The 114697-nt window shown below is 60.1% G+C and carries 106 protein-coding genes, 5 tRNA genes and 1 other RNA gene (2 of these 112 cut by a window edge); 52 read left to right on the top strand and 60 right to left on the bottom strand.

All coding sequences use genetic code 11. The features are described 5' to 3' along the window. The 4 genes from fusA to AA105894_RS01040 form a co-directional block, all read right to left on the bottom strand. On the bottom strand, nt 1-1215 hold the 5' portion of the coding sequence (gene fusA / locus AA105894_RS01025; protein WP_188426960.1) for an elongation factor G. It extends 891 nt beyond the left edge of the window; 1215 of the gene's 2106 nt are visible here — the first part of the coding sequence; the start codon lies at nt 1213-1215; its stop codon lies off the left edge, out of view. A gap of 237 nt (nt 1216-1452) precedes the next feature. Further along, nucleotides 1453-1755 (bottom strand): 50S ribosomal protein L28, encoded by a 303-nt coding sequence (rpmB, locus tag AA105894_RS01030; protein ID WP_188426962.1) that lies wholly within the window; start codon nt 1753-1755, stop codon nt 1453-1455. Nucleotides 1756-1874: 119 nt separating this feature from the next. Then, nucleotides 1875-2219 carry a hypothetical protein gene (locus AA105894_RS01035; protein WP_229719847.1) on the bottom strand — a complete coding sequence of 115 codons (345 nt, stop codon included), beginning with the start codon at nt 2217-2219 and terminating at the stop codon, nt 1875-1877. Between the two features lie 26 nt (nt 2220-2245). Next, nucleotides 2246-4069, bottom strand: a complete 1824-nt coding sequence (locus AA105894_RS01040) for an ABCB family ABC transporter ATP-binding protein/permease (RefSeq protein ID WP_267310106.1) — start codon at nt 4067-4069, stop codon at nt 2246-2248. An 89-nt stretch (nt 4070-4158) separates the two neighbouring features. Here AA105894_RS01040 and AA105894_RS01045 point away from each other — a divergent pair, with 89 nt between their 5' ends. The 3 genes from AA105894_RS01045 to AA105894_RS01055 all read left to right on the top strand — a co-directional run bounded on the left by AA105894_RS01045 (nt 4159) and on the right by AA105894_RS01055 (nt 6792). Next, on the top strand, nt 4159-4983 hold the full coding sequence (locus AA105894_RS01045) for an NUDIX hydrolase (protein ID WP_267310107.1): 825 nt from the start codon (nt 4159-4161) through the stop codon (nt 4981-4983). Beyond that, on the top strand, nt 4980-5462 hold the full coding sequence (locus AA105894_RS01050; RefSeq protein WP_267310108.1) for a DUF3574 domain-containing protein: 483 nt from the start codon (nt 4980-4982) through the stop codon (nt 5460-5462). The genes AA105894_RS01045 and AA105894_RS01050 overlap by 4 nt, the downstream gene beginning before the upstream one ends. Before the next feature lie 229 nt (nt 5463-5691). Beyond that, a complete protein-coding gene (locus tag AA105894_RS01055) occupies nt 5692-6792 on the top strand; it encodes an AI-2E family transporter (RefSeq protein WP_229719848.1) in 1101 nt (366 codons plus the stop codon). A 218-nt stretch (nt 6793-7010) separates the two neighbouring features. Here the strand turns inward: AA105894_RS01055 and AA105894_RS01060 are convergent. From AA105894_RS01060 to AA105894_RS01090, 7 genes are all read right to left on the bottom strand, one after another. Further along, nucleotides 7011-7084 (bottom strand) — tRNA-Pro (locus AA105894_RS01060). Between the two features lie 78 nt (nt 7085-7162). Further along, nucleotides 7163-7978, bottom strand: coding sequence for a MerR family transcriptional regulator (locus tag AA105894_RS01065; RefSeq protein ID WP_267310109.1), 816 nt, complete (start codon nt 7976-7978; stop codon nt 7163-7165). Beyond that, nucleotides 7975-8298 carry an integration host factor subunit alpha gene (locus AA105894_RS01070; protein WP_025840826.1) on the bottom strand — a complete coding sequence of 108 codons (324 nt, stop codon included), beginning with the start codon at nt 8296-8298 and terminating at the stop codon, nt 7975-7977. The genes AA105894_RS01065 and AA105894_RS01070 overlap by 4 nt, the downstream gene beginning before the upstream one ends. A gap of 85 nt (nt 8299-8383) precedes the next feature. Further along, the gene (locus tag AA105894_RS01075; RefSeq protein ID WP_267310110.1) at nt 8384-9337 is read right to left on the bottom strand and encodes a beta-ketoacyl-ACP synthase III; all 954 of its coding nucleotides are present in this window, start codon (nt 9335-9337) and stop codon (nt 8384-8386) included. 67 nt (nt 9338-9404) lie between these two features. Continuing rightward, the gene (plsX, locus tag AA105894_RS01080; RefSeq protein WP_267310111.1) at nt 9405-10499 is read right to left on the bottom strand and encodes a phosphate acyltransferase PlsX; all 1095 of its coding nucleotides are present in this window, start codon (nt 10497-10499) and stop codon (nt 9405-9407) included. Between the two features lie 65 nt (nt 10500-10564). Beyond that, entirely contained in the window at nt 10565-10768 is a 204-nt protein-coding gene (gene rpmF / locus AA105894_RS01085) for a 50S ribosomal protein L32 (protein ID WP_023977526.1), read from the bottom strand. Nucleotides 10769-10905: 137 nt separating this feature from the next. Next, nucleotides 10906-11502 carry a DUF177 domain-containing protein gene (locus AA105894_RS01090; protein WP_267310112.1) on the bottom strand — a complete coding sequence of 199 codons (597 nt, stop codon included), beginning with the start codon at nt 11500-11502 and terminating at the stop codon, nt 10906-10908. A 186-nt stretch (nt 11503-11688) separates the two neighbouring features. On the opposite strand from AA105894_RS01090, the gene AA105894_RS01095 reads away from it, so the two are divergent. After that, nucleotides 11689-12261 (top strand): outer membrane protein assembly factor BamE, encoded by a 573-nt coding sequence (locus tag AA105894_RS01095; RefSeq protein WP_188426977.1) that lies wholly within the window; start codon nt 11689-11691, stop codon nt 12259-12261. A gap of 112 nt (nt 12262-12373) precedes the next feature. Here AA105894_RS01095 and AA105894_RS01100 read toward each other — a convergent pair whose 3' ends face one another. The 4 genes from AA105894_RS01100 to def are packed head-to-tail and all read right to left on the bottom strand — an operon-like array spanning nt 12374 to nt 15433. Then, on the bottom strand, nt 12374-13720 hold the full coding sequence (locus AA105894_RS01100; protein WP_267310113.1) for an ATP-binding protein: 1347 nt from the start codon (nt 13718-13720) through the stop codon (nt 12374-12376). A 10-nt stretch (nt 13721-13730) separates the two neighbouring features. Next, on the bottom strand, nt 13731-14420 hold the full coding sequence (locus AA105894_RS01105) for a response regulator (RefSeq protein WP_188426981.1): 690 nt from the start codon (nt 14418-14420) through the stop codon (nt 13731-13733). After that, nucleotides 14417-14899: a MarR family winged helix-turn-helix transcriptional regulator gene (locus AA105894_RS01110; protein ID WP_267310114.1), complete on the bottom strand. Its 483-nt coding sequence runs from the start codon at nt 14897-14899 to the stop codon at nt 14417-14419. Before AA105894_RS01110 ends, AA105894_RS01105 begins: the two co-directional genes overlap by 4 nt. Nucleotides 14900-14902: 3 nt before the next feature. After that, nucleotides 14903-15433, bottom strand: a complete 531-nt coding sequence (def, locus tag AA105894_RS01115; RefSeq protein ID WP_267310115.1) for a peptide deformylase — start codon at nt 15431-15433, stop codon at nt 14903-14905. A gap of 221 nt (nt 15434-15654) precedes the next feature. Between def and rpsU the strand changes: the two genes are divergently transcribed. Next, entirely contained in the window at nt 15655-15858 is a 204-nt protein-coding gene (gene rpsU, locus AA105894_RS01120) for a 30S ribosomal protein S21 (RefSeq protein ID WP_007283570.1), read from the top strand. Between the two features lie 171 nt (nt 15859-16029). Here rpsU and AA105894_RS01125 read toward each other — a convergent pair whose 3' ends face one another. From AA105894_RS01125 to AA105894_RS01140, 4 genes are all read right to left on the bottom strand, one after another. After that, nucleotides 16030-18156, bottom strand: a complete 2127-nt coding sequence (locus tag AA105894_RS01125) for a prolyl oligopeptidase family serine peptidase (protein ID WP_267310116.1) — start codon at nt 18154-18156, stop codon at nt 16030-16032. 85 nt (nt 18157-18241) lie between these two features. Further along, nucleotides 18242-19702 (bottom strand): ArnT family glycosyltransferase, encoded by a 1461-nt coding sequence (locus AA105894_RS01130; RefSeq protein WP_267310117.1) that lies wholly within the window; start codon nt 19700-19702, stop codon nt 18242-18244. Continuing rightward, nucleotides 19671-20762: a glycosyltransferase family 2 protein gene (locus AA105894_RS01135; protein ID WP_267310118.1), complete on the bottom strand. Its 1092-nt coding sequence runs from the start codon at nt 20760-20762 to the stop codon at nt 19671-19673. The genes AA105894_RS01130 and AA105894_RS01135 overlap by 32 nt, the downstream gene beginning before the upstream one ends. Beyond that, a complete protein-coding gene (locus AA105894_RS01140; RefSeq protein ID WP_188426991.1) occupies nt 20759-21316 on the bottom strand; it encodes an Lrp/AsnC family transcriptional regulator in 558 nt (185 codons plus the stop codon). Before AA105894_RS01140 ends, AA105894_RS01135 begins: the two co-directional genes overlap by 4 nt. Nucleotides 21317-21469: 153 nt before the next feature. On the opposite strand from AA105894_RS01140, the gene trxB reads away from it, so the two are divergent. Continuing rightward, nucleotides 21470-22426 (top strand): thioredoxin-disulfide reductase, encoded by a 957-nt coding sequence (trxB, locus tag AA105894_RS01145; RefSeq protein ID WP_267310119.1) that lies wholly within the window; start codon nt 21470-21472, stop codon nt 22424-22426. A gap of 177 nt (nt 22427-22603) precedes the next feature. Beyond that, nucleotides 22604-23494, top strand: coding sequence for a LysR family transcriptional regulator (locus tag AA105894_RS01150; RefSeq protein ID WP_188426996.1), 891 nt, complete (start codon nt 22604-22606; stop codon nt 23492-23494). Nucleotides 23495-23570: 76 nt separating this feature from the next. Here AA105894_RS01150 and AA105894_RS01155 read toward each other — a convergent pair whose 3' ends face one another. The 3 genes from AA105894_RS01155 to AA105894_RS01165 form a co-directional block, all read right to left on the bottom strand. Next, a complete protein-coding gene (locus AA105894_RS01155; protein WP_188426998.1) occupies nt 23571-23867 on the bottom strand; it encodes an integration host factor subunit beta in 297 nt (98 codons plus the stop codon). Nucleotides 23868-23936: 69 nt separating this feature from the next. Further along, nucleotides 23937-24881: a signal peptide peptidase SppA gene (gene sppA / locus AA105894_RS01160; RefSeq protein WP_267310120.1), complete on the bottom strand. Its 945-nt coding sequence runs from the start codon at nt 24879-24881 to the stop codon at nt 23937-23939. 87 nt (nt 24882-24968) lie between these two features. After that, nucleotides 24969-25460 (bottom strand): MucR family transcriptional regulator, encoded by a 492-nt coding sequence (locus AA105894_RS01165; RefSeq protein WP_188427002.1) that lies wholly within the window; start codon nt 25458-25460, stop codon nt 24969-24971. 936 nt (nt 25461-26396) lie between these two features. On the opposite strand from AA105894_RS01165, the gene AA105894_RS01170 reads away from it, so the two are divergent. Both AA105894_RS01170 and guaD read left to right on the top strand, forming a co-directional pair. Continuing rightward, nucleotides 26397-28559 carry an FUSC family protein gene (locus AA105894_RS01170; protein ID WP_267310121.1) on the top strand — a complete coding sequence of 721 codons (2163 nt, stop codon included), beginning with the start codon at nt 26397-26399 and terminating at the stop codon, nt 28557-28559. Beyond that, on the top strand, nt 28556-29878 hold the full coding sequence (guaD, locus tag AA105894_RS01175; protein ID WP_267310122.1) for a guanine deaminase: 1323 nt from the start codon (nt 28556-28558) through the stop codon (nt 29876-29878). The genes AA105894_RS01170 and guaD overlap by 4 nt, the downstream gene beginning before the upstream one ends. Before the next feature lie 12 nt (nt 29879-29890). Here guaD and AA105894_RS01180 read toward each other — a convergent pair whose 3' ends face one another. The 3 genes from AA105894_RS01180 to AA105894_RS01190 all read right to left on the bottom strand — a co-directional run bounded on the left by AA105894_RS01180 (nt 29891) and on the right by AA105894_RS01190 (nt 31586). Beyond that, the gene (locus AA105894_RS01180; protein WP_267310123.1) at nt 29891-30853 is read right to left on the bottom strand and encodes an alpha/beta hydrolase; all 963 of its coding nucleotides are present in this window, start codon (nt 30851-30853) and stop codon (nt 29891-29893) included. 24 nt (nt 30854-30877) lie between these two features. Then, nucleotides 30878-31222, bottom strand: coding sequence for a zinc ribbon domain-containing protein YjdM (locus tag AA105894_RS01185; protein ID WP_188427006.1), 345 nt, complete (start codon nt 31220-31222; stop codon nt 30878-30880). 274 nt (nt 31223-31496) lie between these two features. Next, a tRNA-Ser gene (locus AA105894_RS01190) sits at nt 31497-31586 on the bottom strand. 266 nt (nt 31587-31852) lie between these two features. Between AA105894_RS01190 and rplU the strand changes: the two genes are divergently transcribed. From rplU to proB, 4 genes are all read left to right on the top strand, one after another. Continuing rightward, the gene (gene rplU / locus AA105894_RS01195; RefSeq protein ID WP_188427008.1) at nt 31853-32167 is read left to right on the top strand and encodes a 50S ribosomal protein L21; all 315 of its coding nucleotides are present in this window, start codon (nt 31853-31855) and stop codon (nt 32165-32167) included. 28 nt (nt 32168-32195) lie between these two features. Further along, a complete protein-coding gene (gene rpmA, locus AA105894_RS01200; protein WP_025840841.1) occupies nt 32196-32462 on the top strand; it encodes a 50S ribosomal protein L27 in 267 nt (88 codons plus the stop codon). Between the two features lie 94 nt (nt 32463-32556). After that, entirely contained in the window at nt 32557-33576 is a 1020-nt protein-coding gene (gene obgE, locus AA105894_RS01205; protein ID WP_188427010.1) for a GTPase ObgE, read from the top strand. After that, the gene (proB, locus tag AA105894_RS01210) at nt 33573-34691 is read left to right on the top strand and encodes a glutamate 5-kinase (protein ID WP_267310124.1); all 1119 of its coding nucleotides are present in this window, start codon (nt 33573-33575) and stop codon (nt 34689-34691) included. The genes obgE and proB overlap by 4 nt, the downstream gene beginning before the upstream one ends. Before the next feature lie 68 nt (nt 34692-34759). Here proB and AA105894_RS01215 read toward each other — a convergent pair whose 3' ends face one another. The 7 genes from AA105894_RS01215 to AA105894_RS01245 form a co-directional block, all read right to left on the bottom strand. Next, nucleotides 34760-35836 (bottom strand): SDR family oxidoreductase, encoded by a 1077-nt coding sequence (locus AA105894_RS01215; protein ID WP_267310125.1) that lies wholly within the window; start codon nt 35834-35836, stop codon nt 34760-34762. Between the two features lie 255 nt (nt 35837-36091). Continuing rightward, entirely contained in the window at nt 36092-36907 is an 816-nt protein-coding gene (locus AA105894_RS01220; RefSeq protein WP_267310126.1) for a hypothetical protein, read from the bottom strand. Nucleotides 36908-36973: 66 nt separating this feature from the next. After that, nucleotides 36974-38209 (bottom strand): histidine-type phosphatase, encoded by a 1236-nt coding sequence (locus AA105894_RS01225; protein ID WP_267310127.1) that lies wholly within the window; start codon nt 38207-38209, stop codon nt 36974-36976. Between the two features lie 9 nt (nt 38210-38218). Further along, complete coding sequence (locus AA105894_RS01230; RefSeq protein WP_267310128.1) at nt 38219-40762, bottom strand: TonB-dependent receptor domain-containing protein; 2544 nt, start codon at nt 40760-40762, stop codon at nt 38219-38221. A 93-nt stretch (nt 40763-40855) separates the two neighbouring features. Beyond that, nucleotides 40856-41731 (bottom strand): FecR family protein, encoded by an 876-nt coding sequence (locus AA105894_RS01235; RefSeq protein WP_267310129.1) that lies wholly within the window; start codon nt 41729-41731, stop codon nt 40856-40858. After that, complete coding sequence (locus AA105894_RS01240; protein ID WP_267310130.1) at nt 41728-42228, bottom strand: RNA polymerase sigma factor; 501 nt, start codon at nt 42226-42228, stop codon at nt 41728-41730. The genes AA105894_RS01235 and AA105894_RS01240 overlap by 4 nt, the downstream gene beginning before the upstream one ends. A gap of 146 nt (nt 42229-42374) precedes the next feature. Next, on the bottom strand, nt 42375-42674 hold the full coding sequence (locus AA105894_RS01245; RefSeq protein WP_051395789.1) for a DUF2312 domain-containing protein: 300 nt from the start codon (nt 42672-42674) through the stop codon (nt 42375-42377). A gap of 241 nt (nt 42675-42915) precedes the next feature. On the opposite strand from AA105894_RS01245, the gene zwf reads away from it, so the two are divergent. Beyond that, nucleotides 42916-44385: a glucose-6-phosphate dehydrogenase gene (gene zwf / locus AA105894_RS01250; RefSeq protein WP_188427021.1), complete on the top strand. Its 1470-nt coding sequence runs from the start codon at nt 42916-42918 to the stop codon at nt 44383-44385. Nucleotides 44386-44394: 9 nt separating this feature from the next. Next, complete coding sequence (locus AA105894_RS01255; protein ID WP_188427022.1) at nt 44395-44868, top strand: hypothetical protein; 474 nt, start codon at nt 44395-44397, stop codon at nt 44866-44868. A 32-nt stretch (nt 44869-44900) separates the two neighbouring features. Here the strand turns inward: AA105894_RS01255 and AA105894_RS01260 are convergent, their stop codons facing one another. Further along, the gene (locus AA105894_RS01260) at nt 44901-45893 is read right to left on the bottom strand and encodes an alpha/beta hydrolase (RefSeq protein ID WP_267310131.1); all 993 of its coding nucleotides are present in this window, start codon (nt 45891-45893) and stop codon (nt 44901-44903) included. Between the two features lie 629 nt (nt 45894-46522). Here AA105894_RS01260 and rnpB point away from each other — a divergent pair. The 28 genes from rnpB to AA105894_RS01400 all read left to right on the top strand — a co-directional run bounded on the left by rnpB (nt 46523) and on the right by AA105894_RS01400 (nt 80849). Continuing rightward, nucleotides 46523-46921, top strand: an RNA gene (gene rnpB / locus AA105894_RS01265) — RNase P RNA component class A. Nucleotides 46922-47383: 462 nt separating this feature from the next. Further along, nucleotides 47384-47857: a division/cell wall cluster transcriptional repressor MraZ gene (gene mraZ, locus AA105894_RS01270; protein ID WP_188427024.1), complete on the top strand. Its 474-nt coding sequence runs from the start codon at nt 47384-47386 to the stop codon at nt 47855-47857. Continuing rightward, nucleotides 47854-48855, top strand: coding sequence for a 16S rRNA (cytosine(1402)-N(4))-methyltransferase RsmH (gene rsmH / locus AA105894_RS01275; protein ID WP_267310132.1), 1002 nt, complete (start codon nt 47854-47856; stop codon nt 48853-48855). The genes mraZ and rsmH overlap by 4 nt, the downstream gene beginning before the upstream one ends. Further along, complete coding sequence (gene ftsL / locus AA105894_RS01280) at nt 48852-49868, top strand: cell division protein FtsL (RefSeq protein ID WP_267310133.1); 1017 nt, start codon at nt 48852-48854, stop codon at nt 49866-49868. The genes rsmH and ftsL overlap by 4 nt, the downstream gene beginning before the upstream one ends. Nucleotides 49869-49995: 127 nt before the next feature. Beyond that, on the top strand, nt 49996-52002 hold the full coding sequence (locus AA105894_RS01285) for a peptidoglycan D,D-transpeptidase FtsI family protein (RefSeq protein WP_267310203.1): 2007 nt from the start codon (nt 49996-49998) through the stop codon (nt 52000-52002). Between the two features lie 3 nt (nt 52003-52005). Then, complete coding sequence (locus tag AA105894_RS01290; protein ID WP_267310134.1) at nt 52006-53475, top strand: UDP-N-acetylmuramoyl-L-alanyl-D-glutamate--2,6-diaminopimelate ligase; 1470 nt, start codon at nt 52006-52008, stop codon at nt 53473-53475. Next, nucleotides 53472-54833 (top strand): UDP-N-acetylmuramoyl-tripeptide--D-alanyl-D-alanine ligase, encoded by a 1362-nt coding sequence (locus AA105894_RS01295; RefSeq protein ID WP_267310135.1) that lies wholly within the window; start codon nt 53472-53474, stop codon nt 54831-54833. Before AA105894_RS01290 ends, AA105894_RS01295 begins: the two co-directional genes overlap by 4 nt. After that, on the top strand, nt 54833-55924 hold the full coding sequence (mraY, locus tag AA105894_RS01300; RefSeq protein ID WP_267310136.1) for a phospho-N-acetylmuramoyl-pentapeptide-transferase: 1092 nt from the start codon (nt 54833-54835) through the stop codon (nt 55922-55924). Before AA105894_RS01295 ends, mraY begins: the two co-directional genes overlap by 1 nt. 1 nt (nt 55925) lies before the next feature. Continuing rightward, complete coding sequence (murD, locus tag AA105894_RS01305; RefSeq protein ID WP_267310137.1) at nt 55926-57278, top strand: UDP-N-acetylmuramoyl-L-alanine--D-glutamate ligase; 1353 nt, start codon at nt 55926-55928, stop codon at nt 57276-57278. Nucleotides 57279-57306: 28 nt separating this feature from the next. Then, nucleotides 57307-58500: an FtsW/RodA/SpoVE family cell cycle protein gene (locus AA105894_RS01310; protein WP_267310138.1), complete on the top strand. Its 1194-nt coding sequence runs from the start codon at nt 57307-57309 to the stop codon at nt 58498-58500. Beyond that, the gene (gene murG, locus AA105894_RS01315; protein WP_267310139.1) at nt 58497-59612 is read left to right on the top strand and encodes an undecaprenyldiphospho-muramoylpentapeptide beta-N-acetylglucosaminyltransferase; all 1116 of its coding nucleotides are present in this window, start codon (nt 58497-58499) and stop codon (nt 59610-59612) included. Before AA105894_RS01310 ends, murG begins: the two co-directional genes overlap by 4 nt. A 55-nt stretch (nt 59613-59667) precedes the next feature. After that, nucleotides 59668-61086, top strand: a complete 1419-nt coding sequence (murC, locus tag AA105894_RS01320; RefSeq protein WP_267310140.1) for a UDP-N-acetylmuramate--L-alanine ligase — start codon at nt 59668-59670, stop codon at nt 61084-61086. Continuing rightward, nucleotides 61083-61979 (top strand): UDP-N-acetylmuramate dehydrogenase, encoded by an 897-nt coding sequence (murB, locus tag AA105894_RS01325; protein ID WP_267310141.1) that lies wholly within the window; start codon nt 61083-61085, stop codon nt 61977-61979. Before murC ends, murB begins: the two co-directional genes overlap by 4 nt. Beyond that, a complete protein-coding gene (locus tag AA105894_RS01330) occupies nt 61976-62914 on the top strand; it encodes a D-alanine--D-alanine ligase (protein ID WP_267310142.1) in 939 nt (312 codons plus the stop codon). The genes murB and AA105894_RS01330 overlap by 4 nt, the downstream gene beginning before the upstream one ends. Next, nucleotides 62911-63933 (top strand): cell division protein FtsQ/DivIB, encoded by a 1023-nt coding sequence (locus AA105894_RS01335; RefSeq protein WP_267310143.1) that lies wholly within the window; start codon nt 62911-62913, stop codon nt 63931-63933. The genes AA105894_RS01330 and AA105894_RS01335 overlap by 4 nt, the downstream gene beginning before the upstream one ends. Then, the gene (gene ftsA, locus AA105894_RS01340; RefSeq protein ID WP_267310144.1) at nt 63930-65330 is read left to right on the top strand and encodes a cell division protein FtsA; all 1401 of its coding nucleotides are present in this window, start codon (nt 63930-63932) and stop codon (nt 65328-65330) included. Before AA105894_RS01335 ends, ftsA begins: the two co-directional genes overlap by 4 nt. Nucleotides 65331-65414: 84 nt before the next feature. After that, nucleotides 65415-66902: a cell division protein FtsZ gene (gene ftsZ / locus AA105894_RS01345; protein WP_267310145.1), complete on the top strand. Its 1488-nt coding sequence runs from the start codon at nt 65415-65417 to the stop codon at nt 66900-66902. Nucleotides 66903-67071: 169 nt separating this feature from the next. Next, complete coding sequence (gene lpxC / locus AA105894_RS01350) at nt 67072-68079, top strand: UDP-3-O-acyl-N-acetylglucosamine deacetylase (RefSeq protein WP_267310146.1); 1008 nt, start codon at nt 67072-67074, stop codon at nt 68077-68079. 142 nt (nt 68080-68221) lie between these two features. Then, the gene (locus tag AA105894_RS01355) at nt 68222-69037 is read left to right on the top strand and encodes an outer membrane protein assembly factor BamD (RefSeq protein WP_373316703.1); all 816 of its coding nucleotides are present in this window, start codon (nt 68222-68224) and stop codon (nt 69035-69037) included. Nucleotides 69038-69115: 78 nt separating this feature from the next. Then, a complete protein-coding gene (gene recN, locus AA105894_RS01360) occupies nt 69116-70831 on the top strand; it encodes a DNA repair protein RecN (protein ID WP_267310147.1) in 1716 nt (571 codons plus the stop codon). Further along, entirely contained in the window at nt 70831-72897 is a 2067-nt protein-coding gene (gene ligA / locus AA105894_RS01365; RefSeq protein ID WP_373316705.1) for an NAD-dependent DNA ligase LigA, read from the top strand. Before recN ends, ligA begins: the two co-directional genes overlap by 1 nt. Before the next feature lie 115 nt (nt 72898-73012). Then, nucleotides 73013-74323 (top strand): hemolysin family protein, encoded by a 1311-nt coding sequence (locus AA105894_RS01370; RefSeq protein ID WP_373316706.1) that lies wholly within the window; start codon nt 73013-73015, stop codon nt 74321-74323. Between the two features lie 109 nt (nt 74324-74432). Further along, the gene (locus tag AA105894_RS01375; protein WP_267310150.1) at nt 74433-76508 is read left to right on the top strand and encodes an FUSC family protein; all 2076 of its coding nucleotides are present in this window, start codon (nt 74433-74435) and stop codon (nt 76506-76508) included. Nucleotides 76509-76542: 34 nt separating this feature from the next. Further along, the gene (locus AA105894_RS01380) at nt 76543-76737 is read left to right on the top strand and encodes a DUF1656 domain-containing protein (protein WP_188427043.1); all 195 of its coding nucleotides are present in this window, start codon (nt 76543-76545) and stop codon (nt 76735-76737) included. A 13-nt stretch (nt 76738-76750) separates the two neighbouring features. Further along, complete coding sequence (locus AA105894_RS01385; RefSeq protein WP_267310151.1) at nt 76751-77698, top strand: HlyD family efflux transporter periplasmic adaptor subunit; 948 nt, start codon at nt 76751-76753, stop codon at nt 77696-77698. A gap of 21 nt (nt 77699-77719) precedes the next feature. After that, complete coding sequence (locus AA105894_RS01390) at nt 77720-78295, top strand: nicotinamidase (RefSeq protein WP_267310152.1); 576 nt, start codon at nt 77720-77722, stop codon at nt 78293-78295. Nucleotides 78296-78389: 94 nt separating this feature from the next. Next, entirely contained in the window at nt 78390-79862 is a 1473-nt protein-coding gene (locus AA105894_RS01395; protein WP_267310153.1) for a PepSY domain-containing protein, read from the top strand. Between the two features lie 9 nt (nt 79863-79871). Next, nucleotides 79872-80849 (top strand): DMT family transporter, encoded by a 978-nt coding sequence (locus tag AA105894_RS01400; protein ID WP_267310154.1) that lies wholly within the window; start codon nt 79872-79874, stop codon nt 80847-80849. Nucleotides 80850-80863: 14 nt separating this feature from the next. On the opposite strand, the gene AA105894_RS01405 is transcribed toward AA105894_RS01400, so the two are convergent. From AA105894_RS01405 to AA105894_RS01435, 7 genes are all read right to left on the bottom strand, one after another. Beyond that, nucleotides 80864-81247: a response regulator gene (locus AA105894_RS01405; RefSeq protein WP_267310155.1), complete on the bottom strand. Its 384-nt coding sequence runs from the start codon at nt 81245-81247 to the stop codon at nt 80864-80866. Then, nucleotides 81247-83181 carry a GAF domain-containing protein gene (locus tag AA105894_RS01410; protein ID WP_267310156.1) on the bottom strand — a complete coding sequence of 645 codons (1935 nt, stop codon included), beginning with the start codon at nt 83179-83181 and terminating at the stop codon, nt 81247-81249. Before AA105894_RS01410 ends, AA105894_RS01405 begins: the two co-directional genes overlap by 1 nt. A gap of 463 nt (nt 83182-83644) precedes the next feature. After that, nucleotides 83645-84076 carry a hypothetical protein gene (locus AA105894_RS01415; RefSeq protein ID WP_267310157.1) on the bottom strand — a complete coding sequence of 144 codons (432 nt, stop codon included), beginning with the start codon at nt 84074-84076 and terminating at the stop codon, nt 83645-83647. Between the two features lie 1106 nt (nt 84077-85182). Beyond that, nucleotides 85183-85259 (bottom strand) — tRNA-Arg (locus tag AA105894_RS01420). A 24-nt stretch (nt 85260-85283) separates the two neighbouring features. Continuing rightward, a tRNA-Pro gene (locus tag AA105894_RS01425) sits at nt 85284-85360 on the bottom strand. A 64-nt stretch (nt 85361-85424) separates the two neighbouring features. Then, nucleotides 85425-85907 carry a xanthine phosphoribosyltransferase gene (gpt, locus tag AA105894_RS01430; RefSeq protein ID WP_188427054.1) on the bottom strand — a complete coding sequence of 161 codons (483 nt, stop codon included), beginning with the start codon at nt 85905-85907 and terminating at the stop codon, nt 85425-85427. Then, on the bottom strand, nt 85907-86260 hold the full coding sequence (locus AA105894_RS01435) for a tRNA-binding protein (RefSeq protein WP_267310158.1): 354 nt from the start codon (nt 86258-86260) through the stop codon (nt 85907-85909). The genes gpt and AA105894_RS01435 overlap by 1 nt, the downstream gene beginning before the upstream one ends. A 96-nt stretch (nt 86261-86356) precedes the next feature. Here AA105894_RS01435 and AA105894_RS01440 point away from each other — a divergent pair, with 96 nt between their 5' ends. Then, on the top strand, nt 86357-87619 hold the full coding sequence (locus AA105894_RS01440) for an MFS transporter (protein WP_267310159.1): 1263 nt from the start codon (nt 86357-86359) through the stop codon (nt 87617-87619). Nucleotides 87620-87638: 19 nt separating this feature from the next. Here AA105894_RS01440 and AA105894_RS01445 read toward each other — a convergent pair. Next, a tRNA-Asn gene (locus tag AA105894_RS01445) sits at nt 87639-87714 on the bottom strand. 83 nt (nt 87715-87797) lie between these two features. Here AA105894_RS01445 and AA105894_RS01450 point away from each other — a divergent pair. Next, nucleotides 87798-88805, top strand: a complete 1008-nt coding sequence (locus AA105894_RS01450) for an ABC transporter substrate-binding protein (protein ID WP_267310160.1) — start codon at nt 87798-87800, stop codon at nt 88803-88805. A gap of 58 nt (nt 88806-88863) precedes the next feature. Here AA105894_RS01450 and rnhA read toward each other — a convergent pair whose 3' ends face one another. From rnhA to ispH, 3 genes are read right to left on the bottom strand one after another with little or no spacing between them, the layout of a single operon-like run. Then, complete coding sequence (gene rnhA, locus AA105894_RS01455; protein ID WP_267310161.1) at nt 88864-89340, bottom strand: ribonuclease HI; 477 nt, start codon at nt 89338-89340, stop codon at nt 88864-88866. Then, nucleotides 89333-90295 (bottom strand): homoserine kinase, encoded by a 963-nt coding sequence (thrB, locus tag AA105894_RS01460; protein ID WP_267310162.1) that lies wholly within the window; start codon nt 90293-90295, stop codon nt 89333-89335. Before thrB ends, rnhA begins: the two co-directional genes overlap by 8 nt. Nucleotides 90296-90339: 44 nt before the next feature. Beyond that, nucleotides 90340-91353, bottom strand: a complete 1014-nt coding sequence (ispH, locus tag AA105894_RS01465; protein WP_188427059.1) for a 4-hydroxy-3-methylbut-2-enyl diphosphate reductase — start codon at nt 91351-91353, stop codon at nt 90340-90342. Between the two features lie 221 nt (nt 91354-91574). Between ispH and AA105894_RS01470 the strand changes: the two genes are divergently transcribed. From AA105894_RS01470 to AA105894_RS01480, 3 genes are all read left to right on the top strand, one after another. Further along, entirely contained in the window at nt 91575-92141 is a 567-nt protein-coding gene (locus tag AA105894_RS01470; protein ID WP_267310163.1) for a hypothetical protein, read from the top strand. 94 nt (nt 92142-92235) lie between these two features. Next, on the top strand, nt 92236-93936 hold the full coding sequence (locus AA105894_RS01475) for an alginate export family protein (RefSeq protein WP_267310164.1): 1701 nt from the start codon (nt 92236-92238) through the stop codon (nt 93934-93936). 50 nt (nt 93937-93986) lie between these two features. Beyond that, nucleotides 93987-95927, top strand: coding sequence for an OPT family oligopeptide transporter (locus AA105894_RS01480; protein WP_267310165.1), 1941 nt, complete (start codon nt 93987-93989; stop codon nt 95925-95927). Between the two features lie 153 nt (nt 95928-96080). Here the strand turns inward: AA105894_RS01480 and AA105894_RS01485 are convergent, their stop codons facing one another. The 3 genes from AA105894_RS01485 to AA105894_RS01495 form a co-directional block, all read right to left on the bottom strand. Beyond that, the gene (locus AA105894_RS01485) at nt 96081-96557 is read right to left on the bottom strand and encodes a hypothetical protein (protein ID WP_267310166.1); all 477 of its coding nucleotides are present in this window, start codon (nt 96555-96557) and stop codon (nt 96081-96083) included. Between the two features lie 654 nt (nt 96558-97211). Next, entirely contained in the window at nt 97212-97751 is a 540-nt protein-coding gene (locus AA105894_RS01490; RefSeq protein WP_267310167.1) for a cob(I)yrinic acid a,c-diamide adenosyltransferase, read from the bottom strand. Between the two features lie 10 nt (nt 97752-97761). Further along, nucleotides 97762-98319 (bottom strand): DUF4142 domain-containing protein, encoded by a 558-nt coding sequence (locus AA105894_RS01495; protein WP_267310168.1) that lies wholly within the window; start codon nt 98317-98319, stop codon nt 97762-97764. A gap of 91 nt (nt 98320-98410) precedes the next feature. Here AA105894_RS01495 and AA105894_RS01500 point away from each other — a divergent pair, with 91 nt between their 5' ends. Then, complete coding sequence (locus AA105894_RS01500; protein WP_267310169.1) at nt 98411-98797, top strand: DUF423 domain-containing protein; 387 nt, start codon at nt 98411-98413, stop codon at nt 98795-98797. Here the strand turns inward: AA105894_RS01500 and AA105894_RS01505 are convergent. Then, a complete protein-coding gene (locus AA105894_RS01505; RefSeq protein ID WP_267310170.1) occupies nt 98770-99081 on the bottom strand; it encodes a hypothetical protein in 312 nt (103 codons plus the stop codon). The two genes, AA105894_RS01500 and AA105894_RS01505, sit on opposite strands and share 28 nt — an antisense overlap. Before the next feature lie 112 nt (nt 99082-99193). Here AA105894_RS01505 and AA105894_RS01510 point away from each other — a divergent pair, with 112 nt between their 5' ends. After that, the gene (locus AA105894_RS01510; protein ID WP_229719859.1) at nt 99194-99742 is read left to right on the top strand and encodes a thioredoxin family protein; all 549 of its coding nucleotides are present in this window, start codon (nt 99194-99196) and stop codon (nt 99740-99742) included. A 41-nt stretch (nt 99743-99783) separates the two neighbouring features. Here AA105894_RS01510 and AA105894_RS01515 read toward each other — a convergent pair whose 3' ends face one another. The 12 genes from AA105894_RS01515 to AA105894_RS01570 all read right to left on the bottom strand — a co-directional run bounded on the left by AA105894_RS01515 (nt 99784) and on the right by AA105894_RS01570 (nt 111291). Beyond that, nucleotides 99784-101466, bottom strand: coding sequence for a M3 family oligoendopeptidase (locus tag AA105894_RS01515; RefSeq protein ID WP_267310171.1), 1683 nt, complete (start codon nt 101464-101466; stop codon nt 99784-99786). Nucleotides 101467-101502: 36 nt separating this feature from the next. After that, nucleotides 101503-102708: a pyridoxal phosphate-dependent aminotransferase gene (locus AA105894_RS01520; protein WP_267310172.1), complete on the bottom strand. Its 1206-nt coding sequence runs from the start codon at nt 102706-102708 to the stop codon at nt 101503-101505. A 10-nt stretch (nt 102709-102718) separates the two neighbouring features. Then, a complete protein-coding gene (locus AA105894_RS01525) occupies nt 102719-103921 on the bottom strand; it encodes a pyridoxal phosphate-dependent aminotransferase (RefSeq protein WP_267310173.1) in 1203 nt (400 codons plus the stop codon). A gap of 19 nt (nt 103922-103940) precedes the next feature. Beyond that, nucleotides 103941-105050 carry a 3-isopropylmalate dehydrogenase gene (gene leuB, locus AA105894_RS01530; RefSeq protein ID WP_267310174.1) on the bottom strand — a complete coding sequence of 370 codons (1110 nt, stop codon included), beginning with the start codon at nt 105048-105050 and terminating at the stop codon, nt 103941-103943. Continuing rightward, complete coding sequence (leuD, locus tag AA105894_RS01535) at nt 105047-105679, bottom strand: 3-isopropylmalate dehydratase small subunit (RefSeq protein WP_188427112.1); 633 nt, start codon at nt 105677-105679, stop codon at nt 105047-105049. Before leuD ends, leuB begins: the two co-directional genes overlap by 4 nt. Then, nucleotides 105679-107097, bottom strand: coding sequence for a 3-isopropylmalate dehydratase large subunit (gene leuC, locus AA105894_RS01540; RefSeq protein WP_035446599.1), 1419 nt, complete (start codon nt 107095-107097; stop codon nt 105679-105681). Before leuC ends, leuD begins: the two co-directional genes overlap by 1 nt. A gap of 23 nt (nt 107098-107120) precedes the next feature. Further along, a complete protein-coding gene (rplS, locus tag AA105894_RS01545) occupies nt 107121-107501 on the bottom strand; it encodes a 50S ribosomal protein L19 (RefSeq protein ID WP_025884695.1) in 381 nt (126 codons plus the stop codon). Between the two features lie 24 nt (nt 107502-107525). Continuing rightward, nucleotides 107526-108227: a tRNA (guanosine(37)-N1)-methyltransferase TrmD gene (gene trmD / locus AA105894_RS01550; RefSeq protein WP_267310175.1), complete on the bottom strand. Its 702-nt coding sequence runs from the start codon at nt 108225-108227 to the stop codon at nt 107526-107528. Next, nucleotides 108224-108781, bottom strand: coding sequence for a ribosome maturation factor RimM (rimM, locus tag AA105894_RS01555; RefSeq protein ID WP_267310176.1), 558 nt, complete (start codon nt 108779-108781; stop codon nt 108224-108226). Before rimM ends, trmD begins: the two co-directional genes overlap by 4 nt. Nucleotides 108782-108812: 31 nt before the next feature. Further along, entirely contained in the window at nt 108813-109148 is a 336-nt protein-coding gene (gene rpsP, locus AA105894_RS01560) for a 30S ribosomal protein S16 (protein ID WP_023978627.1), read from the bottom strand. 50 nt (nt 109149-109198) lie between these two features. Continuing rightward, nucleotides 109199-110596, bottom strand: coding sequence for a signal recognition particle protein (ffh, locus tag AA105894_RS01565; protein WP_267310177.1), 1398 nt, complete (start codon nt 110594-110596; stop codon nt 109199-109201). Between the two features lie 182 nt (nt 110597-110778). Continuing rightward, entirely contained in the window at nt 110779-111291 is a 513-nt protein-coding gene (locus tag AA105894_RS01570) for a Spy/CpxP family protein refolding chaperone (RefSeq protein WP_267310178.1), read from the bottom strand. Between the two features lie 551 nt (nt 111292-111842). Here AA105894_RS01570 and AA105894_RS01575 point away from each other — a divergent pair. Both AA105894_RS01575 and AA105894_RS01580 read left to right on the top strand, forming a co-directional pair. Next, on the top strand, nt 111843-113156 hold the full coding sequence (locus AA105894_RS01575; RefSeq protein ID WP_267310179.1) for an ABC transporter substrate-binding protein: 1314 nt from the start codon (nt 111843-111845) through the stop codon (nt 113154-113156). A gap of 167 nt (nt 113157-113323) precedes the next feature. Then, nucleotides 113324-114697, top strand: partial view of a glycoside hydrolase family 13 protein gene (locus AA105894_RS01580; RefSeq protein ID WP_267310180.1) — the 5' portion only. The gene runs 288 nt beyond the window's last position; the window shows 1374 of its 1662 coding nt (coding positions 1-1374); its start codon is at nt 113324-113326; its stop codon lies off the right edge, out of view.

Below are 114697 nucleotides of genomic sequence, written 5' to 3' on the forward strand. Positions count from 1 at the left end.
CGGATCAGCGGCATCAGCCAAGGTGTCACCCGTCTGGGTGTCCTTCAGCCCCACGAAAGCAGCAATATCGCCAGCGCCGACCTGCTTGACTTCCTCACGCTTGTCAGCGTGCATCTGGAACATGCGGCCCACGCGTTCCTTGTGGCCCTTGGTCGTGTTCAGCACGGTGTCGCCCGACTTCAGAACGCCACGATAGACGCGCACGAAGGTCAGGGTGCCGTACTTGTCCGAAATGATCTTGAACGCGAGACCAGCGAACTTGCCGTCGGGATCGACCGGCACGATCGGCAGGAAGTTCTCGTCAACCTCTTCGCCTTCCGGCGGCGCGATACGGATGCCTTCGACTTCGTCAGGAGCCGGCAGGTAATCGATAACGGCATCGAGGAGCGGCTGGACGCCCTTGTTCTTGAAGGCCGTGCCGCACAGGACGGGACGGAACACGCCGGAGATGGCGCCCTTCTTGATGCACTTCTTCAGCGTTGCGACATCGACATCGCCCTTCTCGAAGTATTCTTCGATAGCGGCTTCATCAACGCTCAGCGCGGTGTCCAGAAGGTTCTGGCGGGCTTCAGCTGCCTTCTCCTTCAGGTCATCGGGGATCTCGGCATAGTGGAACTTCGCACCCAGCTCGCCGCCTTCCCAGATGATGGCGCGCATTTCGACCAGGTCGACCACGCCAACGAAATTTTCTTCAATGCCGATCGGCAGCTGAAGCGGAATAGCGACGATGTCGAGCTTTTCCTTCAGCGTGTCGAACGCGCGATAGAAATCGGCGCCGGTACGATCGAGCTTGTTGATGAAGATGACGCGCGGAACGTTATAGCGGTCAGCCAGACGCCAGTTGGTTTCTGACTGCGGCTGAACACCGGCAACGCCTTCGATGATGAAGATGGCGCCGTCGAGCACGCGCAGCGAGCGGTTCACTTCAATGTTGAAGTCGATATGGCCCGGGGTGTCGATGATGTTGATGCGGTGGTTTTCCCACTCGCAGGTCACGGCTGCCGAGGTAATCGTGATGCCACGCTCACGTTCCTGCGCCATGTAGTCGGTGGTCGTGTTGCCATCATGCACTTCGCCGATGCGATGCGACACGCCGGTGTAGTACAGAATGCGCTCGGTCGTCGTGGTCTTGCCGGCATCGATATGCGCGGTAATACCGATATTGCGGATCTTCGAGAGAGCCGATTTGGCTTCTGCGACGCTGCTTTCGGACACGGGATACCTCCAGAATGCGATTAAAGGTGCTTCAGGCCGCCCCGAAACACCTTTTGCCGTGGCCGTCACAGATCGACGCAATTTTCGGAATAGTCCGGTAAAGACGTCGAAGCCGGATCGACCAAGTCGGGCCTTGTGATCGAGTGGCTGAATGAAACAACCCGATCACGTTTTCAAGGCCAATTTTGTTGTTGCCTGCCTTTTGCGGCCATAAGCCGGAGGCAGGCGCCATCAGACTCAGGCGGTCTGAACGGCCTTGCTTTCCTGAGCGCGCAGGATGCGGCGCTTGATGACCTGAGCTTCGACCGGGAGCTTACGGTTCGGCGTGCTGATCAGGAACGAGTCCAGACCACCGTTGTGCTCAACCGTGCGGATGCCCTGGGTGGACAGACGCAGACGAACGCCCGTGCCGAGAATGTCGGAGAGCAGGGTGATTTCCTGCAGGTTCGGCAGGAAGCGACGACGGGTCTTGTTGTTGGCGTGGCTGACGTTGTTGCCCGTCAGCACACCCTTGCCCGTGATTTGGCAGCGGCGTGACATGGACTTGATCCTCGGTAGTAATATGTTCGCCGAGACCAGTCCCGGCATACGACGATGCGTTAAGGCGCGGCTTATGACGGAGCCCCCCGCTCCCGTCAAGCCGAAAGCGTCGCAAACTGTCATTCGCCGTCGGAAAACGCATCCGCGCAGATCAGTTCACCCGATCTCACGCTGTCTATGGCCGTCTGGAGCATGCGCACCATGGTCTCGGCATCGGTGGTCCGTGCCAGCACACCCAGCGAGCCACCCAGCAGTGCAGAGGCTATGAGTTCAGATGGCAGATTCTGTTCGACCAGATAGCTGATTGCCTTGTCGATCACCACGCCGCATTTGAGCAGCTCTTCCGGGATTTCGACGGCATCGGGTTCGTTCGAGAGCTCATGCGCGGCCTGTTCACGAATTTCCGCTTCGACGGCCTGGTCGGGATGAAAATCGCGAGCGATTTCTTCAGCCTGTTTCGTCATGGTCTCTCTCCTGTCGTGACGGAATGTCATGACCCAACACGTAGGACGCCCTCATCAGGAAAACCAGATACCGGGTCGGATTGATTGGTCACCATTGCGAAATACCTGCCCCTCGCGGCCATGAGGGTGTCATGTCTTCCCTGCTCAACGATACGCCCTACCTCAATCACCAGAATCAGATCGGCATGACGGATGGTAGACAGACGATGCGCTATGGCTATCGTGGTCTGGCGGGCGGTGACCTGACGCAAGGCCTCCATCAGACGTTGCTCCGTCCCGGTATCAAGCGCACTCGTTGCTTCATCGAGCAGCAGAAGGCGAGGCTTGCGCAGGATGATGCGCGCCAGGGCGATACGCTGGCGCTCCCCCCCGGAGAGCTTCAATCCGCGCTCTCCCACCAGCGTGTCGTAGCCCTTCTCCAGCCCCTCGATGAAACCGTCGATCTGGGCGAGACGCGCCGCCTCTTCGATCTCGTCCTGCGTCGCGTCGAGACGACCGTAAGCGATGTTATAGCCAATCGTGTCGTTGAAGAGCTGCGTATCCTGCGGCACGACACCGATCAGCCTGTGCAGCTCTGAAGGTGAGATAGTGGAAAGGTCTCTTCCATCCAGCAGAATACGTCCCGAGGCTGGAGCGTAGGCGCCAAGAATCAGTCTGGCGATGGTTGATTTACCCGCCCCGGTCGGACCGACAAGCGCGATCGTCTCACCGGGAGCCGCGCTGAAAGAGAGATCATGAAGGATCTCACGCCCGTCATAGTCGAAGCTCACCCTGTCGAAATCGAGCGCGGCTGGCATTGAGATCTCCGGCACCCCTGTTGGCTCCTGTGGCTCGAGATGACCCGCGCGCGGTGGCTCATCCATCAGTTCGGTCAGATTTTCCAAATCGACACAGGCGTTGCGCCAGCCAGCATAGACGATATTGAGCGAAATAATCGCCTGATAGAGCGTGCGAAGATAGGTGCCGATCATGACGAATGCGGCGACGTCGAGCTTTCCGGCGGCCAGATCGTGCGCAGCCATAAAGAAGATGATGAGCGTTGCCACAGCGATCATGGCGTTCTGACTGACGGAAGACAGTCCCGCCACGAATGTCATGCGCAGACTGGCCTTTTCCTGCGCGAGACGAGCCGTTTCGTAACGTGAGAATTCATGCTGTTCGTTGGCGAAATGCCGGACCGCCTCAAAATTCAGCAGGGAATCGAGCAGGAAATGCTGGGCCTTGCCATTGGCATCATTACGTTGCCGGCGTGCCCGGACCCGCTGTCGGACGAACCATTGCGCCAGAGCGATATAAGAAAGCAGCGCAATCACAATGACGCAGGCATAGCGCCCACCGAGAAAGGAGAAGACGACCGCAATTGTCAGCCCCGTATCGAGAATCGCTGGCAGGATATTGAAAAGAGCAAGACGCAGCAACGTATCGGCTGCCTCTGATCCACGCTCGATGGCACGGGTCAGCGATCCTGTCTGGCGGTCGCGATGGAAACGGTAGGGCAGATCAAGCAGGTGGCGAAAAGCCTCCTGCGCCGTCAGCGCCTGGAGCCTCTGGCCGACAGGCTGATAAACCAGCTCCTGCAAGGCGGAGAATGCGCTGCGAAAGAAGATCAGCCCCGCATAGGAGAGAATGAGCGCAATCGGCACGACGATTCTGAGGTCGGGCGATGAGAAATGCGCGACAAGCCGACTGAAAAGGTAAGGTGTCCCAAGAAGACAAAGACGCTCTGCAAGCAGGAGCAAAAGCGTTGCCCCGATGCCGAGCCGGAAATAACGGATGTCATGAGACAGAACCAGTCGCCAGGCGCGCGCAAGACTGGTTACGGCAAAAGGCAGAGTGCGGGGGAAGATCATGACCTCAACCTGAGGCGCCAGAGGGCGTTTTGCAATCGCGACGCGATACGCGATATCGTCGTGTCCCTGACAGGAGAGTAACGCTTTTCATGCATGACGACAGCCTCGCCCCGTTTCTCGCCCATATACGGAACTGCCAGACCGCCATCCTGCCCGGCCCTCGCCGTGAAGTTCTGGCAGGCGATGCCTCTTTCGGTCTCGCTGACCCGCTTCTTTTCGAGGCACTGACGGCGCTTGGCTATGCTGATGGCCCCGTGTTCCGTCTGCCGGACGGAGCCGCGCTGCAATCGCTTGGTGAGGCTCTGGCTGCACAGCGACTCTATCGCCCCCACAACGAATTATTCGATGTTTTCGACAAAAGCGGCGCCGTCATAGGCCGGATCGATCGCGGCGCCCTGCCACTCCTGGGCTGCACGGCAGCAGGTGTGCATCTCAACGGGCTGGTCGAAAGGCCTGAAGGGGTCTTCCTGTGGATGGGCCATCGGGCCGACAACAAGAGACTCGACCCGGGCAAGCTCGACCATCTGGCTGCCGGGGGCATCTGCACCGGGCTTTCACCACTGCAGGCCCTCATCAAGGAAGCTGGCGAGGAAGCCGCCATTCCTCCTGACCTCGCGGCACAGGCCCAGCCGGTTGCCACACTGCGCTATGCCATGGCACGGCCGGAGGGCCTGCGTCAGGACACCCTGTTCTGCTACGATCTGATTCTTCCTCCGGATTTCGAGCCTCAGCCGGTCGATGGCGAGGTCGCTTTCTTCGAGCTCATGCCGATCGAAAAAGTATTCGGGATTGTGCGCGACACGAACGACGTCAAATTCAACGTCAATCTTGTGCTGATCGATCTGTTCCTGCGTCGTGGCCTTTTCTCGGCTGAAGACAGCGCGCGCCTGCGTCAGGCGCTCGACGGGGCATGAGATCATCCAGAGCTGCGGGCGCGCCCGCATTGCGCGCTTTCGCCTTGCTCGCGCTTGGCGGTACGTTGCTTGCCGGAATGTCAGGCTGTGCCGAGGCTCCACCCCCCTCGGGGGCAATGATCGCGGCGTCAGATTTCTGCACCGGCACCAGGGGGCATCCGGCCACGTTCATTACGCTTGCCTTCGGCCTCTCTATACCGGGTGGGGGAACTGTCTCTGCAGAGCAGTGGGCCGATTTCCTTGCCCGGGTCGTCACCCCGCGTTTCCCCGCCGGTTTTTCGGTTATCGAGGCGCAGGGCCAATGGCAGAACGGCACGGCGGCGCCTGTCATTCGGGAGAAGTCACGACTGGTCTGGATCGCTGCCCAGGAATCGCGCGCGCTTGACTCAAAACTCGATGCCATTCGCGACGCCTACAAGAAACAGTTCAACCAAGTTTCGGTCGCCGCGTTCACGCAGCAGGGCTGCGCCTCTTTCTGATCTATGGACTTTGCAGCCCGGACGTTGCGATAGTGTCGCATCGCCGTAACGTGTAAGAAATGAGTCAAACCGCCCTGAGAAGATCGGGGTTCACCAGCAATAGCGGCCATGTCGACGCCCCACGAGCTTCTGGCGCGTGACACAGTGCCCGAGGAACATGATGACGGACCAGACCCCCACCCCTCCCAAGGGCCCAGGCAAGATATCCGGAAAGGGCCAGGAACGGGACGTGGAAGACGAATTCCCGGATGAGAGTACGCTGCCCGGTTCGCCGGTCGGACGTGCCCAGCGGCGATCGCGGGGGTTGCTTGGCTTTTTCTTCATCGCGCTCGCCCTGTTCACGCTCAAGAATTTCCTGCCTGCCCTGCTTTGGGGCTGCGTTTTCGCCATTGCATCCTGGCCGCTTTACCAGCGCACCGAAAAGAAATTCGGTCGCACAGAGTGGCTGCCCATGCTTTTCACCGCCGGCATCGCCCTCATCTTTCTCATCCCGCTGAGCCTCGTGGGCTTCAAGGCCGCAGAAGAAGCCCAGAGCGCGCTGCATTGGATCGACGAAGTGCGCCACACCGGCATCCCCATGCCCGACTGGCTGAACGACCTTCCGTTTGAACGCGCCCAGGTGGCCCGCTGGTGGCAGAATAATCTGGTCAACCCGGAACATCTCAACCGGCTGTTTCACTCCTTCGACGCTGGCCATGGCATGGCTGTGACGCGTCAGGTCACAACCCAGGTTGCCAAGCGCGCCACGCTGTTCCTTTTCTCCATCCTCACCCTCTTCTTCCTGCTGCGCGATGGCGCCGACATCATCCATCGTGTGCTGGTGGTTTCCAACCGCACCTTCGGCAAGCGTGGCGAGAAGCTGGCTCGCCAGATGATTTCCTCGGTTCACGGCACGGTGGCAGGGCTTGTTCTGGTCGGTCTCGGCGAAGGCCTCGTTATGGGCGTGGCCTATGTGCTGACCGATACGCCCCAACCGCTGCTCTTTGCCATGCTGACCGGTGTTGCGGCCATGATCCCTTTTCTGGGCCTTCCTACGGTCGTTCTTGCGGCTCTGCTGATCCTGATCCAGGGCAAGATGATCTCAGCCATTGTCGTGGTCGTTCTGGGCGCCATTGTCATTTTCGTCGCCGATCACTTCATCCGCCCTGCCCTCATCGGCGGCAGTACGCAAATGCCCTTCCTCTGGGTGCTTCTGGGCATTCTGGCGGGCGTCGAGACATGGGGGCTTCTTGGCCTGTTTCTCGGCCCGGCAATCATGGCGGCAGTGCATCTGCTCTGGCGCATCTGGAGCGCCGATTCAGAGCAGGAACTGCTTGAAGAAGGCGGCTGAAAAAGACGCTGGCACCGGATACGTGCTCCCATTGCAGGGAGCTATGCTTATCGAGCCCCCTTCCCGGGGGCTTTTTCATATCTGCCGGGATATCCGAAAAAGGCCAGGCTACTTTTGAAGCAGGAAAAAACTATACAAAAAACCCGCCACGGCTGAATGCCGAAGCGGGATCGTTGCTTCTCGATCTTGTAAGAGAGAATTACCGCAGGACGAAGATATCGGGCAGGCGGGATTCGAACCCACGACCCCCAGTCCCCCAGACTGATGCGCTACCAGGCTGCGCTACTGCCCGTCAGTCCTGCGGTAGAGGCCATTTAGCAGTGGAGAGCCGATCCCGCAAGCGCCTCCGCGAAGGTTTTTTCAATCGCTCTCAATTCTGCTCCGGCACCAGCTGTCGCAGATTATCGAGCTCGCCAAGCACATCTTCCAGCGCGAGACGAAGCGCTCTCTTCTCCTGCTTCCACCGGTCCTGCCGGATGCGCAGATCGAGCAGTTCATCATACAGCACTGCCGCGATGACCGACTCGCTGCTTGCCATCGGGGCTTCCTCACCAGACGCCACCTCGTGCGGCTCGGCAGGCGTTTCGTCTGACGGCTCGGTGACCGCTGGCGCTACCGTCTCTTCACCCGGATCGGTCACAGGCTCAATGTCACCGCCACCGGAAGACAGGACGACCTCGTCCTGCTCGGCCGAGACGTTGAATTCGGGTATCTCGAGAGAAGAGCGTGTATCGGCAGCTGGTGAGACATCGTTCTGACCCGCCGGGAATGCCTCCACCACCGGCTCGGCCTCATGGATCTCGGCACCATTCCCGGCCAGAACCGGATGAATGGTCTCGCGTTCGGGTAAGGTCGGGAGAGGCGTGACGCCGCTACCGGGCAGCGCCTCTTTCAGGACGCGCTGAACGCCCTTGATCGTGTAGCCCTGCACATAGAGCAGATCAGTGATGTGACGCAGCAGGTCGACATCTTCGGGGCTGTAATAACGGCGCCCGCCCCCGCGCTTGAGCGGCTTCACCTCAGGGAAACGGGTCTCCCAGAAGCGCAGCACATGCTGAGGCACATGCAATTCGTCGGCGACTTCACTGATGGTACGATAGGCATTGGGGCCTTTGACCAGACGCTCCAGATCCGCCCGTTCCTCCGTCACTCTGGAGAGTTCAGGAGAGGCGTGGGTCGTGGTCATGAATCATCGCTTTCGCTGGCGAGGCCTTCGGTCGATTCGCCGTTAACTTCAGCTCTGAGAATTTGGCTCGGTCGGAAGACCAGCACAGAACGCGGCAAAATCGGCACTTCAATGCCGGTTTTAGGGTTGCGGCCCACCCTGCGGCCCTTCTGGCGAACGGAAAACGTGCCGAAGCCACTCAACTTGACTGTCTCGCCCTTCTCGAGCCGCGCGGCAATCAGCTCGAGAACCGTCTCGAGCAGATCGGCGGATTCGTGCCGGGACAGTCCAACCTGGCTGTAAATATGCTCTGCAATTTGCGCGCGGGTCACGGTGGTCATGAAGCCACCGTATCATGACAGTAATGAAGGTCAATCAAATCAGTGACGCGGGGCGCTTCTGCGGAGGTTTTTCCTCCGGAGCCGCTTACAGACGAACGAGAGCCGAGCCCCAGGTCAGACCACCACCCAGCGCCTCGAGCAGCACCAGATCACCCTTCTTGATACGGCCATCACGCACGGCTTCATCAAGCGCCAGCGGAATGGACGCCGCCGAGGTATTTGCGTGACGATCGACTGTCACCACAACACGGTCCAGCGGCAAATCAAGCTTTTTCGCCATGCCTTCGATGATGCGAAGGTTGGCCTGATGCGGCACCAGCCAGGCGATATCTTCAGCAGCCAGACCATTTGCCGTGAGGGCCTCATCCACGACCGCAGAAAGCTTGGCCACTGCATGACGGAACACATCCCGCCCCTGCATGTGCAGAACGGGCTTCTCAGTGGTCGGGCCATCGACATAAAGCAGATCGCCATGAGCGCCGTCACTATGCAGATGGGTTGAGAGGATACCCGCGTCCGTATCGTCACTGGCCTCGACAAGCACAGCACCGGCGCCATCACCGAACAGCACACAGGTCGTACGGTCTTCCCAGTTCACGATGCGTGAATAGATCTCGGTGCCGATCACCAGCACTTTTTTTGCCCGGTTGCTGCGAATGAAGGCTTCAGCCGTCGACAGCGCAAAAACGAAACCCGAACAGGCCGCAGTCACATCGAAAGCAAAGCCCCTGTTCATGCCGAGAGCGGCCTGAACCCGCACAGCCGTGGCCGGAAAGCCCTGGTCGGGCGTCGCGGTTGCGACAATCACTGCATCGACCGATTCGGCTGACACACCGGCATAGGCCAGAGCGGCCTGTGCTGCAGCACTCGCCATGCTGACCGCCGTCTCGCCCTCACCTGCAATATGCCGTTGCGCAATGCCGGTGCGGGTTCTGATCCACTCATCGGAAGTGTCGATACGCTCGGCGAGCTCGGCATTCGTGACGACACGCTTCGGCAGATAGCTGCCAAATCCGGTCAGACGCGCGCGCAGGGACATATCTCTTCCTCTTGAACTGGTGCCAGCAGGGCCAAGGCCACAGCCAGCCACTCCCTCACCACGCCTGTCAGGCTGCCGTGACGGACGAAGCGAGCTCGCCTTCAGTATCGGAAGAAGCCATCAGAGCCTCAACCTGGCGAAGACGCTCGCGAATTTTCTCGTTGATCGAATGGGTCACCGCATCCATGGCGACATCAATCGCCGCGGCAAAGCCTTCGGCATCGGCGCCACCATGCGACTTGACCACGATACCGTTCAACCCGACGAACACAGCGCCATTATAGCGGCGCGGGTCGATCCATTCCTTCATGCGTTCCAGTCCGGGACGCACGAGAAGATAGCCGATACGGGTCAGAAGATTGGTCTTGAACACGCGCTGGAGCAGCATCGAAACGAGCTTGAGCGCGCCTTCACCGGTCTTGAGGGCGATATTGCCCGAAAAACCGTCAGTCACCACGACGTCGGTTGTGCCCGCCGTAATGTCGTGACCTTCAACAAAACCATGGAACTGGGATGAGAGAGGCGATTCGCGCAGAATTTCTGCCGCGGCGCGCAGACGCTCATCGCCCTTGAGTTCTTCAGCACCGACATTCAGAAGGCCGATGCTCGGAGCAGGAAGACCCAGAACCGCCTTGGCAAAGGCCTCGCCCATGACGGCAAACTCGACGAGATTACGGGTGTCACAGGCGATATTCGCCCCAAGATCGAGCATGACCACATCGCCACGGGCCGACGGATTGACCGCAGCCATGGCCGGGCGCGTGATGCCGGGCAGGGTTTTGAGAACGATCTTGGCAAGGGCGAGCATGGCGCCGCTGTTACCGGCAGACACGACACCGCCAGCCTCACCTGACGCAACGGCGTCGATGGCCATACGCAGCGACGAGTCACGCAGACGCAGCGCTGCAGTCGGCTTCATTTCCATGGAGATGGATGATGGAGCGTGGCGGATCTCGCAGATGCGCTGCGCCTTGGGGAAGCGCGCAAGCTGCGGACGCAGAACGGCCTCGTCACCAACCAGCAGAATTTTTGCCGAGGGATGTCGATCGGCTGCGCGATCCAAACCGGCCAGAACGATTTCAGGGGCATGATCCCCGCCCATCGCATCGATAGCCAAACAATAAGGCGCAGCCTGGCTGGCCGTCGCATTCAGGTCAGTCATGCTCCGCCCCGCGTCTCATTTCGAACAAGAGGAGCCAGCCCGAAAGAGGCCGGCTCCATCGAGCCTCAAACGCGAACGGTCGTCTTGAGCGTCTTGCCGGAAGCAACGACTTCACGACCGTCGTAATGACCGCAATGCGCGCAGACATGGTGCGGGCGCTTCAGCTCACCGCAATTGCTGCATTCAGCATGAGCCTGAACGGTCAGGGCGTGGTGGCTGCGACGCATGCCCATGCGGGACGGCGTGGTCTTTCTTTTGGGGACGGCCATGGCAGGAGCCTCTTTCTTCTTAGATCGCCCCCGCTTTTGGTCGCCATTCGACCGCAGCAGGAAACGATGCTGTTCACTATGATCAGGCGGGCGGCTCTAGCAGACCCGCAGCCGGGTCGCAAGCATCCTGTGCATTTCTAGCTCAGATCCGTCTTTTTTTTGGGGAGAGACAGACCGGCCAGGGCACCGAACGGGTTTGGTCGGCCACCTGCTTCATCTTCGGCCTCCTCTGCCGTCTCACGGGGGGCTTCGTCAACCGCATTTTCGAGGGCAGCGCCCGGCTTGCGTGGATAGGCAGGCAGCATCAGGGCGAGTTGCTCTGCAGCAATCTCACCCAGATCAAGCGCATTCCCCTCATAGGGAATCTCGTCAATCGCCTCGAGATCGGACGCCGTCTCTTCGGAAAAACGTCGGCTCGGCACAAGACGCACGGCGAAGGATTCGTTCAGCGCGTCTTCGAAAACCTCGCCCGTGATGACACATTCAAGGGCCACATGCGCTGTCAGTACGCCTTCGAGCACAAAATGATCGGAGGGCTCGGAAATGACATTGAAGCGGCAGGTGAGCGCGTGAACGGCCGGGATTTCCAGACGCTTCGCCAGAGCCCGGCACTCGGCGTCGCTGGCCTTGATCGTCTCTGTCAGCCCGTCGTGACCGATACGGTTGAGCAGCAGACGGCGTGAGAATTCCGGCTGGGGGGAGTGGGAATGGGAGGTCCCCTGACTGTCGCTCATGACTGAATTCCTGATACTGACGATGAAAAACCCGCAGACGGGCTTTCTTTTCCGAATTGCCTTACCGTCGCTCTCCGCAATATAGAAGAGTTCGATCATCTTGCCATGGCATCGAAACGCTGTTTCGGTCGTGGTGAAACGATCTCTCGACTTTTTCTCGATCAGTGCAGGACATCATAACCCGCCATGAAGAGCGCCTCCCAGAAGACCTCCCCGCGGCAGAAATCGCATGCGGGTTTTGCGCGCGCCCTGCTCTGCATCGCTCCCCTTGCTCTGGCGGGTTGTTCCGTTTTCAGTCCGATTCCGCAAAATCGCGGGTCGCTGATTGAAAAGGACGACTATGCGCAGCTCGTTCCGGGCACCAGCACGCGCAACGACGTGACCGATATTCTCGGCTCGCCGACGGCACATGCGACTTTCGACGACAACACCTGGATCTATGTCTCCATGGTGACGGTGCCGCAGCCTCTCGGCTTTCCTCGTGTGACCAAACAGAATGTCCTGGTGCTGGCTTTCGATAATGGCGGTGTTCTGCGCCGCATGGATACGCTGCATCGCAAGAACGGCTACGATGTGGGCATGGTCGGTGAAACAACCCCGACACCCGGAACCAAGGTCAATGTGCTTCAGCAGCTGCTGGGCAATGTCGGACGCTATAACCCCATGAGCAACATGGGCAGCACCTTCGGCGGCACGCAGGGCCCGCTGGGCGCAGGCGTTGGCACAGGCCATGGCGGTACTGGCAACTCGATCCCCTGATCTTCTGGCGGAGAGCTATACCCCCTCTCCTGTCGACCCGGCTGGGAGCCTCTCCCCGCCGGGTCTTTTTTTGCCGGCTCTGATGACATCAGCCCGAGCCTGATGCCTGCAATCATCGAGGCAGCTTGAGCACCACGCGAAGGCCGCCCAACGGGCTGTTACGCAGCACCACGCTGCCGCCATGCGCCGCCATGATGTCACGGGCTATTGTCAGCCCCAGCCCACTCCCCCCTTCCGGTCCGGACGTGCTGTTGAACGCTCTGAAAACATCCTTGCGCCGCGACTGGGCAATTCCCGGCCCGTCGTCATCAAGGGTGATCTCGATCATCCTGCCCGCCTGACGCAGCGAAAAGCTCATGCGCCCACCATGACGACGCGCATTTTCAGCCAGATTGATCAGCACACGACGTATGGCGTCAGGCCTCACTGGCACAACCAGATTCTGCTCGGCGTGAATAGCCAGCACTTCACCACCCGCCCTCACGGTATCGGCGGCCACGTCGCGTATCAGGGTCGCCAGGTCGGTGGGCACAGGCTCTTCCTCCCCCTCTCCGCGCGCGAAGGAGAGATAGCTGCCGATCAACCGCTCCATCTCGGCAATATCGGCCACCATGTCGTCGATATCGGGACGCAGTTCCTGAGCCTCGACACTGCCCTCGACCGGCATCATGGCCAGCGTCAGGCGCAGTCTTGTCAGGGGTGTGCGCAGATCATGCGACACACCGGCCAGCACCGCCGTACGTTGGGCGACAAAGCGATTGACCCGCGCCTGCATGCGATTGAAGGCCAGGGCAGCCTTGCGCACCTCCAGCGCGCCCTGGGGGCGGATCGGACCGTCATCGCGCCCGAGGCCGAAATTTTCGGCCGCTTTGGCCAGACGACGGACGGCACGCACCTGCTTCCCCACGAAAAGACCCGCGACGATGAAGAGGAGGATGGCACTTCCGACCTCCCAGGCGACGAACAGCCAGATCGGCCCGACATCCAGGCGCTTGCGTGGCACAATCACGTCGAGCACGCCATCACGCAGTGGGATTTCAAGCCTGACGCCCTGTTTCGTCGCTTTCCAGTCGATATAGCAGGGCGCGTCAAAGACCCGCCTGACGGCGTTGGTCAGATCCTCATCCATTGGCCCAAGCACAAAAGGCGCATTTTTGGTCGTAAGCGTCTCGCCGGGATGGAAATCGATTTCGAGCTGGGTACGCCAGCGCGCCTGCGTGACCAGCCAGTCGCGCTGGGCAGGCATGTGCTCGACCGAATCCACAATAAAGGAGAGATCCGACACCACGCCATCGGCCAGCCGGCGCGACACGACATTCAGATAATTGCCGTAAAAGAGCTGCAGGGCCACAATCTGCGTGATCAGGAGCGGCATCAGCACGATCAGAAGCGAGCGCCCCTGAAAGGAACGCGGCAGCAGCCGTCTGATCACACGCTCCATTAGACGGGCAACCCGCATGATATCCCTCTCAGCTACCGGGCTTCAGCACGTAGCCCTTGCCCCTGACAGTCTGGAGAAAGCGAGGCTCTTTCTGATCGGGCTCGATACGCCGACGCAAACGCGTCACCTGCACATCGACCGCACGCTCGCCGATCTCGTCCATGCCCAGCGCCTCGGCAATGACCTCTCGCGACATGATCTCACCCGGCGTTCGTGTCAGAACCCCCAGAAGGGCAGCTTCACCGCTGGTGAGATGCACGATACCCTCCGGCCCACTCAGAAGATTCCGCCCCGTATCGAATTCCAGCTTGCCCAGACGCAGCAAACGCGGCGCGCTGCTGGGCCGTGGCACATGGCGACGCAGATGAGCCTGCAGACGCAGCAGAAGCTCTCTGGGTTCGAAGGGCTTGCCCAGATAATCATCGGCACCCGATTCCAGCCCGATGATCCGGTCTGCGGGTTCGCCCCGGGCCGTAAGGAGAATGATCGGAAACACCTGCCCTTTCTCTCGCAGCGACCGTGTCAGGCTGAGCCCGTCTTCGCCGGGCATCGTGATATCGGCCACCATCGCGTCTGGCTGGGTGACGGCCAGTATCTTGCGCGCCGCCTCAGCATCCATTGCCGTGGTGATGCGGAAACCGTTTTCAGACAGAAAACGCTGCAACAGCCGTAGCAGCCGCGCGTCGTCATCGACGACGAGAACATGCGATTCGTTCATGTCATGCCTCCCTCACCCTGCAGGGTCGCCAGAACACGGCGGAAACCCTCCACCGCCTGCCCCCCTGACGCCCTGTAGGCAAGTGTCATACGATCACGCAGGGCCGCAAAGATTTCCTCTTCGATCGCGCTGCCCTGTGGGGTGAGATGCAGGCGCTTCACGCGTTTGTCGCGCTCATCCGGCCGCTGCTCCAGCAGCCCGCGCGCCACAAGGTCCTGAAGCACGCGGTTCAGGCTCTGTTTGGTAATGTTCAAACGCCGTAACAAGGCGCTCATGGTCAGCCCCTGATGGGTGGAGACCAGGAACATCACCCTGTGATGTGCCGAACCAAGCTGGTGATCACGCTGGAAAGGATCGCATGTCGCGCTCAGTTCGCGCCAGGCCAGCAGCATCGCCTCATAGGTCAGGCGTATCTGCTCTTCACGCAGATAGAGATGCGCCTGCCCCGGCGCATCACGTGTGCCTCGCAAGCCGGACATGGCTCAGTCCTCGCTGTCGCGTGGGGCTGTCAGCTCATCGGCATAGCCGAAACTGGCGAAATCCCTGATGCGCATGGTGTAGAGAATACCATTGAGATGATCGAACTCATGCTGCAGCACATTAGCGTGAAAGCCGCGCGCCTCGCCGCTGATCACCGAGCCGTCGAGATCGAGCCCCTTATAGGCCACGACGGCGTGGCGTGGCACCACCCCTCGCAGCAGCGGCAGAGAAAGGCACCCCTCGGTGCACTGCATGATGGCATCGCCGACCGGCGTGATTTCGGGGTTGATGAGCACGCGAGGCGGAATCGGCATCTCACCCTCGGCACAGCGCTGCTCGGGAACGTGATAAACAAAAAGACGCAAGGATTTGTGAACCTGCGGCGCGGCGAGCCCGGCCCCGCGGGAATCAAGCATCGTTTCGATCATGTCGGAAACAAGTTGCCTTACGGATAAAGAATGAACGTCTTCAACCGGTTGCGCTGTCTGGAGCAATACCGGGTGCCCCATTCGCGCGATTTTCAGCAACGCCATTTAATCACCTTGTCCTTCACCGACTGAAAAAGTTTCGGTCCAGAACTGCATCGTGACATGAATAATTTTCGGACGATACTGCTCAAACCGTTTGTGTCCTCTTCAAAACCTGTGCTAAGGCGGCGGCCTCTTTGGAACGCTCTGCCATCGGTATCGCGTTCCTGGCATCGCATTTACAAACAAGACCATGATCCCATGGTCGGACAGGAGATGGCAGACCCGTGCAGGTTCTGGTTCGTGACAACAATGTTGATCAGGCGCTCAAGGCGCTAAAGAAGAAGATGCAGCGCGAAGGCGTTTTCCGCGAGATGAAGCTGCGTCGCCACTTCGAGAAGCCCTCCGAGCGTCGCGCTCGTGAAGCGGCAGAAGCGGTTCGCCGCGCCCGCAAGATGGAGCGCAAGCGCCTGGAGCGTGAAGGCTTCTAATCAGCCTGCCTCCACGGCAAACAGATCAACCGCCGTTTTCACGGCGGTTTTTTTGTGCCTGGGTGATTCCCTTTATTTCCCGGTTACAAACGTCTGGAGGCTGTATAGACGAAACGGGGCAGTGAGCCTGCAGCTCCCTGCCCCGTTCCCTGTTTTAGGCCAATCCCTGCTTCAGTGTCTGGATGCCGCATCCTGATCGATCAGGCTCCGGAAGAGATAGACCGCCTCAAGCGCGCGCTCATGGGCAATCTCCCGTGCATTAACCGTCCCGGCATGGCCGCCCTCGGTGTCTTCGTAATAGAAGAAGGGCTTGCCCAGCTCGGCGAGACGCGCCGCAAAGAGCCGCGCATGAACCGGTCCGACGCGATCATCCTTGGTCGAGGTAAAGATGAAGGGCTCCGGATAGGCGACGTCTTTCTTCAGCTGTTGCAAGGGCGAGATACGCTTCAGGAAGGGACTTTCGGCCGGATCGGCCATATGCCCGTATTCCGCCGCCCAGGAGGCCCCTGCGGCCATCGTCTCGAAATTCTCCATGTCGAGCAGCGGAACACCGATAATCACGGCTTTCCACAATTCGGGATGCTGGGTGAATTCCACCCCCATCAGCAGACCGCCATTGGAGCGGCCACGAATGCCCAGATGGTCTTTGTCTGCGATATGACGGGTGGCGAGATCGCGCCCGATTGCAGCGAAATCATCATAGGCGTGCTGACGCCCTGACTTCATACCCGCCTCGTGCCAGGCAGGGCCAAACTCCCCACCGCCACGGATATTGCCGACAACGTAAACGCCACCATGCTCAAGCCAGGTCTTGCCGATATCGGCGTAATAGGTCGGCAGGTAAGAGAGATCGAACCCGCCATAGGCTGTGAACAGCACCGGGTTGTGGTCATCCATCTTCCAATCGCGACGATGGACCACGAAATACGGGATCTCGACCCCATCGCTCGATTTTACCCAGTACTGCTCGGTTTTCAGCCCCTTGGCGTCAAACAGGGCGGGAGTCTTCTTGATCCTTCTGGAAGAGCCATCGGCAGAGTCGAAGCTCCAGAGCTCTGGCGGAATGATATAGCCCTCGACGCGCAGATAGGCATGACTGACCGAGGGCGACGAGGATTGCAGCGTCGCCGAACTCATGCGCGGGAGGATGAAATATTTCTCCTGCCAGCTGCCGCTTTTTCCCGTCGGGCTATAGAGCCTGACCGAGGGTTGCACATCCCTGTAAACCACAGCGATCACCCCCTTGGAGGTAACGCCGATATCGGCTGTCGTCTCGCTTTTGTCGGGGGCAAAGACAAGAACAGGCGCCTTGCCGGGGGCGGCAGGATCGACTGCCACGATGCTGCCCCGCGCGAAATGCGCGCCAGAGACCCAGTCCTGATCGAGACGCAGGATCAGCTTGCCATCGTAAAAGCCGAGATAGCCGATTTTCTGCGGCAGGGCGATCTGGGTCAGGCTGCCCGTCGCAGGATCATAGACACTGTATTCGCTTCTGAAGAAATCGAGATTGCGCTGGATGATGGCGATCTGGCGACCGGTCTGGTCATGCATCACCTGAGGTTCGACAATCATGTCACCCTCATCACCACGATAGATTTCCTTCGCGGCTTCCAGGGGCTGGCCTCGCTTCACAAGGCGCACGCTGAAGGGATAACCCGAGCGCGTCATGCTTCCTGCGCCCCAGTCACGCGAGACGAGAAGCGTATCATGATCAAGCCAGGTCACACGCTGTTTCGAGCGAGGCAGATCAAACCCGTCTGCAACAAAGCTGTTGGTCGTCGTATCGAATTCACGATAGACCGCCGCGTCTTCGCCCGAGAGGGACAAGGCGATCAGGCAACGCCTGACCTCAGGCTCGAGGCAATCGCCCCCCTGGAAAACCCAGTCCTTTTTCTCCTGCCTCGAGAGGGCATCGAGATCGATTGCCGTTTTCCAGACAGGTGAAGGCTGCGCGTAGGAGGCCTCGCTGGCAACACGCCACACTCCCTTGGGGTGGGCGGCGTCCTGCCAGAAATTCCAGATCTGCCCGCCCTGCAGATCAGGCAGAGGCAGACGCCCAGGCGCCTGCTCGACCTTGAGCACCGCATCGTAAAAACGCTGATAACGCGGATCAGACTGCAGAACGGAAGCGCTGCGGCTGTTCTGGGCGCGTACCCAGTCCAGAGCCTCTTTTCCCTCGACCTGTTCCAGCACGGTGCGCGATGGCACTGCAGCCGGGTCGGCCTTGGCCTGAAGCGGCACCGATCCGATCAGGGATGTGCAGACAAGCGATGTCATCGCCAACAGAATGCGCCTCATGACTCTCTCCTCGTGGAAATCCCGCAGAGCCTAGAGCAGCCATCAGATGAGGGAAACAGGCGTTCTGCACCTGTTTCCGTTCGCGTCAGGGCAGTCTGTACATCTGCACATTGGCAGGAAGTGTCAGTGGAATCAGCTTGTAGCAGACCATGGGCGCATTACGCAGCATGCGGCAGAAGCGACGCTGGTCCTGCGCCCCCAGCCAGGACGCCGGAAGGTCGGGTTGCTCGGTATCGCGCAGAACGAGCATGGCGCGCTCAGGGTGCTGAAGCGCGCGACCAAGATACGACCAGCGCTTGTCATAGCTGAACAGGGCATGAGCCGGATCATGATAGGCGATGATGGTCGCCAATGCGTAGTCACCAGCCACAAGCGACACGTCGGCAGGGAGTGCTTCGCGCAGACGATGCGTCAGACCGGACCAGTCCGCCGTCTGGCGCGCAATGACATCATGATGCGCAGAGAGCCTGAGCGGAGAAAAGATGCCCTGTATGGTGACAAGCCCGGTCAGGATCAGCCCCAAAGCGCAAGCGACACCAATGCGTCGCCCCGTTGCCGCAGCAGCAAGGGAGGCCGCAGGATAGAGCACGACCGGCCAGTTGGCCTGCACGCGTCCGCCAAAGGCATGCTGCACGAACACAGCCACCGGCACCACGCACAGGCAGGCCAGCAAACGTGCGACACTATCTTCGCCTGCGCGTCTCAGACACCAGACCAGCCCGAGGCAGAACAGGATGAAGATGATCGGCGTGGCAAGACCGATCTGCCCTCCGGCCAGCTCAGCCAGAAAATTCAGGGCGCGCAAGGGATGCCAGTCCCCTGCCCGGCCGCCCTGCTTGGCAAAACTCGCCCAGTGATGCGCCGCATTCCAGAGCAGAACCGGAGCAATTGTCAGCAATCCCGACAGGACCCCGCCCAGAATCCAGCCCCAGTGGCGACGTATGGAAGGCGTTGCCAATGCCCAGAGACCGCACCCCAGACCGGGAAGCACGGCTGTGTATTTACTGTCGAAGGCGAGACCCACAAATACGCCAATGGCAAGCCACCAGATGGGCTGACCGGTCCGGATCAGGCGCCCAAGCGACCAGAGCACAAGGGCAAGAAAAAGCACGAGAGGCGTGTCAGGCGTGGCTGTGGCTGCCCCCAGGCCGAGCATGAGCGTCGCATTAAGCAGCAAGGCAGCGCGATATCCAGCGGCCGGCGAGCCAAGAAGGTCGCGACCGGCCCGGTAGAGTGCCAATGACCCGATCAGAGCCGAAACCGGCCCCAGGAACCGGATGCCAAGCGGCCCATTGCCGAAAAGCATCGTGCCCAGCCTGATCCAGAGCGCCACCATCGGTGGATGATCGAGATAGCCGGATTGCAGATGCTGCGACCAAAGCCAGTAATAGGCTTCGTCGGGCGTGACGCCCAATCGGGCTGCCAGAGCAAGACGCAGTAATGTCAGAGCAACCAGCAGAACCCAGAAGAACGTGACGGCGCGCTTGTTGTCGAGACCGAAAACGCTGAACCCGTCAGCGCCAGACGAGGGTTGAGGCAATCGCATAATTCCAGACCACGCCGATTACGGCACCGGCCGCGCTCGCGCCGCTCCAGTGCCAGTGTGTATCATAAAGAAGCTGCGCCACGCCGATATTGCCGACAGCACCGATCGTGGCGCCGATGACAAAAATGCACAGACCGGGCAGCCAGCGTTTCCCCCTCAGCGGGCGATCGAGATAGGTGATCCGGTTATTAAGCTGAAAATTGATCAATATGGCGCAAGCCGTGCCGATCACCTGGCTGAGCTGGAAATCGGCGCCGCCAAAACGCGACAGCTCAGATACCAGCAGATTGACCGCAATCCCGATCAGCCCGACTGTTGCAAAAATGATGAACCTTGTGGGCAGCCAGCCGCCAAAAGCACGCTCGATCAGCATACCCAGAAACTGCACCATGACCAGAGGGCTGAGCTTGCTCTCACCGGCGACGCGCGGACGAAAAACGAACGGCACCTCGATCAGCCGCGCTGTATCGGGCACGGAAAGCACGATTTCCAGCAGGATCTTGAACCCGGTCCCGGTGAGCTTCGGCACAGCCTGCTCGAAGAGCGGCCGCCTCATCGCAAAAAAACCGCTCATCGGGTCGGTCAGCGTCATCGGCAAGATGCTTTGCGCCAACCTGATGCCCGCCTGCGACAGCATATGCCGCCAGCGATTGGCCAGACCGCTGCTATCGCCCCCTTCTACATGGCGGCTCGCAACCGCGATATCGGCGCGATTTTCGAGCAGCGGCGTCACGAGGTCACGCAAGATGCCCTCATCATGCTGAAGGTCGCCATCCATGACGGCAATGACCGGCGCGGTGGACGACAACGCCCCCTCGATCACAGCAGAAGAGAGACCACGACGCCCGACCCGGCGGATGAGCCGTACGCGCGGATCTGCCTGCGCGGCCTGCTCCACCGCACGTGCCGTGCCGTCGGGAGAATTATCGTCAACAAAAACGATTTCCCATTTCATGCCTTCAAGAGCGCGTTTCACGCCCTCGATAAGCGGCACAACATTGGGGGCCTCATTATAACAGGGAATGACGAGTGTCAGATCCGCAGGAAGCGGCTCGATCATACCGGCACACCAGCTCTGCTGAGGCTGGTGCGGATTGTCTGCAGAGTCTGCACACGCACCACATGATCGAGATCTGTCAGTCTCTTGGTCAGATAGTTCTGATGGGCCGCATCACGGGCCACGAGCCGCACAAGAAAATCGCCACCGCCACGTATCATGTGGCATTCCCGCACCTCAGCCCAGCCGGCAATCTCGGCCTCGAAAGCTTCGAGCACGCTGCCTTTCTGGCTCTCGAGCCCGATCAGCGCAAAAAAGGTGAGAGACCAGCCCAGCTTCGATGCATCGACATCGGCATGATAGCCCTCGATGACACCCACCTCTTCCAGCCGCCTTACGCGTCGCAGGCAAGGTGGCGCCGAGATGCCGGTACGACGCGCCAGTTCCACATTGGTCATGCGACCATCACGCTGGAGCTCCGCCACGATCTGACGATCGATCGGGTCGAGATCGACAATCCCGGAGGCGGAAGGCCCCGGAGCGATTCCCCCCGCAGGCGTATCACCCCGCGACGAACCGGGATGGAAATGGGGGTCTTCTGAGTCGTTGTCAGTCATCGTCACCGTGAGGGTCGGTCAAAACTAGTCGGTTGGCAGGCGCGCCGCATCACCTATATCTGCATCATGACCCAAGAGCCATGTCTCTTGATACATGTCTCTTCACATTGGCTCGGCGCAGCGTTCGCCGGCCCCAGACCGAGGACCCCATCTGTGAGCCAGAGCTTCAAGACCGACCTGCTCGTTATCGGCGCCGGGCCGGCGGGCTATACCGCAGCCATCTATGCCGCACGCGCCAATCTCAAACCGATTCTCGTGGCAGGGCTTCAGCCCGGTGGTCAGTTGACCATCACCACCGAAGTCGAAAACTACCCCGGCTTTGCCGAGCCGGTTCAGGGGCCGTGGCTGGTCGAGCAGATGCGTCTGCAGGCCGAGCATGTAGGCACGCAGATCCATTATGACCTGATCACAGAGGCGCATTTCGACCAGAAGACCGAAGACGGTTATTTCACGCTCATCGCCGATTCAGGCGCTGTCTATCTGGCCCGCACTGTCGTGATTGCGACCGGCGCCCAGGCCAAGTGGCTCGGCCTTCCCTCTGAGGCACGCCTACAGAGCGGCGGCGTTTCGGCCTGCGCCACCTGTGACGGCTTCTTCTATCGCGGCAAGAAGGTGGCCGTGATCGGGGGCGGCAATACGGCAGTCGAGGAAGCGCTGTATCTTACCCATCACGCCGATCATGTGACGCTGATCCATCGCCGCGACACGCTGCGCGCCGAGCGCATTCTGCAGGACCGTCTTTTTGCCAATCCCAAGATCACGGTGCTCTGGAACCATGAAGTCGAGGAAATTCTGGGCGAAGGCAAGCCGGAGGTCGTTTGCGGCGTCAGACTGCGCAATACGCAGGACAGCAGCGAACAGAGTCTGGCCGTAGACGGGGTTTTCGTTGCCATCGGACACAGCCCCAATACCGGGCCGTTCCGCGAGACACTCGATTGCGACTCCGAAGGCTATATCGTGACCACACCAGGCAGCACCAGAACCTCGGTTCCCGGCGTATTCGCGGCAGGTGACGTGCAGGACAAGAAATTCCGCCAGGCCATTACTGCGGCCGGTACCGGGTGCATGGCCGCACTTGAAGCCGAGCATCTTCTTGCTGGATTGTCGTAAGAGCCAGATCGTTATTCTTGCGTAAGATCTGCTGCATAAAATGACTTGGCAGCGTCAAAGAATGCTGCCAAGTCAATGAAATCAACATTTCATGACCGCATGGGACACTGACAGGCGACCGAGCCTGTCAGGCCTTTTTCTGTCCCGCGGTCGGAGACGAGCTCTAGGAAAGCCGGCATGGACTGGGACAAACTGCGTATCTTCCATGCTGTCGCTGAAGCTGGGTCTTTCACTCATGCCGGAGACAGGCTCAATCTCAGCCAGTCTGCCGTGTCACGCCAGATCTCTGCTCTGGAAGAAACTCTCAACGTGCCGCTGTTTCATCGGCATGCGCGCGGGCTCATCCTGACCGAGCAGGGCGAAACGCTGAACCACACGGTCAGGGAAGTGTTCTCGAAACTCTCCCTGACCCAGGCCTATCTGAGCGAGAGCAAGGTCAAGGCAAAGGGCGAGCTCAAGATCACGACCACCTCAGGCTTTGGGCTGGGCTGGCTCGCGCCGAGGCTTCAGCGTTTTCTGGCGCTTCATCCCGATATCGAAGTCAGCCTCATCATGGAGGACACGGATCTCGATCTGGGCATGAGAGAGGCGGATGTGGCCATACGCATGCATCCGCCCCGTCAGGCCGATCTGATCCAGCGTCATCTCGCGAATTTCCTGATGCCGATCTATTCCAGTCAGGCCTATATCGATCAGCATGGCATGCCGACGAGCATTGCCGAACTCTCCCAGCATCATCTGGTTGGTTTTGCCGGGCTATCGCCGCCTCTGCCCGACGCCTTCTGGCTGCTTGATCTTGTGCGTCGTCAGAGCCACGGATCGGTGCGCAACAAGCTCGAGATCAACAGCTTCCCGGCAATCGCCAGCGCAATCGCCAATGGCGCCGGCATCGGCTCGCTGCCTACCTATCTGGCTCAGGCGCATCCCGAACTGGTGCGTATCCTGCCCCACGAGCCGATACCGACTGTGGAAGCGTTTTTCGTCTATCCTGAAGAACTCAAGATGTCGAAGCGCATCACCGTTCTGCGCGATTTCCTGCTGAGCGAAATCCAGAGCGCAAAGCTTTAACGGCGCCTTACGTCACGCGCCTCTCTGCCAGGCGCGGCATCAAGGCTTGAAGAAGCAGTCAGCCGCCCTTTGGAAATCAGGTTTTCCGGGTGTGGAGGCGATTGACCCGTTCACGCAGCTCCTTGCCTGCCTTGAAGAACGGGATTGTCTTCTCGCCGACAGCCACACTCGACCCGGTGCGTGGATTACGTCCCTGGCGCGCCTCACGCTTCTTCACGACAAAAGCGCCAAAGCCACGTATCTCGACCCTGTCGCCGCGAGAGAGCGCAGACGAAATCTCCGACAGGATCGTCTGGACGATCAGTTCGATGTCGCGAGCATTCAGGTGAGGATGCACCGCTGAGAGTTCAGCAATGAGTTCTGATTTCGTCATGAAGAAAACTATGCGCTCTCGAAATCGATTGGATGGCCCCTGAGGGCAATCCGGGGACTGTGATCATGGCTACCGTGGCAAAATCGCTACCGCACCGTCAAGCTTCTGATAGGCGGTCAGGGCCTCGACGGCCTGGCCGATGCCAAACCAGTCACCCCCCAGTTCACGCTGCAGGCGACCGAAAAACGAATGAGCAGGCTTTTTGGCCTCGATTGTTCTCAAGGGGAGGTCTTTGCCGTCATGTATCTGGCCGCGCAGCCACACCAGCGCCTGGCCTTCATCACCGAGTTGATCGATCAGATGCAGGGGCACTGCCTGACGACCCGTATAGGGACGCCCGTCGGCCAGAGCGCGAATGTCTTCTACCGACCGATGGCGCCCCTTGGAGACCATGGTCACAAACTGGTCGAAAAGATCGTCGACAATTCCCTGCAGCATGACCCGCCCTTCCGGCTTGAGCGGCACGAAGGGCTGCGACTGATCCTTCATGGCCCCTGAAACGATTGTGTCGGTCGTCAATCCGATTCGACCAAGCAGACCCGAGGCATCGGGCCTGATCATGATCACACCGATCGATCCGGTAATCGTGGAGGGGTAGGCAAAAATGCGCTGGGCCGAAACCGCAATCATATAGCCCGCAGAGGCAGCCGTGCCCTGCATGGAAACCGCAACAGGCTTGTGCGCCGCAAAGGACGCCACAGCATCATGCAGGGCGACGCCCCCTGTAACGCCGCCGCCGGGACTATCGATCACAAGCAGCAGGCCTCGGATATGCGGATCACGCTCAGCGCGTTCGATCGCCTCGACCTGAGGACGAACCCGATCGGAAATGACGCCCTTGATCTCGAAACGCGCAATCGTATTGGCAGGCGGATGGGGGCGCGCGGGCAGGAAGAGTGCCGCACCCGCTACAACGAGCGCAGCAAGCGCCACCCCTCTCCAGAGCACGAGACGACGACGCTGGTATTGGTTCACGTTACTGGCGTCATCACCCGGTATCGTCTCGTTCGTCATGACCCGTTTCCTCGTGCGGCAATAAAAAAGGCAACTCATCACAGGATGAGTTGCCTTTGAGGTCGAGTCTACTGGGTAAAAGTGAAATCAGGCCTTTTTGGCGCGTCCACGACGAGCCGGACGCTCTTCACCCTCGGTGCCTTCAGCTGCCGAAGCACGGGCAGCGGCATCGCCACCAGCATTGATCTTGCGGCCCAGACCGATTTCACGAGCCAGATGCGAACGACGCTCGGCATAGTTCGGAGCAACCAGCGGGTAGTCGCTCGGCAGGCCCCAACGCTCACGATACTGCTCAGGCGTCATGCCATAGGCGCTCTGCAGGTGACGCTTGAGCATCTTCAGCTTCTTACCATCTTCAAGACAGACGATGTAATCCGGGAAAACCGAACGCTTGATCGGTACAGCAGGCTGCGGACGCTCCGGCTCGGGATCGGCCTGACCGGCACCCTGCAGCGCGTTGTATACTTGCTTGATCATCCCCGGGAGCTCTTCGCCAGCCATGGGATTATTTGCAACGTGAGATGAAACAATCTGAGCGGTCAGCTCAAGCAGGGCGACGTTGTTTTCAGACTCTGACATTTATTTTCTCTTTGTTGAAGTTTAACTCTTTTAACTGGATCTTTTATACCATCACCCTTGTGAGGTAAATAGGTTTAACGTTTTATTCTTTGGTTTTTATTCTCTTCGAAGATTCCTGTTAAAAACAGATAGAATTCACAATGGTTCCTTCTCTTCAGCAAGAAAATAATCCCTATTCGTGTCGTTTAAAAGCGGTTTTTTCTGACCATTCCGTCAACGCCCGTGAAAATACAATAGAGCACCTTTGTAAACTTTTTGATAAATCAAGGATAATCAGGATTATTTTTTTTACCTAAAAACATTTATGTCAGAAATGAGGTCAATTACTGAATAATTAACGTAACCTATTCTTTGGCGCTGGAAGCAACATACCCGTCTCCGAGTCATTTCGACGCGCCGTCTTCTACGCGAAGAGCTATGGCAACACCAGAAACGCCCTCTCTTGTCTCCACATCAAGGGAACGAGTCGATTGCCGGATGTCATTTGGTGCCGATGATGCTCCCACAGTGAAAGTTTCCTTCGTCATACTCTTCCGGCTTTACTTCTCAACTGCACTGCATCGAATTGATACTGGCGCAACAGACCGGTAACGAAGTAAGGCCGTGCCTCTAACAGCGCAGTCCGTATTGCGTTCCACCGCCCGTCAGCAAGCGACCCAGCATTCACGCGCGCTGAATAACGGTCGTTAACAAATTTTCTGCCACGCGTGCCCATCCTCGAGAGCGAAACCGGAGGGGTGACTAAAGCACTGCGCATTCTTTGCGAGGCGGATGTCAGGGCTCGCGCTATTCTGCGGCTATACCCGAATCGAATTAATGAATGTTTAGATCGTGGAAGCCGCACCGCGCTTTTCTTCATTCCCGCAGACTGTCATCATGGGCACTTCTGTGCCGCATCGGCCTTTTTCAACCGTGTGAATCCCGGTCTTGCCTGTCTTGCGCTTCTTTTCCCGTTTTTCCCTGAACCCCAATGCCTTCGGAAGCGTCTCCCTGTCGCTGCGCCGCAATCGATGGGCGTGGCTTTATGCCCCCTCCTCGCAGGCGGTCGAGTTTGCCCTGCGCAATACTATCGCCGCCCTTCTTGCTCTCGGCATTGCCATGTGGATGGAGCTCGACAGCCCGATCTGGGCAACAATGACCGTCTGGGCCGTCGCACAGGGCACGCGTGGAGAAAGTCTCTCAAAGGCCAGATGGCGTATCGTTGGAACCGTTATCGGCGCCATCGCGGCAGTCGGTCTTTTCACAGTGTTCCCCCAGCAACCGCTCCTGTTCTTTCTGACACTGGCGCTCTGGATGGGGCTGTGCGCAGGCATTGCGACCTTTGTCAGTAATTTTCGCGCTTATGCCCTCGTCTTGTCGGGCTATACCTGCGCCATCATCGCAATGGGCGCGGTCTACGACCCTGAAAACGTCTTCATGATCGCGGTCTCGCGCTCGACCTATATTGCGCTCGGTGTGATCTGCGAGGCGGCGATGGGCCTCATCTTTGCCACCAGTCAGGAGCGTCAGGCACGGCAGGCCGTGCGTACCAAGCTGCAATCGGCCCTGTCTCTGGTGTCACTCTCGATCGCCGATATCCTCTCTGATGCGGCTACGACCCAGCGCAAGGCGCGCGAGCTTTTCGCCACCATCCTGCGTCTCAACAGCGAAATCGAGTTTGCAGAAATCGAGATGGGGCCGCATGGGCATGAGGGCGACCATGCCCGCGCTGCCCTTGCTGCCGTTTCCATCCTGCTCTCACGAGGCTTCGGCATGGCCGCCCGTCTGGCAGCGCTCTCACACAGCCATGGCAGTTTTCGAGAGACGTCGCATGACGCCCAGATCTTTCTGCGTGGGCTTGAGGCGCGGCTGAAAGCGCAGGAGCCCGTACAATCCATCCTCGCCGATCTGCATATCCTTATTGAAGATTGCCGCGTTCACGCAGCCCCTTTCATACGATCGGATCAGGAAGAACCCGTTCTGCTCGCCCCGGTCGATGAACGCGTGCTGCATGTTGCACTGGGCGAGCTACTGAACGATCTCGAGATCGCCATCATCGAATATGATGCCAGCACACATCTCATTCGTGGCGATCGTTTCCAGTTCCGCCTGCAATCCCATCACGATCCGCGCAACGCAATCAATAACGGCCTGCGCGTGATGGCAGCCATCCTGTTCACGGCGCTGGTCTGGGAGGTGACTGCCTGGCCGAATGGCACCGCCTTCATTTCAATGACCTCGCTGATCTGCGGCTTGTTTGCCACTCAGGAAAATCCGGTTCTTGGCACCACCACCTTTCTCAAGGGAACGATCTGGTCGGTTATTGCGGGGGGGATTCTCACCTTCATTTTCGTGCCAAAATTCGACACGTATGAAATGTTCATCATGGCCTTCGGGCCTGCGATGTTCATAGGCGGTCTTGCCCGGGTCAATGTGCCGACAGCTGGGGCCGCAGCCGCTTACGGGCTTCTGATGCCAAGTATGGTGAATGTGCAAAACCACCACCGGCTTGATGAAATTGCCTTCTTCAACGGAGCAACCTCAACCGTCATGGCGGCCTGCGCCGCCGTTCTGGTGTTTCACACATTCCTGCCTTTCAACCCGCAATCGGAGCGTCTGCGTCTGCGCAAGCAGATGCTGGGCGAATTGCGTGCGCTCTGTCATTTGCGCAAGGCGCCCGAAACCCGCCTCTGGATCGGCCGCAACATCGATCGCTTTGCCCGGCTTATCCGCCATGCCGGCCCCTCGCCTCTGCCGATTGTCGAGAGCTATCTGCAAGGCACACTTGCCGTCATGACGATCGGCCTCAATGCCATCAGATTGCGCACCCTTCTTGATCGCGAGCATCTGCCAGTTACCGCGCGACGGGCCATCGAGTTGCTTCTCGACCGGATGGAATACACACGTGACCGCCATGACCGGCCCGCTCGGGTTGCCGCTGCCGCTGTACGCCGCCTGCGCGCGCTTGATCGCACCGAGCGCGATCTGGTGACACGGCTCGAACTGATCCGGGGCATTTCCTATCTCGTGGTCATCAGGGATGAGCTGGTGGCCAATGCGGCGTTTCTCGACGAGACCCAGAGCTTCACGAGCCGCTACATTCTGGAGGAGTCGCGATGACGCCCGAACTACCAAGCCTCGCCTTGCGTGGCACGACCCTGCGCTTTGCCGGCAACCCGTTCGACATGCCGCCACAGGATGCCTTGCTGACTGACACTGACGGCCTCGTAGTCATCGAGTCCGGTCGTATCACCGCGATTGGCAGCTACGCCGATCTCGCTCGCGACTTGCCGCCGGACATGCCGGTCACAGATCATCGTGGATGTCTGATCGGGCCCGGCTTCATCGACGCTCATGTGCATTACCCGCAATTCGGCGTCATTGCCTCTTATGGCGAGCAGCTTCTTTCATGGCTCGAACGCTATGTCTTTCCGGAAGAACGCCGCTTTGTCGATCGCGTCTATGCCGGTCAGATTGCCGAGAGCTTTCTCGACAGTCTGCTCGATCATGGCACCACGACAGCAGCGGTCTATTGTACGGTTCATCCTGAATCGGTGGAGGCATTCTTCACAGCCTCACAAAAGCGCAACACCCGCATGATTGCGGGCAAGGTGCTGATGGATCGCAATGCGCCCGATTATCTGCGCGATACGGCACAAAGCGGCTATGATGAGTCGCGACGCCTTATCGACACCTGGCATGGCACGGGCCGGCAGCTTTACGCCGTCACACCACGCTTTGCGCCAACAAGCACGGAAGAGCAGCTGAACCTTGCCGGTGCGTTGCTCGATACGGCACCGGGCCTGTTCATGCAGACCCATCTGCTTGAAACCGTGCAGGAAGCGCGCTGGGTCGAGGCGCTGTTTCCGCATCGCTCCGGTTATCTCGATGTCTATGATCGTGCCGGGCTTGTGCGGCCCCGCAGCATCTTCGGCCATGCGGTGTATGTCACGGAGCAGGATCTCACACGCTGCTCTCATGCGGGCTGTACCCTCGCCCATTGCCCGACATCGAACGCCTTTCTGGGCAGCGGGGCGTTCCGTCTTTTCGATGCCTTGCGTCCAGACCGCCGTGTCGCGGTCGCCCTTGGCACCGATATCGGCGGCGGCAACAGTCTTTCGATGCTGCGTGTCATGAACGATGCCTATACGGCGGCCCAATCGCACGGCACGAGCCTGCACCCTGTGCAATCCTACTGGCTGGCCACAGCCGGGGCGGCCCAGGCGCTTGGCCTTGCACCGCAGATTGGTCAGCTCGAACCGGGTGCCGAGGCCGATATCTGCGTGCTGAATCCCATGGCCACGCCCCTCATGGCTCAACGGGCCGAGCGGGCCGAAACCGTGCCGGATCTGCTTTTCGCCCTGTCGATGCTGGGTGACGATCGGGCCATCGAGGCAACCTACGTGATGGGCCGACGCCACAATCCACCCTCGCGCTGAAAAATGGCCCTCTCAGGCCATGCCGCGCTCGGTCAGCCAGGCGTGATACCAGTTGGGCCATTCGGATGTGACATGATCAGGCTCTCCCATGCCAAAGCCGTGCCCGCCCGTGGGCAGGCGGTGATAATCGACCTCGGTGCCAATCGCCTCGCAGGTGCGCGCCATGAGCGCCGCATTATAGGGGTTGGCGATGCGATCATTATCCGCCTGGGTTAGAAAGACTGGCGGATAGCCTGATGTCACATGGCTCTGCACGGACCACAACCGCGCCAAAGCGGGGTCGGAATTCGTGCCGACAAGGTCACGATGCGTCGCCGTGCGGTCGTACGGTTTTTCCAGCGTGATGACCGGATAGATCAGGGCGGCACCGGCGAGAGGAGCCAGCCTACCCCCGACCGGCCCGGCAGAGAACGGCCCTGCCCCGGCCCAATGCGTGGCGGTCATCCCCATAAGATGACCGCCAGCCGAGAACCCCAGCAGCGAAACCCGGTCTAGATCGAGATCTTCGGCAGACGCGCGATGCCGGATCAAGGCCAGAGCGCGCCGCGCATCCTGAAGCGGGGCGAGCGGTCCCTCGGCCCAGCCCTCACCCGGAAGGCGATAGACTAAAACGAACGCCGTGATGCCCCGTGCCGTCAGCCATCGTGCCGCCGGATAGGCTTCTCGACGCATGCCGATCCGCTGATAGCCACCGCCAGCCGCCACGAGAACGGCGCTGCCATTGGGTCGCTCCGGCCGGAATATCTCCAGCCTTGGCTCGCGTATATTATAGAGCGCCCCTGTTACCGTGGATTGCTCGATTCCTCCGGGCCCACCCCCACCGGGTGGCGTATTGGGCCAGAGGGCGATCTGATCGGGCGATTGCGAGCGCGATGGCCCGTGACAGCCGCCAAGCAGGGAAAGCGATCCGGCGAAAGAGGCGGTGAGCAAGGTGCGACGATCCATCCTGGTGGCGCCAAAATGATCACGCGTCATGCTGCCTCCTCTTTCCTGCGGCACCTAGGCCTTGCGGACGAATTCCGACTTGAGGTTCATGGCACCGATGCCCGGTATCTTGCAGGACAGATTATGCCCGTCATGGCCATCGGTAAGGCGAACCCCCTTGATCTTGGTGCCGCCCTTGATGACTGAGGACGATCCCTTGACCTTCAGATCCTTGATGATGGTGACGGTATCACCGTCTTCAAGGGGATTTCCATTGGCATCGCGCACCACGGCATCATCCTGAGCGGGGGCGGCGCCTTCCGAAATACTCCATTCGAGGGCACATTCGGGACAGACCCAGAGCCCGCCATCCTGATAGATGTGTTCACAGCCGCATTGCGGGCAAATATCGCTTTTCACGAGTCTGATCGTCCTGTTTTTCTTGCGATGCGTCCATGAAGCAAAACAGCTTTCATGACGGCACCCGACTTGTCATCAGTTCAAAGGCGTCAACTGCCTTCGGGATGAGCCCTTCTAGAGTTTCTCGCAGGCAGTGAAAAGCATTCAGCCCCGTGACAGGCACAAATCAGAAATCGTCCACCAAAAACGGTATCCGTTCTGATGGACTGAGCAGCGGCTGATTTGAGCGGGGGCAGATAATGACCGGTGACCTGAAGACACCGTTAGACGGGTCTGGCGGAGAGGGTGGGATTCGAACCCACGGTGCCCGTGAAGGCACAACGGTTTTCGAGACCGTCCCAATCGACCACTCTGGCACCTCTCCGTAGCAGGATCACCTGGTCGTGGGCGGCTTATAAGGGGCAGATCGCGCCACGCGCAAGAGGGGGCGTGACGATTCTTTTTGCCATCCCCTTATTTTCCTGCCGTGGCAGCGCGATAAAGATTGACGTCGCCGTGCCGCCTCCTGTAGTGAGCCCCCCTCGCAGACGTGCTTGCGCGCCGGCCAATAATAAAAAGCGACTGGGCAATGCCGACTGGGGGAAAACCCCGGCAAAATTGCCAAGAGATCGGACTTGAGAGAGTTTACATATGTTCGCAGTCATCCGCACCGGCGGAAAGCAGTATCGCGTCACCCCGCAGGTCACGCTGAAGGTTGAAAAGCTCGAAGCCGAAGCCGGCACGACCATCACCTTCTCCGACGTTCTGGCCGTTGGCTCTGACGCCGGCATCAAGATCGGCGCTCCGCTGGTCCCTGGCGCCACCGTCACGGCAACCGTGATCGCCCAGGACCGCCTGGACACGGTCATCATCTTCAAGAAGCGCCGCCGGCAGAACAGCCGTCGCAAGAACGGTCATCGTCAGCACGTGACCGTCCTGCGCATCGACGCGATCAACGCAGCGTAACTGACGCTAGAGAGAAGGAGAGACCTCCATGGCACAAAAAAAGGCAGGCGGTTCGAGCCGTAACGGACGCGACAGTGCTGGTCGCCGTCTCGGCGTAAAGAAGTTCGGTGGCGAAGCCGTCATCGCTGGCAACATCATCGTCCGCCAGCGCGGCACGAAGATGATGGCCGGTTCGAACGTTGGCGTTGGTCGTGACCACACCCTGTTCGCTCTCGCCGATGGCGCCGTGAAGTTCACGCGCCGCGCTGAAGGCCGCGTCCACGTTTCCGTGACGCTGGCAGAAGCCGCAGAGTAAAGACTGGCCACAACCAGTTGACGGGAGAGGCCGGTCCACTTGGGCCGGCCTTTCTTGTTTAGACCGTTATTTTTGGACGAAGACGAGACAGACGATGAAATTCCTCGACCAGGCCAAGATCTATGTACGCTCCGGCGATGGCGGGGATGGTGTCGTCGCGTTTCGTCGTGAAAAATATGTCGAGTTCGGCGGCCCTGACGGCGGCAATGGTGGCCGCGGCGGCGACATCATTTTCCGCGCCGTACCCAATCTGAACACATTGATCGATTTCCGCTACACGCAGCATTTCCGTGCCCGCAAGGGCGGCAATGGAGCGGGCTCCGACCGAACCGGCGCCAAGGCTGAGACCGTCATCATCAATGTGCCGATCGGCACTCAGATTTTCGACGATGACCGCGAGACCATGCTGGCCGATCTCGACGAGGACGGCAAGGAAGTGCTGCTCTGCAAGGGTGGCGATGGCGGGTTCGGCAATGCGAACTTCAAGACCAGCACCAACCGTGCCCCGCGCCGTGCAGACAAGGGCTGGCCGGGCGAGGAACGCTGGGTGTGGCTGCGCCTGAAACTGATTGCCGATGTCGGGCTCGTAGGTCTGCCGAATGCAGGCAAATCCACCCTGCTCTCGGTCTGCTCGCGCGCCAAGCCCAAGATTGCCGATTACCCGTTCACGACGCTGCATCCCCAACTCGGTGTCGTGCGTCTTTCGGCGACCGAGGAATTCGTCATTGCCGATATTCCGGGCCTTATCGAGGGCGCGAGTGAAGGCGCTGGTCTGGGCGACCGCTTTCTGGGCCATGTCGAACGCTGCGCCATGCTCATCCATCTTCTGGATGGCACCGAGAGCCAGCTGGTCAAGAACTACCGCATGATCAGAAACGAGCTTGCCGCCTATGATGAAACCCTGGCCGAAAAGCCGGAGATCATCGTGCTCAACAAATGCGATGCCCTGACAAAGACCCAGATTACCGCCAAGAAAAAGGCGCTCGCCAAGGCTTCCGACGCCGAAGTGTTCACCTTGTCGGCAGCAACGCATGAGGGGCTGGCAGAGCTGCTGCGTCTGGTGCAGGATCGCGTCACCCAATACCGTCTGGAAGAACGCGAGACCTCTCTGTGACCAATCGACTGGCCGAAGCACGCTGCGTTGTCATCAAGATCGGCTCTGCCCTTCTTGTCGATGCCAAGAACGCCGAGCTTCGCCATCACTGGTTGAGCACGGTCTGCGAGGATATCGCGAGGCTGCGCGCTCAGGGGACCGACGTTGTTGTGGTGTCCTCCGGCGCCATCGCCCTGGCGAGAGTACGTCTGGGTCTCATCGGGCGCAGGCTGCGTCTGGACGAAAAGCAGGCGGCAGCCAGCGTCGGTCAGATCCAGCTCGCTCAGGCCTGGAGCGCAGCTCTTGCCCTGCAGAATCTCACGGCGGGGCAATTGCTGCTCACACCCGGCGATACGGAAGACCGTGAACGTCATCTGAACGCGCGTGCGACGCTGCGCACATTGCTCGATCTGGGCTGCGTGCCTGTCATCAACGAAAATGATGCCATCGCCACGACAGAAATACGCTTTGGCGATAATGACCGTCTGGCGGCTCGTGTCGCACAGATGATCGGCGCTGATACGCTGGTTCTGCTTTCGGATATTGACGGCCTCTATACCGCCGACCCGCGCCTCGACCCGACAGCCGAACATCTGCCGGTCGTCGACGCGCTGACGGAATCAATCATGGCCATGGGCGGTGCGCCGCCACCGGGCTACTCCTCCGGTGGCATGCATACCAAATTGCTGGCGGCCCAGATCGCAACCCGGGCAGGCGCCCGCATGGCCATCGCCTCGGGCCTTTCGCCCCATCCTATCAGCACCCTGCTTGATGACGGCCGCTGCACCTGGTTTCTCGCTTCCGAAGATGCTGGCTCCGCCCGCAAACGCTGGCTTGCCGGCGCTTTGCAGACCAAGGGACGCGTCACGGTCGATCAGGGTGCCGCGCGCGCCCTGCTCAATGGTAGTTCGCTGCTGCCTGCAGGCGTCAAGGCCATCGAAGGCGTCTTCGCTCAAGGCGATCTGGTGGTCATCCTCGACGAGGAAGGCCATGAGATCGGGCGTGGGCTGACGGCCTATGATGCCGAAGACTCCCGCAAGATCGCGGGGCATCGCTCCGAGGATATCACGCGCTGCCTCGGCCATAGTGGCCGCGATGAACTGATCCATCGCGACGATCTGGTTCTGATCCGCTGAAATCTCCTTTGCGAGAGATCAAACAGCCTTAGAAAAGAAGACAAAGGGAGCGCAAACGCTCCCTGCCCTCAGGTCATGAGCGCGCTGTCGCCGCCATTCACCTCGAACTCGGCCCCTGTCGTCAGGGCAGACGCGTCAGATGCCAGAAAGACGGCGATCGGCGAGATATCCTCGGGTCGCAGCCAGCCGACAGGCTGAACCTCGCTTCTGGCACGGTCACGCCAGGCCTGGGCCGCTGTCACGTCGCCCTTGACCTTGTGATGGGCCTGCTGCTCGACGGCGGCGAGACGCTGGGAATTAAGCGTGAGTGCCGTGCCGACAAGCCCGGGGATAATGGCGTTCACCGTCATGCCATACGGTGCGAATTCCATCGCCGCCGACTTCATGAGACCGATCAGCCCCCATTTTGAGGCCGAATAGCTGGCACCGTTTCTGGTTCCGTGCCGCCCCTGCATGGAAGAGACGATCAGCACCCTGCCCCCATGGCGGTCGATCATATGCGGCACGAAAGCGCGCAAGGTGCGTGACGTGCCATTGAGATTATTCTCGATCTGGTCGTCCCAGTCGGCATCGTCCATTTCCAGAAGCGGCTTCCAGCCCTGGATGGCCGCATTGGCGACCAGAATATCGATCCTGCCAAAATGTGCGATAACCTGTTCCGCTGCCGCACGCAGCGCCGCGATCTGCCGGATATCGGCCTTGATCGCCATGGCGTTGCGACCGAATGCCCTGATCTGACGCACGGTCTCCTCAAGCTCGTCACCACTGGCAGGCACCGCATCGGCTACAGGGCTGACCGGGCCAGCAATATCGAGAGCCACCACGTCAGCACCATTGGCCGCATATTCGACGGCAATGGCGCGCCCGATGCCACGAGCGGCGCCAGTCACCACAGCAACGCGCCCGGCAAGCTGCGAGCCGCGCCCCGGTTTGATGGGACCCGCGGTGAAAGCCGGTGGCGGCTCGGGGAGTGGCCCCAGAGAGCCTGTGGCGGGTTTTTTCTGACCGACTGCCGCGACGGCACTTCTAATGGTGCCCGCTGTCATGAGGGCCGCGCCACCGACGAGCAATGATCGTCTCGGCCGCACATGATCGGCTTCATGCCCCTCTTTGAGGCAGGTTTGCTGGTCCAATTTGCGGGTCATGTTGTTGTGACTCCTTCACCTCACCACTGGGATGGATGTCGATATACTATGACACAAATCCAGGGGAGAGGGACCGCGTCCCAGCTTGTTTCTGCCGCGCAATCTCTCGTGACCAGCCGATGGTACAAGGCCCGGACTAGACGGGAATTTTCCGGCTATCGCCAGCCCGATTTAAAAAATGGTTTCAATTCCGCACGTTACGGTGACCTGCAACACCCTCATCCTGGAGGATGGCACTCGCTGAGACGGCTGCCTTCAGGGGCGCGGCGGCCATCTCAGGGTCGGCTCCGAACGTACGCGACGCGCGCCAGCCTCTTCTGCCTGCCTGAGACGCTCTGCCTCTGCGGCGGCACTGCGCGGGGCCATTTCCTGCCGCTGCACCCTCAGGCGCCAGGCATCGTCCTGATCCTGCACCTCATTTCGCAATGGGCCAGTATTTCCCTGATCCTGCGCCACTGGCGGCCTTGGGGGGCGAGGTGCCTCGCGCTGTGGCGGCGGATCGAAATGAGTTGGTCTCAGAATGCGGTGCACGCTCTCCTGAGCCCCGGACTCCGCATAGCTGTAATCGTCACGGGCCTCGGGCAAGGGCGCGGGACGCTCCCGGCGCTCCTCAAACCCACTATCGCGCGGAGCCTCACGCATGGGAGGGACCTCTTTCGCGACGGGTTCAGGGCGTGGCGTCGGAACGCTGTCATGCATCGTTCGCTGGGTCGCCTGACGGCTTGCCTCAGAGGACCAGGGCATGGGTTCAGCCATGCGTGAAGGCTCCGGCGCGCGGGAAACCGGCGTCACGACAGGCGCTGCCGGTTCGATGGGGGCAGAGCTTCTTCGGGGCGGGGCATAAACAGGCTCGCCCGATGGCCCCGTCTCGTTGCCCCCCTGCGCAAGGCGCATCGCGATGATTCGCAATTCGGCGCGCACCTCGTTGAGCTGCAACTCGACCTCTTCCAGCCTTGGTTTCACGCCAAAGATGGAAAACGGCATGAGGATGAACATAAGCCCCAGCCCCAGCAGGATAAAACCTGCCAGAAACTGCATCCAGAGCGGAAGGGAGAGAAGCGCTGTCGTCATAATCTGCGATCTATGCGAATTTCAGCGACTCCGCCAAGTGGAGAGTTGTACCTGAGACGTTCTCTTTTACTCCGCAGGCATAGGCGCAGGCTTTACCGACACCATCATGGCGCCTCCATGGGCCTCATCAAGGCCGCCGCCATTGCGCAAGGCAGCCAGCGACTGGTGGAAAATGACGACCCGATAGAGCGCATGGCCAGTGCGATCGCGCCAGCGCTCGAAGGCAAGGGTCGTATCCGGTGCGGTGCGATCCGGCTGATCGGCAAAGGACCAGTAGAGCCCATAACGCGCAGCCAACGCATCGAGCGTGGTGTCATGCCCGGCAAAGGCCAGAAACCGCGTTTCCCGCGGCACGATCGACCCATCGGAAAGCGTCACGCTCTCTCCGCTCAGAAACCGGTCGATTGCGTCCGCCATGAGCCGCGATTTTTCCTTCACCAGCGTGCCCCGTCGGCGCGTCAGATCGGAAAGATAGTCATGCACTGGCAGGGCACGTTTCAGAAGCTCCGGTGCAAGAGCCTGTGCCCAGCGCGGGCCTGCATTTTCGAGGCCCTGCACATAAACGAGCAGGATATTCTCGGCCACAGACGCTGCCAGTGCCGGGCCACCTTCCAGAACCGCCCTGCCCTTTTTGTCGCCGAGCGTCAGAGGCGTCGAAAAACACGGTGAGGTTCCGCCGCTGCATCCCTCGGGGGCAATCAATGCCTGCAGAACCCTCAGGCCCTGATCGACAGATTGAGGGCGTGCTTTAACGTCATCACGCTGAAGAGACGCTGCTTCGGCAGCAAGGATCGCCCGGTTTCTGGAGATAAATTCAGGCGTGACTGCGTCAAACAGAGGATCATGCATGGCCGGAGACAGTGACCGTGCCATGAGATGCTGCGCCGGAACGAGAGTCTCAGCCATGATCTGCCCGCTCTGCCGCGTGCGATCATCGGCGGAATCCGCCCATATCACAGGCGCTGCCTTGCTCAGGCACGGGCCCTGATGCCTGGCGCAGGCCAGATCGTAATGAAGGGCGATATCCTGCATCAGACGCCCAAGCGTTACCCGCCCATGTTCCGTCAGCTGCCCCGGCGCAACAGGCCAGGCAGGCCAGACAACACCTGTTTCCTTCTCAAGGGCCTCCGGCCCATGTGTCGGGCTGCGAATGCCATGCCGCGCGACAAGCACGACACGTTCAAGAACAGCATGATCTGGGAGTGGTGCTGACGAGAAACTAACCGTCCCTGCTGAGGCAGGGCCCGCAAAACCGAGACCCAGCGAGGCAAGACAGGCAGCAAATAAAAGCGTCTTCGTCATGACTTTTCCTCAGGGCAGCGTTACGGTCAGGTTGAAAAACACGCTGCGCCCTGCCAGCCGCCAGTAGAGCGGTGCGCCATCGGGATAGCCCGCACTCGCTGCCGACTGGTTGCCTGCAAAATCGCTGATGGCGCGATTATTGAACAGATTGGCGATCTTGAGGCTCGGCGTCACGTCGCGCATGAACCCGCCCAGCTTCTTGAAATGCCAGCCAAGTGCGAGATCGGCCGTGGTCGTGCTGCCAATGCGATACTGATTGGCAAATACCGTATTGCCCGCGCTGTCGGTCGTGCTGTCGAGCCCATAATGGTTGCCGACGAATTTCCCGATCAGTGACGCATACGGCCCTTTGTTGTCGTCATAGAGAATACCGAATGACGCCAGCACATTGGGTGTGGCCGCCACACGCACCGAGCTGTGCTTGTACTGGGCATCGTTCACGCTGTAATTGCCATAAAGCGATACGCCATGGCCAAGCGCATACTGCCCCTCGACTTCCAGCCCCTTGTAGATGGCGCCACCACTATTGACCGAGGTGCTCTGCGTACCGAAACCCGGCACCTTGATCTGCGCAGACGCAATGAAATTCGAGAAATTGATGTAATAGGCATCAAAAGACAGTGTCCAGCGCTTCTGCTGTACAACCGTGCCGATCTGGTAATTCAGCGTGGTCTCGGGGCTGACATTGCCGACATTCTGCGTCTGGAACACACTCATCGGCGGAGCAAGAAAGCCCCGGGCGATCTGGCCGTAGGCGCTCCAGCCCGGCAGAATGATCTGGTTTGCCGAGATCGACGGCTGCCATGAGCTGAATTTCTGTGTCGCGTTCAGTGGTACCTTGGTCGATTTATTGATCGCGGCGTCGTAGTCACGACGGAAATAGGAATATTTGATTCCCGGCTTGATGACCGTGTTTTTGAACGGCTTCCAGTCGAATTCGAGATAAGGCTGCACCGTCGTGTTGAAGTCTGAAATATCATAGCTGTACGCCGAACCATTCTTGCCGGGCACGATCATGCTGTTCTTGCTCAGATCCACGGCATAGGTATAGCGGCGGTCATCTTGCAGATCAGCCCAGGCTCCCAGCAGCACATCGCCCTGCGACGTATGCGCCTTGAAGGTGAGCGTATCGCCATAATCGCGAAACTTCGCGTCGGCATATTTGCCGGGCACGTCATTCTTGTAGGTCGCAAGCTTTTTGCCACTGGCAGAATAGAGCGTCACGCCATTGGCACCTGGATCGTCAGAGCTGGCGTCGGTCGATTCCGTATAATCATGCTCGAAGCCATTGGTGTAGAGACGGTTTTCGACAGTCAGCCAGCTCAGCACCCGGCTCTTGATGTCGATGTAATCGAAATCTGCCGTGTAGGTGCTGGGTTGATAGCCGGAATAGCATTGCAGCGTCGGGTTATCGCAAAGCCCGTAATTCTTGCCGTATTTTTTATATTGCTGAAGGGTCGCCCCTTGGGTCGTGTTCTGGTTTTCCCAGTTATAGGTGGTCAGAAGGGTCAGGGTCGTGTCTTCGCCCAGCTTCGCCACATCCTTGAACAGCAGGTTATTACGACGCTCGCCCGAGCCAGTCAGATAGCCATCGGTTTCCTCATGCTGCAGATCGAGCACCATAGAGCCGAAGCGCGTCTTGCCTGAATCCACCTCGACACCACCGGCACGCGTGTTGAAGCTGCCATAGGTGCCATAAGGCGTGACGCCAAAATGCTGTGCCGGCGTGCGGGACTGAAACCCGATCGTCCCGCCAAAGGTGGCGTTACCAATGGTTGAGGCTGTTCCCGGCCCGCGATTGACCTGCACCTCGCCGAGAAAATGCGAGATGAACAGCGACGAGGTCGTGTGATGCAGATCGCTGGCATTACCGAACGGGATGCCATCGAAGAGCATGTTGTACTGACCATCCTGAAAGCCGCGCAGGCTCATGGTTTCGGCCTTGCCCATGCCGGGGCCGTTCGGGTTCTGCGTCCAGATGCTGGGCTGGAACTTGATGATGTCGTCCACACTTGCCAGCGGCACGATATTATTGGTGATGAAGCGCTTCTGAATGACAGAAGTCGGCTCGGTGATGGTCAGTGGCACTGTCGAGGGGGCCAGACGCTCGGCACGCCCGATAACCGTGATATGTTCCTGTCCTGTCCGGTCGTCGCGGGCGTCATGCTTGAAATTGCTGCCCCGCGCAGCCGACGCGATCACCACCACCCCGTCGGCCTGCACATGCGCACTCAGGCCTGATCCGCCCAGCGCGCGTTCAAGCGCCTTGTCGAGCGTCAGCCTGCCCTTGACCGCTGGCGCCTTGCGCCCGCGCACCTGATCACTGGAGAACAGGATGTCACGGCCAGACTGGCGAGCAAGCCCGGTCAGCACTTCTTCGAGCGATCCGGCAGGCTGGCTCAGGCTGAGCGTCTTTTGCGCGTCACCCTGATTCAGAACGGCCTGCGTCCGCTCTGCCTGGGCAAAGGCCATGCCAGGCAGAGCGGTGAGCGAAAGAAGGACGACGGCAAGATTTCTGCGCTGGCGTGGTGCGACAGACGGGACACGGATCATCGGGGCAAATTCCATCAGGCTGCGGCCGGAGTGGCCATTCCCCTGTGGGACGACGCAGGAATGCGATCCCTCACCCGTTTCGATCTCGTTTCATCAAAGCTTAACAATCTCTATCTGCGTCGGCCCGAACCTGACGCGCAATGGCAGGAGATGGGCGAGCGCCTTGAAAAACCGTGCCGGGTCCTGCGTATGAAACACACCGCTGATACGCAGACGCGCCAGAGAGGGGGAAAGGATAATCACGGGCTTGTCGCTGTAGCGCGCCATCTCCGCCACGGCCTGATCGAGCGGCGTATTGCGGAACAGGGCGCGGCCTTCGCGCCAGGCCATGATCTCATCAGGCCGTGCTGCGGCGACAACGCTGCGCTGTGTGAGGCGATCGAAACTCAGCGCCTGCCCCTCGCCCAGAGCCAGACGCCTCTGGCCATGACCGCTCAGGCTCAGTCCTCCCTCGAGAACGGCAAGCTGCATGGCCCGGTCGCTGATCTCGAGTGCATAGCGCCCCCTGCCCCCCGATACCGACCAGCCGCAGCAGCGAAACCCGGCCTGATCTTCTCTGAAGGCGAGCGCGTAGCGCCCATTGCCAATTGTCATCTGGTGGCGCGATGGCCCGCAGATCACGGCGCTGCAGGCATCCATGTCGATATCCATTGTGTCGAGCGCGAGGTGGCGCCGCTCGCGCCTGCCAGTACGGAATTCGCGCGCATCGGCGCCGGAAGGACCAAAAAGCGTCAGCGCCCCGAAAAGCGCACCGCATGACAAGGCTGCACGGCGCGATATCTTCCGCGCCGGTTTCTGCTCGGCAAAGCTGCCCGATTTCCATATCTGCGAGACCAGCCCGTAGGCCTGATGGTGGGCCTCACTCTCGCCCAGCCAATCGGCAAACCGGGCACGATCATGCTCGGAGCAGTGTTCGGAGAGCAGCCTGGCCTGCCAGCTTGCTGCCTGTTCGACCTGATGCGGGGTCACGAAAGGCCGTCATGCATCAGGGCAAGGGCCAGATGGGCCAGCGCACGGGCGATGGATTTCTCGATGGTGCTGACGCTCAGTTCGAGAGTCCTGGCGATGCGGCCATAGGTCAGCCCATCGAGCCGGTGCATCAGGAAGATGCGCGACGTCCGGGCATCGAGCGCCGCAAAGGCGACGCGCACGCGCTCGAGCTGCTCACGTCCAAGCAAGACGCGTTCGGGGCCAGGCTGGAGGCAGACAGGCTCGATACCCGCCTCCGCATCGAGTGAGGAGAAACCCACACGCTTCTCGCGTCTGGCCCGATCGATGGCCAGATTGCGCGCAGTGCGCAGCACATAGGCTTCGGGATGATCGATACCTTCCACGCCGCGCTCGAAAAGATGCATGAGGGCGGTCTGGAGCAGGTCATCGCTATCCGGCCTGCGGTTCTGTCGCCGGATACGCTCATACAGAGACGTCCATACGGACTGTCTTAGGCACCATTCTGCCGCTGACATTCGTTACCTGCCAGAAATGAGAAACCGGGAATGCGCGGTTCATATCAATGGCAGGTCAGCTTGTCAGCGCGAGAGGTGCGCTGTCTTCAAATCTTCACAGAAACCGCGCCCTGTTGCCTGAATGCAAAGAGGCGCGGCCATGGCCCTTACATGCCGAGTGCGCGGCGATAGATGTCGAGAAGCGTCTCCTGCTCTTCGATCTCGTTGGGCTCTTTCTTGCGCAGCTTGATGATGTTCTTGATGGTGGCGACATCGAAACCGGCCGATTTGGCTTCGCTGAAGATGTCCTTGATATCGCCTGCAAGCGCCTTGCGCTCTTCTTCGAGACGCTCAACGCGCTCGATGACGCTCCGCAGACGATCGACGGCAATACCACCGACATTCGAGTCAGGATCAGCAGCCTGACGCGCACGGCTGGCGGCGGCTTCGTCAATATCAAAAGGCATGTCAGACATGGTGACCTCGAAAGCGGGGGTTGCATGCGGCCCTTAAGGGGCCAGAGAGCCACAAGCGCCCGGGCTGACGCTTGCGAAGAGAGGCGGCTTATCGCGGCTCGCCGGGGCGGGTCAACGCATATTGCGCCCGAACGCCCAGCTTTGGGGCGCGTTCTCTTTGCCACCTTTACCCCATCCGGGCGCGCATGTCATAAGACCGCACTGCCCCATCGAGAACCGGAGAGCCAGGCCGATGACCCATTGCCACCAGGTCGCCCCTTTCGATTACGTCATTTTTGGCGCCACCGGCGATTTGACCATGCGCAAATTGCTGCCCGCCCTCTATTATCGTCTGACCATGGGACAAGTGCCGGATACGGCCCGTATCATTGGTACGGCGCGCTCACCGCTCAAGCGCAACGAGTATCAGACCCGTGCCCGCGACGCGCTGAAGCGCTTTGTGAAGGCTGACGATTTCGACGAAGACACGGTCGATCGCTTTCTGGACATGATCCACTATGTGAGCCTCGACGGCTCCAAGCCGGACAGCAACTGGGAAGGCCTGCGCGAGGTTCTGAGCCACAAGGCAGAAGAGCATGTGCGCGTGTTCTATTACGCCACCGCTCCCGATCTGTACGGCGCCATCTCGAAAAATTTGCATAACGAAGGCCTCGTCACCGATGACAGCCGCGTTGTGCTGGAAAAGCCGATCGGCATCGATCTGAAGACTGCCGAAGAGATCAACGAAGGCGTCGGTCAGTATTTCAAGGAAAGCAATGTTTTCCGCATCGACCACTATCTGGGCAAGGAAACCGTCCAGAACGTGATCGCGCTGCGCTTTGCCAATCCGCTTTTCGAAGCGGTCTGGTCGGGTGAGCATATCGAATCCGTGCAAATCACCGCTGGCGAGCTTGTCGGTGTCGAAGGGCGCGCGGCCTATTACGACAATTCGGGCGCGCTGCGTGACATGGTGCAGAACCATTTGCTGCAGGTGCTCTGCCTCGTCGCGATGGAAAAGCCTGCGTCGCTCGAGGCCGATGACGTGCGTGACGCCAAGGTGTCGGTGCTGAAATCGCTCGTGCCTCTCGATGCAAAGACCCTGCCCACCAGCACGGTGCGTGCGCAATATACCAAGGGCCACAGCAAGGGCGCCACGGTTGAGGGCTATCTCGAAGAGCTCGGCCATGAGAGCAACACCGAGACCTATGTCGCCCTGCGTGCCGAAATCGACACCCCGCGCTGGAAGAACGTGCCGTTCTACATCCGCTCGGCAAAGCGTCTGAAGGCCAAGGTCAGCGAGATCGTCGTTACCTTCAAGCCCTCGGCCACGAAGCTCTTCCCGTCCCAGCCGGAAAAGAACGTGCTCGTTATCCGCATCCAGCCGGATGAGGGCGTGTCGTGGCAGTTCAACGTCAAGAACCCGCTGGATGATGATTTCGGCCTGTGGGAAACCAATCTCGACGTGCATTTCGAGCGCGCCTTCTCCGTGCGTTACCCCGATGCCTATGAGCGCCTGCTGCTCGACGCCGTGCGCGGTTACCCTGTCCTGTTCATCCGTCGCGACGAAGTCGAGGCGGCATGGAAATGGGTTGCGCCGGTCATGGAAGCCTGGGCGAAGAATGAAGTTCCGATGGCTCATTATGCCGCCGGAAGCTGGGGCCCTGAAGAAGCCCGTCAGATGCTCGCCCGCGACGGGCAGGTCTGGCACGAAGACGTGGAATAAGGCGCTCCCTTGGCCTCAGATCCAAAAAACACCTCCCGAACCGACGCCCCCAAGCTCGGCTCGGGGCGTCGCAAGCCACGCACGCTCAAGCAGCATCTCCTGCGCCGTCTGGTCGTGCTTGTGCCCGTCTCACTTCTGGCCATTGTCGTCATGAAAATGGGCTGGCTCGATCAGGCAGCAGACAAGATCCAGTTTGATCGTCTCGCCTGGTTCGATAATACGAAGCTCGTCGAGCATCTGCGCGTCATGGTCACGCATAACGGCATGACCACCGTACCCGCGAAATGCCTCGTGCCGATCATCAACGGCAATGACCCGCCAGAGGCAACGCGCGTCGATTTCATGCAGCGCAGCAATGATGGCTGCCCCGGCAAGGCGGGTACCTTTGATCGTCTGTTTACCATCAAGGTGAACAGGGCCGATCGCCTTCTCGCCACTGATCAGGGCTCGCCCGGCCGCTTCCACGCAATGGCTCAGCAATAATCAGGGAAATCCGGGCTCGCAGCCCGGATTTTTCATGTCGAGACCCGACGCTCTCGACTGCCATCATCAAAACGCTGGCGCAGGAAGCGTCCGCCCAGACGCAGTGCCCTTCTGCCATCGACCAGCGCCGCGTAGAAATTCAGAAAACCATGAATCGCGTGTGGGAAGCAGATCAGACGCACGCTCACACCAGCGTCTCTCAGCAGGCGCGTATAAAGCTCGGCCTCGCCCCGCAATGGGTCAAAGCCCGCCGTGACAATCATCGCCGGGGCAAGACCGGCGAAATCATCAGCGAAGACCGGCGCCAGATCCGGGTTGAGCATATCGTGATCGGATCGACTATATTGCCGACCGTACCATTCCAGCAGGCGTGCCGTCAGCATATAGCCCTGCCCGTAAATCTCGCGACTTGGCGGCGAGAGCAGCCCGCTGACGGTCGGGTAGTAAAGCAGCTGCGCTGCCATGCGCCCCAGCTTGTGCTCCCTGGCCCGACGCGCCAGCACGGCCGCAAGATTCCCCCCCGCACTGTCGCCGCAAACCGCAACAGGCAGGCCCAGGGCCTCGGCCTGCTCATGCAGCCAGAGCAGCGCCCCCCACCCGTCATCGACCGCCGCCGGAAACGGCGCCTCTGGTGCAAGGCGATAATCGAGCGACAGCACCATCGCCCCGGAATGACGCGCCAGACGGCAACAGATCCCGTGATGCGAGACCAGATCGCAATGCACAAAGCCGCCGCCATGCATGAAAAGCACAAGCCCGGTGACCTCGCCTCTCGGGCGATAGAGCCGGGCAAGACGCGTCTCTTTGCCACAGGGTACGCCGATCTCACGCCATTCCCTGATCTGCAACGATGACAGCGCCTGCGGAAAACTCGGCATGCCCGTCATGCGACGCAGGGCCGCCAGAGATTCAGGCGTCAGACTGGCAGGAAGCGGCAATTTGTCACGACCTTTGGCCGCTTTTTTGAGCCAGTGCAGAAAAAGGCGATAGAGCCATCCGGGACGCGAAACGGGCAAATCTGTCATGTGCCGAAGCTAGGGCCGCCTGCAGGAACTTGGCCAGAGAAATATACGCCCGGGTAAAAGCAAGGCGCCCTTCCCGATCGAGGAGGTAAGTCTCTGAAATCGAAGGCCTCACTCTGCCTTTCTCTCTGGTGCAGCTCCACCTGGTGCATTTCGGGACCTTGCCTGGGCGCGCCGGTCTCAAAATCTTCGTCGTACCGCTCGCCTCCCTGTCGGAACGACCCCTGTGGAGAATCTTCCACAGAGCACTAATGGGAATATTCCCCTCAATATCTCTGGGCACCGACTCTCATTTTAACGAGCTGGCGAATATCTGGAGATATTAAGAAAATATTTGGAATAATAATTCCAATTCAAATGCAAGCGCAGACAAGATCAACAACTGGTTGAAAGAGGCCACCTCGCCGCGCCCCACTTCTTTTCCGGCTTACGACAGACGACAGACGACAGACGACAGACGACAGACGACAGACGACAGACGACAGGAAAGGCCCACGGAAAGCAGTCGGCCGCAATACGCCCCGCCAGACAGCCTTCTTCGCAGACCATTGAAAGCCCCAGAGCCACCAGCATGACATAAATTCCGTGCCAGCCGCTTGACCCCGCATCAGGCATCGGTCAGGTTGCGCCCGTCAGACGGTCGGGCGATCGCTGCTGCGTCGGTGCGAACCGGCGTGATGGAGGAAAGTCCGGGCTCCACGGGAGAACGATGCCGGCTAACGGCCGGCGGGGGCGACCCTAGGGAAAGTGCCACAGAAAACAAACCGCCTGCCCGGCTCTCGGGCTGCAGGCAAGGGTGAAACGGTGCGGTAAGAGCGCACCGCTCCTTCGGTAACGCGGGAGGCAGGGCAAACCCCATCGGGAGCAAGACCGAATAGGAATGGCGGATCCGTCTCTCACGAGATGGGATCAGAGGCTCTCCCGCCTTGTCATTCGGGTTGGTTGCGTGAGGCCGGTTGCAAGACCGGTCCCAGAGGAATGATCGCCTCGCCATTGGCGGACAGAACCCGGCTTACAGACCGTCTGACATTATTCTTCGCAAAAATCCGACGGCCTGATGCGTCGATTTTCGAGCGCCCCCGAGGGGCTGATCATTGCCATCTCGCCGCCACAACATCGTGCAATCCAGACCCAAGATTTCGCGATTTTTACGGAAATATCAGCAAAAAACGCCCTTCCCCGACATAATCGCGCCTTAATCACCTTTTGTTCTTTATGAATAAGAACAAAATAAAATTCGTCACGGCGCAGTCATGATTGCGACCACGCATCAAAAATGAGAACATTATAAGAACATATTATTTGGGGACCTCGGAAAAATCGAGGAATTCCGCCATTTCTCGATGCGAATTGTTTGACGTCCCATAAAATCCCATGATATCCCAAAACTATCCCGGACGGCCCCAGAGACATGCAGCAAGCGGCCATGTCCTGCTCCGAACGAGAAAAGTCATTGGCAGTCACTCTTGAACGGCGAGGAGGCATCGAACGGCGTGAGTGTGTTTCTTGGCACGCATCAGAACCGTTTTGACGCCAAGGGCCGCGTGTCCATTCCGGCATCCTTTCGCGCCGCTCTTCGTGCTCAGGCCCAGCCTGAGGAAAGCCTTGTCATTCTGCGCCCCTCGCATCTTCACCCCTGCATCGAAGCCTGGCCTAGCGCCGCTTTCGCCACCCTTGCCGGGCCGGTTGAGTCGCTGGATATCTTCTCGGACGATCACGACGATCTCGCTGCCAGCCTCTATGCCGATGCCTATCCGATCGATGCAGACAAGGAAGGGCGCATCATCCTGCCGGATGTGCTCAAGCGTCATGCCAATCTTGTCGATGAGATTTCCTTCATGGGTCTCGGTCGTGTCTTCCAGATCTGGGAGCCCGAAGCTGGCGCAAGGCGTCGCGAGGAAGCCCGCACCCGCGCAAGGCGCATGACTAGCCGCCCCACGACAAATACCAGCGAGCTGGCATCATGAACGCGATCGCCCCCCTCGCCCTGCTGACCCAGCACGACCCCGGCCATGTGCCTGTGATGCTGCCCGAAGTGCTCGACGCCATGGCTCCGCATGAGGGAGGCCGCTATGTCGATGGCACATTCGGCGGCGGTGGTTATACCCGCGGCATTCTGTCCCGCGCTGCCTGCACTGTTTGGGGCATTGACCGCGACCCGACGGCAATTGCCCGTGCCGAAGCCCTTGCGGCCGAGCTGGCCACCAGCGCGCCATCGCACAAGCTCGTCGCCGTGCCAGGCACGTTCGGTGCCATGGCCGATCTGCTGGCTGACGAAGCCCCCTTCGATGGCATTGTGCTCGATATCGGCGTGTCGTCCTATCAGATCGACGAAGCAGAGCGTGGTTTCTCGTTCCGCCATGACGGGCCGCTCGATATGCGCATGTCGCAGGCGGGGCGCTCGGCAGCCGATCTGGTCAACAAGGCCGATGCCGACGAACTGGCCGATATCATCTATCACTACGGTGAAGACCGGATGTCACGCCGTATTGCCGCCGCCATCATCCGCGCACGTGTCGAAGAGCCCATCCATACGACGGCGCGCCTCGCGGATATCGTGCGTAGCGTCGTGCGCCCTGACAAATCGGGCATTCATCCTGCCACACGCACGTTTCAGGCGCTTCGCATTGCCGTGAATGACGAGCTCGGCGAATTGCAGCGCGCGCTGGACACGGCCCCAGGCCTTCTAGCCGATGGCGGGAAGCTGGTTGTGGTGACTTTCCACTCGCTCGAAGATCGTCTGGTCAAGCGCGCCCTCGCACAGGCGGCTGGTCGTGTCAGCCGTCCCTCTCGCCATGAACCCATGGCAGAGCGTTTCGTGAAACCCGATTTCATTCTGCCCCATACGCGTCCGGTTCTCGCCTCAGAAGACGAGATCCGCCGCAATCCGCGTTCCCGCAGCGCCAAGCTGCGCAGCCTGCTCCGCACCGTACCTTCAGCCTCTGTTAGGGGGTCTCATTCATGATCCGGCCATTTACGATTTTCTGCGCATTCCTTGCCGGCGGTTCGGGCATGTTTCTCTATACTAAGAAGCATGAGACGACCGTTCTGGATCAGCATATCACGACGGTCGTGCAGAAAACGGAGCGTGTGCGTCAGCAGACGGCAATGCTGCGCACGCAGTGGGCCCTGCTGAACCAGCCGGATCGACTGAGCGCCCTCTCGACACGTTTCCTTGGCCAGCTGCATCCCATGGCCCCGACGCAGTATGTGCGCCTGGCCAGCATGATCGACTCCCTGCCCGCGCCCAGCACCAAGCCTGCCTTCCGCGATCCGCGCGAGAGCCTGAGTGTTGCCGTGTCCAATGCCCCGGCAGCGGCACCCGCTACCGTTGCAGCGCCCAGGGCGCCTGAGCAGAGAGCGCCCGAACCCAAGGCTTCGGTCGCGCCTGCGCCGCGTGACAACACGTCTGCGCTCATCGCCAGTGCCGAGATGCCGCATCATCGCCCTGCCCCTGTGGGCAATCCGGGCGCGGTCATCCCGGCTGCGGATGCTCCTGTCGCGTCAGCGCCGCGGGTAGCGCTCGCTTCGGCCACGCCCCGCGTGGCACCTGTCGCACGCACGGCCGCAACGCCCCATTCGACACGCCTGATGCCCCCGGCGCCGCGCCCGACCATCGAGCTGGCCCAGCAGAGCAGTCACCCCCATGTCGTGTCTGACGAACTCGGTCAGGCCGCACATCACAGCCATCGTTACGACGCTGTCGTTCATGCCACCACACGCAGCACAACCGCCCAGAGCAGCAGCGATGATCTGGCCGTCCGGCTGGCCACATTCCGTGGCAACCGGCCACAGGCAACTGCAGCCACGACATGGCGCAACCCCCGCGTAGCCGCACCGGCCCACGCAGCACGCCAGAATGTGGACGTTGCCATTCAGCCCGCCAAGCCTCATCATGTGCAGAGCGATTCCGGATCGTCTTCGTCTCTCGCAGGCTATGGTGATGCGCTGCCACCGCCAACGCCTCTCGCCAACTGAGCGGATATGAAAGCGCCTGAGCATGGCTGGCAGGACACCTCCCCCCAAACGGTCGGGCTATCCCGACGGCGCGCCTTCGCGCCCTGAAGGCAGGAGTCCCAAGCGGGTCAAGGCGTCGCTTGACCAGATGCATACGAGGCTGATCGGTGTCGGCCTCGGTTTTCTGTTTCTGTTCGGTCTGGTCGCGGGCAAGCTGAGCCTCGCAACCGTTTTCATGCCCATGGCTCCCGAGAAGCGTCAGATTGCCTCCCAGGTTCCTGAAATTCCCAAGAGCGACCCCAAAGGGCAGATTGCGGGCGATTTTGCCCTGCCTGATGTGCATCGCGCCAGCATTGTCGATCGCAATGGCCAGACGCTGGCCTTGTCGCTCCCTGTGGCACAGGTCTACGCCAATCCGATGGAGCTTATCGACGCGCCCGATGCGGCGAAGAAGCTCAAGAGTGTTCTGCCTCAGCTCGACGAGGCCGAGACGACGCGGCGCCTCTCGCTCAAGAAGCAGTTCGTCTATATCGCGCGCGATATTTCGCCGGTGCAGGAAATTGCCATCAATAACCTTGGCATCCCCGGCATCTATTTCGAGGCGAGCGAGCGCCGCCACTATCCGCTCGGCCGTACTGCCGCACAGATTCTCGGCGGCGTGGATATCGACGATCACGGCGTGGCTGGTGTCGAACGGTTCTTCAATGAGCGTCTGAACAAGGATCGCACCCCGCTGCGCCTGTCGCTCGACGTGCGCATTCAGGCCGTCGCCCGTGAAGTGACCCAGGCTGCCATGGACGAGTTCCAGGCGATCGGCGCTGCGGCCATCGTGATGGATGTGAATACGGGCGAAATCATCTCGATGGTCAGCCTGCCGGATTATGACGCCAATGATTTCGGCCATGCGCCTGCTGATTCCCGCTTCAACAGGGCCGTGACCGGCATGTATGAGCCAGGGTCGACCTTCAAGCTGCAAACAGCGGCGATGGCGATCGAATATGGCGTGGCCCATATCTGGGACCGTTTCTCGACCATCCCGATCCATATCGGGCGCTTCACGATTTCAGACATCAAGACCGACCATTTTGCTCCCTGGCTGGCCTTGCCAGACGTGCTGGCCAAATCATCCAACCCGGCAGCCGCGCATATCGCGCTCGATGTCGGCGCCAAGAAGCAGCAGGAATGGCTCCGCACCATGGGGTTCTTCAACCGCGTGCCGATCGAGCTGCCCGAAGCGGGCCGCCCCATCGTGCCGTCATCGAAGAACTGGGGTGTTTCGACTGTCATGACCGTCGGCTTCGGTCACGGTGTGGCAGAGCCGCCGCTGGCAATCGTGCGCGGCACAGCAGCGACCGTGAATGGCGGCATCCTGATCAAGCCTACGCTAGTCGCCCGCGATCAGGGCGACGACAGCAAACCCGATGATGGCACTCTGCCCGCGCCCGGCCCCACCACGTCGCCTCCGGCGGCGCCTGCCGGGGCGGCTCCTGCTGGGGCACCGGTTGTGCCCGCAGCGTTCAAGCCTGACGCGTCGGCGGATGCAACAGGCGATGCCCCATCCCCGCCCCCGACCCCCGAGGGGTTGCGCGTGGTGTCGGAGGAAAACTCGCGGCTCATCCGCAAGATGCTGCGCCTGGACGTTACGCAGGGTACCGCGCGCAGCGCCGAAGTGCCGGGATATTTTGTTGGTGGCAAAACGGGTACGGCTGAAAAAGTCGGCCCGAATGGCCGCTATCTCAAGCACGTCAATATCTCGGCCTTCACCTCGATCTTCCCGATGAATGCGCCGCGTTATGCCGTTTATGTCATGCTCGACTCACCGCACCCGACACCCAAGACCCATGGTTTTGTGACATCGGGCTGGAATGCTGCGCCGACCACCGGCAAGCTGATCGCCCGTATCGGGCCAATGCTCGGCATGTTTCCCGACACGAAAAATGCGGCAAAGATAGACGCCGACATGGCGATACCGCTCGAACCCGGCATTCCGCCAGGCAAGCGGGCACTCGGTCCGGGCAACGACCCTGGCGATCCGCGGATCGCCGCCCAGAAAGAAAAAGAAGAAAAGGCCGCCGCCAAAGCTGCAGAAAAAGCAGCAAAGCTTGCTGCCAAGGCTTCCGAGCGCAGCGCGCACCATTCCCCCGAAAGAGGCTGAGCCATGCGCCTTTCAGAGATTTTGCATCGGGCCGGTCTTACCGCCCCGGCTGCGGCTATTGACCCTGATATCAGCGGCATCACCGCCGATAGTCGGGCCGTCAGGCCCGGCATGATATTTGCGGCCCTGCCTGGTGTCGCCCAGGATGGCGCCCGCTTTATTCCGCAGGCTGTGGCACAGGGCGCGGCTGCGCTGCTTCTGCCTTCAGCGGCGAGCATCCCGGCTGATCTCTCCATTCCCTGTATTCAGACCGCGTCACCGCGTCATGATCTGGCTGTTGTCGCACGGGTTCTGGCTGGCCCGCAGCCACGACGCATCGCGGCCATAACCGGGACGAATGGCAAGAGCAGCACAGCCGATTTTCTTCGTCAGCTCTGGTCTCTAGGTGGCATGCCCTCGGCCAGTATCGGAACGCTGGGCCTTATCAGCGATATCCCGGTCGAGGCCCCGCCGCCACTCACGACACCGGATGCCGTCTCTCTGGTGCAGAGCCTTGCCCGCCTCAAGGCGGCGGGGGTCGATCATGTGGCGCTCGAGGCTTCTTCACACGGGCTCGATCAGCACCGTCTCGACGGTGTTTCACTCTGCGCAGGCGGGTTCAGCAATCTCACACGCGACCATCTCGACTATCATGGTACGATGGAGGCCTATCGTACCGCCAAGATAAGGCTGTTTGCCGATCTGCTCCCTGAGGGTGCCATTGCCGCCCTCACCGCCGATATGGATGCCGAGACGGTTGCTGCGCTGCGAGACGTGGCGCAGGCCCGCAAACTGCGCCTGCGCAGCGTGGGTGAACAGGGCGAAACCATCAGACTTCTGCGAGCAACGCCCCTGCCCCATGGCCAGATCGTCTCTCTCTCCCTCTTCGGCGAAACCCTGCCTGATTACGAGCTTGGCCTGACCGGGCGTTTTCAGGTCGATAACGTGTTGCTGGCCGCCGCCCTTGCCTGGGAAGACGATGCCGAGGCCCGCGCTGTTCTCGACCTCATTCCCCGTCTGAGCGGTGTGCGCGGCCGTGCCGAACTAGCCGTGACACTCGATAACGGGGCTGGCGTCTATGTCGACTACGCCCATACTCCCGATGCCCTCGAACATCTGCTGCATAGCCTGCGCCCTCATGCACAGAACCGCCTGATTGTCGTCTTTGGCGCAGGCGGTGACCGCGATCGCGGCAAGCGTCCGCTCATGGGGCAGATTGCCGCCAGACTGGCCGATAATGCCATTGTGACCGATGACAATCCACGCAGTGAAGATCCGACAACAATACGTGCCGCCATTTGCGCCGCCTGTCCCGATGCGCTCGAAATCGGCGATCGTCGCGCCGCCATCGCCGCCGCTCTTGCTGAGGCACGCGCAGGCGATGTCGTGGTTGTGGCTGGCAAGGGCCACGAAAGCGGCCAGACAATTGCAGGTATCACCACCCCGTTTGACGATCGCGCCGTTATCCGCGAACTGGCGGGAGTACCGGCATGAGCGCGCTCTGGACCAGCGCCGAGCTGCGTGAGGCAACAGGAGGAATCCTTGACGCCGAGCTTGTGGTGAGCGGCATTTCAATCGATACGCGCAGCCTCGAGCCAGGCGATCTCTTTATCGCACTTGTCGGCGAAAACAGCGATGGCCATGCCCATATCGCAACCGCCCTCGACAAGGGCGCCGCCTGCGTCATGGTTCATGATGCCGAAGCCGGCAACGATCCACGCCTGCTGCATGTGGCCAACACCCTGACCGGGTTGCAGGCTCTGGGCCACGCCGCACGCGCCCGGTTTACGGGAAAAATGGTCGGGGTGACAGGGTCGGTTGGCAAGACCACCACCAAGAACATGCTGCATTGCGCCTTTTCGTCGCTCGGCCCCACCCATGCCGCCATTGCGTCCTACAACAACCATTGGGGCGTACCGCTGACACTGGCGAGAATGCCGCGTGAGACGGCCTATTGCGTGGCGGAAATCGGCATGAATCATCGTGGCGAGATTGCACCGCTCGCCGCCATGGTGCGGCCCGATATCGCGGTCGTCACGACCATCGGCAGCGCGCATCTCGGCTATATGGGCAGTATCGAAGCCATTGCCGAGGAAAAATCCGATCTGATTGCCGCCCTGCCAAAAGGCGGTGTGGCTGTGGTGCCGGATGATACCGGTGTCGACAGCATTTTCGAGCGCGCTGCGGCGCATTCCGGTGCGCGCCTCTCTCGCGTCGGGCTTTCCGACCGCGCCGATTACAGGCTGACCGATCTTGCCATCTCGGCAGATGGATCATGTTTCAGCTTTGACGGGCAGCGTGTCACGCTGACCGCGCCGGGTGCGCATCTGGCGCGTAACGCCGCCCTGGCACTCGCAACCCTGCGCGCTTTCGACCTGCCGATCAACCAAGCCATTGCGGCCCTCGCCGCCTGGCGCCCGGGGGCCGGTCGGGGCGAGATACAGCCCATCCTGAATGGCACCGCCTCACTGCTGGATGAGAGCTATAATGCGTCGGTGCTCTCGATACGCGCAGCACTGCAAACGCTTGCTCTCGTACCGGCTACGCGTCGAATCGCGGTTCTGGGCGATATCCGCGAACTCGGTGAGTTTGCCGATAGCGAGCATCTCTCGCTGGTGCCGGACCTGATGGCTCATGCCGACCTGGTGTTTTGCTGCTGCCCGCATATGCGCCATGTTTTTGACGCTCTTGCAGAAGAAAAGCGTGGCGTCTGGCAGACAGACGCGGCATCTCTCGCCCCAATCGTCCAATCTCATCTGAAAGCCGGTGACGTGGTTCTCGTAAAAGGCAGTCTTGGCAGTCGCATGCGCGACATTGTCGCCCCTCTTCTTGCTGGGGGCGCAAAAGCCTGATGCTGTATAATCTCATCGCCGTTCACGACACGACCCATGGCGGCTTTTTCAATCTCTTCCATTATCTGACCTTCCGCTCTGGCGGGGCCTGTCTGACGGCCTTCGTCATTTCCCTGGTTTTCGGTCGACCGTTCATCGCCCAGCTCAAGCGTATCCAGCGCGGGGGCCAGCCCATACGCACGCTCGGCCCCGAGCGGCATATTCTCGAAAAAGCCGGGACGCCCACCATGGGCGGGATGCTGATCCTGATTGCGCTTTTCGTCTCCACCCTGCTCTGGGCCGATCTGACCAACGGTTTTGTCTGGGCTGTCATGTTTGTGACCGCCGCTTTTGGGGCTGTCGGTTTTGCGGATGACTATCTCAAGCTCTCCAGACGCAACACGGCGGGCGTCTCTAAACGCGCCCGTCTGGGCAGCGAATTCGCTGCCTCACTGATCGCCGGATACTGGATGGAAAGCCTGATGCCGCCCGAACTGCGCAACATGGTGGCCTTTCCCTTCGTAAAGGATTTCCTGCTGCCGCTGGGCTTTGCCTTTCCGCTGTTTGCCATGCTCACCATGACCGGCTTTGGCAATGCCGTGAATTTCACTGATGGTCTCGACGGTCTCGCCATCGTGCCTGTGGTAATTGCCGCTCTGGTTTTTGCCCTGATTGCCTATCTCGTGGGCAATCGCGTCTTTGCTGATTACCTGCAACTGCATCTGGTGCCGGGCACGGGCGAACTGGCGGTTTTCTGCGCCGCCTTGATCGGCGCCGGGCTCGGGTTTCTCTGGTTCAATGCAACGCCTGCCGATGTCTTCATGGGCGATACAGGCTCGCTCTCGCTTGGCGGCGCCTTGGGCGCCGTGGCCGTTGCGGTCAAGCATGAGCTGGTGCTGTGCATCGTGGGCGGGCTTTTTGTCGTCGAAACGCTGTCAGTCGTGATCCAGGTCTTTTGGTACAAGCGCACTAAGCGACGCGTCTTCTTGATGGCCCCCCTGCACCATCATTTCGAGAAAAAGGGCTGGCAGGAACCCAAGATCGTCATCCGGTTCTGGATCGTGTCGATCCTGCTCGGCCTTGCCGGGCTCGCCACGCTGAAGCTGCGCTGACATGACGGAGCGCGCCTTCCCCTCCGATCTCTTTGCCGGGTCGCGTTTCGCCGTGGCCGGACTGGGCCGCAATGGCAGCGCTGTGGTCAAAGCGCTTCTTGCCATGGGCGCAGAAGTGCAGGCCTGGGATGACAAAAACCCGCCTGAAGCCGATCCAACCCAGAAACGCTTTACGGCAGCTCCGATCGAGACGCTTGCGGGTTTTGACGCGCTCATTCTGTCACCAGGCATCCCGCATCTTCTGCCAGCACCGCACCCGGCAGCCGTCAAGGCACGGGAAGCCCATGTGCCCATCCTGTCGGATGCGGAGATCCTGTTCCAGGCCGTACGCCGTGCAGGATCGAAGGCGCGTTTTGCCGCCATTACCGGCACCAATGGCAAGTCAACCACCACCGCGCTGCTCGCGCATATGCTGGAAAAGGCCGGTTATCCGGTAGCTGCAGGTGGTAATCTCGGCACGGCCTCGCTCGCCCTGCCGCTCCTGCCCGATAACGGCGTGTATGTGATCGAGATGTCATCCTACATGCTCGAACGTCTGCATGATTTTCATGCGGACACGGCTTGCCTGCTCAATCTGACTCCGGATCATCTCGACCGACATGGCGACATGGCAGGCTACGCCGCTGCCAAGCATCACGTCTTCGACAATATGACGGCTTCGGATCTCGCTGTGATCAGCATAGACGACGCCTATTGCCGCGAAATAGCGCAGGATTGTGCAAGCACGGGCCTTACGATTTCCAGGCTCTCGGTCGATGACGCGCCTTCCGTAGCGGCTATCGCAACGCCGATGCAGCAGGCCCCGACTTTGCCGGGTGCGCATAATCTGCAGAACGCTCTCGCAGCCAGCGCCATGGCGCGGCATCTCGGTCTGGATGAGCATGAAATCGCCGAAGGCCTCAGGACCTATCCGGGCCTGCCCCATCGTCAGGCCCTGGCTGGCGTGATTGACGGCATACGTTTCATCAATGACAGCAAGGCAACCAATGCCGAAGCCGCCGAAAAGGCGCTGCTATGCTATGACAAGGTGATCTGGATTGCCGGGGGCACCGCCAAATCGGGCGGGATCGACGCTCTGGCGCCGCTTTTCGGACGTATTGCCAAGGCATTTCTGATCGGGCGTGACGCGCCTATGCTGCAAAAGACCCTGCAGGACCATCATGTTGCCGTCGAAAACTGCGGCACACTCGATGTGGCGACCGAGGCAGCCCTTGCCGCCGCAAGAGCCCTCGATGTGCCGGTTGTTCTGCTGTCTCCTGCCTGTGCAAGCTTTGACCAGTTTGCAAGTTTTGAGGCGCGTGGAGCGCATTTTGTGGATATCCTGACTCGTCTACACGATTCAGAAACGCCCTGATCCGTAGGGCCAGAGGGATTAGGGGAATATGGCAGGGCTCTCACGTGTCGATACGTCCAGAATTGGACGGTGGTGGCGCAATATCGATCGCGTCACACTCTGCTGTGTCGGAATCCTGATCGCCTTCGGTTATATCCTCATGCTCGCCGCCAGCCCTGCCGTGGCCGTGCGTATCGGCGCCTCACGCGAGATGTTCATTCTCAAACAGGTTATCTTCCTTCTGCTTGCAGGCGCCGTCGTGCTGGTCGTGTCATCGCTCTCCCGTTCGGCGATCAGGCGTCTCGCCTTGATTGGCGGGGTGATCGCCCTTGCGGCCACCTTCATGACGCTGGTGCATGGTGTCGAGATCAAGGGCGCGCGTCGCTGGATCGCGCTGCCCATGATGTCGGTTCAGCCCTCCGAGTTCCTGAAGCCGTTCTTCGCTGTCGTTACGGGATGGCTGCTGGCAGAGCAACGCCGACGGACGATCATGGGCTCGATCCGCTTTCCGGGCATGTTGATCGCTTTTGGCTGTTTCGGGCTGATTCTGCTGCTGCTTAAATCGCAGCCGGATATCGGCATGTTGTCGGTCATCACCATGGTGTTCTTCATCCAGCTTTTCGTGAATGGCCTGCCGATCATTTTCGTGGGTGCCGGTGTGGGCGCCATGATCGCGGCCTTCGCAGGCGCCTATGTGGCCTTCCCCCACGTGCGCTCGCGCGTGGAGCGGTTTTTGCATCCCAATGTCGGCGATCACTATCAGATCGACACGGCTCTGCGCGCTTTTGGCAATGGCGGCATGATGGGCCGTGGACCCGGTGAAGGCCGGGTGAAGGATCTTCTGCCAGACGCCCATGCCGATTTCGTTTTTGCCGTGGCAGGCGAGGAATACGGGCTGTTCATCTGCCTCTTCATCATTCTCGTTTTTGCCGTGATCGTGGTGCGCACACTGCTCAAGCTGATGCGTGAGAGCGATCCATTCGTTATCACCGCAGCCTCGGGTCTGGTGGCGGGTTTTGGCCTGCAGGCCTTCATCAATATGGGCTCGACCTTGCATCTGATTCCGACCAAGGGCATGACGCTGCCGCTCATCTCCTATGGCGGCTCATCCGCTCTTTCTATCGCCCTGACTCTGGGCATGGTGCTGGCCCTGACGCGTCATCAGGTCTCTGCCAGCCCGATCAGCTCGCATTATGCCAGCCAGGGCCACTGGACCTCGCTTCGGGAAGGACCGACATCATGAACCGTCCAATCGTGATTGCCGCAGGAGGCACGGGCGGCCATTTCTTTCCGGCAGAAGCGCTCGCTACAGAACTCGCTGCGCGCGGTCATGAGCTTGTGCTGATGACCGATAAACGTGCGGGCAAGCGCCTGACCGGTGTTTTCAGGGATCGTCCGCAATATGTGCTCGATGGCACCGGCGTTGCAGGCAAGGGTATCTCTGCCAAGCTGCGCGGCGTTGCCTCCCTGCTGCAGGGCGCATGGGCCGCGCGCAGGCTGCATCGCCAGATCAACCCGATTGCGGTCATCGGTTTTGGCGGCTACCCATCCGTACCGCCCATTCTGGGCAGCCGTTTCATGGCAGGGTCGCGCCGCCCGATTGTTATCCTGCATGAAGGCAATGCCGTTCTGGGACAGGCCAATGCACTGCTGGCGCGCTTTGCCACGGCCATCGCCACCTCCTATCCCACCGTCGCACGACTGCCGCTCGGGTTACGCGCCGCGCTGACCGGCATGCCGGTACGTCCTGAAATCGAAGCCCTGCTCGAGGAAGAATATACGCCTCCCGGTGATGCCATCCATCTTCTGGTCTGGGGCGGCTCGCTGGGCGCCAAGATTTTCTCGACGATCATTCCTGCGGCTCTTGCCCAGCTGCCCGCGGGATTTCGCGCGCGTCTGCATGTCACACAGCAGGTACACGAAAAAGATCTCGCCGATGTGCGCGCTGCCTATGCAAAAGCCGGGGTTGATTGCGAACTGGCCCCTTTCTTTTCCGACGTCGCAAGCCTTCTGAAAAAAGCGCATCTGGTCATCGGACGTGCCGGTGGGTCGTCTGTCGCCGAACTCACCATTGCCGGTCGCCCGTCCATACTCGTGCCGCTGCCGATTGCCGCTTCTGACGAACAGGGCGCCAATGCGACCCAGCTTGTTGATGAGGGTGGCGCCTGGATGTTCAGGCAGAACAGTCTGACGCCCGAGACACTCTCAGCTTTTCTGGGCTCATTGCTGAACGATCCCGAACGTCTGGCTGCCGCAGCCAAGGCAGCGCGCGCTTTTGCCCATCCTCACAGTGCCAGACTGCTGGCCGACCTTGTCGAGGCGCGTATTTCGGACTACCGCTCCTCCACTTCCTGACACGCAGCGTTTTCTACTGACGTCTGTTTTTGCTGTTTCTCTGAAAGCCTGTTTCATGCGCGCACTTCCCCTTTCCATTGGCACCATCCATTTCGTCGGTATCGGCGGCATTGGCATGTCTGGAATTGCCGAAGTGCTGCATATGCTGGGCTACAAGGTTCAGGGATCGGATATCAGCGAAAGCGCCAATGTGCTGCGTCTGCGCAAGCTGGGCATTACCGTCGCCATCGGTCATGACGAGGCCAATCTCGGCGGAGCGCAGGTTGTCGTGACCTCGACGGCGGTCAAGAAAGACAATCCTGAAGTTCTCGCTGCACGGGCGCGCCTGATTCCTGTCGTGCGCCGCGCCGAAATGCTGGCCGAACTCATGCGCCTACGCTGGGCGGTGGCTATTGGCGGCACACATGGCAAGACGACCACCACCAGCCTTGTCGCCTGCGTGCTGGAACAGGCAAAGCTCGACCCGACCGTCATCAATGGCGGCATCATCGAAGCCTATGGCACGAATACGCGCATGGGGTCAGGCGACTGGATGGTCGTAGAGGCCGATGAGAGCGATGGCTCCTTCCTGCGTCTTCCCGCGGTGATTGCGGTCGTGACGAATATGGACCCCGAACATCTCGACCACTGGGGCACGGCCGAAGCCATGCAGGCCGCCTATGACCAGTTCGTCTCGAATATTCCCTTCTATGGCTTTGCCGTGCTGTGCATCGACCATCCAGCCGTGCAGCAGATGATCCCGCGTCTGTCCGATCATCGCATCGTCACCTACGGGTTCAGCCCCCAGGCCGATGTGCGCGCCGACAAGCTGATTACCGATCGTCTCGGCGCCACGTTCGAGGTGGTCATCACCAGCCGCACCCAGAAAACCACGCGTCGCGCAGGGCCGTTCCGCCTGCCCATGCTCGGCCAGCACAACGTGCTGAATGCGCTCGCCGCGATTGCGGTCGCAAGCGAGATGGATATCAGCGACGAGACCATCCGCCTCGCGCTCGCCGGGTTCCGCGGCGTCAAGCGTCGCTTCACGCGCTGCGGCGATTATAACGGCATCACGGTGATCGACGATTATGGCCATCATCCTGTCGAGATCGCAGCGGTTCTGCGCGCGGCCCGTCAGGCAGGCGCGCGCGATGTGATCGCCGTCGTGCAGCCCCATCGCTATTCGCGTCTTGAAGCCCTTTTTAGCGATTTCTGCACCTGCATGAATGACGCTGGCACGGTGATCGTGACCGATGTCTATGCCGCAGGTGAGGCGCCGATCGAGGGCGTCAATCGTGACTCGCTGATCGAAGGGCTGAGGGCCAGCGGTCATCGCTCGGTCGTGCCGCTGCCGGGACCGGAACATCTGGCTGAAATGATCAATGCCATCGCCAAGCCGGGTGATTTCGTGGTCTGCCTCGGCGCTGGCACCATCACCAACTGGGCGCACGCTCTTCCGGGGCAGCTCGCCGCACTGAACGGCAAGGCCTCATGAGCACGGCGCTTCGCTCCCTCACCCCGCGCGGCAGGCTGAGCTTCGATGCGCCGCTTGGCCCACGCGCCTGGTTCCGTACGGGCGGTAATGCCGAAGCGCTTTTCGTGCCCAAGGATGCGCAGGATCTTGCCGAGACCCTCGCCGCTCTGCCGTCAGGAACGCCGGTCACTGTGCTTGGCGCCTGCTCGAATGTCATCATACGCGATGGCGGGATAGAAGGACTCGTCGTGCGTCTTGCTGGCGGTTTTGCGGATATCGTGATCGAGCCTGACGGGCTGATTGCGGGCGCTGCCGCTCTCGACATGATCGTTGCCGAGCAGACCGCCAATGCGGGGCTGGCAGGGCTCGAATTCCTGGCCGGCATTCCCGGCTCGATAGGCGGAGCCGTGGTCATGAATGCCGGGGCCTACGGCTCTGACATGTCTGCCGTGCTCGACTGGGCGGAGGTGCTTCTGCCCGACCAGACCATTGCAAGACTGAGCAATGAGGCGCTCGCCTTCACCTATCGCCATGCCGTGCTCCCTGAGGGCGCCATCGTATTGCGGGCACGCCTGAATGCCCGCCCCGGCGATGCCTCGGCGATACGCGCGCATATTGCCGAGATCAAAGCCGCACGTGAGGCGTCGCAGCCCGTTCGGGCCCGGACAGGTGGCTCCACCTTTCGTAATCCGGAAGGTCACAAGGCCTGGCAGCTTATCGATGAGGCCGGGTGCCGCGGGCTGATGCAGGGCGGCGCGCAGGTGAGCGAGAAACACTGCAATTTCCTGCTCAATCTGGGCGAGGCCACGAGCAGCGATCTCGAAGCCCTTGGCGACGAGGTGCGTCGTCGCGTGCAGGAACACAGCGGCATTGCGCTGCATTGGGAAATCAAACGTCTGGGGAAATTGCCATGAGCCTGAAAATTGCTGTCCTTCAGGGTGGAATTTCAAGCGAACGCCCGGTGAGCCTGCGCAGCGGTGCCGGTGTCGCCCAGGCCCTGACAGAAGCGGGCCATGACGTGGTGAGCGTCGATGCCGGGCCGGATCTGGTGCAGACAATCAAGGCGCTCCGTGACTCCGCCCCCGACGTGGTTTTCAACGCGCTGCACGGGCCGCTGGGTGAAGACGGTGCCATTCAGGGCGTGCTGGAATGGCTGGGGCTTCCCTATACGCATTCCTCCATACGGGCCTCATCGCTGGCCATGGACAAGGACGCCTCGCGCCGCGTTTTTGCTGCCGCCGGGCTGCCGGTCGCGGAGGGGCGTGTTGTCACGATGGAGGAACTCGCTGCTGCCGATCCGCTGCCCACCCCCTATGTGGTCAAGCCGATCTCGGAAGGGTCTTCTTTTGGTGTCGAGATCGTGCGCAGCGGCAGCAATCGCCGTCAGGCCATTGCCGCAAACTGGGCCTTTGGAAAAGAAGCGCTGATCGAGGAATATATTCCTGGTCGCGAACTCACTGTCGCCGTGCTCGGCGACCGCGCCCTGACCGTGACCGATATCGTCGCCGCCTCGCCGACCGGTGATTTCTACGATTTCGACGCGAAATATGCTCCCGGCGGCTCGGTGCATCATGTCCCCGCCCAGGTGCCGGAGGCCATTTTCGAGCAGGCCCTGCGTGTGGCCGAAGCGGCGCATCGCGCTCTTGGCTGCTCCGGTGCCTCGCGCGCGGATTATCGATACGATGAAGAAACCGGGCGGCTGATCCTGCTTGAGGTCAACACGCAGCCCGGCATGACAGCCACATCGCTGCTACCCGAACAGGCTGCCTATTGCGGGATTTCCTATCCCGAGCTGTGCGACTGGCTGGTGCGCGACGCCCTCGTGACACGAGGCAAACCGACCGCATGAGAGACAGGCGGCCAGAAACGCCGTATCGCGGCCCCGTGCAACAGGACAGACCGTCACGGCTGATCCTGTTCATGCGCCGCCACAAACGCGGGCTGCGTCAGATACTGGCTCTGCTCGTCCTGCTGGGGCTGGTGGGCCTGGGCGTTTCAGCGCTCAAACTAACGAGTTCGGAATCCCGCTTCGCCCCTTACCGGGCGAAACTGGTCCAGTACCTGCCGCTTCAGATCAAAACCATTCGTATCGAGGGGCGCAATCTGACACCCGAGGCTGATCTGGCAAAGGCACTTGGCACTTCGGTCGGTCAGCCTATTTTCGGTTTTTCTGTCTCTGCCGCACGTGACCGTATCGATGCGCTGCCATTTATCGACCATGCCACCGTGGCCCGCCACATGCCGGACACAGTCATCGTCAAGATTGTCGAGCGCAGCCCGATCGCTGTCTGGCAGGACCACGGCCAGTTCATCCTCATCAACCGGGCGGGGGAGCGCGTACCTGATCAGGGGCTGGAAGGCAAGAACGGACAGGCCTTCATCAAACTGCCGCTGGTCGTGGGTGAAGGCGCCAATCTGGCGGCGGCAACCCTGACAGACGCCCTGACCGCCAACCCGGCTGTGAAGGATTTTGTGGTCGCTGCCGTGCGGGTGGGACAAAGGCGCTGGAACCTCACCCTGCGCGATGGCGCAACAGTGCTTCTGCCAGAAGGGCAGGAACAGGCGGCGCTTGCAAGACTGGCGCAATATCAGGCCCAGTTCCGCCTCATGGAGCGCCCGGTCGTCTCGATCGATATGCGCCTGCCCGATCGTATGGTCATCCATCAGACACCAGCGCCGACGCCCGATCCGAATGCTCCTGCTACTGACAAGAGCGATGCCACGCAGGCTGCGGATGACAAGCCGGCACCAGCCGCGGGTGCCGCGCCCGCTCCCGCATCGGGCAAGTCCTCTCGCCCTGCAGCGACTCACGGGAGCGCAGCGCATCTCCCAGCCCCCCACCCAGCAGATGAAGCCCCGGAAGAATGAACGACCTCGTGCCAACCGACCCGGAAGCCCCACGCAAGAAGCGCCGCCGCACGGTGAGAAGTCGCTCACTGCTGCCGGTCAGTTCGCGACACAAGAATCACGAGCGTTCTGAAGAACATATCCTGTCACTGCCACCGGCAGACGAACCCAGCCTGCCCAGACACTGGCGCGTTGGCGTCTTTGGTGTGCTGGATATCGGCTCGACCAAAATGACCTGTCTGATCGGCAGGGGCGAAGCCGATGGCACGTTGCGCGTCCTCGGATATGGCTGGCGCCGTTCACGCGGCATACGCAATGGCAATATCGTTGACCTGAAAGAGGCCGAGCAGGCCATCCGCGCAACGGTCGGACAGGCAGAAGACGCAGCCGACCGACGTCTCGACAATATCGCGGTCAATCTCTCCTGCGGCCATCCGGAGAGCCATCTCTTCAATGCCCGCATGCCGATCGGCGGGCGTGAGGTGAGCGAGGCCGATATGGGGCGCGTCGTGACCGAGGGACAGTCACGCGCCTATACCGAAGGGCGGACGGTTATTCATACCCTGCCCATCGGTTATGCCGTCGATGACACCTATGGCATTATCGACCCAAGAGGCCAGGTCTGCGAGCAGCTGACAGCCCGCCTGCATGTCGTCGACGCCGCAACGGCTGCGGTGAGGACGCTTGATTCCGTACTCATGCGCTCCGAGCTGAAGATGACGAATCTCGTCTCCGCCGCCCTCGCCTCCGGGCTGTCGGTGCTCGATGCAGATGAGCGTGAACTTGGCGCGACCGTCGTGGATATGGGCGGGGGCACGACATCGATTGCCGTTTTCGGAGAAGGCATGTTGCGCCACACGGCCTTTCTGCCGGTCGGTGGGCTGCATGTGACGCGCGATCTCGCTGGCATGCTCTCCACTTCACTGGACGAAGCTGAACGACTCAAGACAAAATATGGAGCCGCCGAGCTTTCGGCAGAAGACAGCAGTGAACTGATCACGCTGCAGAAAATCGGGGAAGCAACGGGCGTGCTGACCACCGTGTCGCGTGCCAGGCTTGTCTCTGCCATTCGCCCCCGTATCGAGGAAACACTCGAACTCGTGCGCGACAGACTCGACGATGCAGGCTTCGGTCGTACCGGGCGCGAGCGCGTGGTGCTGACAGGCGGCGCGTCCCTCCTTGATGGCGTTGGTCCGATGGCCGCCCGTATTCTGGACCGCCCTGTCAGGCTTGGGCGCCCTCTGGGCATCGTGGGCCTGCCGGAAATCGGCGCGAATTCTGCCGGGTTTTCCACCGCGTCAGGTCTGCTGGCCTGGGCGGCTGGCGCCGATCGGGGCTTTCACGATGCCGATGCCCCCGACCCCCGCCCGAATGGGATGCTAAAGCGTCTTGTGCATTTCATTAGGGGTCGCGCGTGAGTAAAAAGTAACCTATGTAGTTCATGCTCCTCAGTCATTGTTTTGCTTTTAGCGACTGATTTCAGCCCTGTTTCGGATCTCGCCATGACGCTCAATCTCACAGCACCGCAGTATAATTATTCCGATTTCTCGCCGCGCATCACCGTGATCGGTGTCGGCGGTGGCGGCATGAATGCCGTCAACAACATGATCGAAATGCAGCTGCAGGGCGTTGAGTTCGTCGTGGCGAATACGGATGCGCAGGCCCTCGCCGGCTCACGCGCCGAACGCCGCGTGCAACTCGGGCCGCATCTGACACAGGGCCTGGGCGCAGGAGCGAAACCGGAAATCGGCAAGGCAGCGGCCGAGGAAGCAGCAGAAGAAATCAGCCGTCATATCGATGGCGCGCATATGGTTTTCGTCACGGCAGGCATGGGCGGCGGCACTGGTACGGGCGCGGCGCCTGTCATTGCCAAGATGGCACGTGATCGCAAGATCCTTACCGTTGGCGTCGTCAGCACGCCCTTTGGCTTCGAAGGGGCACGACGCAAGAAGGTGGCGGAAGCTGGCATTGCCGAGCTGCAGCAATATGTCGATACGCTGATCGTCATCCCGAACCAGAATCTCTTCCGTATGGCCACCATGCACACGACGCTGCGCGAAGCGTTCAAGATGGCCGATGAAGTGCTCTATATGGGCGTACGCGGCGTCACCGATCTTATGCTGGCGCCTGGACTGATCAATCTCGACTTCGCGGATATCCGCACCGTCATGGCCGAAATGGGCAAGGCGATGATGGGCACAGGCGAGGCTGAAGGCGAAGATCGCGCACTCGAAGCCGCGAACCGCGCCATTTCGAACCCGCTCCTTGACGACTCCTCTATGTCGGGAGCACGCGGCCTGCTGATCAACATTACGGGTGGTGACGACCTGACACTGTACGAGGTCGATCAGGCCGCAGAGCGCATCCGTCAGGAAGTCGCCGATGACGCGACGATCATCTGGGGTTCTGCAATCGACTCGACACTCAATGGCCGCATCCGCGTATCGGTCGTGGCGACCGGTATCGATGGCAGCCGTGCTCCCGAACCGGAAGTGGTCGAAGCCCCTATAGAGACCGTCGATCAGGCCCCCGTCGCACCGGAAGGCGCTGAAGTCGCGCCCTCGAACAGCCAGCCCGCCTTCCAGCCTGCATCGACCTATGCCTCGGTGCCCCGTCAGCAGCCGCATTACGCGCTCGACGGTCAGAACGGCGCCCCGGCATCGGCACCCTCACCGCATTCCGTGCCTCCGCAGGCCAACAAGCAAGGGGCGGTTCATACGCCTTCGCCGCGTTCGGGTCTTTTTTCCGACCAGAACCAGCGCTCCGCTCCAGAGCCCCAGTCTCAGCCACGCAGCCTTTTCGGTATCGTGACAGGAGCATTGCGCGGTCGCCCGGCGGCACCAGCCAGCGCCCCTCATGAAGAAGCGCCACGCCATGCGCCGACAATCGTCGAGCGTGAAGACGCGCCGCGTGTTTCCTCTTCCCATGACAGTGGTGAGGAAAACGGTCTGGACATTCCAGCCTTTCTGCGCCGCGATCAGGGACGCTGAAAAACAAGCGCTCTGTTGCGTCCTGAAACTGAAATTACAGTTCAGTTTCAGGACCTTAGAGCGTAATACTTGGCAATAAACATTGACTGGTCTGCGCTCCCCCTAAGCGGTTACAGCTTTCTACATGATCCGGGCATAATGTCGCGGAAACACAGGAGAGCCTCCCATCATGCAGATCACGGCTGAAACACCGTTCAAAGCATCGATTGTGCCTCTTCCGCTTTCCAACATCGCCCAAGGTTTTTCCTCCATCACGTCAAGTGCTGCGCGCGTCGCGCGCCAGGCAACACTCAACCAGGCAATCACCTGCGTCGGCATCGGCCTGCACAGCGGGGCCCGTGTGCGCATGGTGCTCAACCCGGCCCCGGTCGATCATGGCATCGTCTTCAAGCGCAGCGATCTGCCAGAATCACGACTGATCCCGGCACGTCATGACCATGTGGTCTGCACAAGACTCAGCACCGTCATCGCTCATCCCGATGCCCCGGATATCCGTATCGCCACCATCGAACATCTGATGGCGGCCCTGCATGCCAATGGCATCGACAACGCGCTGATCGAGATCGACGGCCCCGAAACACCTGTGCTGGACGGTTCTGCTGCCGAGTTCGACTTTCTGATCCAGTGCGCCGGCACGGTAATGCAGGAGCCTGCCCGCAGCTTCATCGAGGTATTGCGGCCCGTTCGCGTCGAAGAAGCCAGTGGGGCCTATGCCGAGCTGCGCCCGGCACGTTCCGGTATGGCCCTGGCCATGTCGATCGATTTCGCCGCTTCCGTGATCGGTCAGCAGCGCCACGCGATGCCTCTCACCCTTGAGCGTTTCCGTCAGGAAGTCGGGTTCTGCCGCACTTTCGTCGAGCGCAAGGAAATCGAAGCCCTGCAGAAAATGGGGCTCGCCCGTGGTGGCTCGTTGCACAACGCCATCGTTGTCGAGGACGACACAGTTCTCAATCCATGTGGGCTTCGTCATCCGAAAGAATTCGTCCGTCACAAGCTGATGGATGCGGTGGGCGATCTTTATCTGGCTGGCCATACGCTTCAGGCCGGGTTCATGGGTCACAAATCAGGCCATGGGCTAAACAATCGCCTTCTGCATGCCCTTTTCGCCTCGCCGGAAAACTGGCGTCTTGTCGATGGCGAAAGGGCCGAACAGCCCGTGTTGCGCGCTACAGCGTAAGCGCAACGATCTCATGCGCCCAGGTCTTCCGCGAACGGTAAGGCGTGATATAAGACCGTTCGTCAGTGGAAGAGTCGGCATGCATCAGAACACAGAACGTAACGTTATTCCTGCTCCCAAGCGTCAGCGTCTCGTTGCCGCAATGATGGCGAGCAGTTTTCTGCTCCTGAGCGGTTGCTCGATCTTTTCCAACAAGGAAGAGGTCAAGGCGCCCAAAGTAGCGAGCGCCGAAACACTGTATAATTACGGTATCGATGCCCTACATTCGAAGCGCTATACGCTGGCGAGCGGTGAGTTCGAACTGCTGCAACAGAATTATCCGTATTCCGGTTATGTCGGCAATGCCGAGCTGATGGAAGGCTATGCCTACTACTTGCAGGGCGAGTATGCGCTCTCGGTTCAGCAGCTCGAGCGCTATCTGCTTCTGCACCCGACCAGCCCTGACGCTGCCTATGCCTATTATCTGCGCGCGCTCTGCTATTACGAGCAGATTGCCGAAGTCCAGCGTGACCAGCAGGGAACTGTCGAAGCCCTGAACGCTCTCGAGGAAGTGGTGACACGCTTCCCGCAGACGGCTTATGCCCGTGATGCCCAGCTCAAGATCGATCTCTGCCGCGACCATCTGGCTGGCAAGGAAATGCTTGTTGGCCGCTACTATCAGCAACAGCATAACTATGAAGCCGCTTTGGGGCGTTATCAGCGCGTCGTAGCCGATTTCCAGACGACCAATCACGTTGCCGAAGCGCTCGAGCGCATCGTCGAAGTCGATCTCCAGCTTGGCATGGTCGATGAAGCACGCAAAGCGACCTCGGTGCTGGGCTATAACTATCCTAACAGCCAGTGGTATCGGTACAGCTACAACCTGCTCCGCAATCGCAACCTGCTGCCCGGAAACAGCAAGGCACCGGGTTCCGGCAAGCGCGGCTTCTTCGGGCGTGCCTGGCATTCGGTTTTCTGATCCGAAACAAGGCTTTCCGCTGGTGTCACACGTTGCTGCCAGCGAAATCTTCTTGCCGCATTTTCAGGATTCCGCCTCATGCTGACTCACCTCTCGATACGCGATGTGGTTCTTATCGAGAGGCTCGACCTGCCTTTTCATCCGGGTCTGACGGTCCTTACGGGTGAGACCGGTGCCGGCAAATCCATTCTTCTCGACTCTCTGGGGCTCACGCTTGGCGACCGCGCCAGCGGCGGCCTTGTGCGCGCCGGGGCCGAGCAGGCTGCGGTTTCTGCCTGTTTCGAAATTCCGGACGGGCATCCGGTCCATCAACTTCTGGCCGAGCAGGGTATCGCGCTGGATGACACGCATGAGCCGGTCGTTCTGCGGCGCACGGTTACGGCAGATGCGCGCTCGCGCGCCTATGTCAATGATCAGCCGATTGGCGTCGGGTTGCTGCGCCGTATTGCCGCCCTTCTGGTCGAAATTCAGGGCCAGCACGACCAGATGGGCCTTGCTGACCAGGCGACCCATCTCGATCTTCTCGACGCGTTCGGTGTGGAGCGTGCCACGCGTGAGTCCGTTGCCCACAGCTATCGCCGCTGGATAGAAGCCACAGCAGCGCTTGCCGCGGCGCAATCAGAAATGGAAGCCACGCGCCGTGAGGAAGACTGGCTGAGGCAGGCCGTTGACGACCTTGGCGTTCTTGCGCCGCAGGAAAATGAAGAAGAACAGCTGGCGGCCCTGCGCATCGGTCTGCAACAGGGCGAAAGACGCGGCGAGGCCATCGCAGCAGCACTGGCAGACCTGACCCCGCGCGACCGCCGATCTGCCGCCCCTGCCGCAGCGCTTCGCAGCGCCAGTCGCACGCTGGCCCGGCTTCTGCCCTCGCCGGGTGAAGAAAGCGCGCCGAGTTCGGCACAGCAGCAACAGGCTCAGGAAGCGCTGGTCGCGCTAGAAAAAGCGGAAGAAGCTCTCGCCGAAGCCGAAACCCTGCTTTCTCGTCTCGCAGCCGATGCCGATACCGACCCCCGCCTGCTGGAAGAAACGGAAGAACGGCTCTTTGCCCTTCGTGCGGCCGGTCGCAAACATGGCGTTACGGTAAACGAACTTGCGTCGCTGCTGACCAGCCTGCAGGCACGACTTGAAGCGCTGGACTCAGGCAATGCACGTATCGAGCAGCTTCAGGCGGAGACAAGGGCGGCCCGTGAAGTCTTCGCAGCTGAGGCAGAAAAGCTGAGCGCCATTCGCGAGCGCGCCGCCCGGCGTCTCGAAACTGCCGTCATGGCCGAGCTCAAGCCGGTCAGGCTCGAACGCGCCCGCTTCATCGTATCCCTCACACCGCTCGAACCCGAAGCCTGGAATCTACGCGGCAAGGAACAGGCGTCCTTTCTCATCGCAGCCAATCCGGGCCAGCCTCCCGGCCCTCTCGCAAAAGTGGCCTCAGGCGGCGAGTTGTCGCGTCTTATGCTCGCGCTCAAGGTCGTTCTGGCCGAGCGATCGGCCATTCCGACACTGGTGTTCGACGAGGTCGATTCCGGTGTGGGCGGGGCAACAGCATCCTCCATCGGCGATCGTCTGCATCGCGTGGCGCGCGATGTGCAGGTTCTTGTCGTTACGCACAGCCCGCAGGTTGCGGCACGTGGCGACCAGCATCTGCGCATCAGCAAGCGCATACGCAAGGAGCGCACCGAGACGCTGGCCGAGAAACTCTCGCCTGACGAGCGGCGGGAAGAGATTGCACGCATGCTGGCCGGTGAAACCATTACGGACGCCGCCCGTACAGCCGCAGACAGTCTTTTGGAACAGGAATGATGGACGACACGACGGTCGACAGACACGCCGAAGAGCATGCCCGGCTTTCCACGCTCATCGCTCGCTGGAACACCGCCTATCATCAGAACGATGCGCCTGAAGTGTCAGACGCGGAGTATGACAGCGCAAGACGCGCGCTCATCGCGCTCGAAGAAGCGCATCCGGACCTCAAGACGCAAGGCAGCGTTCTCGACGAGGTCGGGGCAGCCCCTGATACCGCTTTCGGCAAGCAGGCCCATCGCGTGCCGATGCTTTCGCTCGACAATGTCTTCACCTCGGAAGAATTCGAGTCTTTCGTTGCCAAAGCTGCACGCTTTCTCGGCCTCGACAGCAAGGCTGCGGATGCGCTGGCTTTTGTGGCAGAGCCCAAGATAGACGGGCTGTCGATCAATCTGACCTATCGCCACGGCAAGCTCCTGCGTGGCACGACACGCGGTGACGGTCTGGTGGGCGAGGATGTGACGGCCAATCTTCTGACGATCGCAGAGGTCCCGCGCGCGCTTTCCGGCGAAGCGCCGGAAGAAATCGAGATACGCGGCGAGATCTTCATGGCGAAGGCCGATTTTCTGGCCCTCAACGAGACGATGCTGGCACAAGGACAGAAGCCTTTTGCCAATCCACGCAATGCTGCTGCAGGATCCTTGCGTCAGCTCGACCCCGCCGTGACGGCGCGGCGCCCGCTCTCGCTTTTTGCCTATGCGCAGGGCCATGCCAGCGAACGATGCGCCGCCACACATTGGGCCTATCTGGAAAAGCTGCGTGAATGGGGGTTCGTGGTCAATCCGCTCTCCAGAGCGATTGCTCATGCAAGCGAAATCCCCGCCTATATCGAAGACCTCGCGCGCAATCGTGCCTCGTTGCCCTATGATATCGATGGCGTCGTCTTCAAGCTCGACGACCTAGATCTTCAGACGCGGCTAGGCTTCGCCGGACGGGCGCCGCGCTGGGCCATCGCCTGGAAATTTCCCTCAGAGCAGGCCATCACAAGGCTCGAGAAAATCGAGATACAGGTTGGCCGCACAGGCGCCCTGACACCCACCGCGCATCTTGAACCCGTCAATGTAGGCGGGGTCATTGTGTCGCGTGCGACGCTGCATAATGAAGACGAGATTACCCGCAAGGATGTACGCCCCGGCGATCTGGTGCGTGTGCAGCGTGCGGGCGACGTCATTCCGCAAATTCTCGGCCCCGTGCCGGAAGACAAACCGCGTGGTCCGGCTTTCGTCTTTCCGACCACCTGCCCGGTCTGTCACTCCCTGACCGAGCGCCCCGAGGGTGAAGCCGTGCGTCGCTGCACAGGCGGCCTCACCTGTGAGGCGCAGGTGGTTGAGAGACTGATCCATTTTGTTTCGCGCCAGGCCTTCGATATCGATGGTCTGGGCGAGCGGTCGATACGCGAATTTCATGAAATCGGCCTGATCGACAAACCGGGCGATATTTTCCGCCTGCATGAAAAAGCCGATATGATCCGGGCGCGTGAGGGCTGGGGCGAACTCTCGACACGCAATCTGCTGCGCGCCATCGAGCAGCGCCGCAGCATTGCCTTCAGCCGCTTTCTGTTCGGGCTGGGAATCAGGCGCATTGGTGAGCGCAACGCGCAACTTCTGGCCCGCCACTATCAGACCTATGAGGCCTGGTTCGACGCAATGAAAGCTGCCAGCCTGATCGGCTCCGACGATCGACTGGCGCTTGGCAGCATCATGGGGATTGGTGAAAGCATTGTCGCTGATCTGCTCGCCTTCTTCGCCGAACCCCATAATCTGTCGACGCTTACAGACCTGCGCAACGAATTGACGATCGAGGCCGAAGCCCGTCCTGAAGAGGGGCCACTTTCGGGGAAGACCATCGTCTTTACGGGCACGTTGCACAGCATGACCCGCCCGGAAGCAAAGGCCATTGCCGAGCGTCTGGGCGCGCAGGTGAGCGATTCAGTGTCGAAGAAAACGGGGCTGGTCGTTCTTGGTGAAAAGGCGGGGTCCAAAGCAAAAAAGGCCGCCGAACTCGGTCTCGAAACATGCGACGAGGCGGGATGGCGTGAAATCGCTGGCCTGCCTCCGGCGAATTAAGGCGCGGATACTGGAATATGGAGCACAACGCGTCTAGTATTGAGGCTCCTGTTTCAAAGCCCCCTTTTCTTGAGGAGCCACGCGCGTGACGTTGCTGCTTCTGGGCCTCGCGGCCATGGTGGCAGCGATTGCCGTCTCCATTCTGATCTCGCTCTCTGAGATCTCATTTGCTGCTGCACGCGATATCCGCCTGCGTGCCCTTGCCGATCAGGGAGACCCGCGCGCCTCTTCGTTTCTGAAGCTGCGTCGTAACAGCGGTCAGGTCATCACTGTTCTGCAGATCTGCCTCAATGCGGTGGGTGTGCTCGGCGGTGTTATTTCGAGCGAGTTGCTGACCCCTGCATTCAGCGCGGCCCTCATAGAGGCAGGCCTGACGCCGGGTTTTGCCGGCAAGGTTGCCGCCAGCCTTGCCTTCGTGGTCGTCACGGGGCTTTTCGTGCTTTTTGCCGATCTGTTGCCGAAGCGGATCGCCCTGAACAACCCAGACCGTGTAGCACTGAAAGTAAGCTGGTTTTTGACCGGCGCGCTGCGTGTACTTTATCCGGCGGTCTGGATTTTCTCGCTCATTTCCGACTGGCTGCTGAACCTGCTGCGCATTCCCGCCGCCTCTGCGGTAGAGCCCGTAACCCCTGAGGATCTGAATGCCATGCTGGCCGCAGGAACCGCCTCGGGCGTGCTGCAGGAAAAAGAGCATCAGCTCATTCAGAACGTATTGGCGCTGCAGGATCGGTCTGTCACGTCGGCCATGACCCCGCGTGACGAGATCGTTTTTCTCGATGTGCAGGAAAGTCTCGAATCCCAGCGCGACAAGGTGCGTATCCGCCCCTATTCCCGCTATCCGCTCTGCGATGGCGGGCTCGATCATGTCATCGGATCGATACGCGCCGAAGACGTTCTGGTGGCGGTGGTGGATGAAGTGCCGCCCAATGCAGACCCAAGCCAGCCGATCAGCAACCAGATCTTCCGCATGCGGCGTGATACGCTCTCTCTGCCAGACACGCTGAATCTGTGGGACACGCTGGCACAATTCGACTCGCATGGCGCGGGTTTTGCGCTGATCGTCAATGAATACGGGCTTGTTGTCGGTCTGATCACCTTCAAGGACATCATGGGCGCGCTCATGGACGGGCTCGCCAGCCCCTTCGAAGAGCAAGCTATCGTGCGTCGTGATGCCAGTTCCTGGCTGATCGACGGCGCTGCCCCCATTGGGGATGTGTTTCGCGAGCTGGATATCGATCTCGATGCCGAACGCGACCTGTTTCACACGATTGGCGGGTTCGTCATGCATCGCCTGCGCCGTATGGCCCGCAAGGCGGACAGGGTCGAGGCCGCAGGCTATCGTTTCGAGGTGGTCGACGTTGACGGCTTCCGTATCAACCAGCTTCTGGTCTCGCGCATGGCACCCGGTGAGAACACTGGTTTCTGAAGCGTATCTGACAAAAGATTTCACAGCCCACGCAATCGTGTTGTGTGCTTGACCTCACCCGCCATCAGGGCGTTCCTCAACCGGAAGTCAGTTTTCTGGATGGAGCCGAATGACCGAGCGGGTTGAGACGCCTATACGCTGGTGGCCGCGCCTCAGCGATCTGCCCAACCCACCCTTCCCTCCAGGCTGGTTCGGTTTCTCCCTTCGCAGCTGGGCGGCTGTCTGCCTTGCTCTGGCGACGGCCTTCTGGGCGCAGCTGGACGCGCCTGCCGGTGCTGCCGTCACCGTCATGATCATCACGCAGCCCCTGCGCGGGCAGGCGCTTTCCAAAGCCCTTTATCGACTGATCGGCACCGCTCTGGGGGTCGCCGCATCGATCCTGCTTATTGCCTGCTTCAGTCAGGATCGCGGCATGATGCTTGGTGGATGTGCCCTGTGGCTTGCGGGGTGCACCTATATCGGCTCGCTTGAGCGGCATTTCCGCTCCTACGGGGCGCTCCTGGCGGGCTACACCATCGCGCTTGTCGCGATCAATGTGATCGATACCCCGCAAAACGTGTTCGATGTGGCCTTGTCACGTGCCAGCTGCGTGGCCATCGGCATCGCTTCTGTTGCGTTCGTGAACATGCTCACCGGATCGCCCAAGGCATGGCAGAAACTTGCTGACGGACTCGAAGCCCGCGCCCGCCAGATACGCGATTTCGGTCGACGGGCCGTGCAGGGCGAGAGCGTGGCAGACGCGATGGAAACCACGGCGCTCGCAGGGGATATTCTCTCGCTCTCGGCCCAGATCTCCTATGCCAAGACCGAAATCGACCGCTCGACACGCCGTACGGCCGGAGCCCGTCTCGCCATCATCGGCATGCTGACGGTGCTCGGTTCGGGGCGCGCCATCGCCCATATCCTGCGCACAAAGAACGTCTCCGCTCTGGCGCAGCGTCATGTGCTGGCGTGGCATGAATTGCGTGAGGACCACAGCGACCGCTTCGAAACGGTCGGATCGCTGATCGAGACCATGCGCGAGGAAGAACCCGATTACCACCCTGACGCCACGGATGCGCATTATCTGGAGCGCGCAGCCGTGCTTCTGAGCAACCGCCTGCATATCTCGACCGGCATCAACACGCTTCAATATGCCACCCCTGCGGGTGACGCGCTCAAACTCGCGCAGATCGCCCAGCACCCCGATCACGTCGCCGCCTTCGTCAACGCGGTGCGTGTGCTTCTCGGTTTTTCGATCACGGCAGGGCTCTGCATCGCCAGCGGTCAGCCTGCCTCAATGGCCGCCCTGTCTCAGGCGGCGCTCATCCTCACCCTCGCCTCCACGGCGCTGGACACATCGAAATTCGGTATGGGTGCGATATTGGGTCTGACACTGGCCGTGTTTGTTGCGGCCATCATGAATTATCTGATCCTGCCGCATATCGCCGCCTTCGGGGCTCTGGCTCTGGTCTTTCTTCCCCATACGATTTTCGCCTGCGTCATGCTCATGAATGCCCGCACGAGCGCGATGGGCTTCAATTACGGTGCGTTTTTTCCGATCATCCTGGGCCTGAGCAACCATCAGGATTACGACCCGGTCGCCTTCATCTCACGCAATATCTTCTATCTGATTTCCGGCGTGATCTCTTTCATCATCCTCGTGCTGCTGTTTTCGCCAACGCCTCGCAGCAGGCGCTTTCGTATTGCAGCCTCGATCGGACAGGATCTCGAAGCCCAGCTCAGGGGCAGAGGCAAACCAGCCGGTGCCGCCCTGCTCAGCCAGAAATACGATCGTCTCGTTCAGCTCCTGACATGGACAAAGCAGCTTCATGCCCATCCCGCCAGCAGGCAGGGCGCCGAGCGCCCGGTCAACCGCCATGTCTTCAATCGTCTGGTCACGCTCGAAGATCTTGCCACGACGCTGGCACGCGTGCGCCACTACCTGCGCGAGGCCGATAACTGCGCCTGCCTTGCCCGGCTCGCAGGAGAAGCACGGCATCTGGTGAGTTCCGCGTCTTTCCCTACGCTCGCCCATACCCTTCCGCGCCTGAGCAGCGAGTTTCTCGTTCTTGCCCAGGACGCGACGCCAAGAGAACGTGCCATTGCCATTCTCTGTGCCGGAAGTCTCGAAGCCGTGCGTTCAACGCTTGCCGAGAACCATTCTACGCTCATCCATTTCGGTCTGGGGCGCAAGCGATGGTAACGCCTCGCCCGCGCCGTGAAAGGAAGCCTGCCCGATGAGCGAAGTCATCGATCTCGAAGGCGTGCTTGTCTCGGCCTTCGTTGCCAATCTCTTTCTGGCGCTGCTGACACTCGCCCTCATCCGCTGGTGTTTCGGACGGCTCAATCTCTGGCGCTTCTTCTGGAATCCGCCCCTCGCCCAGTTCGGCCTGCTTGTCTGCCTGCTTGGGCTTTACACCTGGCTCTTGTGAAAGAATTCCGCTCGTGCTCGCTCGTGCCTCACGCCTGATCAGATGGCTCATCACCCTGTCTATCCTTGTCGTTGCAGGGATCGTGATCGTGATCTTGTGGGATTACTATACTGCTGCCCCATGGACCCGAAACGGTCAGGTGCGCGCGCAGGTCGTCAATATGGCGCCCCGTGTCTCAGGTGAAATCATTGAGGTGCGGGTTCATGACAATGAGTTCGTGCATCGAGGCGACGTGCTTTTTGTCATCGACCCGTTCGACTTCAAGGTGCGCGTCGCAACGGCCGAGGCCAATCTGGCCGAGCGCAAGGCCGATCTTGATTTCCGCATTTCGCAGTATCAGCGGCGTCGCATCATTCCCGGTGTTGCGGTCTCGGCGGAAGAAAAACAGCAATTCTCCGCAGCTGCCGCGCAGGCGCGGGCACAATATGACGCAGCACAGGCTGCCCTGCGTCAGGCGCGCATCGATCTCGATCGTACGATCGTCCATAGCTCGATCGATGGTTATGTCACGAACCTGCTGATGCGCCCCGGCGACTTTGCCACAGCCGGGCATGTCAACATACAGATCATCGACTCAGCCTCCTATTGGGTGGATGGCTATTTCGAGGAAACCAAGGTTCATAATATCGAAATCGGCGATCCGGTGCGTATGGATCTCATGGGCGGTCATCACCCTTTGTTCGGCCATATCGAAAGCATCACGCGCGGCATTTCGAGCATGAACGCCACCACAGCCACGCAAGGCCTGCCATCTGTTGATCCGGTCTATACCTGGGTCCGTCTGGCGCAGCGTATTCCGGTCCGCATTCACATCGACCAGTTGCCGCCCGACCTGCATCTTGCGGCCGGCATGACCGCCACTGTCACCATCGTGGCCGAAAACGGACACAGGCGTCATATGTCGGCAAAAGATGCCCTGCATCATTTTGGTGACGACATGCGCCATGTTATCGGTCACTGAAGACACGCGGAGCTTCTTCTCATGGCCTCTTCATTCCCTGCAGCGCCCCGTCGCGCCCTGCTCGTCATTGATGTGCAGAACGATTTTCTACCGGGGGGCACGCTCGCAGTGCCGAAGGGCGATCTGATCCTGCCGGCAGTCAATGCGCTCATGACGCAGGATTTCGATGCCATCATCGCCAGCCGCGACTGGCATCCGCAAAACCATATCTCATTCGTGCCTCAGGGAGGCGACTGGCCGATCCATTGCGTCGCCGGGACGGGTGGCGCCGATTTCTCACCCCATCTGCATCAGAACCGGCTGAGCCATATCGTGCATAAGGGGCTCGACCCCGCATGCGATTCCTATTCGGCCTTTTTCGACAATGATCAGCGTCACTCGACCGGGCTCGACGCGCTTCTGCGCGGCCTGGGGATCACCCATGTCACACTCTGCGGGCTGGCACTCGATTTCTGCGTGGCGGCGACCGCACGAGATGCCAGGAAGCTCGGTTTCGAGACAGTCATCAGCCTTGCCGCCTGCAAAGGGATAGCTGAAGATCCCGCGGCATGCCTGAACGCACTTGAAGCACTCGGTGTGAAGATTGATCGCGCGTGACACCGGTCAACCACGCCCCGGACGAACCGGCTGACCTTCTATCGCGGGCGATTTGTTCTGAGCTGCGTCCCGACTGCGCCCCTCTGGCCTCGCCATGCTCAACGCGCAGGTGAAAACCGCTCTGCGCAAAAAAACAATCCGAGCCGTTTTCCTGCTTCATCGATGGCTTGGCATTACGCTTGGGCTGATGATGTGCGTCTGGTGCCTCTCCGGCTTTGTGATGCTCTGGAAAGCGTGGCCGCAGCCCGACGAGACACGCGTAAATCTGGCGCATGAGCGCATTCAGATCGATACGGCCACTATTCTGCCACCACTGGCAAAATCCTCTCGATCGTTCAGAATCCTGATGGTTGGATCGATCCCTGTCCTGCAGGTAGCCTCTGAAACAGGATCTTCCAAAAGCTTCGACCTCCGCACCGGGCAGGACCTCTTTCTCTCGCCGCAGGCCCTTGCCGGCGTGGCGGCAGACTATGCTGATCTGCCTCGTGACTCGGCACGGTTCGAGGGCCTGCGCGACCACGACCAATGGATACTTAACACGCGGAACCACCGATCGGGATTTTACCGCTACGCCCTCAATGACCCGGAAAAGACCCTCGTCTATCTCTCGCCCGCGACAGGCGATGTGGTTCAGGCGACGACACGCGCAACCCGCTTCTGGTCATGGGTCGGGGCCATACCGCACTGGCTCTATCCGTCTCTCCTCAAGCGCCATCAAAGCCTCTGGGCAGACACTCTGATTGTCCTCTCAGGCGCTGGCATATTCCTCACCATCATGGGGCTCTGGATCGGCTGGCAACGCCTCGGTGCGGGGCGACGTCTTTCCCCTTACAGGGGTATCCATCGGCTACACCATATTGCCGGGCTGTGTTTTGGCCTCATGCTGCTTTCCTGGATCACGACCGGTTTTCTGAGCATGAACCCGGCCGGATTATTCAAGCCCGACCCTGCGCCGGGCTGGGTAAATCGCCTCAACAGGCCCGTTACGTCATCCGAGCTTCAGACCCTTGTTTCGACGCTAGGAGCACACCCCGAGGCACGGTTCCGTAGCGTCACACTTGGCGCCTGGGGCGATACAGCTTTTCTTGCAGTCGTCGATGATGAGGGGAAATATCGGACACTTAACCAAAGCCTGTCGCCTGTTTCCCTGACAGTAGAAACCCTGAGGCCGGGTCTGAGCAGAGCGGACATCGCCACGACCATAGCCGTGCTCGATCACGACGATTCCTATTATTTCTCCACCCGTCACCTCAAACGAACTTTTCCCGTAATGCGCGTAACAGGTGCAGATGGGACGCGGCTCTATCTCGATATGCGCAATGGAGCGCAGCTGCGGGTTGTGGAAGCCGGTGCCAGAGAGACGCGATGGTTTATCTATGGGGCGCATGATCTCGATTTCTTCCGTTGGCTACGTACGCCCCTCGCCCGGCTGCTGATCATTCTGCCCCTCCTGCTGGGCGTCAGCGCGATCTGCCTCGCCGGGTTCTGTCTGGGTGTCGCCCGCCTTCGTATCACAACCACTCGCGGCCTTCGGCGCAGGCGAGACAGGTCGCGTGCCTCAAGCTAGAAGGACAGCATGAGCCGCAGCACAAATCCCCCTCAGAAAAACCTTCCACTCGGCGTGTTATGCGGCGCTGGCGCCGGAGCCTTGTGGGGGCTGGTCTTTCTGGCACCCGAACTCGCGCGCGACTTTCCGCCGCTTGACCTCGCAGCTGGTCGCTATCTGGCCTATGGGCTCATTGCACTTGGCCTGATCGGCGCCCGACTGCCTGTTCTGTGCCGCAGTCTGCACAGGCGCGACTGGTATGGGCTCTTCTGGCTCTCGTTTTTCGGTAACAGCTTTTATTACGTCATGCTCTCGATGGCGGTGCAGAAAGGCGGCATCGCGCTGACCTCACTCGTGATTGGGTTCATGCCCGTTGCGGTGACGATCATCGGCAGCCGCGACAAGGATGCGCCGCCTTTTCTGAAACTGGCCCCCTCGCTGTTCTTCTGCATGATCGGCGCGTTTTGCATCGGCTGGCAGGCCCTGTTCCCCGCTGGTCAGACCGCGAACATGGGGGCGAGCAGCCTTGCCGGTCTGCTCTGCGCCTGTGCTGCGTTGGCCTCCTGGACGGGATTCGCCGTAGGAAACAGCCGCGCTCTGGCCCGGCTCGATCATGTGTCGAGCCATGAATGGAATCTGCTGACCGGGCTCGTCACCGGCGCCCAGGCCTTGGTGATGCTGCCGCTGGCCCTTTTATTTGACCCGACTACCCACGCCCTGTCCGCCTGGGGGCGTTTCGCCACGGTCTCGATCGGTGTCGCCGTTATCGCATCGCTTTGCGGCAATGCCTTGTGGAACCGCATGAGCCGCCTGCTGCCGCTCACGCTGACAGGGCAGATGATCCTGTTCGAAACGCTTTTTGCGCTGCTCTACGGGTTTGTATGGGACCAGCGTCTGCCCCGCCCGCTTGAGATTGCCTCGTTCCTGTTCATCGTGGCCAGCGTGCTGTGCTGCGTGGCGGCCCATCGCAAGCCCGCCATGAAGCCGGTGGATAACACGCTCTCCTGATGGCGATGTGACGTTCAGGAAAAGAGCGAAAGCGCCTCTTTGACACGCTGCTCGTTAAGGGGCTTGGGCAGGAAGATGGAGCGCGCCGGTATGGTCGCAAGCTGTGGAATACCCCGCCCACTGGTCACGATGATCTCGATAGGGGGCCAGCGATCACGGACGAGCGCTGCCAGGCGTAGACCATCCATCGAGCCGGGCATGTCGACATCGGCAAGAACGATGCGGATATCTGGACGGCTCTCGAGAATGATCAGGGCCTGATCGGCGTCAGACGCTTCGGCCACCGTATAACCAGCCTCTTCAAGCAGATCCATGAGGCTCATACGCTGCAACGGCTCGTCTTCAACCACCAGAACGGTCGGTGCCTGTTGCGGCGTGTAGTCCAGTGAATGCGCCATTACGTCCTCATGATCTTTTCTGCGTCGGCCCGGAAGCTGGCCGACAGACCTTCCTGTTCATAGCGCAGGGAAACGCCTCCCGTTCCAATCAGACCGAAGGATATTAAACGCGCGCCAAAGCCGCCCTTTGTCGGCTCACTGACGGGTGGGCCGCCCTGTTCCTGCCAGAACAGCACCAGATCGTTCCCCGCCTGTGAGGCCTCGACCTGCCACGAAATCACCACCTGCCCTTCAGGCACAGAGAGTGCTCCGTGCTTGCAGGCATTTGTCGTCATTTCATGAACGAGCAATGCCGTGGACATAGCGGCCCGTGACCCAAGGCGCATGACTGGCCCCGAGATCTGGCAGCGCTCGAACACGGAGGCATCTCTCAGAATGTTGGCGATGAGATCGCCCAGAACTGCGGCGCGCTGCTCATCGCAATGAAGCAGGTCATGCGCGCGCCCAAGCGACTGAAGCCTCTCATAGAAACGGCTGGCTTCCTCTTTGGAAAGCGCGTCGCGCAGGGTCATGCGCGCGACCGCCTGCACCATGGCCAATGTGTTGCGTAGCCGATGGGCGATTTCACCATTGATCATGTTCTGAAGCTCGTCCGCACGCCTGCGTGCGATGGCGAGTTCAAGACGATCAGCAGCGTTATGCAGCCAGTGGATTTCCTCACTGGTCCAGTCGTGAGGCATGCAGAAATGCACCAGCATGAGCGCGACATTGCGCCCATCCTCCCGCACCGGCACGTTGATGACACCACGCGCCTTCAATGCGAGCCAGCCCGTGCTGTCATCGCGTGTTCGCTCATCGGTCAGGATATCGGTAATGACGAGCGCCTCGCCGGCAAGCAGCGTTTCACGCAGGCGCCCGTAATCATCAAAACGATAAAGCCCCTTGATGGGCGGCATTCCAGGCAACGCCCAGCCTTCGGCAACGGTAATGGTCTCTATATCATGATCGAGTTCGCCATAAGTCGCCCGGTCGGCACAGAGGGCCTTGCCGATTATGGTCATGGCCTGGCTGATCATGGTTGCGATATCGCGCTCATCATGCAGCACATCGCCCAGGGCAATCAGCCCGTCCTGCCGGTTCCGCGCAGCAATCTGGCTAGTGACATCCTTGAACGTCGCTGAAAAATAATCCTGCCCGACCGGATAAAACGTGCCTTCATACCAGCGGCCGGTCGCCTTGACGCGTTGGACGAATGAGACGGGCTGTTCCGTTTCCAGTGCTTTCGCCGCCAAAGCAATCCAGTCAGATTCGATAAAAGGAAAAAGCGCTGCATAGGTAGCGCCAATGACTGCATCTGCCGGGATGCCGACATGGCGCTCCCACGCGGGATTGACCTCGAGATAGGCCCAATCGCGCAAACAGCCGGTTTCATCACGCAGCGCCTGGGCAAGAAAATATCCTTCATCCATGGCCTGGATGAGGCTGCGCCAGCGTTTGCGTGTTGCACCAAGTGCTGTGCTCCGTCTGCGCAGTTCAAGCAGATCGACCACGAGGGAAGATAGTTTTGTCAGCGCTTCACGCTGGCCTGGGAGAAGACCGCCAGGGCGGGGCACGTCGTCAATAACGGCCAATGCCCCTACAGTCCCAAGGGGGGTGCGCAGCGGCACTCCGGCATAAAAACGAATTTCGGGCGGCTCATTGACAAGCGGATTTTGCGCCGTTCGCGGATCAGCTGTCAGATCCTCTATCTCGATCAGGCAATCCTCATCGACCACAAAGCGACAGATTGAGCTTTCCAGCCCCGTCTGGCACAGCGAGGTACCGATACGGGCCTTGAACCATTGCCTATCCTTGTCGATCAGACTCACGACCGCAATTTTCGTCGTGCATATCTGGGCTGCGAGGGCGACGAGATCGTCATAACCACGCTCGGGCAGCGTATCAAAAATCTCATAGGCTTCGATACCGAGCACAGGAGTCGTCTTATCGACCATGCGTAAATCCAGGCGACATTTCGGCTCCAACGCATGACCGGCTATCCCGGCTTTGTCCTGCCTTCTCTCCTACGACGTCTCTGTTCGTTCCAGAAGCGCAAATAAAACGGTCGCTCCCAAAAAAGCTGTCCCGGTGGCGTGGAAGAAGGGGATCGGTGCGCCCTTTCTCAGCCCCTCAATGCGTCTCATCAAAATTGTCTGCATCGGGTCGTCGTCAGGGCGCGATTTACACGCAGGCAGAGAATACAGTTGGGAGTCCTCGGGTATCGCCACACTTTCAATATCTGGGCGGAAACATCGCCAAGTGTCTCCCCTCCTCCCATCAGGAGGGGGGAGACGAAGTTTCCTTCGATTGCCACTCCCATATCGAGCAGCAATCGACGAGCAGGTGTTGGTAGTGTCGATAGGGAGCAGAAAATATTTCTTACGCCGCGTGAACGACACCTCACAGACTGCCCTTCCGCTAAAGATCCCCAAGCCGGGTCGGTATTCCTCCATTATTGAACCATCCTTGCGTGATGCCTGCCGGATCGGTGGGCAGTCCTCTCAGCCATGCATCCATCGCTGCGTCGGCCAGAGGGAGCGACGACGTGTCGGGTGCTGGCGGCAGAGAAACCGGAACAAGAGCCGTCCGGGCTGAGACGAGAATACTGGCCTCGACCTGCTGAGTGTTGCCGTGGCTCGTCAGGGCGCAGACCGTAACCACACAAGGTCCAGGGCTTTTCCAGCGAAGCCACGCCGTCGCGATTGTGCCGAACAGATTGGTCCAGCCCAGATCAGCCGCGTTACCTGCATCGAACTCGAAAGAGACGATATATTCGCCTGGTGCAAGAATACCGTCGAAATCGATACTGTAATCTCCTCCGCCCTTGAGGGCAGAGGGAGGCCAGACCAATGCAGCTCTGCCGGAAGGGCAAGCCCCTCCAATCGCCCCATTGGATGGGCAAAGAATATTGACGCTCGGTCGCCATGCCATAGCTATTTCTCCAAAAAAAAACCAGATGATGCGATGTATATGATATACTTTTCTATTTGATATTATTATTGTATTTAGTTCGTTTAATAACCTCAATAAAATCATTAATTATATAACTATTTTACATTACATAAATATTTGAACAAACAGGAAGTAACGCGAAATTATCCGTACTCACCACGCGACCTATTTTGCGATGCCATCAGACGAGAAGGCCAACTGAAATAGCGCGCTTATCACAGCAGACTTTACGCTTAGTGAAAAACTCTCTGCCGTTCAATCTTGAATAATATCCATTCTTATAGCACAGATTGAGAATTATTTCTATTCCAGTAATATAGTTAATACACGCAAACGAATATACAGGCGATGAGCCCCCACGTCGCTCACCCCTTCGCGCACTTGCCCTATTGCTGATCAACGCATGGCATTATCACTCGAACGAAAGCTGAGATCCCTCTGCGAGACGCTTTGAGACACATTTTACTGCAATATCTGCTCGATTTTCCCGTATCGATACCGGTATCGATAGTTACTTCTGAAAAGCATCTTCCCGCGCATTACCGGGCACAGGCTAGACCTCGAATAGGCCATCCCTCTCGCGGCTCTCAACGACGAACCTAATATCACCCATCATTTCCTGGACGATAAGCCGTATCTTCCAGCAGCAGATCAACGCGGCCTTCCCCAAGGACAAACATCCGACAGGTAAGCTGCCTCAATCTGCCAAGCGGAGGCAGGTCGAAACAGATGCTAAGGCGCCGCAGAGCGATACGGTATCCCGACGCCAGGACGTAAACTAAGGGTGCATTATCGGAAGAAAATAACCAGGCCGCATCAGGGTCGCGATTTAAGGCACGAAGATCCGGATGAAGTGTCAAACGCAAGAACAGGCAAAAATTACGTCAATCGTAGCTGGACTCAAGAGACTGCCCTTTAGACTCTCAGACGACCGCCCGTGACGCTCACACACAGGCATTGCAGTTTTCATCTTCAGGGAGGGGGAGCCAGAAATATGGAGAGATTGGCGCGCCCTGCTGGATTCGAACCAGCGACCCACAGCTTAGAAGGCTGTTGCTCTATCCAACTGAGCTAAGGGCGCGTATCGCCATACCCTTGGTGGTGGTGGTCGGGGCGCCCGGAATCGAACCGGGGGCCTCTTGTACCCAAAACAAGCGCGCTACCAGGCTGCGCCACGCCCCGAACGCGCGGACCCTACCGCAACTCGCGGCAGGGTGAAAGATGCGGTTTTAAAAAAAGTGAAGAATTATCCGAGGTTACGCGCCAGAGGCGGCACGAAGAGCGGTGCGGTGTCCCAGGGGAACAGCACCCAAGTGTCCTGAGCCACTTCCATCACGTACTGATCCGTGTGCGGCTTGCCGTTGGGCTTGGCGTAAAGACAGGCGAAATGCGCCTTGGGCAGCACATCGCGCACAACCTTGGCCGTCTCACCCGAATCAACCAGATCATCGATCACGAGAAAGCCTTCGCCATCACCGGCAGCGATCGGCGCCTTGACCACGCGCGGCTCTTTCTGGTCCTGCGCGCTCTCGCCTGAATAGCTGATGACCGAGATCGATTCGACAAGGCGGCAATCAAGTTCACGGGCGATGATCGCAGCCGGAATGAGACCGCCGCGGGTCACGGCAACAATGCCCTTGAACTCGCCACGCGCCATCAGGGCCGAGGCAAGGGTACGCGCATCGCGATGCAGTTGGTCCCAGGTGACGGTTGCGTAGTTGGTAGCCATCAGAACAGTTTTCCTCCATCTGGCACCCGGCGATCCGGGCAGATCAGAACCATGTCGCCGGAGCGATCGGGCATGCCAAGCGCCAGAACTTGATTGACAGAAGCGTTGTGCAGCTGCGGATTAACCACAGCACAAACTTGCCTGCCAACCAGCTGCGACGCCTCATAACGCTTCACCAGCGTCATTGTGGCGCGGCGGACACCCAGAAGTGCGCCGAAATCGATCCAGAGCATCATTTTATCGCCCTCTTCCCGCGCGGAGGCGACTGTGCCGACACGGATATCGGGCTGCACCGGGTCGACTGAAAAGGCTGAAGCCCTCGATTCGGCAGGAAGATCATTTTCTGGGGTCATCGGCGGAACCTGCCCGCACAGCCTCTGAAATGCAATCGACTCCACTAGGCTGCACGCTGGCTCTGCCTTGCGCCCTCTGCTTATAGTGAAGGCGCCATGCCAGACCCCCATACGCTCCAAGAGCCCGCCCCCGCGCCAAACGATGCCCTGAGTGCCATCGTCGGCCTGCGCCCCTTTCTTGCCGGGCGCACACTCTCCGCCCTTTCAGCCCAGGTTCTCGCCGTTGCGGTAGCATGGCAGACCTACGCACTGACCCACAGCGTGGCAGCCCTCGGGCTGATCGGCCTGGCGCAGTTCCTGCCCATGCTGGCCCTGGTCTTTATTTCAGGCCACGTGGCCGATCGCTATAATCGCAAACGCATCGTCCAGATCTGTCAGGTGATCGAGATCATCGGCGCCTTTGCCATGGCACTGCTCACCTATACTGGCCAGTTGGCCCCCTGGGCGCTTTATGTGCTTGTTGCCTGTTTTGGCGCGCTCCGGTCCTTCGAAGGGCCTTGCCAGCAGACCTTTCTGCCTTCCATCGCCACCCCCGCCCAGTTTCCCAAGGCTGCTGCGCTCTCGGCGTCGCTGTTTCAGACGGCCTCGATCATCGGCCCGTCACTCGGAGGCCTGCTTTACGGGCTCGGCGCCGATTTCTGCTATCTCACCTGTGCGATCGGCTTTTCCATCGCCCTCCTGTCGACATCGCTGCTGAAGCTGCGCCCCTATGCGGGAAGCCGCTCTCCCATGAGCCTCGAATCGCTCTTTGGCGGCATTGCCTTCCTGCGTCGCCGTCGTGACCTTCTGGGCGCAATCTCACTTGATCTGTTTGCGGTGCTTCTGGGCGGCGCTACCGCCATGCTGCCGGTCTATGCCGATGATATCCTGCATCTGGGCCCTATCGGCCTTGGCATTCTGAGAGCCTCTCCCGCCATCGGGGCGCTGCTCGGCTCCCTCGTTCTGGCGCGCTATCCGCTCAAGAGCCATGCCGGGCCGATCATGTTCGCGTCGGTAGGCATTTTCGGCATCGCCACCATCGTCTTCGGCGTGTCGCACTCCCTCACCCTCTCGGTGCTGTCTCTCGCCGTTCTGGGGGCTGCTGACGTGGTGAGCGTGGTCGTGCGCGGCGCCCTGACACAGCTGGCCACGCCGGATGGCATGCGCGGCCGTGTTTCAGCCGTGAACATGCTGTTCATTGGCTCGAGCAATCAGCTGGGGGAATTCGAGAGCGGCATGCTGGCCACTGCAATCGGAACCGAGGCGGCCGTCGTGGCAGGCGGCATCGGTACACTGATCGTCGCAGGTCTCTGGATCAGGATGTTCCCGCGCCTATGGACGCTGGATCGTCTCGATACGATCAGACCGGATGAAACATGAATTTTGAAAGGAAAATGCCTGGCTCCCGAAGTAGGACTCGAACCTACGACCCAGCGATTAACAGTCGCTTGCTCTACCAACTGAGCTATTCGGGACCGGCGAGGCACTATCTAGCGAAAGCTTTTCCTGGGGTAAACCCCCCTTTGTCATTTTTTTTGCATATGGAGATTTTCTTCTGATGGCAGCGCCTTCCCGTCGTCTTCTTCTCATGGGTGCAGGGGGCGTTATTCTGGCTACAGCCTTGCAAACGCATAGCTTCTTCCATCGTCACAGGCCCGTTCAGACCGATGGCAAAAAGCGCCATATTCGCCTTGCCTGGCCCGAACCCGATTATGATCCTCTGCTCTGGCTGTGCCAGCAGGGCATTTTCGGGCGCTATAATCTGACGGTCGATCTGGTGGAAACGCCGGGCGGCAACAGCGCGATCGACGCCGTTGTGAACAATCGCGCCGACGCGGCTCTGAGCCCCCTGCTCGACTGGCTGCCTGCCCTTTATCAGGATGAAGAAAATGAATTGCCTGCACGACTCGCCTGCGGTGTGCGCGGCGGCAGTTACCGTCTGCTCGTCAGACGTGCGCTCAACCTGCACAAGGTCGGCAATCTGGCAGGCAGAAAGATCGGCGTCGTAAGCCTCGAAGGGGCAGATCGCCGATTCGTCAGCATCCAGCTGCGGCGCCGTGGTCTGCATCCAACCGATTCGGTGCAGTGGGTCGCGATACCTGCCGATGACATGGCCGATGCCCTGCGTGCAGGAGACCTCGATGCGGTTGCCGTGCACGACCCGAGTGGCTGGCGAATCCTCCAGCAGACGAAAGGCGTCAGCTGGAACATGCTCGACAGCATGACGGGCGCCGAGCGTGAACGAATCGATCTCACTCTGGGAATCGCCACAAAGGCTATGGCGCAGGACCCAGGTCTCGCCGCGGCACTCACAGCCGCTCTGCAGGACGCCCAAAACGAATTTCCGGCCCATCGCGACGAGCTGGCGCGTTTATGGAAAAAAGATTCTGACGCGCCAGAGGAAGCCAAAGGCATGCTTGATCGTGAAATAGCGAGCCATGTCGTCACGGGGCACCCCTTCAGGGTGCAGGTCGAGCAATATGTCGACGAACTCAAACTGATCGGCCTGATGCCTGACGCCGACAAGACGACCGATATCGCCCATCGAATCTGCCTCGAAGTCTGACGCCCCAGGACAAACGGGGGGGGGCGGCACCTGACAGCTCTCCCCCGTCAGGAGAGTATCAGCCGCGCTCCATCAATTCGCGGGCAGCTGTGGCGATCTGATCGACCCGTTCGTTGTTCACATTGCCACTATGGCCGCGCACCCAGAGCCACTCGACCTTGTGGCGCTTTTCCGCCGCCAGAATACGCTGCCAGAGATCGAGGTTTTTCACAGGATCGCCCGCCGCATTACGCCAGTTGCGACGCACCCAGCCCGTATGCCAGCGCGTGATACCGTTGCGCAGATACTCGCTGTCCGTGTGAAGCGTGACCTTGCAGGGGCGCTTGAGTGCTTCCAGTGCTTCGGCCGCAGCCGTCAGCTCCATGCGGTTATTGGTGGTTTCCGGCTCGCCACCGGAAAGCTCGCGCTCATGTCCCATGGAACAGAGTAGTGCGCCCCAGCCACCCGGCCCCGGATTGGGCTTGCACCCACCATCGGTCCAGATTTCGACGAAAGGCGCATCATCGGGCAAAGGAGCCCTGACCTCTTCAGACATGCAGAAGACCCTTCGCGTCGTCACGCCACACTGTCAGGCGATGATGATAGGCCAGCGGGTCCTTGCGGGTCACAATGGCGTCTCTCGGGGTGTTCACCCAGTCATAGAGCCGCGTCAGAAGGAAGCGGATGGCTGCCCCCTGCACCAGTACGGGAAGCGCTGCCTTTTCATCAGGGCTCAGCGGCCGCACTGACTGATACCCGCCCATCAGACCGGCCATGAGCGCTGCCGAAGGGGTCGCCTCATCCGGAAAACACCAGGCGTTCAAGCAGATCGCGAGATCATAGGCCAAGAGGTCGGTGCAGGCGAAATAGAAATCGATCAGCCCTGAGACGTCGCCTTCCTGAAAGAAGACATTATCCGGAAACAGATCCGCGTGAATCTGCCCGGCCGGAAGCGTGCCTTCCCGGGGCCAGTCACGCAGTACAGCTGCAATCGCCTCGTCCAGTTCCTGCGTCAGACCGGGGCGTAGCGTGTCTCCTGCACCTTTGCAGGAATCCAGAAGGGGCTTCCAGGCTTCCGGCCCGAGAGCATTCCTGCGTGTCGCTCTGAAACCCTCCCCCAGAAGATGGAAGCGCGCCAGAGACTGCCCCAGACTGAAACAGGCCGACGGGGTGATGGCCGCAATCGGCCGACCCGGCAGAAAGGTCGTGATGGCGGCAGGCTTGTCCATGAGGCTGCGCAGCGCCACCCCGTCACGAGCAATGACGGGGGTGGGGCATTTCAGCCCCCGGCTGGAAAGATGCTGCATAAGCCCCAGAAACCAGGGCAGTTCCTCGGCGCGCACACGCTTTTCGTAAAGCGTCAGAATAGCGCGCCCTGCCTCGGTTTCGAGCAGGTAGTTGGTATTCTCGACACCCTCGGCAATACCGTCGATCTGAACGAGCGGACCAAGATCATAATCCGCCAGAAAGGCCTCGAGCCTCTCCGGCGGAATGGTTGTATAGACCGCCATGATATCAGACGGAAAAAAGAGGGTTCATGATGCTTGCGCAGCCCTCAGACAGGCTCGCCGAGCGGGCTCGGCAGACGGAAGGCCACGTTTTCCTTCTTCACGATGCGCTCTTCGATCTGCAGCTTGTACCGCGTCGAAAGGGCATCGACCATTTCCTGCACCAGCGACTCAGGCGCTGAGGCCCCCGCCGTGATACCGACAGTGCCGACCCCTTCGAGAACGCTCCAGTCGAGCGCCGCCAGCTTGGGCACGAGAAGCGCACGCTTGGCACCCGAACGCTCTGCCACTTCGCGCAGACGCTGCGAGTTTGACGAATTCGGCGAACCGATCACGATCACCAGATCGCTCTCCGGCGCGATGGCCTTCACTGCTTCCTGACGATTGGTCGTGGCGTAGCAGATATCTTCCTTCTTCGGCCCTTCGATCAGCGGGAAACGCTCACGAAGGATCGCAACGATCTCGGAGGTATCATCCACCGAAAGCGTGGTCTGGGTGATGAACGCCAGACGGGACGGATCGGCAGGCTGCACCGTGCGGGCTTCTTCGGCATCGTTGATAAGCGTCACGGCGCCGTTCGGAAGCTGGCCCATCGTACCAACGACCTCGGGATGGCCAGCATGACCGATCATCAGGATATGACGCGCATCGGGGCCGCCACCGGCAAAATGACGCTCGGCTTCACGATGGACCTTCGATACCAGCGGGCATGTCGCATCCAGATAAAGCAGATTGCGGCGCTGGGCTTCGGCAGGCACCGATTTTGGCACGCCATGCGCGGAGAAGACGACATGGCCATCGGCGGGAACCTCATCGAGCTCCTCGACGAAAATCGCGCCCTGCTCTTCGAGATTCTCGACAACGGTACGGTTGTGCACGATCTCATGACGGACATAGACGGGCGCGCCATAGCGGCGCAGGGCTTCTTCCACCACGCGGATGGCCCGATCAACGCCAGCGCAAAAGCCACGCGGCCCGGCCAGAAGAACACGAAGCGTTTGCGCTTCAGATCCCTGTTCCGAGGACGCTTGCGGGCGTGAAGTGGTCAAGGTGTCGGGCATGGTGTTCCCCAATCTCACGGCAGGCGGTATATGCGAACAAGCCCCATGGCAGCACGCATGACGAATGATGCAACGCTTCGCGATATGGGCTCGCATATGGGAGCTACGCAACCCGTTGCCAGTATGCAAGCCCGTCATTGCACGATCATTCGGCTTCGTGTCGCCTTCTTACCATACCGGACTCGGTTTCCGCACCGGTGAATAGACGAAGAGCCTTGTCCATGACCCTATCCGCTCGCCCGCTCCTGCCTCTCATCGCCCTGATCGGTTCGTCTGTCGCCCTGACGGGCTGCAACCAGGATGACCAGAGCGCTTTCGCCCCCACCTGCCCGCCGGTCGAGATTCTCAGCCAGGCCGCCGATTTCTACCAGTATGACGGCCATGGCCTCGATGCAGGCAGCCTCGTGACCCATGCCGGCATGAGCGGCCTGACCGGCAATTGTGAAGCCGGCCCAAAAAAAAGCGTTCGTTCGCGCCTGAGCCTTGCTGTGGTCGTCGAGCGTGGCCCGGCCTCGGATGGCAAGGATATCGTGCTGCCCTATTTCGTAGCGGTGCTGCGTGACGGCAAGATTCTGGAAAAGAAGGAATTCGACATCCCCGTATCTTTCGCTGGCAACCAGTCGACGGTCTCGCTGCGCACGCCCGTGCGAATCATCGACGTTCCGGCGTCGCCCGATCTGCAGCAGACCAATTACACCCTGAAGGTCGGCTTCCAGCTCACGCATGAGCAGCTCGACTACAATCAGACCCATCTCCGCCCGGCCAAATTCACCGCACACACCAACTGATCCACGACTGACGTTCGTGTTTTTATAAAAACACGTTGTTTTTTGTTTATACGCTGATATTCTGGAGAACTATCTTTCTCCGGAACGTTCCGCAATGCGCATTCGTCACGCCCTGCCTGCTCTCCTCCTGCTTGCAGGCGTGGCTCCCTGTGCCGTTCAGGCAGCAAGTATGCAGGGCAGCGCCAGCGCAGACCCTGATTCGCCTGCCACGACGCCCCGCAAGCTCGTCGATCCGACAGCGACCGATGAGCATCTGACGGTCAACGGTACACAGCGCCCGGAAATCCAGAACTATCCTCATGCCGGCCCGGTCGGTCAGCCTCGCCGCGTCACGCCTTTGCAGAACAAGGCCCCTCACGGCACACAGGGAGACTGGGGCGTTTTTACGAGAGGCAACGGTGAATCTGCCGGTTTTGGCCCCATCGGACGCTACGGCGTTGCCCCCTGGGCTGAAGACTGGTCCTTTCTGCGGGACAAGAAGCGCCATGACGATCTTTTCGATCCTCTGAAATTCATCCCGCTGACGCGTAATGGCTCCTGGTGGCTGACTTTTTCCGGTGAGACACGTCTGCGCAACTGGTCGGAAGAGGCACCTTTTCTCGGTACGCGTGGCACTCCCGGCTCGGGACGTTTCGCCGTGCGCAACCTCTACGGTGCCGATCTGCATCTGGGCGAACATGTCAGGTTTTTCGGCCAGCTTGTGAATGGCGATGCTGCAGGCTGGGGGGGCTATGGCTACAACACCACCTTCCGCAAGCGGCTCGATCTGCAGCAGGGCTTCGTCGAATTGCGGACCAGACTCGCGAAAGCCAAAACCGGCCTGATCATCGGGCGCCAGCAGTTTCTCGATGCGCCTTCCTACATTCTCTACAACCGCGAAACCCCCAACGTGCCGCTCGCGTGGAATGGTGTGCGCGGCTATGCCATCTGGCCGCGTCTGCGCGCCGATGTGTACGATTTTGTCGGCACGAACATAACCTTCAACAAGATGTTCCATGACCGCGTCGACTGGGGCACACGCCTGCACGGAATTGATGTCACCTGGGCGCCCCCGTCTTTTGCGCTTGGTTCAGAGCGCATTTCGTCCTTTCTCGACCTGTTCCTGATTGCCTTTAGAGTGGGCGGCAGTTCCGCCGCCCTGCCCTATAACAAGACGACACTCAGCGGGACCACAGCCCGTCAGAATTACGGCTTTCGCTGGTATGGCGGCGCCCCGTCATTCGAATTCTCCGTGGGCGGACTTTATCAGGGCGGCAGCTTCGAGCTGAACCGCACAGGGCAGAACCGCGATGTCTCGGCTTATGCTTTCAACGCCATTGCGGGCTATCGTCACACCCCTTCGCCGCTTCACCCGTTCATAGGGCTCCAGGCCGACCTCTATTCAGGGGGCTCATCGCAACGCAACAGCGGCACGATCGGCACCTATATCGCGCCATTCAATCCGCAGACCAACTATCTCGATACCACCACCTATATTGCCCCCAGCAATCTCGTCAGCCTGTCTCCCGTTATCCGGCTGACGCCGCGCAACTGGCTCAGCCTTCAGTTCAAGAGCCCGCTTTTCTGGCGTGCCTCGACAAATGATGCCGTCTACGGTCCTTCCGGCGCCTATGCCTTCACCAACCTGCGTGGCGGCTTTGTCGGTATCGTGCCCCAGGCCTCTCTCACTCTTCAGCTCAACCGCCATCTCACATGGACGCAATACGGCGCGCGCTTCATAGGCTCGGACGGGTTGCGCGCCGCAGGCGGCAAGAGCGGGAGCTATTACCAGTCGAACTTCGTCTTCCGTTTCTAGGCGCTTCGTCGTAGGAGCTGTTCCTTACGTTATCGAGACAGAGAGACAGCATGACTGCGGCGACACGGGAACTGACCATTCGAGGACTTGTTCTCGGCGCCCTGATCACGATCATCTTTACCGCGTCCAATGTCTATCTTGGCCTGAAGATCGGTCTCACCTTTGCCTCGTCCATCCCTGCGACCGTCATTTCCATGGCGGTGCTGCGGGCACTCGGTGGCAGCACCATTCTCGAAAACAACCTTGTCCAGACACAGGCCTCGGCAGCGGGTACGCTCAGCTGTGTATTTGCCACCATACCTGGCCTGGTCATGATCGGGTTCTGGAGCGGTTTTCCCTATTGGGAGAGCTTTTTCATCACCCTGCTCGGTGGCGCCACAGGTGTGCTGTTCACCATTCCCCTCAGACGCGCCCTCGTTACCCATAGCGCCCTGCCCTATCCAGAGGGCGTTGCCTGCGCCGAGATCCTTCGCGTGGCGTCGCCAGAAGGCAATCAACAGGCACTCAAGGCCCTTATCCGGGGCAGTCTGATTGCAGCAGGCCTGACGTTTCTCAGCACCGGCGTCAGAATCGTCAAGGATGGCTGGAGCGCCACCTTCTCGTTTGGCCCCTCGGTCTTTCGTCTTCAGGGCGCCTATTCGCTGGCTCTGATCGGCACAGGTTATCTCGTGGGGCTCGGCGGCGGTCTCGCCATGCTGGCAGGTGTCGTCATCGGCTGGGGCGTTGGCGTGCCCTGGCTCAGCGCGGTTGTCACGCATCCCGCCGGGGTTTCAGCGACTGAATTCGCTACAGGGCTATGGGTTCACAAGATCCGATTCATGGGCGCAGGCACCATCGCTGTTGCGGCATGCTGGACAGTCTTTTCACTGATGGGGCCGGTTCTGCGCGGCTTGCGCGAGGCGTTTTCGCAGACCCATCGTGCCAGCCTGGACGAGACAGATCGTGATCTGCCGCCGCTCGTCATGAACCTGCTGCTTGGGGCTCTTATTCTGGGGCTTGGGGCGCTTTTCACACTCTTCCTGTGGCCGATCACGACGCATGATTTCTATCTTGTCGTCATGCTGGGCCTCGGGCTGGCTGCCTGTCTCTTCATCGGTTTTCTGGTCGCGAGTGCCTGCGGCTATATGGCGGGCATCATCGGCTCATCGTCATCGCCAATTTCGGGCATCTCGATCATCAGCGTCGTCGCGCTCTGCCTTGCGCTGCTCGGGCTGGAAGCCCTGCATCTCGTGCCGGATGCCCTCTCGGCCCATGACCAGCATAGCGCCATTGCCTATGTTCTTTTCGTCCTGACGGCGCTTACCGGTTCGGCCGCCATCTCAAACGACAATCTGCAGGATCTGAAAACCGGACAACTCGTCGGTGCCTCGCCCTGGAAGCAGGAAGTCGTGCTTCTCATAGGGTGCGTCGTCGGTGCGCTCGTCATTCCGCCCGTGCTGAATGTTCTTTATCAGGCCTATGGTTTCGGCGGTACGTTGCCTCGCCCCGACATGGACCCGTCACGCGCCCTTGCCGCGCCGCAGCCTGCCCTGATGGCCGATATTGCCCGAGGCATCCTGCTGCGCAATCTCGACTGGACCATGATCCTGATCGGCGCTGCGATAGGTGTCGTCCTGATCATCATCGATCGTCTGCTGAAAATCCGAAATCTCGCCATGCCACCTCTGGCGGTTGGCATGGGCATCTACCTTCCTGCCGATGTTTCGGTCACCATCGCCATCGGCGCTATCATTGCCTTCTTTTTTAACCGCGCACCGCATGCCGCCTCTCACAGCGATGACAGCACCGGCACCATGGTGGCGTCCGGCTTCATCGTCGGCGAAAGCCTGATTGGCGTGGTCATTGCCGTGTTGAGCGGTATGAGCGGCCATACGGACCTGCTGACGATCCCTGTCGGCCAGAGCTTTCAGGGTCTGACCGGCATTGCCCTCTTCGCCCTCTGCCTGATCTGGTTTGCACGCACGCTTCACAAGGCCAGTCGCCCCGTGTGAGGTGCCAGACTACCTGGCCAGGCGCAGGTTGGGGTTGAAGGCCAACATGCCATGGCGGACCCCAGACAAAAAAAACGACCGGGACAAACTCCCGGTCGCTTCATTTTCCATTCCAACGGGCCCTTTGACTTAAAAGGCGACCCATCAAAAATCTCAGTCTTTCCACCAGCGAACAGGTTCGGGCTCACCGGCCATTGCAGGCACTTCCCGAACGCGCGGTGGGCGCCCCCTGCCTCTTTTGACAACAGGCTCTGCAGTCTCATCGGCAGGACCTGCCGGTTCGACATGACGCTTCTGGCTCTCTTCGCGCAGCATGGAGAGCTGAACCTGAGCTTCAAGCAGCGCCTGCTCGGCTTCTGCACATTTCGTCTTCAGTTCGGTGACATGCAGCTTTTCATGCACGAGATGTGTCTCGAGCGTACGCAACTGAACCTGCATATCGCCAAGATCGCGCTGTGCATCTTCTGCACGACGCTGCTCAATCTTCAGAAGATTACGCAGACGTGTGATTTCCTCGCTGTGGTCGTCGGACTGGACCGGCGAGGAACGCAGAGCGGCACGCGACACCTGATGGTGTTCGACGACAACCTGACCTTCCTGAACAAAGCGACGACGACGCTGGTCGGGCACTATCTTCTTGTGTGCCTGCTGAGCTGGTCTCTTGTTGCTTCTGTTACCGAGGCGCTCAAGTGCAAGACGAAGCGAATCTTCGCTGAGCTCTGCCTCCTGATTTACTTCCTTGTTAAAAAAATCTGAGTCGATACTCACTTTATTTCATCCGATTTGAGGAGATCATATGCATTTCAGGCATTAATTCAGGATACCGCAGCCAAACTGACATACGCTTGATTTCTGAGCTGCGGCCTAACGTCTTGCGGCTCGCTCCTAAACGAATTCTCTACCTGTGTCACCCGATAGGAAAAGTGTAGATTGTAATTTACGCCGAGGCGTTACTTAAAATTACATAGAAAATACAGCATAAAAATCGAGTAAATCCCTGTTTTATGCTTCCCAAGAAATGATACCACCTACCAATATATAGTTTAGGGTCAAAACAAAGAATAGAGCGTCACATTTTGACAAGAAACGAGAAGGTAGCTTCCCCACGTCCGATTTCTTGAATATCACAAAAACTTGTAGCGATACAGTGTTCGTTTCGTTTCCATTGCTTTATATCGACCGAAAGAACGCTCTCCGCGTGGTCCATATATCGCACACCAGTCACCCTCGGCAGAACGACCGCCGCTCAGACCGTTCTCGGGGTGCAATCAGCCATTGCGTGCCTCACCCGACCCCGCGCTGCCAGAGAATGTCTGTCTTTCCGTCCTGGTTCATGTGACGGGCAAGCACGAAGAAGTAATCGCTCAACCGGTTCAGAAACATGACGCCTGAAGCCAGACGCGGCTGATCGAGTGCTACAACGCGCCTCTCGCTACGACGGGCGACGACCCGTGCCATATGCGCCCAGCTTGCCCCCACTGATCCACCGGGAAGGACAAAGCTGGTGAGGGGCTGCTGACTCTCACGCAGGGCAATGATCTCGGCATCCAGCCAGATGACTCCCCTGGCCACAAGCTCCCCATCGTCTTCGCGTTCCGGGATGCAGAGGATAGCGCCCAGATCGAAAAGCAGGTTCTGGATACGCGCCAGCTCGTCTCGACCGGGACAATGCAGCCTTACAAGCCCCACAACCGCGTTGAGCTCATCGACACAGCCCATCGCCTCGATCAGGGGAGCATCCTTGCGGATGCGCGCACCATCACCGAGGGAGGTCATGCCCTGGTCACCACCGCGGGTAACAATCCTGTCCAGACGAACGCTCACGATCTGTCCCTCAACGCGCGGCTTTATGCGTCTTGCGCACGGCGAGTTTGGGCATCCAGCTATAGGCTGACGAGATCGCCTGCTCGTCGAGTTTCTGAAGCCCCGTCGCTGCGCTCTTGAGATCGCTATCCTTCGTGCCTGCTGCCGAAGCAATAGCCGTTTGGTTCGCCTGCGATTCGTCACGCAGCGCCGTCACATAGGCCTTGTCAAAAGCCGGTCCATGCAGATGCGAGACACGGTCTATCGTCGCCTGATCATTGGCCAGAGGTGTCTCTGTCAGGGTGAGATCATGCTTGCTCGCCAGCGTTGCCAGCGTCTTGCGGTGCGCCTCGTAATTCTTCTGGGTGGTCTGGGCGAGATCCTTCACCTCGGTGGCCCGCGCATGGTCCACCGCAAGCTTGCTCAGCGCGATCTGGGTCAGGTCATGCTCATTTGCCTGCTGCAGAAACGCCGCATCTGCTGTCGAGAAAGGGGGCGCCTTGTCCGGCAAGGGCGGCAGACGGGGATAACCCGGTGTGCACGCGCATAGTGGCAGGGCTGCCAATCCGATCCAGAGACCAGCTTTCATGATAACGACCTTTACTTTTTACTCTGCGAGGACTGGCATAGAATGCCAGCAGCCTTGTTCTGAACCCTCAAGAGACGAAAGTGTTCCGCCCATGCCTGTCTGGCAACGTGTGATTTTTTGTTTTTGCGGCATTTTCGGTTGCCTTGCCGTCATGCTGGCAGCGCTTGGGGCGCATCTGCCCGATCAGGCATTCATAACGGGCGGAAGACCCATGCTGTCACGCGGGGTCGAGATGCTGATGTGGCATGTGCTCGCCCTGCTCGGCCTCGGCGTGAGCGGCATTGCCGCTCTGCGCTGGGTCGCCCTGCCCATGGCAGCAGGTACGGTGCTCTTCACCCTGCCTGTCGTCTCACTGGCGCTGAAGGGGCCCAATGTCGCGTTACTGGCCCCGTTCGGCGGCACCCTGACCATGCTCGCATGGCTGAGCCTGGCCGTACTGGCCTGTTTCGCTCACCGCTTCAGACGCAGCATGACATAGGTCAGCGCCGTCTGGACCCCAAGCGCAACAATGAAGCAGCAAAGCATGATCCCGATCAGGATGAGCTGCTCGCGCCCCAGACTGGTATCAATACCGAACAGGGAATAGAGCCTCTGCCATGCACTCGTTCCCGCCACCCATTGCACGCCATGGGACAGGAACGGCACGAACCGGATCAGAAGCGCGAGCACAAGTGTCAGGCCAACAAGCCCTATGGTGCGGACAAGGGTCGTGGTGATGGAGACTTCACCTGCAGCCCCGCCGACATCGTTATGTTCTTTCATCACAGGTCCCTTGCGCTCTTGTATTCCCCGGCGAGACAAAACATTTCATACTCTGGCGGATTTTCAACCACCCTGCCCTCAAACCTTTTTTAAGCTTCGAAAGGCCTGCATCGTGCTGAAACGCAAATTTGGCGTCATGACCTCCCTCGCCCTCGGCCTCTCCGCCCTTGCTCCTGCAACGCTCCCCTGTGCCAGCAGCACGGCATTTGCCGAAGATGGTCCGCCAGCCCCGCCAAAGATCGACAGCTCGGTGCAGATCACGCCGGCGAAGGATGTCTATCCCGATATCGCCCTCGCGAAGACCCAGGTCGAAGAAGCCTTTGCCACCGCAGCGCGCACGAAGCGCAAGGTACTGATCGATTTCGGCGGCAACTGGTGCCCCGATTGCCGCATGCTGGCTGGACTTTTCAATCAGCCGGAAGTCGCACAATGGCTCGAATCCCAGTTTGTGGTCGTGCCGGTCAATGTCGGACGCATCGACAAGAATCTCGATATCGCCCAGCGTTTCGGCGTCACAATCCATGAAGTACCGACCGTGCTGATCGTCACGCCGGGCCGCAAGCTGCTCAATGCTGATGGCGCCAACACGCTCGGCAATGCCCGCGCGATGTCGTCGCAATCGGTGCTCGACCTGCTCGACAAATGGAACCGCCGCGGCTGATCCCGCTTCTCCCCTCCCTTAGACGAGGGAGGGGAAATCCGTCACATCATGAGCATCTGCTCGGCTTCATCGACGATTTCGGCCAGAGCATCATCCTCAAAGGGCACGGTCAGCCCGGCATTGCGCACCAGGCTGCAGAACGCCTGACTTCCTCCGGCTTCGCATAGCCCACGATAGAGTTCAAGCGCCCGTGGCGCATCGACCTGAGCAATCAGCCAGATCTGCAGCGCCACACAGAGCGCCAGCGTATAATCGATATAATAGAAGGGCGAGTTATAGATATGGCGTTGGGCCTGCCAGCGGCCTCCCTTGGCCGGATAGGCCAGATCGCCCCAGTCACGCCAGGGCAGATACTGCTTTTCAAGGCGCTGCCATGTCGCATGACGCTCTTCAGGGCTCATGCCGGGCTTTGCATAAATCTCGTGCTGGAAATGATCAACGCAGGCCCCGTAAGGCAGAAAGCTCAAACTCTCGATCAGATGCAGTCGACGATACCGCTCACCGGCCCCCTCTTCCACCAGCAGATCAATCTCCGGCCAGGTGAGGAATTCAAGACCCATGGAATGGATCTCTGCCCCTTCCATTGTAGGCCAGAGCATGTCGATCATGGGCAGACCGCGGCTTTTCCAGTTCTGGAAGGCGTGACCCATTTCATGAGTGAACACGCCGATATCGCCGTGAGTCCCGTTGAAATTGGCAAAGATGAACGGTGTGCCCTGTGTCGAGAATGACGTGCAGAAACCACCGCCCGCCTTGCCCGCACGGTTTTTCAGATCGAGATAGTTTTTCTCGACCATCTCCGTAAAGAACGCGGCCATCTCGCCGCTCTCATCAAGACGCGTAAACATCTCTCTGGCGCGCGCAATCATCAGATCGTAATCGCCAGCGGGGCCAGGATTACCCCTCGGATCGACCAGTGCCTCGTCCCAGGCCTTGAGGCTGTCCCACCCCATCTCGAGCTGACGGCGCTGCAGAAGCGCCTGAACCAGAGGGGTGACATGGCTCGCGATACGCTCACGGAAGCGCGCGACATCCTGCGCATTGTAGTCGGTACGACGCATACGACGATAACCGAGATCGATATAGGAATCGAAACCGAGCGTATGGGCCATGCCGGTACGCAGCCTTACCAGATCGTCAAAAATACGATCGAGCTGTTCGCCATTCGCCTCGTAGAACCCCCAGCGTGCAGCCTCAGCCTCATGACGCGTGGCCCGATCGGAATCCTGCTGGAACGGCTCCAGACCGGAGAGGTTATGACGTTCTCCCCTGAAGGCAATCTCTCCCGAGGCAAGGAGTGCCGTGTATTCAGCGCAGAGGCGCGCCTCTTCCGCCAGCATGGCCTCGATACGCACGTCGAATGTCGTGATATCGGCGTCCCAAAGCGCCAGAACATGGGCGCCCAGATGCGTTTGGGCGTCCTCGCGACGGGCAAGAACACGCTTCTTGATCTGCGTTTCGAGATTGGTGGCGTAGGGCGTCAGGCTATCGGCATAGTCCCGGGCGGCGACGTAATTGGCGTTGCGCGTATCCTGTGAAAAGCGCAGTTCGACCAAAGCCGACCAGGATTCATAGGCGCGACGCTGCGCGTCGAAAAGCGCCAGTCCTGTTGCCAGATCATCATTATCCAGCGCAGCGCCGATTGCCTCATAGGCCTGATCGAGCGTCTCACGCGTGGGTGTGGGAAAATCCAGAGTATCGAATGCGGGAAAGGATGTGATCATGCGCCCATGGTCGCATCCTCACCCGGCTTCGTCCAGTCAGGCGAGCGTCAGAAGGAACCGCTCAAGCCTCGTACAGGCTTCAATCAGCAGCGCGTCAGACGCCGCAACAGACAGGCGTATATGGCCCGTCTGGCCGAAGGCGCTTCCCGGCACGACACTCACATGCGCCTCTTCGAGCAGGGCTTCGGCAAAGGCAACATCATCGACGATCACCCGACCGGCAGCACTCTTCCGGCCCAATGCGCCAGCAATACCGGGAAAGGCATAAAATGCCCCTTCAGGCATGGCGCAGGTGACATGCGGCATGGAACGGAGCCTGGCCACCACGAGATCGCGACGCGCCTGATAGACATCGCGCATGGCGTCGCGTCCGGCAGCCGGGGTTGCCAACGCGGCGACCGCACCGGCCTGGGCAAGAGTACAGATACCCGATGTCGCATTGCTCTGGATGCTGGTCATGGCCTTGATCAGCGGCGCCGGACCACCGCAGAAACCCACGCGCCAGCCTGTCATGGCATAGGCCTTGGCCATGCCGTTTATGGTCAGGATACGGTCCTTGAGATCGGGCGCCACACAGGCAAGCGAGGCATGGGTTTTGCCGTCGAATGTGAGATGCTCGTAGATCTCGTCTGCCATGACCAGAACATGCGGCGCATCACGCAATACGTCAGCGATAGCCTCGAGGTCATCGCGCTCCAGAATGGCGCCACTCGGGTTATTCGGAAAATTGAGCACCAGCCAGCGCGTGCGCGGGGTGATGGCGTCTCGCAGCGCTTCTGCCTTCAGCCGGAACCTGTCTTCCTCGTGACAGATCACAGAGACCGGCACTCCCCCCATCATCTGGGCGATGATCGGATAGCTGACCCAGTAGGGCGCTGGTACGATCACCTCATCACCCGGATCAATAGTGGCCGCAAACGCATTATAGATCAGCTGCTTGCCACCATTGCCGATCAGTATTTCTTCCGGCGCATAATGCAGGCCGTTTTCATCAAGAAATTTCTTCGCGACAGCCGCCTTGAGGGCGGGCTGGCCACCCACGGGCGGATATTTGGTATCGCCGCGAAGACCGGCCTGATAGGCCGCCTCGACCGCCTCGGGCGGTGAAGGGAAATCCGGCTCACCCAGAGCCAGGGAAATTACATCGACACCCTGCGCCTTGAGCGCCCTTGCTTTCGCCGACATGGCAATCGTTGCGGGCTGCGGCAGCCCCTGAAGACGCTGTGCCAGACGAAAGCTCATGGTCGGTTTCTCAGCTCAAGGAGGCGCAGAAACGCTGAATGCGCGTGCACGCTTCGCGCAGGCTTTCAGTGTCGGTGGCATAGGAAATACGGAAATAGCCCGGCGTCAGGAAGGCACTGCCATGCACGGCAGCAACCCCCGTCTCTTCAAGCAGCTCGGTGACGAAAATCTCGTCATTTTCGATCACCTTGCCCGTGCCTGTCTTCTTGCCGATCACGCCTGCAATGGACGGGAAGACGTAGAACGCGCCTTCAGGACGGATACAGGTCAGACCCGGCGCCTGCGCCAGCATCGACAGAACGAGATCGCGACGCTCCTGATAGACCGACACCATGCCACCGATGAAATCCTGAGGGCCGGTAACGGCTTCAAGCGCTGCCGCCTGGGCAATCGAGCAAGGGTTGCTTGTGCTCTGCCCCTGCAGCTTGATCAGCGCCTTGGTCAGTTCGACAGGTGCGGCCGAAAAGCCTATCCGCCAGCCGGTCATGGCATAGGCCTTGGAGACGCCGTTCATGGTGACGACGCGCTCACGCAGCCTGGGCTCGACCTGCACGAGTGTCTTGCTCACCAGTCCGTCATAGACCAGCTTTGCGTAGATATCGTCCGTCAGAACCCAGATGCGCGGATGATCGAGCAGAACGTCGCAAAGCGCACGCAGATCGGCCTCGGAATAGACAGCGCCCGTCGGGTTGCAGGGTGAATTCAGCACCAGCCATTTGGTCCTGGGGGTGATGGCACCGCGCAGCGCCTCAGCATCAAGGCGGAAGCCGTTTTCAGGCTTTGTCTGCACAACGACAGGCGTACCGTCGGCCAGCGCTACGATATCGGGATAGGACACCCATGCCGGCGCCGGGATGATAACCTCGTCACCTGCATCGAGTGTTGCGGTGAACACGTCATAAATGACCTGCTTGCCGCCCGTCGAGACCACGATCTCCTCGGCCTTGTAATCGAGGCCGAAATCGCGATTGAGCCAGGCCGCAACAGCCTTGCGCAAGGCGGGCGTGCCCGCCACGTCGGTATAGCGCGTCTCGCCGCGTGCAATGGCGGCACAGGCGGCCTGCTTGACGTTTTCGGGCGTCTCGAAATCCGGCTCACCGGCGGAGAGGCTGATAATGTCCCGCCCCGCTTCTTTCAGGGCCCGCGCTTTCTGCGAAATGGCGATCGTCTGGCTGGGAGAGATCCGGTTGAGCCGGGCAGCGATCAGGGACATATCTTCCTCCGGCTGGCTCTCAGGCCAGCTTCTGCATTTCCTGAAGAACGGCGGCGCCCATTTCCTCGGTGCCGACGCGTGTCATACCTTCGGACATGATATCGGCTGTGCGCAAGCCGCTCGACAGCACATTCGAGACAGCCTGTTCGATCAGCGCCGCATCGTCCTCGCGCTTGAGCGAATAACGCAGCAGCATGGCGAAAGACAGGATCTGCGCCAGCGGATTGGCAATGCCCTGCCCTGCGATATCGGGCGCCGACCCATGGATCGGCTCATAAAGCGCGTGACGCTTGCCGCTCTCCTGCACCGGGCCGAGCGTCGCCGAAGGCAGCATGCCCAGCGAGCCGGTCAGCATCGACGCCAGATCGGACAGAAGATCGCCAAACAGGTTGCCGGTCACAATGACATCGAACTGCTTGGGGTTGCGCACGAGCTGCATGGCGCAGTTATCGGCCAGCATGTGGCTGAGCTTGACGTCGCTGTACTCGCGCTCATGCAGCGCGGTCACGACCTGCTTCCACAGCAGACCACTCTCCATCACATTGCACTTCTCGACCGAGCAGACATGGTTGCCGCGCAGACGGGCCAACTCGAAAGCGACACGGGCGACGCGCTCGATTTCCGACGTCGTATAGACTTCGGTATTGATGCCGCGCTGCGACCCGTCGGCCAGGGTTTCGATACCGCGTGGTTCACCGAAATAGATGCCACCCACAGTCTCGCGCACGATCATGATATCGAGCCCGGCAACCAGTTCCGGCTTCAGCGAAGACGCATCGACCAGCGGCGCGAAGACCTGTGCGGGACGCAGATTGGCAAAAAGCTCGAGTTCCTGACGCAGGCCGAGAATGGCAGCCTCGGGGCGCCTGTCAAAAGAGACATGGCTCCACTTCGGGTCGCCTACCGAACCAAACAGAACGGCATCGGCTTCCTTGGCCAGCGCAACGACTTCAGGACGCAGGGGAACGCCATGAGCAGCGAGAGACGCGCCACCGACCAGTTCTTCGGTCAGCTCGAGAAAAAGTCCACGGGCGTCACCAAGCCAGTGCACGATCTTGACGACCTCACGCATGACTTCAGGGCCGATCCCGTCGCCGGGAAGAACAAGTAGCTTGGTGGCCTGGCTCACGAAACCGTCTCCATCACGATAGTGGGGCGCCAGGATTCGTCTCGCTGACGCTTCTGCTCGAAGGACTGGATCGCACTGTCATGCTGGAGCGTCTGCCCGATATCATCGAGCCCTTCGATCAGCATATGCTTGCGGAAACTATCGACTTCGAACGGAATGGTGCTTCCATCGGGGCGCTGCACGAGCTGGTTTTCCAGATCGATGGTGATGCGGGCATTCGCCCCCATCTGCGCATCTTCCATGAGCGATTCACAGATCTCGCGCGGCAGGCGGATCGGCAGAATGCCGTTCTTGAAGCAGTTATTGAAAAAGATGTCGGCAAAGCTCGGGGCGATCACGCAGCGTATCCCGAAATCGAGCAGCGCCCAGGGCGCATGTTCGCGCGATGAACCGCATCCGAGATTATCGAGCGTAATCAGGATTTCGGCCTTGCGATACGGCTCGCGATTGAGCACGAAATCAGGCTTCTCCGACCCGTCATCATTATAACGCTGCGCTGCAAAGGCATTCTTGCCCAGGCCGCTGCGCTGGATGGTCTTGAGAAAACGCGCCGGAATGATCTGATCGGTATCGATATTCTCGACCGGCATGGGCGCCGCAATGGCGGTGAGTGTCGTGAACTTGTCCATCATGCCATCTCCCGCACATCGACAAAGCAGCCTGAAACCGCTGCTGCCGCCGCCATGGCCGGCGAGCACAGATGGGTGCGTCCGCCCGGCCCCTGACGTCCTTCGAAATTACGGTTCGAGGTCGAGGCGCAACGCTGGCCCGAGGTGAGCTTGTCGGGGTTCATGCCAAGGCACATCGAGCACCCGGCTTCACGCCATTCGAACCCGGCCTCGCGGAAGATCGCATCAAGGCCCTCGGCCTCGGCTGCCGCCTTCACATGACCGGAGCCGGGCACGACCATCGCTCTGACGCCGGGGGCCACATGGCGCCCCTTGGCGATAGCAGCTGCCGAGCGGAGATCCTCGATACGGCTATTGGTGCAGGAACCGATAAAGGCCACATCGATCCTGGTGCCAGCGATTTTCTGACCGGCTTCGAGCCCCATGTAATCGAGCATGCGCTGTACCTGACGGGCACGCGCGGGATCGTTGAACTGCGCCGGATCGGGCACAATGCCATCGATCGCAATCACGTCTTCAGGGCTCGTACCCCAGGTGAGATTCGGCTGGATCTCGGCGGCATCGAGCGTGACCTCGGTGTCGAACACCGCACCTTCATCGGATGCCAGCGTGCGCCAATACGCACAGGCCTTTTCAAAATCCTCACCTTTGGGGGCGAAGCGACGCCCCTCGACATAGGCGAAAGTCGTCTCGTCAGGCGCCACCAGACCGGCGCGCGCACCCGCCTCGATCGACATGTTGCACAGCGTCATGCGCCCTGCCATGTCGAGAGCGCGAATGGCATCGCCGGCAAATTCCATGACATGCCCGGTACCGCCTGCGGTGCCGATCTTGCCGATGATGGCCAGCATGATGTCCTTCGCCGTCACGCCGGGACCAACCTGCCCGGAAACCGTGATGCGCATGTTCTTGGCAGGCTTCTGCAGCAGCGTCTGCGTCGCCATGACATGTTCGACCTCAGACGTACCGATGCCGAAGGCCAGAGCGCCCATAGCCCCGTGGGTCGAGGTATGGCTGTCGCCACAGACAATGGTCATGCCAGGCAGGGAAATGCCCTGCTCGGGCCCCACCACATGCACGATGCCCTGGTCTTTCGAGCGCAGCTTGAAATAGGGAACGCCGAATTCGGCCACGTTCTTTTCGAGCGTTTCGATCTGGAGCCGGGATTCCGGCTCCTCGATCGGCAGCGAACGGTCGGAGGTCGGCACGTTGTGATCGACCACGGCGACTGTCGCATCCGGGCGGCGCAGACGACGCCCGGACATCCTCAGGCCTTCAAAGGCCTGAGGGCTTGTCACCTCATGTAGAAGGTGACGGTCTATGTAGAGAATGCAGGTGCCGTCCGGGAGGCGTTCGACCACATGGTCATCCCAGATTTTATCGAACAATGTTCGTGCCACCGCACTCTCCTTTGTCATAAACCGGTTTCGACTATCCTGATTTAGGAAGCCGTCTTCACCGTGTCACGGGGACGCTCAGCAATACGAGCCGACTTGCCGCTACGCTCACGCAGATAATACAGCTTTGCACGACGCACCTTGCCGCGACGGACAACAGCGATCTCGGCAATGCTGGGCGAGTACAGCGGGAAGATACGCTCCACGCCTTCACCGTTCGAAATCTTGCGAACCGTGAAGTTGCTGTTCAGACCCTTGTTGGAACGGGCAATCACAACGCCTTCGTAAGCCTGAACGCGCTCACGCGTGCCTTCGACAACGCGCACGCCAACGCGCACGGTGTCACCGGCCTGGAATTCGGGAACCGGACGGGCGGCGGTCAGACGCTCGATTTCGCGCGCCTCATACTGCTGGACAATGTTCATGTTACTTCTCCGAGAATACGAAATTTATCTGTTAGTCTTGGCTTCAGCATAAGCCGCCCAGAGATCGGGGCGTCTGACCTGGGTCGTCTGACACGCCTGCTCGTGACGCCACGCCGCTATCGCCGCATGGTGACCCGAAAGCAGAACCGGTGGTACATCCATGCCCTCCCATGAGGCGGGCTTGGTGTAATGCGGGTATTCGAGCAGACCGTCGCCGAAGCTTTCTTCGACATCGCTCAACTCTGAACCCATCACACCGGGCAGAAGGCGCACGCAGGAATCGAGCAGCGCATAGGCAGGAATTTCCCCGCCCGACAGAACGAAATCGCCAAGCGAGATCTCGACAACGCCTCGGCGCTCCAGAACCCGCTCATCGACGCCTTCAAAGCGCCCGCACAACACCACCACGCCATCACCCGAGGCGAAGTCACGCGATTGCGCCTGTGTCAGGCGCGCACCGCGCGGTGTCGGGTAAATGACCGGCCGCCCCTCTGCCTCGATCGAGTCCAGCGCTTCTGCGACCACATCGGCCCGAAGCACCATTCCCGCACCGCCACCAAAGGGCGTGTCATCCACAGCGCGATGACGCCCGCGACCGAAATCACGCAGATCATGCACACCCAGCGACCAGACGCCGTCTTCAAGCGCCCGTCCCGCAAGGGAGAACCCGAGCGGCCCCGGAAACATGTCCGGAAACAGGGTGAGAATATCCGCGTGCCAGGTCATGAACGCACCGCCACATCGCCCTTGCCCGAAAGATCACCCTCGACCTCAACCTCATGAGGCGGCTCGACGATGACACGACCCTGATCGAACAGGATCTCGGGGACGCAGGCATGGGTGAAAGGCACGATCAGGTCCTGACCGTTTCCGGTAATCTCCAGACTGACGCCCGCACCGTAATCATGAATGATCGCAACCGTGCCCAGCACCTTGCCCTCACGGGTTTCGGCGCGCAGACCGATCAGATCGGCATGATAGAACTCGTCCTCTTCTGTTTCCGGCAGGCAATCCCGCTCGACATACAGCTTGAGATTGACGAGACGTGCGGCCTCATCGCGGTCGGTTACGGCACGGCCGGCAGCATCGTACAGACGTGCGATGCCATGACCCTGCCATTCCGCACGCCAGACGCTGCCCTTTTCATCCTGCAGCGCGCCGATTTCCTCGACCGAAGCCGGGTCATCAGTGGCCGCAAAAAGATGCACGAGCCCCCGCACGCCATGGGGCCTGCCCACGGTCGCGACGAGAATCTTGCTGGAGGCGGTGCCGGACGTCATGAAATGCTGAAGCCTATCCCTGGTCTATGGCTCAGGCTGCGGCCTTGGCGGCTGCACGCTCCTGGGCGCGCTTCTTCGGCGCGGACTGCTTGGGCTGCTCGTTGTAAACGGGCTTTTCGATCAGACCGGCATTGCCAAGGAAGCGGGCAACGCGATCGGTCGCCTGCGCGCCGTTCGACAGCCAGTGCTTGATGCGCTCGTCGTTCAGACGGATGCGGTCAGCATGGTCGGAGGGCAGCATCGGGTTGTAGGCGCCAACCTTCTCGATGAAGCGGCCATCGCGGGGGCTACGGCTGTCAGCAATCACGATGTGGTAGTACGGACGCTTCTTGGCACCAGCGCGCGAAAGGCGGATCTTAACGCTCATATTTTTACTCCAGGGTATCGAAAACTATGTGAAAATCATGCCGGTTGGGGTTAGCGGCGCGGGCCGCCAAAGCCACCGCCGGGCCGCCCGCCGGGAGCACCGCCCGACATGAGACCGGAAAGCATCTGCTTCATGCCACCGAGGCCCATCTTGCTGATGCGCTTCATGATGGTGGACATGTCGTCAAACTGCTTGAGCAACTTGTTGACCTCCTGAACCGTCGTGCCCGAACCGGCAGCGATACGCTTCTTGCGAGAGGCCTTGATAATGGCGGGCGTCTTGCGCTCATCCTTGGTCATCGAGGAAATGATGGCCTGGTGACGCTTGAAGATCGAGGTATCGAGATCCTGATCGCCCAGCTTTTCCTTCAGCTTGCCCATGCCGGGCAGCATGCCGACGATGCCCGAAATCGAGCCCATCTTGCCGATCTGGCGCAGCTGCGAGGCATAGTCGTCGAGATCGAACTTGCCCGCCATCATCTTCTTGGCGACGCGTTCGCTCTCTTCATGGTCGAGCGTCTCGCTGGCCTTTTCGACCAGCCCGGCAATGTCGCCAAGACCAAGGATACGACCGGCAACGCGCTCGGGGTAGAAATCGTCGAGAGCCTCGAGCTTTTCGCCCAGACCGACGAGCTTGATCGGCGCCCCTGTAATGGCGCGCATCGACAGCGCTGCACCACCGCGTGCGTCACCATCCATACGGGTCATGACGACACCGGTGATGCCGACAGCTTCGTTGAAGCGCTGCGCCGTGTTGACAGCGTCCTGACCCGTCATGGCGTCGACCACAAGCAGGGTTTCGACCGGATTGGTCGCATCGCGCACGTCGCGAACTTCCTGCATCAGGGCTTCATCGATCGACAGACGACCTGCCGTATCGAGAATGACGACGTCATAGCCTTCGCGACGGCCCGTCTCGAGGGCGCGCTTCGCAATCTCGACAGGCTGCTGACCGGCGATGATCGGCAGCGAGCCGACGCCTACGCGCTCGGCCAGCTGCTGCAGCTGAAGCTGGGCGGCCGGGCGCTGGACGTCGAGGGAGGCGAGAAGCACCCGCTTGCGCTCGCGCGTCAGCAGACGCAGGGCAATCTTGCCTGACGTCGTGGTCTTGCCCGAACCCTGCAAACCGACCATCAGGACAGGCACAGGGGCAACGGCCGCAAGGTTGAGCGGTACGTTACCAGCACCGCCCAGCGCCTCGATCAGCGCGTCATTGACGATCTTGGCAACGGCCTGACCGGGTGAAATGCTCTCCAGCACCTCCGTCCCGACGGCCTTTTCCTTCACCTTGTTGACGAAGTCGCGCACGACGGGCAACGCCACGTCTGCATCCAGCATGGCCAGACGCACTTCGCGCATCGCTTCGGCAACATCCGCCTCGGACAGCCTGCCGCGCTTGGACAGACCCTCAAATACACCGGAAAGCTTGCCAGAAAGCGTGTCGAACACGTGGAACCCTTATAAGCAACAGAAAGACGCCACTGCGCGAGTCTTCGCGAGGTGGCGTTTCAAATCTGGTCAGGCAGCTAAAGGCATGAGAGCGCAAAGTCAAGACAAAACGTCCGCTCGGGTGCCCATGCCGCCCGATTGCTCAGGAGAGAGACATCTTGCCCCTCTTCCTGAGCCAGAGATCAGGGAGCGTCGGGCTCATCCTTGTCAGCATCGCCCTTGGCATGCGGCGGGCGCAGAAGATCGCGGATCTGCCCTTCGAGTGAGTCGAGCTTCTCCTGGGTTGTGCGGGCCTTGTCGAGCTGCTCGGGAGTCAGGATATCATGGATCGCGACGGCATCGGCAGCCATTGCTTCTTCGTCTTTGGCGTTGAGCGCTTCCTTCTGCTTGATGAGCGCAGCGAGCTTTGCCTTGTCGACCGGCCCCTTCGCCATCAGCAGGGCTCCGATTTTCTGATCGACATCGAAACGCTGATGCATGGCATCACGACGCTCTGCACGATGGCCATGCATCAGGGCGTGGATCTTGTCGCGCTGCTCTTTCGTCAGGTCCACGCCACGCAGCATGCCCATGAGCGGCGGGGGCATCATGGGACCCATATGGCCCGGAGGGGCCATCGGTCCGGGCGGGAGCGGTGCTGGAGCATGGGCATAAGCCAGCGCCATGAAAGACGGCGCGGCAGCCAGGGCCAGCATGCTAAAAGTCTTCTTCGAGATCATACTCGTCATCTTCCTGTATTTGCGAAGACATCGGGTCCGATGCCTATGACCTCTCTCTAGCAAGAAGAATAAGAAGAACGAGGGCCAAAGCACTACAGAATGTATGGATTGTTACAGACGCTCTACTGCTTGGCTATCGGGGACTGCGCCCCCTTCAGAACGCCCATCTGTCATGGATAACACATTCATGTTACGGTCATGTCATTCTCTTGTTAATTTTCAGAAAGAATGAGAGCGTCACCTCGTGCCGTTCCAGTGAAGCGGCACGAGACGAACCGGATCGACAAAAGCCATGCGAACCATGTCAGGGCTGAAGCCCCAAGCCTTTGGCGCGAAAACGCGCCCGCCCCAGCACCGCGACAGATCGACACGGCCCCTGCCCTGTTACATTTCCCGGGAAAACGAATGAATGTGGTGCCTTTCCGCCACATGAGCCGCGCCGCCTTCCCCCGAAATTCCGGGATCGGCAGCCAGATGCCCCAGACCTGATTTCTCCAGTGCAAGCGCCCACCCAAGGACAGTCCCCAATGAAGAAAACCCTGCTTCTGGCCAGCGCGGCTCTTGGCTTCGGCCTCGCCGCTCAGGCCAAGGCCGACACGACGCTCACGATCGCGACCGTCAACAACGTGCAGATGATCGAAATGCGCAAGCTCTCGACAGTATTCGAGAAAGCCCATCCGGATATCCATCTGCGCTGGGTGACGCTGGAAGAAAACGTTCTGCGCCAGCGCGTGACGACCGATATTGCCACCCATGCAGGGCAGTTCGATATCCTGACCATCGGCAATTACGAAGTGCCGCTCTGGGCCAAGCAGGGCTGGCTCTATAAATTCGACTCCCTGCCCGCTGCCTATGATTTGAATGACATCATCGCTCCGGTGCGTGAAAGCGTGAGCTATGAAGGCAAGGTTTACGCGCTGCCCTTCTATGCAGAGAGCGTGATGACCCTGTACCGCAAGGATCTCTTCGCCAAGGCCGGGATCACCATGCCCGAAACACCCACCTATGATCAGATCCGCGATTTCGCTGCCAAGACGACCGACAAGGCAAGCGACACCTATGGTATCTGCCTGCGCGGCAAGCCGGGCTGGGGCGAGAACATGACCATCGTCACCACCATGGTGACTGGCTTTGGTGGTCAATGGTTCGATATGAGCTGGAAGCCGACACTCAACACGCCGGCCTGGCACAACGCGATTACCTATTACACCTCGCTCCTCAAGCAGTTCGGCCCGCCTGGCGCGAGCGCGAACGGCTTCAACGAAAACCTCTCGCTTTTCGCGACCGGCCATTGTGCCATCTGGATCGACGCCACCAGTGCTGCCGGCACGGTGTTCGATGCAAAGCAGAGCAGTGTCGCCGACAAGGTGGGCTTCGCCTCACTGCCCACGGGCAGCTTCAAGGGCGGTCCAACCTGGCTCTGGTCATGGAACCTGGCCATTCCCGCTTCTTCCACCCATGCCGAGGCAGCCAGCACCTTCATTCAGTGGGCGACGTCTAAAGACTATATCCAGCTCGTCGCCAAGACCGATGGCTGGGTCAATATTCCGCCAGGCACACGCAGCTCCTCTTATCAGTCGCCCGACTATCAGAAGGTCGCCCCCTTCTCGTCCTTCGTGCTGAAAGCCATCGAGACCTCCAACCCGTCAGGTCAGACGGCACAGCCGCGCCCCTATGTCGGCGCACAGTTTGTCGACATCACGCCCTTCCAGGGTATCGGCACGCAGGTCGGGCAGACCATTGCCTCGATCCTCGCAGGGTCGAATACGGTCGATTCAGGTCTGAGCGCAGCCAATGCCGCCACCAACCGCGTAATCCGCCAGACAGGCTACCAGAAGTAACCACCTCGCAGGGGCGCTCGCGCCCCTGCCCCAGGACAGCCATCGTTACCCCGAGGCTTTCACGAGCGGCTGGCTTGCAGGTCTCTTGTATCCGCAACTTTGTGTGACGGCGCCAACTGGCAGGTTTCCTCCGTGTTCTGACATCATCACGATCACGGAAGAAAACCATGGCTCAGAACGGTTCAGCTCCAGTCTGGTGGAAAGACGCTGTCATCTATCAGATCTACCCGCGCTCCTTTGCCGATTCCAACGGTGACGGCATCGGCGACCTTCCCGGCATCATCAGCCACATGCCCTATCTGGAACGGCTCGGCGTCGACGCGCTATGGATCTCCCCCTGTTTCCAGTCGCCACAGGGCGATGCCGGATATGACATCTCCGATTATCGCAAGATCGACCCGCTTTTCGGCACGGTGGCCGATTACGAGGCGCTGATAAAGGAAGCGCATGACCATGGTCTGCGCATCATTGCCGATATGGTGCCAAACCACACATCGGACCAGCATGTATGGTTCAAGGAAGCCCTGGCCTCCGAACCCGGAAGCGCCGCCCGTGAACGCTATCTGTTTCGCGACGGCAAGGGGAAGGACGGGTGCGAGCCCCCCAATAACTGGCAGAGCGTCTTTGGCGGCATTGCCTGGACACAGGAGCCTGAGCGCAAGGACGGCAAACCACGCCAGTGGTATCTGCATCTCTTCGACAGCTGCCAGCCCGATCTGAACTGGGACAACCCTGAAGTGCGGACCGAATTTGAATCCGTTCTGCGTTTCTGGCTCGATCGCGGGGTAGACGGCTTCCGTATCGATGTCGCCCATGGGCTTATCAAGGAGAAAGGCCTGCCCCCCTATACAGAGCGCGCCACCATGGTGGGCGAAGATGACGACAAGACGCCAAGCAATGCCCCGATGTGGGACCGGGATGGCGTGCATGAAATCTATCGCGCCTGGCACAAGCTGCTGGCCAGCTACCCGGGCGATCGCATGCTGGTGGCAGAAGCCTGGGTGAAGCCCCTCTCGCGTCTTGCCCGTTACGTGCGGCCCGACGAAATGCAGCAGACCTTCAATTTCGACTATCTGCTCTGCCGCTGGAACGCTGCCAAATACCGCGAGATCATCACGGATTCACTCGAGGCCATGCATGAGGTCGGCGCCATCACCGCCTGGGTCATGTCCAATCATGACACGGTACGCCATGCCTCGCGTCTGGGCCTGAAAGATGCAGGCGCGCGTCCTCAGGGTATCGACGCGGCCCATGAGCAGCCAGACGAGGCCCTTGGCCTGCGGCGGGCCCGCGCAGTCATATTCATGACGCTCGGCCTGCCGGGTTCGGCTACGCTCTATCAGGGTGAGGAACTCGGCCTGCCGGATCATACGAAGCTCGACAGGAAATATCGTCAGGACCCGGCTTTCTTCCGCACTGATGGCAAGGAAATCGGTCGCGACGGGTGCCGCATTCCCCTTCCCTGGAAGGCGGATGGCCCGTCCCTTGGTTTCAACGAGACAGGCGAACTCTGGCTGCCTCAACCAGAGCAGTACAAAAAC

This window comes from Asaia spathodeae NBRC 105894 (genome assembly GCF_025994195.1).
GTDB classification, from domain to species: domain Bacteria; phylum Pseudomonadota; class Alphaproteobacteria; order Acetobacterales; family Acetobacteraceae; genus Asaia; species Asaia siamensis.

Excerpts from the sequence above, each read along its gene's own strand:
- rpmB (WP_188426962.1), bottom strand. The coding sequence starts at position 1,755 with ATGTCACGCCGCTGCCAAATCACGGGCAAGGGTGTGCTGACGGGCAAC.
- AA105894_RS01035 (WP_229719847.1), bottom strand. The coding sequence starts at position 2,219 with ATGACGAAACAGGCTGAAGAAATCGCTCGCGATTTTCATCCCGACCAG.
- AA105894_RS01040 (WP_267310106.1), bottom strand. The coding sequence starts at position 4,069 with ATGATCTTCCCCCGCACTCTGCCTTTTGCCGTAACCAGTCTTGCGCGC.
- AA105894_RS01045 (WP_267310107.1), top strand. The coding sequence starts at position 4,159 with ATGCATGACGACAGCCTCGCCCCGTTTCTCGCCCATATACGGAACTGC.
- AA105894_RS01050 (WP_267310108.1), top strand. The coding sequence starts at position 4,980 with ATGAGATCATCCAGAGCTGCGGGCGCGCCCGCATTGCGCGCTTTCGCC.
- AA105894_RS01065 (WP_267310109.1), bottom strand. The coding sequence starts at position 7,978 with ATGACCACGACCCACGCCTCTCCTGAACTCTCCAGAGTGACGGAGGAA.
- AA105894_RS01070 (WP_025840826.1), bottom strand. The coding sequence starts at position 8,298 with ATGACCACCGTGACCCGCGCGCAAATTGCAGAGCATATTTACAGCCAG.
- AA105894_RS01075 (WP_267310110.1), bottom strand. The coding sequence starts at position 9,337 with ATGTCCCTGCGCGCGCGTCTGACCGGATTTGGCAGCTATCTGCCGAAG.
- plsX (WP_267310111.1), bottom strand. The coding sequence starts at position 10,499 with ATGACTGACCTGAATGCGACGGCCAGCCAGGCTGCGCCTTATTGTTTG.
- rpmF (WP_023977526.1), bottom strand. The coding sequence starts at position 10,768 with ATGGCCGTCCCCAAAAGAAAGACCACGCCGTCCCGCATGGGCATGCGT.
- AA105894_RS01090 (WP_267310112.1), bottom strand. The coding sequence starts at position 11,502 with ATGAGCGACAGTCAGGGGACCTCCCATTCCCACTCCCCCCAGCCGGAA.
- AA105894_RS01095 (WP_188426977.1), top strand. The coding sequence starts at position 11,689 with ATGAAGAGCGCCTCCCAGAAGACCTCCCCGCGGCAGAAATCGCATGCG.
- AA105894_RS01100 (WP_267310113.1), bottom strand. The coding sequence starts at position 13,720 with ATGCGGGTTGCCCGTCTAATGGAGCGTGTGATCAGACGGCTGCTGCCG.
- AA105894_RS01105 (WP_188426981.1), bottom strand. The coding sequence starts at position 14,420 with ATGAACGAATCGCATGTTCTCGTCGTCGATGACGACGCGCGGCTGCTA.
- AA105894_RS01110 (WP_267310114.1), bottom strand. The coding sequence starts at position 14,899 with ATGTCCGGCTTGCGAGGCACACGTGATGCGCCGGGGCAGGCGCATCTC.
- def (WP_267310115.1), bottom strand. The coding sequence starts at position 15,433 with ATGGCGTTGCTGAAAATCGCGCGAATGGGGCACCCGGTATTGCTCCAG.
- AA105894_RS01125 (WP_267310116.1), bottom strand. The coding sequence starts at position 18,156 with ATGAGGCGCATTCTGTTGGCGATGACATCGCTTGTCTGCACATCCCTG.
- AA105894_RS01130 (WP_267310117.1), bottom strand. The coding sequence starts at position 19,702 with ATGCGATTGCCTCAACCCTCGTCTGGCGCTGACGGGTTCAGCGTTTTC.
- AA105894_RS01135 (WP_267310118.1), bottom strand. The coding sequence starts at position 20,762 with ATGATCGAGCCGCTTCCTGCGGATCTGACACTCGTCATTCCCTGTTAT.
- AA105894_RS01140 (WP_188426991.1), bottom strand. The coding sequence starts at position 21,316 with ATGACTGACAACGACTCAGAAGACCCCCATTTCCATCCCGGTTCGTCG.
- AA105894_RS01150 (WP_188426996.1), top strand. The coding sequence starts at position 22,604 with ATGGACTGGGACAAACTGCGTATCTTCCATGCTGTCGCTGAAGCTGGG.
- AA105894_RS01155 (WP_188426998.1), bottom strand. The coding sequence starts at position 23,867 with ATGACGAAATCAGAACTCATTGCTGAACTCTCAGCGGTGCATCCTCAC.
- sppA (WP_267310120.1), bottom strand. The coding sequence starts at position 24,881 with ATGACGAACGAGACGATACCGGGTGATGACGCCAGTAACGTGAACCAA.
- AA105894_RS01165 (WP_188427002.1), bottom strand. The coding sequence starts at position 25,460 with ATGTCAGAGTCTGAAAACAACGTCGCCCTGCTTGAGCTGACCGCTCAG.
- guaD (WP_267310122.1), top strand. The coding sequence starts at position 28,556 with ATGACGCCCGAACTACCAAGCCTCGCCTTGCGTGGCACGACCCTGCGC.
- AA105894_RS01180 (WP_267310123.1), bottom strand. The coding sequence starts at position 30,853 with ATGACGCGTGATCATTTTGGCGCCACCAGGATGGATCGTCGCACCTTG.
- rplU (WP_188427008.1), top strand. The coding sequence starts at position 31,853 with ATGTTCGCAGTCATCCGCACCGGCGGAAAGCAGTATCGCGTCACCCCG.
- rpmA (WP_025840841.1), top strand. The coding sequence starts at position 32,196 with ATGGCACAAAAAAAGGCAGGCGGTTCGAGCCGTAACGGACGCGACAGT.
- obgE (WP_188427010.1), top strand. The coding sequence starts at position 32,557 with ATGAAATTCCTCGACCAGGCCAAGATCTATGTACGCTCCGGCGATGGC.
- AA105894_RS01215 (WP_267310125.1), bottom strand. The coding sequence starts at position 35,836 with ATGACCCGCAAATTGGACCAGCAAACCTGCCTCAAAGAGGGGCATGAA.
- AA105894_RS01220 (WP_267310126.1), bottom strand. The coding sequence starts at position 36,907 with ATGACGACAGCGCTTCTCTCCCTTCCGCTCTGGATGCAGTTTCTGGCA.
- AA105894_RS01225 (WP_267310127.1), bottom strand. The coding sequence starts at position 38,209 with ATGACGAAGACGCTTTTATTTGCTGCCTGTCTTGCCTCGCTGGGTCTC.
- AA105894_RS01230 (WP_267310128.1), bottom strand. The coding sequence starts at position 40,762 with ATGATCCGTGTCCCGTCTGTCGCACCACGCCAGCGCAGAAATCTTGCC.
- AA105894_RS01240 (WP_267310130.1), bottom strand. The coding sequence starts at position 42,228 with ATGTCAGCGGCAGAATGGTGCCTAAGACAGTCCGTATGGACGTCTCTG.
- AA105894_RS01245 (WP_051395789.1), bottom strand. The coding sequence starts at position 42,674 with ATGCCTTTTGATATTGACGAAGCCGCCGCCAGCCGTGCGCGTCAGGCT.
- zwf (WP_188427021.1), top strand. The coding sequence starts at position 42,916 with ATGACCCATTGCCACCAGGTCGCCCCTTTCGATTACGTCATTTTTGGC.
- AA105894_RS01260 (WP_267310131.1), bottom strand. The coding sequence starts at position 45,893 with ATGACAGATTTGCCCGTTTCGCGTCCCGGATGGCTCTATCGCCTTTTT.
- rsmH (WP_267310132.1), top strand. The coding sequence starts at position 47,854 with ATGAACGCGATCGCCCCCCTCGCCCTGCTGACCCAGCACGACCCCGGC.
- ftsL (WP_267310133.1), top strand. The coding sequence starts at position 48,852 with ATGATCCGGCCATTTACGATTTTCTGCGCATTCCTTGCCGGCGGTTCG.
- AA105894_RS01285 (WP_267310203.1), top strand. The coding sequence starts at position 49,996 with ATGCATACGAGGCTGATCGGTGTCGGCCTCGGTTTTCTGTTTCTGTTC.
- AA105894_RS01290 (WP_267310134.1), top strand. The coding sequence starts at position 52,006 with ATGCGCCTTTCAGAGATTTTGCATCGGGCCGGTCTTACCGCCCCGGCT.
- AA105894_RS01295 (WP_267310135.1), top strand. The coding sequence starts at position 53,472 with ATGAGCGCGCTCTGGACCAGCGCCGAGCTGCGTGAGGCAACAGGAGGA.
- mraY (WP_267310136.1), top strand. The coding sequence starts at position 54,833 with ATGCTGTATAATCTCATCGCCGTTCACGACACGACCCATGGCGGCTTT.
- murD (WP_267310137.1), top strand. The coding sequence starts at position 55,926 with ATGACGGAGCGCGCCTTCCCCTCCGATCTCTTTGCCGGGTCGCGTTTC.
- AA105894_RS01310 (WP_267310138.1), top strand. The coding sequence starts at position 57,307 with ATGGCAGGGCTCTCACGTGTCGATACGTCCAGAATTGGACGGTGGTGG.
- murG (WP_267310139.1), top strand. The coding sequence starts at position 58,497 with ATGAACCGTCCAATCGTGATTGCCGCAGGAGGCACGGGCGGCCATTTC.
- murC (WP_267310140.1), top strand. The coding sequence starts at position 59,668 with ATGCGCGCACTTCCCCTTTCCATTGGCACCATCCATTTCGTCGGTATC.
- murB (WP_267310141.1), top strand. The coding sequence starts at position 61,083 with ATGAGCACGGCGCTTCGCTCCCTCACCCCGCGCGGCAGGCTGAGCTTC.
- AA105894_RS01330 (WP_267310142.1), top strand. The coding sequence starts at position 61,976 with ATGAGCCTGAAAATTGCTGTCCTTCAGGGTGGAATTTCAAGCGAACGC.
- AA105894_RS01335 (WP_267310143.1), top strand. The coding sequence starts at position 62,911 with ATGAGAGACAGGCGGCCAGAAACGCCGTATCGCGGCCCCGTGCAACAG.
- ftsA (WP_267310144.1), top strand. The coding sequence starts at position 63,930 with ATGAACGACCTCGTGCCAACCGACCCGGAAGCCCCACGCAAGAAGCGC.
- ftsZ (WP_267310145.1), top strand. The coding sequence starts at position 65,415 with ATGACGCTCAATCTCACAGCACCGCAGTATAATTATTCCGATTTCTCG.
- lpxC (WP_267310146.1), top strand. The coding sequence starts at position 67,072 with ATGCAGATCACGGCTGAAACACCGTTCAAAGCATCGATTGTGCCTCTT.
- AA105894_RS01355 (WP_373316703.1), top strand. The coding sequence starts at position 68,222 with ATGATGGCGAGCAGTTTTCTGCTCCTGAGCGGTTGCTCGATCTTTTCC.
- recN (WP_267310147.1), top strand. The coding sequence starts at position 69,116 with ATGCTGACTCACCTCTCGATACGCGATGTGGTTCTTATCGAGAGGCTC.
- ligA (WP_373316705.1), top strand. The coding sequence starts at position 70,831 with ATGGACGACACGACGGTCGACAGACACGCCGAAGAGCATGCCCGGCTT.
- AA105894_RS01370 (WP_373316706.1), top strand. The coding sequence starts at position 73,013 with ATGGTGGCAGCGATTGCCGTCTCCATTCTGATCTCGCTCTCTGAGATC.
- AA105894_RS01375 (WP_267310150.1), top strand. The coding sequence starts at position 74,433 with ATGACCGAGCGGGTTGAGACGCCTATACGCTGGTGGCCGCGCCTCAGC.
- AA105894_RS01380 (WP_188427043.1), top strand. The coding sequence starts at position 76,543 with ATGAGCGAAGTCATCGATCTCGAAGGCGTGCTTGTCTCGGCCTTCGTT.
- AA105894_RS01390 (WP_267310152.1), top strand. The coding sequence starts at position 77,720 with ATGGCCTCTTCATTCCCTGCAGCGCCCCGTCGCGCCCTGCTCGTCATT.
- AA105894_RS01395 (WP_267310153.1), top strand. The coding sequence starts at position 78,390 with ATGCTCAACGCGCAGGTGAAAACCGCTCTGCGCAAAAAAACAATCCGA.
- AA105894_RS01400 (WP_267310154.1), top strand. The coding sequence starts at position 79,872 with ATGAGCCGCAGCACAAATCCCCCTCAGAAAAACCTTCCACTCGGCGTG.
- AA105894_RS01405 (WP_267310155.1), bottom strand. The coding sequence starts at position 81,247 with ATGGCGCATTCACTGGACTACACGCCGCAACAGGCACCGACCGTTCTG.
- AA105894_RS01410 (WP_267310156.1), bottom strand. The coding sequence starts at position 83,181 with ATGGTCGATAAGACGACTCCTGTGCTCGGTATCGAAGCCTATGAGATT.
- gpt (WP_188427054.1), bottom strand. The coding sequence starts at position 85,907 with ATGGCTACCAACTACGCAACCGTCACCTGGGACCAACTGCATCGCGAT.
- AA105894_RS01435 (WP_267310158.1), bottom strand. The coding sequence starts at position 86,260 with ATGACCCCAGAAAATGATCTTCCTGCCGAATCGAGGGCTTCAGCCTTT.
- AA105894_RS01440 (WP_267310159.1), top strand. The coding sequence starts at position 86,357 with ATGCCAGACCCCCATACGCTCCAAGAGCCCGCCCCCGCGCCAAACGAT.
- AA105894_RS01450 (WP_267310160.1), top strand. The coding sequence starts at position 87,798 with ATGGCAGCGCCTTCCCGTCGTCTTCTTCTCATGGGTGCAGGGGGCGTT.
- rnhA (WP_267310161.1), bottom strand. The coding sequence starts at position 89,340 with ATGTCTGAAGAGGTCAGGGCTCCTTTGCCCGATGATGCGCCTTTCGTC.
- thrB (WP_267310162.1), bottom strand. The coding sequence starts at position 90,295 with ATGGCGGTCTATACAACCATTCCGCCGGAGAGGCTCGAGGCCTTTCTG.
- ispH (WP_188427059.1), bottom strand. The coding sequence starts at position 91,353 with ATGCCCGACACCTTGACCACTTCACGCCCGCAAGCGTCCTCGGAACAG.
- AA105894_RS01470 (WP_267310163.1), top strand. The coding sequence starts at position 91,575 with ATGACCCTATCCGCTCGCCCGCTCCTGCCTCTCATCGCCCTGATCGGT.
- AA105894_RS01475 (WP_267310164.1), top strand. The coding sequence starts at position 92,236 with ATGCGCATTCGTCACGCCCTGCCTGCTCTCCTCCTGCTTGCAGGCGTG.
- AA105894_RS01480 (WP_267310165.1), top strand. The coding sequence starts at position 93,987 with ATGACTGCGGCGACACGGGAACTGACCATTCGAGGACTTGTTCTCGGC.
- AA105894_RS01495 (WP_267310168.1), bottom strand. The coding sequence starts at position 98,319 with ATGAAAGCTGGTCTCTGGATCGGATTGGCAGCCCTGCCACTATGCGCG.
- AA105894_RS01500 (WP_267310169.1), top strand. The coding sequence starts at position 98,411 with ATGCCTGTCTGGCAACGTGTGATTTTTTGTTTTTGCGGCATTTTCGGT.
- AA105894_RS01505 (WP_267310170.1), bottom strand. The coding sequence starts at position 99,081 with ATGAAAGAACATAACGATGTCGGCGGGGCTGCAGGTGAAGTCTCCATC.
- AA105894_RS01515 (WP_267310171.1), bottom strand. The coding sequence starts at position 101,466 with ATGATCACATCCTTTCCCGCATTCGATACTCTGGATTTTCCCACACCC.
- AA105894_RS01520 (WP_267310172.1), bottom strand. The coding sequence starts at position 102,708 with ATGAGCTTTCGTCTGGCACAGCGTCTTCAGGGGCTGCCGCAGCCCGCA.
- AA105894_RS01525 (WP_267310173.1), bottom strand. The coding sequence starts at position 103,921 with ATGTCCCTGATCGCTGCCCGGCTCAACCGGATCTCTCCCAGCCAGACG.
- leuD (WP_188427112.1), bottom strand. The coding sequence starts at position 105,679 with ATGGACAAGTTCACGACACTCACCGCCATTGCGGCGCCCATGCCGGTC.
- leuC (WP_035446599.1), bottom strand. The coding sequence starts at position 107,097 with ATGACAAAGGAGAGTGCGGTGGCACGAACATTGTTCGATAAAATCTGG.
- rplS (WP_025884695.1), bottom strand. The coding sequence starts at position 107,501 with ATGAACATTGTCCAGCAGTATGAGGCGCGCGAAATCGAGCGTCTGACC.
- trmD (WP_267310175.1), bottom strand. The coding sequence starts at position 108,227 with ATGACCTGGCACGCGGATATTCTCACCCTGTTTCCGGACATGTTTCCG.
- rimM (WP_267310176.1), bottom strand. The coding sequence starts at position 108,781 with ATGACGTCCGGCACCGCCTCCAGCAAGATTCTCGTCGCGACCGTGGGC.
- rpsP (WP_023978627.1), bottom strand. The coding sequence starts at position 109,148 with ATGAGCGTTAAGATCCGCCTTTCGCGCGCTGGTGCCAAGAAGCGTCCG.
- AA105894_RS01570 (WP_267310178.1), bottom strand. The coding sequence starts at position 111,291 with ATGCTGGCCCTGGCTGCCGCGCCGTCTTTCATGGCGCTGGCTTATGCC.
- AA105894_RS01575 (WP_267310179.1), top strand. The coding sequence starts at position 111,843 with ATGAAGAAAACCCTGCTTCTGGCCAGCGCGGCTCTTGGCTTCGGCCTC.